The 115343-nt window shown below is 59.9% G+C and carries 104 protein-coding genes and 1 pseudogene (2 of these 105 only partly in view); 71 read left to right on the top strand and 34 right to left on the bottom strand.

The annotated features are described in order from the left end of the window. The 10 genes and pseudogenes from BSL82_RS04805 to BSL82_RS04755 form a co-directional block, all read right to left on the bottom strand. Positions 1-556, bottom strand: partial view of a nuclear transport factor 2 family protein gene (locus BSL82_RS04805; protein WP_072598600.1) — the 5' portion only. The gene continues 92 nt to the left of window position 1, outside the view; 556 of the gene's 648 nt are visible here — the first part of the coding sequence; it begins with the start codon at positions 554-556; the stop codon falls past the left edge of the window. 46 nt (positions 557-602) lie between these two features. Next, positions 603-1850, bottom strand: coding sequence for a cytochrome P450 (locus BSL82_RS04800; RefSeq protein ID WP_158010693.1), 1248 nt, complete (start codon positions 1848-1850; stop codon positions 603-605). Between the two features lie 282 nt (positions 1851-2132). After that, entirely contained in the window at positions 2133-3638 is a 1506-nt protein-coding gene (locus BSL82_RS04795) for a 4-hydroxyphenylacetate 3-hydroxylase family protein (RefSeq protein WP_072596268.1), read from the bottom strand. A gap of 337 nt (positions 3639-3975) precedes the next feature. After that, on the bottom strand, positions 3976-4623 hold the full coding sequence (locus tag BSL82_RS04790) for an SDR family NAD(P)-dependent oxidoreductase (RefSeq protein ID WP_237267742.1): 648 nt from the start codon (positions 4621-4623) through the stop codon (positions 3976-3978). Positions 4624-4837: 214 nt separating this feature from the next. Then, entirely contained in the window at positions 4838-5473 is a 636-nt protein-coding gene (locus BSL82_RS04785) for a fumarylacetoacetate hydrolase family protein (protein ID WP_072596267.1), read from the bottom strand. A 45-nt stretch (positions 5474-5518) separates the two neighbouring features. Beyond that, positions 5519-6465 (bottom strand): IS630 family transposase gene (locus BSL82_RS19895; RefSeq protein WP_158010658.1). Its coding sequence is split into 2 segments (ribosomal slippage): positions 5519-6117 and positions 6117-6465, totalling 948 coding nucleotides; the frame shifts between segments, so codons are not numbered across the junction. A gap of 73 nt (positions 6466-6538) precedes the next feature. Continuing rightward, on the bottom strand, positions 6539-6934 hold the full coding sequence (locus BSL82_RS04770; protein WP_072596266.1) for a hypothetical protein: 396 nt from the start codon (positions 6932-6934) through the stop codon (positions 6539-6541). A gap of 26 nt (positions 6935-6960) precedes the next feature. Beyond that, a complete protein-coding gene (locus BSL82_RS04765) occupies positions 6961-7434 on the bottom strand; it encodes a VOC family protein (RefSeq protein WP_072596265.1) in 474 nt (157 codons plus the stop codon). A gap of 4 nt (positions 7435-7438) precedes the next feature. Beyond that, on the bottom strand, positions 7439-7963 hold the full coding sequence (locus BSL82_RS04760; protein ID WP_072596264.1) for a VOC family protein: 525 nt from the start codon (positions 7961-7963) through the stop codon (positions 7439-7441). Positions 7964-7999: 36 nt separating this feature from the next. Further along, positions 8000-8818, bottom strand: a pseudogene (locus BSL82_RS04755) (TauD/TfdA dioxygenase family protein). 144 nt (positions 8819-8962) lie between these two features. Here BSL82_RS04755 and BSL82_RS04745 point away from each other — a divergent pair. The 5 genes from BSL82_RS04745 (at position 8963) to BSL82_RS04725 (ending at position 13208) form a co-directional block, all read left to right on the top strand. Beyond that, positions 8963-9895 (top strand): LysR family transcriptional regulator, encoded by a 933-nt coding sequence (locus tag BSL82_RS04745; RefSeq protein ID WP_162274378.1) that lies wholly within the window; start codon positions 8963-8965, stop codon positions 9893-9895. Positions 9896-10075: 180 nt separating this feature from the next. Continuing rightward, positions 10076-10465, top strand: a complete 390-nt coding sequence (locus BSL82_RS04740) for a nuclear transport factor 2 family protein (RefSeq protein WP_072596261.1) — start codon at positions 10076-10078, stop codon at positions 10463-10465. A 6-nt stretch (positions 10466-10471) separates the two neighbouring features. After that, a complete protein-coding gene (locus tag BSL82_RS04735; protein ID WP_083579047.1) occupies positions 10472-11749 on the top strand; it encodes a CaiB/BaiF CoA transferase family protein in 1278 nt (425 codons plus the stop codon). Between the two features lie 89 nt (positions 11750-11838). Continuing rightward, positions 11839-12261 (top strand): MaoC family dehydratase, encoded by a 423-nt coding sequence (locus tag BSL82_RS04730; protein WP_226998624.1) that lies wholly within the window; start codon positions 11839-11841, stop codon positions 12259-12261. Continuing rightward, complete coding sequence (locus BSL82_RS04725; protein ID WP_072596259.1) at positions 12258-13208, top strand: fumarylacetoacetate hydrolase family protein; 951 nt, start codon at positions 12258-12260, stop codon at positions 13206-13208. The genes BSL82_RS04730 and BSL82_RS04725 overlap by 4 nt, the downstream gene beginning before the upstream one ends. Before the next feature lie 241 nt (positions 13209-13449). Here BSL82_RS04725 and BSL82_RS04720 read toward each other — a convergent pair whose 3' ends face one another. From BSL82_RS04720 to BSL82_RS04705, 4 genes are all read right to left on the bottom strand, one after another. Continuing rightward, a complete protein-coding gene (locus BSL82_RS04720) occupies positions 13450-14244 on the bottom strand; it encodes a tyrosine-protein phosphatase (protein WP_072596258.1) in 795 nt (264 codons plus the stop codon). 34 nt (positions 14245-14278) lie between these two features. Beyond that, positions 14279-15076: a glucose 1-dehydrogenase gene (locus BSL82_RS04715; protein ID WP_072596257.1), complete on the bottom strand. Its 798-nt coding sequence runs from the start codon at positions 15074-15076 to the stop codon at positions 14279-14281. Positions 15077-15215: 139 nt separating this feature from the next. Beyond that, entirely contained in the window at positions 15216-16223 is a 1008-nt protein-coding gene (locus BSL82_RS04710; RefSeq protein WP_226998623.1) for an NAD(P)-dependent alcohol dehydrogenase, read from the bottom strand. A 254-nt stretch (positions 16224-16477) separates the two neighbouring features. After that, entirely contained in the window at positions 16478-17734 is a 1257-nt protein-coding gene (locus BSL82_RS04705) for a cytochrome P450 (protein ID WP_072596255.1), read from the bottom strand. 411 nt (positions 17735-18145) lie between these two features. Between BSL82_RS04705 and BSL82_RS04700 the strand changes: the two genes are divergently transcribed. From BSL82_RS04700 to BSL82_RS04665, 8 genes are all read left to right on the top strand, one after another. Then, positions 18146-18415 (top strand): DUF4286 family protein, encoded by a 270-nt coding sequence (locus BSL82_RS04700; protein ID WP_158010689.1) that lies wholly within the window; start codon positions 18146-18148, stop codon positions 18413-18415. Between the two features lie 111 nt (positions 18416-18526). Then, the gene (locus BSL82_RS04695; RefSeq protein ID WP_072596254.1) at positions 18527-19771 is read left to right on the top strand and encodes a CaiB/BaiF CoA transferase family protein; all 1245 of its coding nucleotides are present in this window, start codon (positions 18527-18529) and stop codon (positions 19769-19771) included. After that, positions 19768-20682, top strand: coding sequence for a hydroxymethylglutaryl-CoA lyase (locus BSL82_RS04690; protein WP_072596253.1), 915 nt, complete (start codon positions 19768-19770; stop codon positions 20680-20682). Before BSL82_RS04695 ends, BSL82_RS04690 begins: the two co-directional genes overlap by 4 nt. Before the next feature lie 4 nt (positions 20683-20686). After that, on the top strand, positions 20687-22090 hold the full coding sequence (gene leuC, locus BSL82_RS04685) for a 3-isopropylmalate dehydratase large subunit (RefSeq protein WP_072596252.1): 1404 nt from the start codon (positions 20687-20689) through the stop codon (positions 22088-22090). Next, complete coding sequence (leuD, locus tag BSL82_RS04680) at positions 22090-22761, top strand: 3-isopropylmalate dehydratase small subunit (protein ID WP_072596251.1); 672 nt, start codon at positions 22090-22092, stop codon at positions 22759-22761. The genes leuC and leuD overlap by 1 nt, the downstream gene beginning before the upstream one ends. Before the next feature lie 46 nt (positions 22762-22807). Continuing rightward, entirely contained in the window at positions 22808-23449 is a 642-nt protein-coding gene (locus BSL82_RS04675; RefSeq protein WP_226998622.1) for a VOC family protein, read from the top strand. Positions 23450-23711: 262 nt separating this feature from the next. Then, positions 23712-24563 carry an enoyl-CoA hydratase/isomerase family protein gene (locus BSL82_RS04670; protein WP_072596250.1) on the top strand — a complete coding sequence of 284 codons (852 nt, stop codon included), beginning with the start codon at positions 23712-23714 and terminating at the stop codon, positions 24561-24563. A 243-nt stretch (positions 24564-24806) separates the two neighbouring features. Further along, positions 24807-25850 (top strand): NAD(P)-dependent alcohol dehydrogenase, encoded by a 1044-nt coding sequence (locus BSL82_RS04665; RefSeq protein ID WP_072596249.1) that lies wholly within the window; start codon positions 24807-24809, stop codon positions 25848-25850. 284 nt (positions 25851-26134) lie between these two features. Here the strand turns inward: BSL82_RS04665 and BSL82_RS04660 are convergent, their stop codons facing one another. Further along, positions 26135-26644, bottom strand: coding sequence for a VOC family protein (locus BSL82_RS04660; protein WP_072596248.1), 510 nt, complete (start codon positions 26642-26644; stop codon positions 26135-26137). Positions 26645-26830: 186 nt separating this feature from the next. On the opposite strand from BSL82_RS04660, the gene BSL82_RS04655 reads away from it, so the two are divergent. Next, on the top strand, positions 26831-27301 hold the full coding sequence (locus BSL82_RS04655) for a VOC family protein (RefSeq protein WP_072596247.1): 471 nt from the start codon (positions 26831-26833) through the stop codon (positions 27299-27301). Positions 27302-27492: 191 nt separating this feature from the next. Here the strand turns inward: BSL82_RS04655 and BSL82_RS04650 are convergent, their stop codons facing one another. After that, positions 27493-28338, bottom strand: coding sequence for a helix-turn-helix domain-containing protein (locus tag BSL82_RS04650; protein WP_158010688.1), 846 nt, complete (start codon positions 28336-28338; stop codon positions 27493-27495). A 113-nt stretch (positions 28339-28451) separates the two neighbouring features. On the opposite strand from BSL82_RS04650, the gene BSL82_RS04645 reads away from it, so the two are divergent. From BSL82_RS04645 to BSL82_RS04630, 4 genes are all read left to right on the top strand, one after another. After that, on the top strand, positions 28452-29618 hold the full coding sequence (locus BSL82_RS04645; RefSeq protein ID WP_072596245.1) for an alpha/beta hydrolase family protein: 1167 nt from the start codon (positions 28452-28454) through the stop codon (positions 29616-29618). A 42-nt stretch (positions 29619-29660) separates the two neighbouring features. After that, positions 29661-30500 carry an enoyl-CoA hydratase/isomerase family protein gene (locus BSL82_RS04640; RefSeq protein WP_072596226.1) on the top strand — a complete coding sequence of 280 codons (840 nt, stop codon included), beginning with the start codon at positions 29661-29663 and terminating at the stop codon, positions 30498-30500. Positions 30501-30574: 74 nt separating this feature from the next. After that, the gene (locus BSL82_RS04635) at positions 30575-31759 is read left to right on the top strand and encodes an acetyl-CoA C-acyltransferase (protein ID WP_072596244.1); all 1185 of its coding nucleotides are present in this window, start codon (positions 30575-30577) and stop codon (positions 31757-31759) included. 100 nt (positions 31760-31859) lie between these two features. After that, positions 31860-32621, top strand: coding sequence for an SDR family NAD(P)-dependent oxidoreductase (locus BSL82_RS04630; RefSeq protein WP_072596243.1), 762 nt, complete (start codon positions 31860-31862; stop codon positions 32619-32621). An 8-nt stretch (positions 32622-32629) separates the two neighbouring features. On the opposite strand, the gene BSL82_RS04625 is transcribed toward BSL82_RS04630, so the two are convergent. Next, positions 32630-34990 carry a membrane-bound PQQ-dependent dehydrogenase, glucose/quinate/shikimate family gene (locus BSL82_RS04625; RefSeq protein WP_072596242.1) on the bottom strand — a complete coding sequence of 787 codons (2361 nt, stop codon included), beginning with the start codon at positions 34988-34990 and terminating at the stop codon, positions 32630-32632. 326 nt (positions 34991-35316) lie between these two features. On the opposite strand from BSL82_RS04625, the gene BSL82_RS04620 reads away from it, so the two are divergent. The 19 genes from BSL82_RS04620 (at position 35317) to BSL82_RS04530 (ending at position 57407) form a co-directional block, all read left to right on the top strand. Then, positions 35317-37677, top strand: coding sequence for a TonB-dependent receptor (locus BSL82_RS04620; RefSeq protein WP_072596241.1), 2361 nt, complete (start codon positions 35317-35319; stop codon positions 37675-37677). Between the two features lie 104 nt (positions 37678-37781). After that, complete coding sequence (locus BSL82_RS04615) at positions 37782-38825, top strand: NAD(P)-dependent alcohol dehydrogenase (protein WP_072596240.1); 1044 nt, start codon at positions 37782-37784, stop codon at positions 38823-38825. Positions 38826-38982: 157 nt separating this feature from the next. Next, positions 38983-39858, top strand: coding sequence for a TauD/TfdA dioxygenase family protein (locus tag BSL82_RS04610; RefSeq protein ID WP_158010687.1), 876 nt, complete (start codon positions 38983-38985; stop codon positions 39856-39858). 85 nt (positions 39859-39943) lie between these two features. Then, the gene (locus tag BSL82_RS04605) at positions 39944-40735 is read left to right on the top strand and encodes a glucose 1-dehydrogenase (protein ID WP_226998621.1); all 792 of its coding nucleotides are present in this window, start codon (positions 39944-39946) and stop codon (positions 40733-40735) included. A 119-nt stretch (positions 40736-40854) separates the two neighbouring features. Further along, on the top strand, positions 40855-42486 hold the full coding sequence (locus BSL82_RS04600) for an AMP-binding protein (protein WP_072596237.1): 1632 nt from the start codon (positions 40855-40857) through the stop codon (positions 42484-42486). A 153-nt stretch (positions 42487-42639) separates the two neighbouring features. Continuing rightward, positions 42640-43854, top strand: coding sequence for an amidohydrolase family protein (locus BSL82_RS04595; protein WP_072596236.1), 1215 nt, complete (start codon positions 42640-42642; stop codon positions 43852-43854). A gap of 38 nt (positions 43855-43892) precedes the next feature. Continuing rightward, entirely contained in the window at positions 43893-44792 is a 900-nt protein-coding gene (locus BSL82_RS04590; protein WP_072596235.1) for an enoyl-CoA hydratase, read from the top strand. Between the two features lie 100 nt (positions 44793-44892). Further along, positions 44893-45393, top strand: a complete 501-nt coding sequence (locus tag BSL82_RS04585) for an SRPBCC family protein (RefSeq protein WP_072596234.1) — start codon at positions 44893-44895, stop codon at positions 45391-45393. Between the two features lie 75 nt (positions 45394-45468). Further along, a complete protein-coding gene (locus BSL82_RS04580; protein WP_072596233.1) occupies positions 45469-46476 on the top strand; it encodes an LLM class flavin-dependent oxidoreductase in 1008 nt (335 codons plus the stop codon). Beyond that, on the top strand, positions 46454-47821 hold the full coding sequence (locus BSL82_RS04575; protein ID WP_083579040.1) for a spinster family MFS transporter: 1368 nt from the start codon (positions 46454-46456) through the stop codon (positions 47819-47821). Before BSL82_RS04580 ends, BSL82_RS04575 begins: the two co-directional genes overlap by 23 nt. Before the next feature lie 17 nt (positions 47822-47838). Further along, positions 47839-48417 carry a nuclear transport factor 2 family protein gene (locus BSL82_RS04570; RefSeq protein ID WP_072596231.1) on the top strand — a complete coding sequence of 193 codons (579 nt, stop codon included), beginning with the start codon at positions 47839-47841 and terminating at the stop codon, positions 48415-48417. Positions 48418-48528: 111 nt separating this feature from the next. Further along, a complete protein-coding gene (locus BSL82_RS04565; RefSeq protein ID WP_072596230.1) occupies positions 48529-49308 on the top strand; it encodes an SDR family NAD(P)-dependent oxidoreductase in 780 nt (259 codons plus the stop codon). Next, entirely contained in the window at positions 49239-50216 is a 978-nt protein-coding gene (locus tag BSL82_RS04560) for an SDR family NAD(P)-dependent oxidoreductase (protein ID WP_083579038.1), read from the top strand. The genes BSL82_RS04565 and BSL82_RS04560 overlap by 70 nt, the downstream gene beginning before the upstream one ends. Positions 50217-50415: 199 nt before the next feature. Then, a complete protein-coding gene (locus tag BSL82_RS04555; RefSeq protein WP_072596228.1) occupies positions 50416-51672 on the top strand; it encodes a cytochrome P450 in 1257 nt (418 codons plus the stop codon). Continuing rightward, positions 51669-52004 (top strand): Rieske (2Fe-2S) protein, encoded by a 336-nt coding sequence (locus BSL82_RS04550; RefSeq protein WP_072596227.1) that lies wholly within the window; start codon positions 51669-51671, stop codon positions 52002-52004. Before BSL82_RS04555 ends, BSL82_RS04550 begins: the two co-directional genes overlap by 4 nt. A gap of 94 nt (positions 52005-52098) precedes the next feature. Then, positions 52099-53904 (top strand): diflavin oxidoreductase, encoded by a 1806-nt coding sequence (locus tag BSL82_RS04545; protein ID WP_083579036.1) that lies wholly within the window; start codon positions 52099-52101, stop codon positions 53902-53904. 49 nt (positions 53905-53953) lie between these two features. Next, the gene (locus BSL82_RS04540; protein WP_072596226.1) at positions 53954-54793 is read left to right on the top strand and encodes an enoyl-CoA hydratase/isomerase family protein; all 840 of its coding nucleotides are present in this window, start codon (positions 53954-53956) and stop codon (positions 54791-54793) included. A gap of 120 nt (positions 54794-54913) precedes the next feature. Next, the gene (locus BSL82_RS04535) at positions 54914-56539 is read left to right on the top strand and encodes a GMC family oxidoreductase (RefSeq protein ID WP_072596225.1); all 1626 of its coding nucleotides are present in this window, start codon (positions 54914-54916) and stop codon (positions 56537-56539) included. A gap of 121 nt (positions 56540-56660) precedes the next feature. Beyond that, positions 56661-57407, top strand: a complete 747-nt coding sequence (locus BSL82_RS04530) for a glucose 1-dehydrogenase (RefSeq protein ID WP_072596224.1) — start codon at positions 56661-56663, stop codon at positions 57405-57407. Positions 57408-57567: 160 nt separating this feature from the next. Here BSL82_RS04530 and BSL82_RS04525 read toward each other — a convergent pair whose 3' ends face one another. Then, positions 57568-58857 (bottom strand): cytochrome P450, encoded by a 1290-nt coding sequence (locus BSL82_RS04525; protein WP_158010683.1) that lies wholly within the window; start codon positions 58855-58857, stop codon positions 57568-57570. 250 nt (positions 58858-59107) lie between these two features. Here BSL82_RS04525 and BSL82_RS04520 point away from each other — a divergent pair, with 250 nt between their 5' ends. The 9 genes from BSL82_RS04520 (at position 59108) to BSL82_RS04480 (ending at position 70130) form a co-directional block, all read left to right on the top strand. Further along, a complete protein-coding gene (locus BSL82_RS04520) occupies positions 59108-60034 on the top strand; it encodes a TIGR03619 family F420-dependent LLM class oxidoreductase (protein ID WP_158010682.1) in 927 nt (308 codons plus the stop codon). Between the two features lie 107 nt (positions 60035-60141). Continuing rightward, positions 60142-60669, top strand: a complete 528-nt coding sequence (locus tag BSL82_RS04515) for a flavin reductase family protein (protein WP_226998620.1) — start codon at positions 60142-60144, stop codon at positions 60667-60669. A 203-nt stretch (positions 60670-60872) separates the two neighbouring features. Next, a complete protein-coding gene (locus BSL82_RS04510; protein ID WP_226998619.1) occupies positions 60873-61793 on the top strand; it encodes an NADPH:quinone oxidoreductase family protein in 921 nt (306 codons plus the stop codon). Between the two features lie 401 nt (positions 61794-62194). After that, positions 62195-62962, top strand: a complete 768-nt coding sequence (locus BSL82_RS04505; protein ID WP_072596221.1) for an SDR family NAD(P)-dependent oxidoreductase — start codon at positions 62195-62197, stop codon at positions 62960-62962. Between the two features lie 182 nt (positions 62963-63144). Further along, positions 63145-64365, top strand: a complete 1221-nt coding sequence (locus BSL82_RS04500) for an MFS transporter (protein ID WP_072596220.1) — start codon at positions 63145-63147, stop codon at positions 64363-64365. 157 nt (positions 64366-64522) lie between these two features. Next, positions 64523-65557 (top strand): AraC family transcriptional regulator, encoded by a 1035-nt coding sequence (locus BSL82_RS04495; RefSeq protein WP_072596219.1) that lies wholly within the window; start codon positions 64523-64525, stop codon positions 65555-65557. A gap of 154 nt (positions 65558-65711) precedes the next feature. Further along, a complete protein-coding gene (locus BSL82_RS04490) occupies positions 65712-66623 on the top strand; it encodes an SDR family NAD(P)-dependent oxidoreductase (protein WP_072596218.1) in 912 nt (303 codons plus the stop codon). 311 nt (positions 66624-66934) lie between these two features. After that, positions 66935-69295 carry a TonB-dependent receptor gene (locus BSL82_RS04485; RefSeq protein WP_072596217.1) on the top strand — a complete coding sequence of 787 codons (2361 nt, stop codon included), beginning with the start codon at positions 66935-66937 and terminating at the stop codon, positions 69293-69295. Between the two features lie 88 nt (positions 69296-69383). Beyond that, the gene (locus BSL82_RS04480; RefSeq protein WP_072596216.1) at positions 69384-70130 is read left to right on the top strand and encodes an SDR family NAD(P)-dependent oxidoreductase; all 747 of its coding nucleotides are present in this window, start codon (positions 69384-69386) and stop codon (positions 70128-70130) included. Positions 70131-70193: 63 nt separating this feature from the next. Here the strand turns inward: BSL82_RS04480 and BSL82_RS04475 are convergent, their stop codons facing one another. The 4 genes from BSL82_RS04475 to BSL82_RS04460 all read right to left on the bottom strand — a co-directional run bounded on the left by BSL82_RS04475 (position 70194) and on the right by BSL82_RS04460 (position 73685). Further along, positions 70194-70439 carry a hypothetical protein gene (locus BSL82_RS04475; protein WP_158010681.1) on the bottom strand — a complete coding sequence of 82 codons (246 nt, stop codon included), beginning with the start codon at positions 70437-70439 and terminating at the stop codon, positions 70194-70196. A gap of 160 nt (positions 70440-70599) precedes the next feature. After that, positions 70600-71622: an IS1595 family transposase gene (locus BSL82_RS04470; RefSeq protein ID WP_048575010.1), complete on the bottom strand. Its 1023-nt coding sequence runs from the start codon at positions 71620-71622 to the stop codon at positions 70600-70602. Between the two features lie 268 nt (positions 71623-71890). After that, positions 71891-72673 (bottom strand): kinase, encoded by a 783-nt coding sequence (locus BSL82_RS04465; RefSeq protein ID WP_072598592.1) that lies wholly within the window; start codon positions 72671-72673, stop codon positions 71891-71893. 46 nt (positions 72674-72719) lie between these two features. After that, positions 72720-73685: a 2-hydroxyacid dehydrogenase gene (locus BSL82_RS04460; protein ID WP_193408594.1), complete on the bottom strand. Its 966-nt coding sequence runs from the start codon at positions 73683-73685 to the stop codon at positions 72720-72722. 164 nt (positions 73686-73849) lie between these two features. On the opposite strand from BSL82_RS04460, the gene BSL82_RS04455 reads away from it, so the two are divergent. The 3 genes from BSL82_RS04455 (at position 73850) to BSL82_RS04445 (ending at position 76915) form a co-directional block, all read left to right on the top strand. After that, on the top strand, positions 73850-75091 hold the full coding sequence (locus tag BSL82_RS04455) for an aromatic ring-hydroxylating oxygenase subunit alpha (protein WP_083579033.1): 1242 nt from the start codon (positions 73850-73852) through the stop codon (positions 75089-75091). Between the two features lie 80 nt (positions 75092-75171). Beyond that, positions 75172-75915 (top strand): helix-turn-helix transcriptional regulator, encoded by a 744-nt coding sequence (locus BSL82_RS04450; protein WP_158010680.1) that lies wholly within the window; start codon positions 75172-75174, stop codon positions 75913-75915. Between the two features lie 589 nt (positions 75916-76504). After that, positions 76505-76915 (top strand): hypothetical protein, encoded by a 411-nt coding sequence (locus tag BSL82_RS04445; protein ID WP_072596212.1) that lies wholly within the window; start codon positions 76505-76507, stop codon positions 76913-76915. A 2-nt stretch (positions 76916-76917) separates the two neighbouring features. On the opposite strand, the gene BSL82_RS20910 is transcribed toward BSL82_RS04445, so the two are convergent. Beyond that, positions 76918-77208 (bottom strand): hypothetical protein, encoded by a 291-nt coding sequence (locus BSL82_RS20910; protein ID WP_226998618.1) that lies wholly within the window; start codon positions 77206-77208, stop codon positions 76918-76920. Between the two features lie 296 nt (positions 77209-77504). Here BSL82_RS20910 and istA point away from each other — a divergent pair, with 296 nt between their 5' ends. The 6 genes from istA to BSL82_RS04415 all read left to right on the top strand — a co-directional run bounded on the left by istA (position 77505) and on the right by BSL82_RS04415 (position 82598). Continuing rightward, entirely contained in the window at positions 77505-79025 is a 1521-nt protein-coding gene (gene istA / locus BSL82_RS04440) for an IS21 family transposase (RefSeq protein ID WP_072598586.1), read from the top strand. Next, positions 79015-79794, top strand: coding sequence for an IS21-like element helper ATPase IstB (gene istB / locus BSL82_RS04435; protein WP_072596180.1), 780 nt, complete (start codon positions 79015-79017; stop codon positions 79792-79794). Before istA ends, istB begins: the two co-directional genes overlap by 11 nt. Positions 79795-79843: 49 nt before the next feature. After that, positions 79844-80425: an NAD(P)/FAD-dependent oxidoreductase gene (locus tag BSL82_RS04430; protein WP_072596211.1), complete on the top strand. Its 582-nt coding sequence runs from the start codon at positions 79844-79846 to the stop codon at positions 80423-80425. Between the two features lie 121 nt (positions 80426-80546). After that, positions 80547-81791 carry an MFS transporter gene (locus tag BSL82_RS04425; protein ID WP_226998617.1) on the top strand — a complete coding sequence of 415 codons (1245 nt, stop codon included), beginning with the start codon at positions 80547-80549 and terminating at the stop codon, positions 81789-81791. 4 nt (positions 81792-81795) lie between these two features. Further along, the gene (locus BSL82_RS21725; protein ID WP_072596210.1) at positions 81796-82128 is read left to right on the top strand and encodes a YciI family protein; all 333 of its coding nucleotides are present in this window, start codon (positions 81796-81798) and stop codon (positions 82126-82128) included. After that, positions 82104-82598: a nuclear transport factor 2 family protein gene (locus tag BSL82_RS04415; RefSeq protein WP_072596209.1), complete on the top strand. Its 495-nt coding sequence runs from the start codon at positions 82104-82106 to the stop codon at positions 82596-82598. The genes BSL82_RS21725 and BSL82_RS04415 overlap by 25 nt, the downstream gene beginning before the upstream one ends. 198 nt (positions 82599-82796) lie before the next feature. Here the strand turns inward: BSL82_RS04415 and BSL82_RS04410 are convergent, their stop codons facing one another. Genes BSL82_RS04410 through BSL82_RS04400 form a run of 3 tightly spaced genes read right to left on the bottom strand, consistent with a single transcriptional unit; the run spans position 82797 to position 86413 of the window. Further along, the gene (locus tag BSL82_RS04410; RefSeq protein ID WP_072596208.1) at positions 82797-83561 is read right to left on the bottom strand and encodes a crotonase/enoyl-CoA hydratase family protein; all 765 of its coding nucleotides are present in this window, start codon (positions 83559-83561) and stop codon (positions 82797-82799) included. A gap of 38 nt (positions 83562-83599) precedes the next feature. Next, positions 83600-85168: a class I adenylate-forming enzyme family protein gene (locus BSL82_RS04405; protein WP_072596207.1), complete on the bottom strand. Its 1569-nt coding sequence runs from the start codon at positions 85166-85168 to the stop codon at positions 83600-83602. 42 nt (positions 85169-85210) lie between these two features. After that, on the bottom strand, positions 85211-86413 hold the full coding sequence (locus BSL82_RS04400; RefSeq protein WP_072596206.1) for an FAD-dependent oxidoreductase: 1203 nt from the start codon (positions 86411-86413) through the stop codon (positions 85211-85213). Between the two features lie 538 nt (positions 86414-86951). Between BSL82_RS04400 and BSL82_RS04395 the strand changes: the two genes are divergently transcribed. The 6 genes from BSL82_RS04395 (at position 86952) to BSL82_RS04370 (ending at position 96682) form a co-directional block, all read left to right on the top strand. Continuing rightward, complete coding sequence (locus BSL82_RS04395) at positions 86952-88538, top strand: AMP-binding protein (RefSeq protein ID WP_072596205.1); 1587 nt, start codon at positions 86952-86954, stop codon at positions 88536-88538. A 437-nt stretch (positions 88539-88975) separates the two neighbouring features. Next, positions 88976-89902 carry a helix-turn-helix domain-containing protein gene (locus tag BSL82_RS04390; RefSeq protein ID WP_226998616.1) on the top strand — a complete coding sequence of 309 codons (927 nt, stop codon included), beginning with the start codon at positions 88976-88978 and terminating at the stop codon, positions 89900-89902. A gap of 55 nt (positions 89903-89957) precedes the next feature. Then, on the top strand, positions 89958-90470 hold the full coding sequence (locus tag BSL82_RS04385) for a nuclear transport factor 2 family protein (RefSeq protein ID WP_158010678.1): 513 nt from the start codon (positions 89958-89960) through the stop codon (positions 90468-90470). A 120-nt stretch (positions 90471-90590) separates the two neighbouring features. Further along, positions 90591-91574, top strand: a complete 984-nt coding sequence (locus tag BSL82_RS04380; protein ID WP_072596203.1) for an amidohydrolase family protein — start codon at positions 90591-90593, stop codon at positions 91572-91574. Between the two features lie 400 nt (positions 91575-91974). Next, entirely contained in the window at positions 91975-94089 is a 2115-nt protein-coding gene (locus BSL82_RS04375) for a TonB-dependent receptor (RefSeq protein WP_226998615.1), read from the top strand. Between the two features lie 172 nt (positions 94090-94261). Next, positions 94262-96682: a TonB-dependent receptor gene (locus tag BSL82_RS04370; RefSeq protein ID WP_083579031.1), complete on the top strand. Its 2421-nt coding sequence runs from the start codon at positions 94262-94264 to the stop codon at positions 96680-96682. A 45-nt stretch (positions 96683-96727) separates the two neighbouring features. Here BSL82_RS04370 and pcaF read toward each other — a convergent pair whose 3' ends face one another. The 6 genes from pcaF to BSL82_RS04340 form a co-directional block, all read right to left on the bottom strand. After that, positions 96728-97936, bottom strand: coding sequence for a 3-oxoadipyl-CoA thiolase (gene pcaF / locus BSL82_RS04365; protein ID WP_072596201.1), 1209 nt, complete (start codon positions 97934-97936; stop codon positions 96728-96730). Positions 97937-97992: 56 nt separating this feature from the next. Further along, positions 97993-98631 carry a 3-oxoacid CoA-transferase subunit B gene (locus BSL82_RS04360; protein ID WP_072596200.1) on the bottom strand — a complete coding sequence of 213 codons (639 nt, stop codon included), beginning with the start codon at positions 98629-98631 and terminating at the stop codon, positions 97993-97995. Beyond that, positions 98628-99329: a 3-oxoacid CoA-transferase subunit A gene (locus BSL82_RS04355; RefSeq protein ID WP_072596199.1), complete on the bottom strand. Its 702-nt coding sequence runs from the start codon at positions 99327-99329 to the stop codon at positions 98628-98630. The genes BSL82_RS04360 and BSL82_RS04355 overlap by 4 nt, the downstream gene beginning before the upstream one ends. Positions 99330-99384: 55 nt before the next feature. After that, on the bottom strand, positions 99385-100458 hold the full coding sequence (locus BSL82_RS04350; protein ID WP_072596198.1) for an NADP-dependent oxidoreductase: 1074 nt from the start codon (positions 100456-100458) through the stop codon (positions 99385-99387). Positions 100459-100555: 97 nt separating this feature from the next. Continuing rightward, positions 100556-101452: an SMP-30/gluconolactonase/LRE family protein gene (locus tag BSL82_RS04345; RefSeq protein ID WP_072596197.1), complete on the bottom strand. Its 897-nt coding sequence runs from the start codon at positions 101450-101452 to the stop codon at positions 100556-100558. A 73-nt stretch (positions 101453-101525) separates the two neighbouring features. Beyond that, entirely contained in the window at positions 101526-103355 is a 1830-nt protein-coding gene (locus tag BSL82_RS04340) for a flavin-containing monooxygenase (RefSeq protein ID WP_072596196.1), read from the bottom strand. 348 nt (positions 103356-103703) lie between these two features. Between BSL82_RS04340 and BSL82_RS04335 the strand changes: the two genes are divergently transcribed. The 8 genes from BSL82_RS04335 to BSL82_RS04300 all read left to right on the top strand — a co-directional run bounded on the left by BSL82_RS04335 (position 103704) and on the right by BSL82_RS04300 (position 110852). Continuing rightward, on the top strand, positions 103704-104201 hold the full coding sequence (locus BSL82_RS04335) for a MarR family winged helix-turn-helix transcriptional regulator (RefSeq protein WP_072596195.1): 498 nt from the start codon (positions 103704-103706) through the stop codon (positions 104199-104201). A gap of 243 nt (positions 104202-104444) precedes the next feature. Next, entirely contained in the window at positions 104445-105224 is a 780-nt protein-coding gene (locus tag BSL82_RS04330; RefSeq protein ID WP_072596194.1) for an SDR family NAD(P)-dependent oxidoreductase, read from the top strand. Positions 105225-105392: 168 nt separating this feature from the next. Continuing rightward, entirely contained in the window at positions 105393-105905 is a 513-nt protein-coding gene (locus BSL82_RS04325) for a cupin domain-containing protein (RefSeq protein WP_072596193.1), read from the top strand. A gap of 22 nt (positions 105906-105927) precedes the next feature. Further along, positions 105928-106956 (top strand): hydroxyquinol 1,2-dioxygenase, encoded by a 1029-nt coding sequence (locus BSL82_RS04320; protein WP_072596192.1) that lies wholly within the window; start codon positions 105928-105930, stop codon positions 106954-106956. A gap of 98 nt (positions 106957-107054) precedes the next feature. After that, complete coding sequence (locus BSL82_RS04315; protein ID WP_226998614.1) at positions 107055-108545, top strand: aldehyde dehydrogenase family protein; 1491 nt, start codon at positions 107055-107057, stop codon at positions 108543-108545. Between the two features lie 2 nt (positions 108546-108547). Beyond that, on the top strand, positions 108548-109612 hold the full coding sequence (locus tag BSL82_RS04310) for a maleylacetate reductase (protein ID WP_072596191.1): 1065 nt from the start codon (positions 108548-108550) through the stop codon (positions 109610-109612). Position 109613: 1 nt separating this feature from the next. Then, positions 109614-110462: a dioxygenase family protein gene (locus tag BSL82_RS04305; RefSeq protein WP_226998613.1), complete on the top strand. Its 849-nt coding sequence runs from the start codon at positions 109614-109616 to the stop codon at positions 110460-110462. A gap of 6 nt (positions 110463-110468) precedes the next feature. Then, positions 110469-110852, top strand: a complete 384-nt coding sequence (locus tag BSL82_RS04300; protein WP_072596189.1) for a Rieske (2Fe-2S) protein — start codon at positions 110469-110471, stop codon at positions 110850-110852. 54 nt (positions 110853-110906) lie between these two features. On the opposite strand, the gene BSL82_RS04295 is transcribed toward BSL82_RS04300, so the two are convergent. After that, complete coding sequence (locus tag BSL82_RS04295; protein ID WP_072596188.1) at positions 110907-112625, bottom strand: FAD-dependent oxidoreductase; 1719 nt, start codon at positions 112623-112625, stop codon at positions 110907-110909. Between the two features lie 527 nt (positions 112626-113152). Between BSL82_RS04295 and BSL82_RS04290 the strand changes: the two genes are divergently transcribed. Next, positions 113153-113908, top strand: coding sequence for an SDR family NAD(P)-dependent oxidoreductase (locus BSL82_RS04290; RefSeq protein ID WP_072596187.1), 756 nt, complete (start codon positions 113153-113155; stop codon positions 113906-113908). Next, positions 113833-114783 carry an EthD domain-containing protein gene (locus BSL82_RS04285; protein WP_083579030.1) on the top strand — a complete coding sequence of 317 codons (951 nt, stop codon included), beginning with the start codon at positions 113833-113835 and terminating at the stop codon, positions 114781-114783. Before BSL82_RS04290 ends, BSL82_RS04285 begins: the two co-directional genes overlap by 76 nt. A 177-nt stretch (positions 114784-114960) precedes the next feature. On the opposite strand, the gene BSL82_RS04280 is transcribed toward BSL82_RS04285, so the two are convergent. After that, positions 114961-115343, bottom strand: the 3' portion of a protein-coding gene (locus BSL82_RS04280; RefSeq protein ID WP_072596185.1) for an aldehyde dehydrogenase family protein. It continues 1105 nt past the right edge of the window; the window shows 383 of its 1488 coding nt (coding positions 1106-1488); its start codon lies off the right edge, out of view; the stop codon is at positions 114961-114963.

Genomic DNA, 115343 nt, shown 5'->3' with positions numbered 1-115343 from the left:
GAGCATAAACGGGATCGTTCCGGTCTCTGCTTCCCTTGGGTGCCGTATCCATAATGGCTAGTTCTCGAGGGTCGATATTGCCATAATTCGTTTGGCCCTCGGGCGTCTGGGAGCCCTCGACCGTGTTGATAGACGGCGCGATCCAATCGTTGAGCATGAAGCGCTCGACGATCCCCCACTTGCCGTCCCGCTTTTCTAGCCGGTCGATGTAGCGCCCGCCGATGTAGGTGAAGGGCGCACCTTCCCGGTTCATGCCACCGAAGGAGTAGTAGGTTTCGGCGTGTGCGACGTTACCGTCGATCTCGGCGAGGTGATTACCGATCAGATGCTGGGTCGACGACTGGGAACCGGCGTGCATCGGCTCGACCCAGCGCCAGAATTCCTCTCTGTTTCCGACGAACATCGCATGATCGTCCAGGGCGTCTTCGTGATAGCAGGAGAGGACGAGATCCTTGTCCAGACGGTCTACGCCGCGGCAGTAGCGCGCCATAAGATCATAGATTTCCTGGCGATCGAGAAGATAGGTCAGTGTTTTCTCCATGTCCTCCGGCGTCATACGGCTCTCCTTGTCCTGCCCAGCATCCTGCATCCCGGATAGATCGCTATTGAACGATCGGCTTTCCCGGCGTGAATTTCACTTGAAGATGATCGAGCGTGTGTATCTGGAAATGAGGAATGAATTGCGGTTCGGGAAACTCGTCGGAGAACCGCAGATCCTTCAGCCTTTCCAGCATGGTGCGAACGGCGATCCGCATCTCGCCTCGCGCAAGAAGGCTGCCTACGCAAAAATGGATTCCGCGGCCGAACGCCAGATGATTGCGAGCGCCTTTGCGATCGATGTCGAACTCGTCAGGATTGTCCCACTGCTCGGCGTCGTAGTTGCCGGACATATAGCTGACTTGGACGATCGAATTTGCGGGAATGGTGACCCCGCCCACTTCAGCGTCTCTCGTGGTCATGCGATATTGATGGGGTACCGGGCAGTGCGAGCGCAGCATCTCTTCGATAACGTTGGGGATGAGGTCGGGATTCTCGCGAACACGGGCCAAGAGTTCAGGCTTTTGGAGCAGCATGAACATCGTGTTGCCGATGCCCGTCGTGGTGGTCTCATTGCCCGCGACGAGGATCAACTGCACGATCATGAGCAGCTGCCCCATCTCCAGCCGCTTCCCGTCGACCTCGACATGCACCAGCTTGCTTAGCAAGTTATCCTGCGGCTCCTTGCGATAGCGTTCCGCGCGTTCCGCGAGGTAGTTCTGCATATCGATCATGTGATCGGTGAGCTCGAGCTCGCGATCCGGAGGGCAGTGGGGATCATTGCGCTCGACCCATGCCGAGGACCAGATTTTGAAACTCGGGAAATCCTCACGATCAACGCCCAGCTGGTCGGCGATGATATACATAGGAAGCGGAACGGCGAGATCCACGCTGATATCGGCGTGACCTGCTTCGATGAAAGAATCGATCAGTCGATCGGTGATGTCCTGGATGTAGGGTTCCAGCTGACGCACATATCCGGGCGTGAATATCTTGTCGACCAGTGCTCGGTGCCAGCTATGCTCCGGCGGATCGGTAAACGCCAGAACATGTTCTTCCGGCCAGCCGCGTTCCTTATATCGGCGACGGACCTCGTCAGACACCGACGACTGCTTGTTGATGATCATCGGTGTGCGGTTGGAGAAGATCTCGGTGTTCTGGTTGACGTAGGCAATGTCTTGGAACTTCGTGATGATATAGAGGCCCGTGGCCGGATCGCGATAGACCGGAGCCTCTTCGCGCAGCTTTTTGAGAAACGGGAACGGGCAGCTCTGCACCTCGGGCGAGGAGTAGGTGCCTAGATCCACAGCCACTTCACTCATTTTCCTACCTCTACCTATAACATTGTGAGGTGCGCTGTTTCAGGGGCAGTGCACCCGGTTGGTCATAACTTGGTCTTCGCGACGCCGGCTGTGCCAGGGATTGCCGGATCCAGCTATCGCGAGATGATTACGGGCTCAGCCTGCGTGATCCCCGCCAAGATGTCTGTCACCCCTTGGCGGGACATCCGCGCCGGCGGCTTTTCGCGCTCTCGCGAGCACCTAGAGGGAGCGGCTGCGAGAAAGTCGCGGAGACCGGAAATTCTCCCGAAGGGCTCACTGCAGTTCGTCAGCTATGCCCGCCAGATCTTCCGCGTATCCCTTCTTCTTCTCGACATCCATGGCCCGAAGAATCTGAATGCGCTGGGCTTGCGGGCTGCCCGCGCCGTGCAACGACTCCGTGAGATATCCTACGGCATTCCTGCCGAGGGTCATATTTTCGATGAGCCGCAGCATGCGCCGACGATGTTCGACCGGGATATTCCCGCGTCCCTTGAAATATTTTTCGAGCAGGGGGCCTGCCACGTCATTGTTGAAATCCGCCTCGGACGGAAGGGTGACGAGCAATCCGCCGGCGAGATCCTGCGCAAGCCGCGAAATCTCATAGGGAAAGCGCGTGACATTGTGCTTGCACACGTTGGCGAGCATGCTGTCGTTCATATAGATGCCCGACGCAAGCGGCTTGGCCTCGTGGCTGGACGCAATCGCAGACGAGTAGATCGTCTCGTTGAGGTGCGTCATTTCCACCAACTTGTCCTTGATATGGCTCGCCTCGGCGGCGCCGTTGTAATCCGCGATGGCGGCTGCTGCCCCGACCATGACGTCGCCAAGGCCGGTTTTGCAGACGTAGCTCGCGCGGTGATATGAGGTGAAACGGGCCACCATGTCCTGAGCGAACTCGTACTCGCCGTCCATGAACACGTGCTCATTGGGAATGAACACGTCGTCAAAGACAACCAGCGTTTCCTGGCCGCCGAAGCGAGCATTGCCCTTGTCGATGTCGCCTGCTTCCATCGCGCGCGTGTCGCACGACTGGCGGCCATAGATATATGTCAGCCCGGGAGCGTCGCCCGGAACCATGCCCACGACGGCATAATCACGGTCGTCCTGGCCCATATTCATGGTGGGCATGACGCAGATCCAGTGTGAATTGAGGCCGCCTGTCATGTGCGCCTTGGCTCCCCGGACGTAAATTCCTTCAGGCACACGGCGGGTCACGTGCAGGAAAAGATCGGGATCGTGCTGCTCGCTCGGTCGCTTCGACCGATCTCCTTTCGGATCCGTCATGCCGGCGCCGATGATGACGTTGTTGCGCTGTGCATGTCGCATGAACGCCAAGTAGCGCTCATGATATTTCGTCCCATGCTTCTGATCGATATCGAAAGTGATCGAATGGAGCACGCTGATCGTATCTAGACCGGCACAGCGCTGGAAGCACGTCCCGGTCAGCTGTCCCAGTCTGCGCTGCATCCGGTTTTTCATGACGAGGTCGTCTGGCGAGCCGACGATGTGAAGGAACCGGTTGACCGGCGCATCGATAAGCGCCGACCACGCTGTCGCGAGCTCAGGTTCGTCGAGCGCCAGATCATAGGTCATCTTCAGGGCATTAATCGAAGGCCTGATGATGGGGTGATCAACCGGTTCCGCGATTTGCTCACCGAACAGGTACACAACGACGTCGCGATTTCGAAGGCTGTCGAGATAGTCATCTCCGGTTACGATCGGTGCGAATCGTGCCCATTGCTCCGCCGCAGTCGTTACTTTTGTATCGTTGATTGCCATTGTTCTTCACCCTCAGCCAGCCTGCATACTCGCTTAATAATACGCCCGGCGGTGCGTTCAGGACAGGGCACGCCGGAGCGTCAAAACTCACCAAATCGATCACTGAGCGCCAGGCTGAAAGCGACGTGATCGCTGCGTATCATCGCCCGGTGAGCGAAGAAGCCCAGAAACCCAGCAGGTTGACGCAGTCGCTGGCCGCTAAGCGGGCTTCGGCCTGGGCCGGAAGGCCGCAGGTCAAGTCCGGTGCCGTGTTGGGACTGCGTCAGCTCAATATCGCTAGGCGGGACTTCGGAGCGCGCCGCAGAGGCGATGGCGCTGCCGCAGCTCCAGCACCGTCTCAGCTAAGAACGAGCCCGCCGTCGATCGATACGATCGCTCCCGTAGCATAAGAAGCTTCGTCTGAGCACAGCCAGACTACGGCTTGGGCAAGCTCGTCGGGGCCAGCCATGCGCCTCAGGGGCACGCTCTTCATGAACTCGTCCAGCGAAAAGCCGGCGTCGCTGGATTCGGATTTCGTTCGAATGCCGGGTGTGTCCGTAGGGCCGGGGCACACGACATTCACACGGATGTGCGGTGCGAATTCAAGCGCGGCGACCTTCGTAAGGCCGACGACTCCATGCTTGCTAGCGACATACGCCGATATCTCCGGCAATCCCTTGAGAGAAGATCCGGAACCCATGTTGCAGATGGCTCCCCCATGACCCGATGCCATCATCGCGGGTGCTTGGTGCTTCATGCACATCCACATGCCCGTCAGGTTGACCGCGAGGATTTTGTCCCAAACCGCACGTTCGCAATCGACGATCAGTCCGGTGTCCGGAGAGATGCCCGCGTTGTTGTGCGCAATGTCGAGCCGCCCAAACCGTTCGACGATCCCGTGAACCGTCTCCTGGATGGATTGCTCCTCTGCGACATCGCACTGAAAGAACTCGGATTTCACCGCCATTCTGCAGGATTTGGTTGACGGTTTCGGTACCAGCGGCACGATCAAGATCGGCCACGCCGATCCGCACGCCCTCGCTGGCGAAGCGCATCGCAGAAGCTCGTCCAATTCCGCTCCCCGCCCCCGTGATCATAGCGACCCGCTTTTCGCCACTATCAAGCGGTCCAAGCCTCGTTGTCATCGTCCCCTCCTGTGCAATATCATTAGTCGTCAAAGCCGGCGTAACGCCCGTCTAGGAAGGACGAAGCCCCGCGGTTCATGGAGACGAAGGCGGGCGCTCATCAACGACGACATTCTCGATAAATCCGATACCTTCGATTTCGACACGAACCACGTCTCCGGCCCTCAACCATGTCTTCGGGGACATCAGCGCGCCCACTCCTCCGGGCGTCCCAGTGAATACGATATCACCCGGTTCCATTGTCATAGCTGAGGACAGATCAGCAAGCTGCGCGGCACACGAAAAGACCATGTGGCGCGTGTTGCTGGACTGGCGGACTTCACCGTTTACTAGGCACCGGATCGAGAGGTTTCCTGAATCGATCTCATCCGACGTGACGATAAATGGTCCGAAAGGTGCGCTTGTGTCGAACGATTTTCCAAGCGTCACCTGGCTCGTTCGGCGTTGCCATTCGCGCACGCTTACGTCATTTCCAGCGCAATATCCAAAGATAGCGTCGTGTGCCCGATCAGGAGCAACATGCTTGCAGCGCCTGCCGACTATGAAGACTAGTTCCGCCTCGTAATCCAGCGTCTCGGAGATCCGAGGCACCTCGATAGGGCCGTTAGGACTGTTAATAGATGTTGGTGCCTTCGTGAACCACATCGGAAATGTCGGCACCTCGAGCTTGGCTTCTTCGATGTGATCGCGATAATTGAGCCCAAGTCCCATGATCTTGCCAGGACGTCCAATCGGGGCTTCTAGAGCGGTTTCCGATCATGCTGCATCGTATCCGCAGGCGGTGAAATAGTTGGCGCATTCTTGCGGGGTGTAGAGGTCGAGGATGCGGCCGATAGCGGTCCAGAGGCCGTGGATAGTGCGTTCGGCGGCTTTGCGCAGGTGCGCTTTGAGCTTCGAGAATGCTTTTTCGATCGGATTGAAGTCGGGGCTGTAGGGCGGGAGGAACAGGAGCGTTGCGCCCGCCGCCTCGATGGCCTCGCGCACCTCGGCGCCCTTATGGCTCGACAGATTGTCCATGACGACGATGTCGCCGGGGACGATCTCGGGGACGAGCACCTGGGTGATATAAGCGGTGAAGGCGTCGCGGTTAATTGGCCCGTCGAGCACCATCGGCGCGACCATGCCCGTGTTCCTGAGGCCTGCCACGAACGTCGTCGTCTTCCAGTGTCCGTGCGGAACGCCCGCGCGCAGCCGCTCGCCCTTGCGGCAGCGACCGTGGCGGCGCGCCATGTTCGTGCTGGCCCAGGTCTCGTCGATGAAGATCAGTCGGTCGGGGTCGAGATCGACCTGGCTCTCGAACCAGTCCCAGCGGCGGGCGAGGATGTCGGGCCGGTCCTGTTCGGTGGCGTGCGCGGTCTTTTTTTACGCGTGATCCCGTGCCGGTCGAAGAACCGCCACAAGGTACCGATCCCCACCGACACACCGTGCCCGCGCAGCATCGCCATCAACTCTTCGAGCGTCATGTCGGGCGTCTCGGCAATGGCGGCCCGGATGAGATCGCCGTGCGCCTCGATCCGCGCCGAACGGCGGTCGCCGCCCTGCGGGCGCGGTGCTACCGAGCCCTTGGCAAGCAGCCTTTGCCGCCACCGGATTGCGCTCGACACGCTGATCCCGAACCGCGCCGCCGCAGCACGGCACGACAAGCCGTCTTCGACCGCCGCCAAAACACGCTCGCGCAAATCCACAGACAAGGCTCGACCCATCCCATGCCGACCTCCTCACCGGCAAATCGGATGAATCAGAAAATATGCCGCTTGGGAATCCCTCGCGATTCAATCAGCTCGGAAACCGCTCTAGAATGACTTCTTCCAGCCGATAGTCAACAACGGGCGGCAGTGATCCAATCTGGTCAAAAAGCTCCACCCATCTCTCGATAACGGCAATCATGTCGGCACCGACCCCAGGAACGCGGTCAGTAAGCGAAAGAATTGCAGTGTCCCGGACAACCCCGATTTTGATCTGGCCGTCCGACTTGAACCTAGCAAGCTTCATCTGCTCCTCGTTTCTGGCCGCTGCTTGGCAAAAGAACCGCGCTCTTCCTCCAAGGTTGTTCGCGCGCCGCTCCCAAATGTTGTCCGCCGATCGCTTTTGAGCCGAATTCTGCGGTTGAGGCAGCGAAAGCGAGTTCCTATCTCGGGATCGGCGTCCTTCCCAAGCCTCGGAACGGATCATTGGCGTTTCCAAATGCGCGTGATGGCTCAGCCTTCCAGCCTGCCGGTGGAAAAAAAGCGCTCAAACATAGGCTGAAAACGCCGGTTCATATACTCGATCCGCAGGCCGAGCGGCCCAAAAGGTTCTGTGAAGATGGACAAGGCTTGATGGTCGGCGCTCCAGGAAATCGCAGAAATCCCGATTCCCATGTCGGTGAGATGCGCTCGCATAGCCTGCTCGTCATCCATCCACATTCCAAGATGGTGAAAGCCAAAACCCTGCTCGGGTTTATAAATGTGCGAACCGACTGCCTCGATAAGCTCATAATAAGGCGGTCCCTCAATCGAGTAGGAATAGCGGACCAGACCCTCGTCGTCATCAATGCCAATCTGATCCAGATCGGCGATCGGAAATGAAAGAGGTGCATGGAAACGGGTGCCGAACGTCGATCCAAACTCCTCAATCGCGAGCTCGAGATTGGGAACGAGGAAGCTCGCGTGCAGATATGTTTCCGGGATCATACCATTAGATTCCCTCTGCTCGATGCTGAAAATCTCGGGCAAATTCCTCGGGATCGAACGCAACGCCAATGGGGTTCGCTGCAAACTCGGGCGTCTGGAAATATTCGCGGGTCCTGCCGGGCTCCGACCAATTGTCGACCTGCAATTCGATCTGATTGCCATCCGGATCGCGATAGTACATCGATGTGGTCGGCCCGTGGTTGATGCCCCAGTAAGGCAGTATCTCAAGAGCTTTCAATCGTTCATAGTTAATGACCAAGTCGTGGATCGAGGCCATACTGTAAGCGACGTGATCGATGCCCGCGTGCTGCGGCGTCGTCGGGATAAGATCGGGCCGATTGACGATCGCGACACGATGGTGCTCATCGTCGTAAGTAAGAAACGTGGCTCGATCATTGCTGAACACTCTCTGCGCTTGAAGAAAATCCTCATACCACTTCACCATGGCTTCGTAATTCGAAGTTCGAATTACAAAATGAGCGAAATATGAGGGCTTCGCTTCTTGGAAGATGTTATCGACAATGCTCATCTTAATTCCTATCGTCCCACCGTCGCCCAGCTGATGTTATGCCATAGCGCCTATCCTGCCTTTTACTATTCTCGCGGGAAGGGCATCTTCATAAACTTGAGGTTGACCGTTTGAGATGCAGACACGTTGCAGCGTTCGTTCGTGTTGCGGGTCCAATGCACCCCTGGCGTGTTGGTATCGGAAGTTGGACCAGATGACGAAATCACCCTTGCGCCATTTGTGCTCGTAGATGTTCTCTGGTTCGTAAAGATATCCGAACAACTCACAAAGCAAGGCTTCGCTTTCTGATGGCGAGACGCTTGCGACGGCTGCGGTGTGCATTTGCAGCGCATAGAGCGATTGGACACCGCTGACGGGATCGGTGATGATCAATGGATGGACATAGCGTGGGCAATCGTCGGGATACCCTTCGAGGCGCTGTCGATCCGCCTGCGCCTCGTCAGACGCCGCGAAGAGATTGATTCCGTGGAGCCGTGAGATCCGCTCCCGCAGGATCGACGGCAACTTCTCGAGCGCGCGCGTGCCGCTTGCGAAACGCGTGCTCGTCGTCTCGTACGGCGCTTCTATCCCAAACAGCGATACGGCCAACAGCGGATCCTACGTATAGGAATTGTCTGAATGGAAGGAGACTTCGGCGTTTCCAAGGATGCCGCCGGCTCGCTTGTTCGAGACATATCCTACTGTTGACCAATGCTCGCATACCGGGCCCAGATATCCCACTATGCGTTTCTGTTCGTCCATCGATAGCTGCTGTTGGCGGAACACGAGCAAGCCATGTTCAACGAACGAAGCGCGCACTGCATCGGCGTTGGCGGGATCCGCCAGATCAAGGTCGAGCTCCACGCCGAACGGCATCAGCGGTGTCTGTTGAAGGATGGCCGACATTTTTGGAGGTCTCCGGTCACACGGTCTGCCGCCTAAACTACGTTTGCCACGAGGGATGACAAATACTAAGCCCCGCCCGAGCTATATCGCTTGCATATAGCACGAGGAAGGGAGGTGGGCGGCGTGGACCTTAAGCAGTTGAGGCAATTTGTCGCGGTGGCCCAATCGGGAAGCTTTTTGAACGCTTCAACGATGATCGGCTTGGCACAGCCGCCACTGTCCGTTTCGATCCGCAAGCTCGAGCAGGAACTTGGTGTCACGTTGTTTGATCGACATCCCCGCGGGGTCGTTCTCACGCAAGCTGGCCAGGAGATGCTGGCTTATGCCCAGGACATCGTCACGCGCGCAGCTAACCTGCGGAAGTTGATGGCGGAAATTAGCAGCGGTGCCCGTGCACCGCTCAGCATGGGCTTCGTTGGCTCCGCGACTTTTTCATTGTTGCCAAGGCTGATGCAGGCTTTTCAGCGTCTCCACCCGCTCGTGGAGGTAAGCCTGTCGGAAATGACCACGCAAAAGGCGATCGCTGCGATATCCGACGGGCAGCTTGACGTTGGCATCGTTCGCGTACCTCTTCTGGAACCCGCACCAATCGACATCTTGCCGGTCGAAAATGACCACTTGGTCCTGATGGTTCCACCGGGCCACCCGCTCCCGGCAAACTGCGTGGCGCGATTGGAGGACCTGAGCGGTGAGCCATTCGTCATGTATGATCGTTCAATGGTCCCGAACCTCCGGGCAGTCGCCGTGTTGGCCTGTCAGACAGCGGGCTTCGTGCCGCATGTTACGCAGGAAGCGGTGCAGGTTTGCAGCGTTATGTCGCTTGTCGAGAGCGGCTTCGGACTTGCGTTGATACCTCATAAGGTGGCCCGCAGGATGAGGACACGCGCCCGATTTCAAGAGGTCACATCTGGTGGAACTTTGATCGGCATCGGCCTCGCGCTTGCTACATTGGCCGATGGCGCCACGCTGGCGACCCGGCGCTTTCGAGATGTTGCTATGACCCTGGACGAGGAGGAATACGAGGAGGCTCCGACTATCGGCTCCTAACAGCCTATACCCGCGCGATATAGCAAGCGGCCGTTATAATATTTCACGCGTCAGTCCAGCGTGCCTAGTTTGCCCGGGAGCAATGGGCGATAGCGCCGTTTCGATGGCGCTGACGATCCCTGCCTCAGTCTCGAACGACCATGTCTGTGGTTAATTCGGACCGATCGGAGATGGGCTATCATGACGGATGAGCAGGTTGTGCAAGCTATCTGTGAGCATGAGCGGCAGAGATGTGCTGCGCTCGTCGCCAAGGACATTCTCACGCTTCAAAACCTTATCGGAACAGATCTCGTGCACATCCATGCAACGGGACGGATCGACGATTATCAAAGCTACATGGAAGGGGTCACGACCCGGCTCGATTTCCTTTCTGCCGATCGGCGAAGTCTCGCTGTACGGCCCTATGGGCATTTTGCCGTTGCGACAGGGGAATTGAGCCAGATGGTTCGGATTATGAGCAGCGGTGAAGTCCGCGATTTGCAGATTGCGACAAGCCAAGTGTGGGTTTGGCGCGAAGGAGGGTGGCGGCAAATCAGCTTCCAAGCGACATTGCTGCCCACCGCGGAATAGAAATCGATGACAGATATCAGGAGCCTTCGTGAATGCGACCCGCAGGCCGCGGTCGGCGGTGACGTTGTTTCGAACGCCGTTGGATCGACGCCGAGCGCAGCTCACGCGCCCGATGCTCGCAGTCCGTTGGCGGGAGTTCGCGTTCTCGAACTGGGCAGCGTCGCCATGGCTCCCTACGCCGGCCAATGGCTCGGCGACCTGGGCGCCGACGTGATCAAGGTCGAAGCGCCCGGCGGAGACACGACCCGCAAGGTAGGTCCATCGACCGAAGCTGGGATGGGAGCACTGTTTCTTGGCCTTAACCGCAACAAGCGGAGCATAGAGCTTGACCTCAAGACGGGATCTGGAAGAGCCGCGCTCATGCGTATCGCGGACGGGGTGGACGTCTTTCTGCACAACAATCGCCAGCATAAAATGGATGCCCTGGGTCTGGGCCCCACGCCGCTGCTCGAGCGCAACCCCCGCCTCATTTATGCTGCGTTGCAGGGTTTCGGAGCGGGAGGCGCGTATAGTGGGCGTCCAGCGTATGACGACGTCATTCAGAGCATGTGCGGCCTAGCCGCGATTATGGCCGGGGCCGACGGGCAGCCACGCTACGTGCCGACCGTGCTCGCAGACAAAACGACAGGATTGATCGGCGCTATCGCCATCCTTGCTGCACTGCAAAAGCGGACATCGACCGGCCATGGCGGTCTGGTGGAGATCCCGATGTTCGAGTCAATGGTTTCCTTCACCGCCGTTGAGCATCTCTACGGCAAACAGTTCGTTCCACCGGTCGGGCATTCTGTTTATCCGCGCACGACGGCGCCTGGCCGCCGGCCATACAGGACGAAGAATGGCTACCTTGCAGTCTTGCCGTACAGCGACCGTCAGTGGCGCGATTTTCTGACCGCTGCGGGTCGAGAGGATCTTACCGTTGATGCGCGTCTCGCGAACATGAGTTCTCGTACAACCCACATCGCAGAGCTCTACGACCTTTTGGCGGAAATCATCCTGACAGCTACGACTGAGCATTGGATTGAGATATGCACCGAAGCCCAAGTGCCTCACGCTTCTGTTCTCAGTCTGGATGATTTATTAGATGATCCGCACCTTGAGCAGACCGGTTATTTCGAAGGCTTGGAGGACCCGGGCCTCGGGAGGCTCCGCTTGCCCGGCATTCCGGTGCGCTTTTCGGGGCTGAGACCCGTGTTGAAGTGCCCGCCCCGCCTGGGTCAGCATACCAAAGAGATTTTGGACGAAGCCGGGTTTACAGCCGAAGAGATCGCAAAGGTCATGTTGTGACCGGATCGGTAGCAGCGTTGCCGGTACTGGGGCAGGGGCTGTTTTGGCAGCAGTTGTCGCAAGGCGCTCGCTTTAGGACGTTTCGTCGCTTGATCACGGAAGCAGACCTGGTTGCGTTCATCTCGTGCACCGGCATGCTGGAGTCGATTTTCATCGACCCCGAGTTTGAGGGCCGGGCGATTGCAGGGCGGCCCATTCCCGCCGCTCTGACCTATACGCTGATTGAAGGCTTTCAGCTCCAGTCGATTTGCCAGGGTACCGGTCTCGCACTGCTTGAGGTGTCGATGAAAGCGCACCGCCCGGTGCAGGTCTGCGACACCATCTCAGCGATTGTCACAATCGAGTCGATAAGACCCACGAGCCGCGGTGGCCGAGCCGTCGTTACTTCCTTCGTGGAGGTTTATAATCAGGACGAGACGCTCGTTTTGAGCTATTGGGTCTCCCGCCTGATTGCTGGCCAGCCATTACTTCCATCCCCTTCGATCTGGGCTGCAGATGAGGCATCACCATGAAACTTGTGACATTCCGTGTCGCTGATGGGGCGGAGCGGCTTGGTCTTCTCCTCGAAAAAGTCGTTGTTCTCGACCTGCAACGCGCGCATCTGGTTGCGGCAGGGTGCGGTCACCCTGCTTTGGGAGGGATGCAGGCTCTTATCGAAGCAGGAAAGGAAGGGTTGAGTCTCGTCTCGGGACTCCGCGACGTGGCGACGCCAGATTGCCGATACGAAGTCGGCGTGGATGCGCGGCTTCTCGCGCCATTACCACGACCCCAGCAGATCAGGGACTGCTTATCGTTCGATCAACATCTGATCGGTTGCGCGGAGGCCATTCGCGTCCGAATGGACCTAGCTGAAATTCTACCACGCCATGTCTCTATGATTGAAACGATGAAGAGCCGGCCGATCTACTATAAAGCCAATCGGTTCGCCGTGACAGGACCTGACACTGAAGTCGTGTGGCCAGCCTATTCGCAGCTGCGGGACTACGAACTCGAGATGGCAGCGGTGATCGGCCAGAGAGTCAAGAATGTCACGCCGAGGGAGGCGTCGGGGTCGATATTCGGCTATACGGTCTTCAATGATTTCAGCGCGCGTGATACTCAGGCTCTAGAAGCGGGAGGCGGGCTCGGTCCGGCCAAGGCAAAGGATTTCGACAACGCCAACGCCATGGGCCCGTGCATTGTAACGTCTGACGAATTCGACCCGTATAATGCAAGGATGACCGCCTCGATCAATGGCGAAGTACAGTCCATCGGTCACAGCAGTTCGATGAATCGCTCGTTTGAAGAGTTGATTAGCCACATCAGTCAGAGCGAGACGATCTACCCGGGGGAGATCATTGGCTCGGGTACGGTAGGGGGAGGCTGTGGCCTTGAGCAAGGCCGCCTTCTCGAGGATGGCGACGTGGTTGAACTTGAAGTGGAAGGTATTGGGATCCTGCGCAACCGCATACGCGTCTAGAGCCTGCTTCGCCCCTTTCCGATGGCGCTCAATCGATCTCATCGAAAAAAGATATCAACGTAACTCTGGATCGACGCCGACGACATTCGTCGTGAAGTCGGGTGATCTATCATGCCGAGACGGTCCGCCGCAGCTCTACCGGATCCTGGGCGCTACCCTTCTGAGTTCATATCAGACCGACTGTTTTCATTGTATGCCAAGCGGAGCCATCGCCCCACGTCGCAACGACCGTCGCTCGGTGCTAGTGAGATCGTTGGATATCGGCCGTGTATCGATCCTGCAGCCGAGCACGCATGTCCTTATCCACTAAAAGCGCTTTCTCAAGATAGCTATCGACCGAGCCGAAATGCCGCTCGAGACTCTCAAATGCCGCCCCGATGAAACTTGGATCGGATCCCCAGAGGATCCTTCGTGCCGCAGGCGGCAGACTTTCGAGAACGCCGTGCTCATTTGCGCCGCCGATGTGCTCAGCAGGAGTGCGGGCCAACTCGGCCATCTCCAACAGCGTCTCGGTCAACGCATAATCTTCGACCAACGCGCTTTTGTGCACTCCCAGTGCGCTAAGCACCAGCGCGCAAGCGACACCTGTCCGATCCTTGCCTGCTGTGCAGTGTATCAAGGTAGCTCCGTCCTGCCTGTCAAGAAGGGAGAAGAGGGCTGCAAACTCATCTCGATAGCGAAAGGGCAGATCGGCATAGAATGCTCGCATGCGATCGACCGCCTCGCCTTCCGAACCAATGCCGCGGACGAAAAGATCGATCACTTCGTCATTATTAGTTTTGGCTGAAGTGTAGATCGTATCGGGCGGCTTACGCCAGCGCGATGGATGGGCGGTCTGTTCGGCAATCGTGCGCAGATCCACAACCGAGCGTATGTTGCATTCGCTGATAATCTGCAGATCATCATCGTGCAGAGTGGATAGCTTGGCCGAGCGAAAAATGCTTCTCCAACTCGTTTCCCGACCCGAGCTTGTTGGATAGCCCCCCAGATCGCGGAAATTCGATGCCCCTTTCAGATGCAGTACGCGGGATGACATGGTGATCTCTCTGCTGGATAGGTGCGACATGTCTTCAGTTCATGTAGAGGCCGCCATCCACATTGACGGTCTGCCCTACCACAAAGGCACTTTCCTCGGAGGCAAGGAAGAGAACGGTGCCGACACAATCTTCAGCGTTGGCGAGCCGGCCGGCCGGGGTGGAGGAGCTTTGCACAGTTTCCATGTCGATCGGCTCGCCATCGACGGTGGAGCTAGAATAGGCGATCTTCACCGCGTCCCACATGGAGGTCTGCACCGCACCGGGTGCGATCGCATTGACCCTTATGCCACTTGCGGACAACTCCTGAGCCGCGGCCTGGGTTACGCTCATGACGCCAGCCTTGCTTGCGGAATAGATCGCTGATCCCGCCGCTCCGCGGCGAGCTGCAGCAGAAGCAAAATTGACTATCGCTCCTCCACCATTGCTAGCCATTTGACGCGCGACGGCGGCCGTGGTGAACACTAGGCCTTTGAGGTTGATGCCGATGATCCGATCGAACTCATCCGGGGTCACGTCGAGAATATTCTCCATACCCCAGACACCCGCAGCGTTGATCAATATGTCGATTCGCCCTTGCCAATCGAGAACATTTTTGACCATCTCATCGATCGAAGACAGCTCGAGCACGTTCAACTGAAGGGGCAGGGCATTGTCGCCAAGCGTCTTGCAAGCTTCATTGCAGCGCTCGATGGACACATCGGCAATGACAACAAACGAGCCTTCTTCAACGAAGCGCTTGGCTATCGCAAATCCAATGCCGCCAGCTCCGCCGGTGACGATGGAAACTTTGTCGCGCAATCTACCAGCCACAATCCCCACCTTTATCTTCATGAGAGCAAAATATAGAGCCCCGACCTCTAGCCGTGGCATTCGCGCTTGCCGCTCTTGGCGAGGAGATGCCCGCTCAAGAATGCCTTACGCATGCGCATTTTCCCCGCGTGATCGAGCATGTGATCCGACTGAGCCCGCATTATGCGATACCACCCTTGAGCGCTGCCATTTCGACCACGAATCTGAAACGCACGTCATTCCGCCTCAGTCGATCGAAGACAGTGTTGAGCTGGGCAATCGGAAGCACTTCGACATCGGCGGCGATGTCATGCCTGGCGGCAAATTCGAGCATCTCTTGAGTCTCTGCAATACCGCCTGTCATCGAACTCGTCACAACTCTTCGGCCCCACGCCAATTGCATCGGTGAGATCGCAGCGGCTTGGGCAGGCATTCCGGTTAGGAACAGGACCCCATCGAGTTTCAGAAAGTCGAGATAGCCCGAGACGTCATGCGGGGCGCTCACCGTGTCCATGATGAAGTTGAAACGCTTTGTCTGATGCGCCATCTGCTCAGGATCGCTCGAGATTATGACTTCGCAGGCGCCCAATGCCAACGCATCCGCGGCTTTATCCGGCGAGGTCGTGAAGACTACGACATCAGCCCCAAAGGCACGCGCCCACTTGATGGCCAAGTGACCCAGACCACCTAGGCCGACAATCCCAACGCGGTCACCGCTCTTCAGCTGCGCCTTGTTGAAGGGCGAAAAGGTGGTGATGCCAGCGCACAGCAAGGGGGCAGCTCTAGCAGGATCCAGTTCCGAGGGAATTCGGACGGCGTAACTTTCGCTCACGACATACTTGTTCGAGAACCCCCCGAACGTCATCTGCCCCGAGCGGTCCGCACCTCCGAAGCTCGGAGTGGCACCTTCATCGCAATATATCTCCAATCCTGCTTCACAGGGCGAGCAAGTCCGGCACGAGTCGATGATACTGCCAATACCCACCCAGTCGCCGATCTGAAATCGCGTCACATGCGATCCTGTGTCGGTCACCATGCCGACGATCTCGTGTCCCGGCACCAGCGGATAGCTGTGGAACCCCCAGTCGTTGTCGACGGCATGGAGATCGCTGTGGCACACGCCGCAAAATTTGATGTCAACCAGGATGTCGGAGACGCCCATCGAGCCCCGCTCGAAATCGAAGGCCACGAGATCTCCGCCTCGCTCAAGGGCAGCATAGCCGTGAGACCTAATCATGAGCGATTCCTTCGTTACGCGGCCATCCGGTGCTGCCAGGGCGGTCTACTGACGAGACTTCGGGTAAGGCCTGCGTCAGCTCCGAACCACACCTCGGATGCCGGATCGCTTGGACGGTCACGGCCGATCAGCGCGCAGAGCAGGCGGGTTGATGACCTCCGAGCGAGGATCACCGAACGGCGACACCAGTTCGCATTTGATGGCCTTCATGCGAGGACCCGCGCTGCGGGCGTGAATGCCACATGCAGATGGTCGAGACTGTGTATCTGGAAGTGGGGAATGAAGCTGGGTTCGGCATGATCGCCTGAGAAGCGAAGCTCAGAGAGGCGTTGGAGGATTGTCCGCACAGCAATACGCATCTCACCGCGCGCCAGGAGGTTGCCCACGCAGAAATGTATGCCGCGTCCGAATGCCAGGTGGTTGCGAACACCTTTGCGATCGATATCGAAAGTTTCAGGGTTATCCCATTGTTCGGCATCATAGTTGCCGGACATGTAGCTGACCTGGACGATGGACTTCGCTGGAATCTCAATTCCGCTCAGGATCGTGTCTTGCGTCGTGAACCGGTATTGATGCGGAACCGGACAATGGGCGCGCAGCATCTCCTCGATAACGTTCGGCACGAGATCGAGATCTCCCCGAACTCGCCTCATGAGCTCGGGCTGCTTCAGCAACAGGTACACCGTGTTGCAGATACCTGTCGTTGTCGTCTCATTGCCTGCAACGAGAAAAAGCTGCACCATCATGAGCAGTTGGCCCATCGATAAGCGCTTGCCATCCTCTTCAACATGGACGAGCTTGCTTAGCAGATTGTCCGCCGGATCTTTGCGATAACGTTCTGCCCGATCGGCCAGGTAATTCTGCATTTCGATCATATGATCGGTCAGCTCGAGTTCCCTCTCGGGAGGGCAAAGCGGATCGTTACGTTCCACCCACGCTGAAGACCAGATCTTGAATCGTGGAAAATCCGCACGATCCACACCGAGTTGATCGGCAATGATATACATGGGCAAGGGAACCGCCAGGTCGGCGTTGATATCTGCTTCGCCGGACTCGATGAACGAGTCGATCAGGCGATCAGTGATATCCTGGATATATGGCTCCAGTTCACGCACATAGCGCGGCGTAAAAACTTTGTCGACGAGAGCGCGATGCCATCGATGCTCAGGCGGATCCGCAAATGCCAGCACATATTCCTCGGGCCAGCCGCGCTCCCTGTAACGCCTTTGCACCTCTGCGGAAACGGACGACTCTTTATTAAGTTGGATCGGCGTTCGGCTGGAGAAAATCTCGGTATGTTGATTCACATATGCGATGTCTTGGAACCGGCTTACGATATAGAGCCCCGTGGACGGATCGCGGTACACTGGAGCCTCTTCCCGAAGCGACTTCAGGAACGGAAACGGGCAGGCCTGCACCTCTGGAGAGGAATAGCTGCCCAAAGCCGTGTTCTCTTGCACCATCTAATATCCTCCGCGGGCTCTCGGGGGCTGCGTCGGGAAAAGCGCTACCGACACAGGTCGCCGTGAACCGATTACCCGGCCGGGATTGGCACCTGGTGGAGCGAATTGTATGTCACCGTGAAGCGGGACCGTTTGCGGATGGACCGCTCGGGTAAGGGCATTCAAGGCTGGTGGACGGCGGCCGCACGCCGCGCGAACGGCATCCAATTGAGGGTGCTTGCAAACCAATTCTGATGCGGTGTCCGTAGGCGGCACGTCGTATGCGCGCCGGCCTATTTAGAGGCCTGTCCCGCTGTCAGGGGACATCGCTTTGGGCCCGTCTATCGTTACCAGCATTGGCTGCCGCGCCCGATAGCTTTCAAATGGAACAAGATGATGGGGACTTTCAAGCTCATTGCTCTCTCGAACCCTGTGGAGGGGAAGGACGAGGAGTTCAACGCTTGGTATGCCGATGAGCATGTCGCCGATATTCTGGCGATACCAGGTATCCGTCACGCGGAAAGATTCCGGCTGGCGACGGAAAAAGGGAAATACAAATACCTCGCAGTCTATGAGATCGAGGCGGACGACGTGAACGTCCCGTTGACCGAGCTGCGCAGGAGATTGCGTTCGGGCGAAATCGTTTTGAGCGAGAGCATGCAGCAGGACGACGTATTGCTTGGAGCCTACGCCACGATCTGAGACGTCCGGACGTGTTGGTTGTGCGACGCTGCCAATACGATCGGGAATGGCCATGACGGCGCCGGCGCTCCGATATCCGCCCCGTAATCACTGTATAGCTGAGTATCTGTAATGGGCTTCACCGAGAAAAACGACATCGGTGCAACACAGCAAGTGCTCGACGGCATAAGGGTGCTCGAGCTGGGTCACTTCGTTGCCGCCCCATTTTGCACGAGGCTTTTGGCCGACCTCGGGGCAGATGTAATCAAAATTGAGCCGCTCCAAGGGGATCCCGTGCGCCAATGGGGCGCGCAGATCGAAGGGCGCTCTCTTTGGTGGTCGGTACATGGGCGCAACAAGCGCAGTATTGCGCTCGATCTCAAAACCGAAGCTGGCCGGGATGTGGTCCTGAAGCTTCTTCCTTTTTGTGATGTGGTGGTTGAGAATTTTCGGCCGGGTCAGCTTGAGCGGATGGGCCTGGGTCCTGATGTGCTGCGCGCGGTGAAGCCAGACATAATCATCGCTCATATCTCCGGCTATGGCCAATCAGGACCGGGACGAGATCGAGCAGCCTTTGGCGTGATCGGCGAGGCGGTTGGCGGAATTCGCCACCTCACCAACCATCCGCCCGGTCAATATGATCTGCCGCCTGTTCGTGTCGGGGTCAGCATCGGCGACTCGATTGCCGGTCTTTACGCGGCCTTCGGTATCGTGAGCGCTCTCTGGCGAAAGGAAAGGACCGGCACCCCAGGCTCAGCCAAGACGATCGATGTCGCGCTCACCGAAAGCGTCCTGAGCATGATGGAAGCGATGCTGCCCGAATATGGCGCACTCGGCATCGTCAAGCAGCCGACAGGTGGCGGAATAGCTACCGCGGCGCCATCGAATGCGTATCCCACTGCAGACGGCGAATGGATCTTAATCGCTGCCAACTCGGACCCGCTATTCGCCAAGCTCGTCCAAGTGATGAACCAGGACATCTTGCAGACCGACCCGCGCTTTCAGGGCAATGCGGCGCGAGTTGCCAACGCGGCGACCTTGGACGAGATCATCGGCAATTGGACCAAAACCAAGGATGCAAAGCAGTTAGCGGGCATCCTTGCTGACGCCGATATTCCCTCTTCAAAAGTCTACACGGCGGCAGACGTAGCGGAGGATCCTCAATACCGTGCTCGCCAAATGGTGAGAGACGTTGATGATCCGGCGTTGGGTAAGGTTCTCCACCCTGGAGTTGTGCCATGCTTTCCGGAATCGCCTGCTGAGGTTCGCTGGACGGGGCCTGACATCGGCGCCCATTCCGCCGAAATACTTAAAGAATTTCTGGACTTGCCTGAGAGCCGTATTGCCGACCTGAAGGCGCAAGGAGTGGTGAGATGACCTCAGCGACACTTCAGATCGTCGAGGTCGGTCCACGCGACGGCTTCCAGTCCATAGACGATGTGATCCCGACCGAGAGCAAAATCGCGCTCATCGACGGGTTATATGCAAGCGGCGTGCGGCGCATGGAGGCGACGGCCTTCGTGTCGACGCGGGCCGTGCCACAACTCGCCGACGCCAGCGATGTCCTGGCTCATGCAAATGATCTTCCCGGCCTCGATTGCCAGGTTCTAGTCCCAAGTGTGCGTCAAGCTGAACGAGCTTTGGATGCTGGCACCCGTCATATCGCTTTCGTGCTTTCGGTGTCCGAGAAGCACAACTTGGGAAATGTGAAGCGTACCCCGGAGCAATCTGTCGCAGATTATGCGGCGATCTGCGACATATTGCCGGCCGGAACGAAAATGCGGCTGAACCTGGCCACGGCATTCGACTGTCCATACGACGGATCGATGCCGGCAGAGTCGACCTTGTGCTTGCTGGACGCGCTGGTGCCGATCTTTCCCTCGGCAGAAATCTGCCTTTGCGACACGACCGGAAGGGTTACGCCGGACCGGGTCGCAGGCTTGTTTCAAATGGCCGCAGATCGTTTTCCGGGGTCTGAGAACTGGGCCTTTCACGGCCATGACACCTTCGGGCTCGGAGTCGCCAATGCCGTGGCTGCGTGGAACGCGGGTATCTCCGTCCTGGATTCCTCGTTCGCGGGACTAGGCGGCTGTCCATTTGCCCCAGGAGCGACAGGTAATGTCGCCACCGAGGATCTGGTCTGGACGTTCGAAGCGATGGGCGTCGGCACCTCCATCGATCTGACGGCGTTGTTGTCTGTGGCCGATCAGGGCACCAGGCTGCCGGGGGCGCAGTTCGGCGGCCGTGTGCGCGATGCCGTTCGCGCCCGTGCGTGCATCGGGAACTGAGCAGATGGGAAGCCCGCCAAGAACGCTTTTCCGGAAGATTTGGGACGCCCACGCCATCATGCCGTTGCAGGACGGCGATTGGCTTCTGTCGATCGACCGTCACCTCGTGAATGAGGTCACAAGTCCGCAAGCCTTCGAGGGGCTGCGAAATGCCGGGCGCAGGGTACGTAGGCCCGACGCGACGATTGCCGTTGCGGATCACAACGTTCCGACCGACCGTCGCGACGGGCCGATCGAAGATCCGGCCAGCAGGCTCCAGGTGGAGACGTTGGAGCAGAATGTCACAGAATTTCAGGTGCCCTACGTGCCGCTGACCGATCCGGCTCAGGGTATCGTGCACGTCATCGGACCGGAACTAGGCCTGACGCTTCCGGGCATGACGATCGTTTGCGGTGACAGCCATACCTCCACGCACGGCGCCTTTGGCGCTCTGGCATTCGGGATTGGCACCAGCGAAGTAGAACATGTCTTGGCCACACAGGCACTGAGGCAAAAGCCAGCCAAGTCGTTTCTGGTCCAAGTCGACAACGTCCTCGCGCCCGGCGTTACAGCCAAGGATCTGGTTTTGGCGATTATCGGCACGCTCGGCACGGCGGGTGCCACCGGGCATGTGATCGAATATGCCGGGCCGGGAATCGAAGCGCTGGACATGGCTGGTCGGATGACGGTCTGCAACATGTCGATCGAGGCCGGAGCCCGCGCAGGACTGATCGCTCCCGATGAGGTCGCCTTTGCGTGGCTTGAGGGCAGGCCGATGACGCCAAAGGGCGAAGATTTCGAGCGGGCAAAAGACCAATGGCGGGCACTCCGTTCGGATTCCGGCGCGCAGTACGATCGCGCGGTGCGTATCGATGCCTCCACTGTGGTCCCGATGGTGACCTGGGGAACATCGCCGGAAGCGGTGATCACGATCGGGTCCCCGGTCCCCGACCCGGCCGACCTCAATCCCTCGGCAAGGGCGCAAGCAGCGGCCATGCTGGACTATATGGGCCTGAAGCCAGGCCAGTCGCTTGATGATCTCCCGATCGACATGGTGTTTATCGGCAGCTGTACGAACGGGCGAATAGAAGATCTGCGAATGGCCGCGAAAGTGGTCAAGGGGCGCCGCGTAGCGCAGAACGTTCGCGCGTTGGTCGTTCCCGGTTCCGGAGCCGTGAAGGCTCAGGCAGAAGAGGAGGGGCTTGCCCAGATCTTCCTGCAGGCCGGTTTCGAATGGCGCGAGGCGGGCTGTTCCATGTGTCTTGGGATGAATCCCGATCGACTTGCGCCGGGGCAGCGCTGTGCTGCTACCTCGAACCGCAATTTCGAGGGCCGTCAAGGCCCCGGGGGGCGGACCCATCTGATGTCGCCGCCCATGGCAGCCGCGGCCGCCATTCATGGGCGGATCGTGGATGTGAGGAAAGCCTAGTGGAACCGTTTTGCCGCCTCGATGGTATCGCTGCGTCGCTACCCGCAGCCAATATCGACACGGACAAGATACTGGCCGCCGCCTACCTCAAGACCACCTTGCGCTCGGGATTGGGGAAGGCCCTTTTCAGTGCCAATCGCTATACCGAGGACGGGCAAGAGAATGCCGATTTCGTGCTCAACCAAATGCCGTGGCGACAGACGAAAGTTCTCGTAACGGGGCCGAATTTCGGCTGTGGCTCCAGCCGTGAGCATGCGCCTTGGGCGCTTCTTGATTTCGGAATCCGATGCATCGTTGCACCCAGTTTCGCCGATATCTTCTTCAACAACTGCTTCAAAAACGGGATCCTCGCGGTGACGCTGGCAGACGATATCGTAGCGATCCTGGCTGCCGACGCCCGATCCCCCAGCACCGCCCACATGGTGGTCGATCTCGAGAGCCAAACTCTTCGACGATCCAACGGTGAGGTGATCCTGTTCGAGGTCGATCCCGCACGCAAGCGCAGCCTGTTGCTCGGCTGGGACGATATCGAGGAAGCGATCGCGCATCTGGATGTGATCGAGGCCTGGGAGAGTGCCCAGGACAACCGCTGGCCGAGCGTCCCGGTAGGCGCGGGGTTCAATGCATTGCTGGATAGTCCCAAACGCGAGGGACAGCGCGGCGTTTCATAAACCGATAGTTCGATACCTGAATCCCATAACCATTTTGAGAGATCCGATGAACCACGCGAGCAACTCTGAGGTCGAGCGATCGGGGACGCTGACGCCGTTGATGCTGAATCATGCTGCATGGGTCACGCACGACGTCGAGGCGACCGCCGATTTCTATATGCGGATCATGGGGATGGATCTGGCGAGCACTGTCCTCGACGACAGTGTTCCGTCCACGGGTGACGATTTCCCCTATTTTCACATCTTCTTTCGGATGAAGGACGGGTCGACGATCGCGTTTTTTGAGGTCCCCGGACTGCCTGAGCGAACGGCTCTTTCTCACCCGGCGTACGAGATCTTCGATCATGTCGCATTGCAGGCATCCGATCATGCCGAAGTGGATCGTTGGCACAGTTGGCTGGTCCAGAACAATGTCGACGTCGTGGGCCCGGTCGATCACGACGGGCTGATCTACAGCATCTACTTCCACGATCCCAATGGCCTGCGTCTGGAGATCACGGTCCCCACCGATCCTGACTGGAACAAGCACCCGGAACAAGGTGCTATTGATCTCGCCATGTGGTGCGAGGCGAAGCGCAAAGCGCTGGCGGAGCAAAAGGACTTTCGCCTCAGCATGATCGAAGCGATCAAGAGCCACAAGGCGAACAGAGCCGAGGCCGCCGCCGGAGATGATACAATCGAGCCGTAGAGAGTTTCCGGGGGCGGTGCAGCAAGGAATCAAGACGGCGAGCGGTGCCCGATCGCGAGCAATAGCTGTGCTGCGCTCAGGCTCAGAGCGACCGGCTTTTATGCTCTTCGGCGCTCGTCGCTGGCCGGTCCGCTCCGTCAAGGAGGTTCGGTGTGTCCCGGCGCTTGGGGACTGTGGTGTAGTCTCGATCAGATAAAAAAGGTGGCAGAGGGCTTCCGGTTGAGCACTCTTCACATCGAGACTTTGCTTGGAGGAGCCTTCGATGAGCAAGCGACCTGCTTATTTCGACAAATACCAGACGCTTAATTTCGAACGTCATGATGACGGGGTGCTGGTCGTCACTTATCATAGCGATGGCGGCCCCGTGCTCTATTGCGATACCCATCATGCCGAATGGGCGCCTGCCTTCACCGATATCGGCATGGACCGCGACAACCGCGTCGTCATCTTCACAGGGACTGGGGACACCTTCATCGACAAGCACGGCCATTGGGAACGCCCGATGAAACAGCCGAGGCACTATGAGATAGCAATCTACGATCAGACAATGATGTTCCGCCGACTGCTCGAGATCGAGGTCCCGGTCATTTGCGCAGTGAACGGCCCAGCGCTCATTCACTCCGAGCTGGTCGTTGTGGGGGATATCACGCTCTGCTCGGAAAAGGCCGTTTTTGCCGACGATGGCCACTTTCCGTCGGGAGAAGCGCCAGGCGATGGTATCGTTCCTGTCTGGCAAGAGCTTCTGGGCGTCAACCGCGGCACTTACTTTGTACTTACCGGCCAGCGCATCGACGCCCATACAGCGCTCGAACTCGGCATCGCGAACGAGGTGCTTCCCCATGAAGAGCTGATGCCGCGCGCCCTGGACCTCGCCCACAGCATGGCGACTTATACCGACCTGACCTTGCGGGCGACCCGTCTATGCACCGTGGACCGGTGGAAGCGTGTGGTCTCCGAAAAGATCGGCTTTGGCTACGGCATGAACCTCGAGTGCATGGCGCACATGGATCGAGGGTGGATGGTTTGGGACGGCACCAACCAAGGGAATGAGGATGCCAATCAATTACGAACCCTCAAGCCCAGGGACGAATATCTTCGCCTAAAGCGCAATTGACCTTTCGATAAAAAATCTCTCGTCAACGCGTTCGATCATTCCGAGCGCGTAAGTGTCAGCGCCGATGCCAGCCGGTGTGTGGCCCTGGATCTGCCAGGTTTGGGTTGCGTGTTGTCCGCGGAGATGTCGGAGCCTGGCCGTCGAACCGCATTCGGCCCAGGCGGCACTGTTTGCTGTTCGCGCGTGGTTGGCTCGGAAAGCTACCCTTCGGCTTTTGAGCCGCGACGGGCAGGGAGGCTTAGGATGACACAAGCCCACGGATATGCAGCTCTGGAGCAAGGCGGCACGCTGAAGCCTTTCGCCTTTGCGAGACGTGAACCGGGGCTTCAGGACATTGTCGTCGACATTCGTTACTGCGGCGTTTGTCACACCGACCTGAATGCAGTCCGCAACATCCTCGGCTACTACGCCTTTCCGCTGGTGCCTCGTCACGAGATCGTCGGCAAGGTCGTACATATCGGCGATGGAGTAACCCGATTCCAGCCGGGAGACTGGGCGGGTATCGGAACCGTCATCGACTCTTGCGGCAGCTGCGACCATTGTCGTGATGGACTTGAGCCCTACTGCCGCAAAGGCGCGACGAGTACATATGGGCGCCCGGACCGGCATGGCCAGATGGCCTATGGCGGCTACGCTGACAACTACGTCATCGACGAGCGCTATGCCTTTCGGATACCAAGCGGTCTCGACCCCGCAAGCGCAGCGCCCCTCCTCTGCGCCGGCATCACGACATACTCGCCGTTGCGCCGAGCAGGCATTGGTGCGAGACACAAGGTCGGTATCGTCGGTTTGGGCGGTCTTGGGCATATCGCCGTAAAATGGGCGAAGATGTTTGGTGCTCATGTTACAGTCCTGACAACCAGCGCGGACAAGGCCGCGGATGCGAAGCGATTAGGCGCCAATGACGCTACGGTCTCCACCGATTTAGAGGCGATGACCGCGCTGAACGGAACCCTGGATTTCATATTAGACACTGTGGCTGCCAGTCATGATTTGAACGATTATTTAAAGCTACTGAAGCTTGGCGGCGAATTGTGTCTCGTGGGTATTCCTGCGGAGCAGCCCGAGATCTCACCGCTTTTGCTGGCGGCCGGTCGGCGATCCGTCTCAGGCTCGATGACTGGCGGCCTCGCGGAAACAGAGGAGATGCTGGAACTCGCCGCGCGGCACCGCATCGCGTGTGATGTCGAGATCATCGCAATGTCGCAAATCAACGCGGCTTTCGAGCGGCTGGGGAGGGGCGACGTCCACTACCGGTTCGTGATCGACATGGCATGCGACATCTAGTCGTTGCATTTTGGCCGACGTCCAAGCCTTCGAAAGGGCAGTGATCTTTCGCTCGTCTGGTAAGGTCGGTGCGTCAGAAAACGTCGCCGCCCGAGCCGGACTGTCAGACCACTCCTTGCCCGAATCCGGGTTAGGATCGATGCGTCCTCGCCTCGTCTAACGTTGCTCAGCGATACGTGAGAGTGGTGCCGCACGTTGAAAATTCGCCAAGCAGAGCGTTCCGTCATATCGCTGCGCTTCGAGGGGAAGCGGCACCCCGGCGCTGGTACCCCCCGATAGCGAGCCTAGAAGCGCGGCACGTCCTTGAACAAATCCTGAGCACCCGGGCCAAACCAGACATATTCGTGATAGTGCCCGAGCCAAGGCCTTTCATCTGTGTATAGGAACTGCACCGGATAATCGCTCGGCCCGACGACTGGAATGGACTTGTCGGACGGTAGGCAATCGCGGAAGCGGTTCCAATCGTCCCGATCCCCAGTGATTTCAAATGCAAGATGATGAAAGGCCAGCCCGAACCCATCGTCAGGCAAATGCTCTTTATAGAAATCGACAGGCCCTGATATTGGTCGCACGATCTCGTACATCAGATCTTTGATCCAAGCGAAGGCGACGTCCATCCGCGACGTGCCGGGACCATGAGGCGTCGTAACGTCGATTGAGACATCTCGCCAAACCAACATATCCCGAAGGCCATAGGTTTTGCGAAACATCTCGATCGCTTGGTCGATGTCAGTGGTTACATATGCGACCTGAAAAGGGTTGCCGATCAACAAAGGCTGCTTTTCCAAGCTCATGAAGGCTCTCCCTACGAGTTGATCTCGCCTCCATTTCGCGGCGAACAATCTGCTATAGTGCGGCGAACAGGCTGAACGCCTTGATGCCCAGGTGCTGTCCCATCAGGAGGTGACACGACGTGCGATGACGGCGCCGTCGCAGCGCGTTAAGACCCGAGAAGAGCAGGATCACCGAGAGACAGCGCCATGACCGACAGCTATCTGCACATTAGCTTCCTGGTGAAGAACCTCGAAGAGGGGATGGCCGAGTACGGCCGGCTGTTCGGAATCGCGTTCAGGCCGCCGCAGTGCTCGCCACTGGCAGACCTCGAGCAATTCGGGATCGAAGAAACGGGTACCGAGCTGCGGGCGGCGTACTCGGTCGCAGGGCCGCCCTATTACGAACTGATCGAAGCCACCGGATGCGGAATGTTCGATCCTGCCCAGGGATTTGGTTTCCACCATGTCGGGCTTTGGATGGAAGATCCCGACGAACTGCGCGCTCAACTCGCGCTGCAAAATATTCCTGTCGAGGGCATATATTGGTCGCCCGAAGGAGACATATTCACGATCCATACCGCACCCGCAGGAGAGAATAAGATCCGTTTCGAGTATCTGAACCGCAAGTTCGAAAAGACTTTTGCCGAGATCCTTGAAACCGGCGTCGTTCCCCAATGAAGACGACCCACCCTCCCATCGGCACAAAATCGCGTTTAGCGCGCGGCGATGCGACCCTTGAATCGCGACTGAAGGCAGAAGAGCGGCTAATCCTCCAGTTCGCTTGATGAGCGGACTATGAAACTCATTCTGGCTGCCAGGCGCGATGGCACCGTCATGCAGCAGGAATCAGCCGCAACCGGTCGCTTCAACTAATGGACAAGCTTTGACGGCTCCAATCTCCCGGGCCACCGGCTCCAGATCGCCAAATACCAGATGAAGAGTTCCCGCTGCGTAGCGATCGCCAGGCGCTGGTAGGCGCGCTTACGATATGTCATCACCGTTTCAGGCGATATGCCTAACTCCAGAGCAATCCCCAGCGATGAAACACCATAGATAATCCGGCTGCAAACCTCTGCTTCACGTCGCGGCATGTCGCGATATGTTTCCGAGATGCAGGTTTCGATTTCTTCGAGTGAGGTGAGAGCAACCGAAAGGTCGGGGCCTCGCCAAAGAATATTGATATGCTTGGCGAGTAGGGCGAGCAGCGAGGCCGCTATGGACTCCATCCGCTTCAGCTCGCACGCCGAGAAGGTGCCCACCTGACTCGAGCGAAGCACGCTCAGTCCGACAACGCTATCATCCTTTTTTGCGCAGATCAGCACGCGGTCGCTGATGGCCGTCTGCCCATAAACGACATCGCGCAATTGATTATCGGCCAACCGAGCAACGTCTGTGCGCAAGATCGCGGAAGGGCTCTTGTCGAGGCGAATCGCTGCCTCTTGGAAGGTCGGATCGCGGCGCCAGACGCCGCTCTCGACATAGATGCCAGCCTGCCTGTGGGCGGTGTCGGTACCATCGATGCTTGATGCCGTGACCTCACGCAGAGTACCCGAGTCGAGATGGAAGACGGCGCTATGCTCTGCGCCGCACGTTTTATGTAGAAAAGCCAACAGGTTAAAGCCGAAATCCGGACTGCCGACCGCGTCGATCACATTGGGCAGACCGGCGAATATGTCCGCCCCGATCTCTGAGGTTTTTTGCATAACTGGCGACACAACCCGCTCCTCGCGCCTATCGTACGAAATGTCCCTCGGTCGAGGGACATCGCCGCCGTGGCCTGATGCTATCAGCATAGTCCTTCCTTGGGTCATTTACCAGAGAGACGTTGATGCAGGACGCGTTTGAAGTGGACTCGGAATGGGTTAGCATCTCCTATCAAGAGTCGATCGCTTTCACGGAGGTCTACGGATTTGCCGGCAACCAGGGTGCGGTCAATCTCGAGGGCATTCTGTTCCGCCCCCGCGGTGTGGCTTCCAAGACGCTCCAGATCTACATGCATCCCGCCTCCACGCTGCAGCTCCTGCCCGTCCCTCGAGAGGCAGTTCGTAGAGGCGCGCATGTCCTATGCGCCGGCAGTCGCTACGCCCGCAACGATACGGCCGCGATACTCGAGAAGGTGCTGCTCGATCTCGGCGCCTACATTCGGCACGCGAAATCCGTCTGGGGCTATGAGCACATCGTCCTGGTCGGCTGGAGCGGAGGAGGATCGCTGTCGCTCTTCTATCAAGCACAGGCAGAGCGACCGACCATAACACACACACCCGCGGGCGACCCGGTCGACATCGTCGGAGCTGATCTCATTCCCGCCGACGCCGTCATATTTCAGGCGGCACATATCTCTCGCGCCCGCTTGCTGCTGGACATAATCGACCCTTCGGTACGGGACGAACTGAACCCGGACGACCGCGATCCCGACCTTGACATCTACAACATCAAGCCGCCGTTCGATCCCGCCTTCATCAAGCGATATCGCGAGGCTCAGCTGGCGCGCGTCAGGCGCATCACCGGTTGGGTCAAGGATACGCTCGAAGAGCTGAGGCGCCGGGGCGGCGCGGAAGTGGAACGCGGGTTCGTAACTCACCGGACGCTCGCCGACCCGCGGTTCCTCGATCCCGCGCTCGACCCCAATGATAGGCCGCCGGGCTGGTGCTACCTGGGTAACCCGGAGACCGTCAACAGTGGGCCTGTGGGGCTCGCGCGCTTCTCCACATTGCGTGCCTGGCTCTCCCAATGGTCGATCGACGATACCCAAGGGGACGGAGTGGCGTGCGCTTCGGTGATCAGGGCGCCGCTCCTGTTCATCGAAAACTCGGCCGATGATGCCGTTCCGCAGCCGCATTGCCGGGAAGTCTTCGACGCAGCGGTCTCGCCGGATAAGCGCTACGAGCTGATGGAGGGGGCGACCCACTATTATAAGGGGCAGCCGGAGCTGCTAGCAAAAGCCACCGACCTCACCCGAGCCTGGCTCAGCGAGCGCGGTCTTGCCGGCCGCTGACCGGCGCCTTTCGAATGTATGTTTAAAGAATGGAGAGTTTAGATGAGTGGACGGCCTGATTATTTCGACAAGTATGAGACGCTTGCGTTCGAGCGATCGGACGACGGTGTTCTGGTCGTTCGCTATCACAGCAACGGCGGCCCGGTGCTTTATAGCGGCACGCATCATGCGGAGTGGGCGCCTGCGTTCACGGACATCGGCATGGACCGCGGCAACCGGGTGGTGGTGTTCACCGGGACGGGGGACGTGTTCATCGACCGGCACGGGGAGTGGGGCAAGCCGATTGCGACGCCGAGCAACTTCGACGTGCCGTCATGGGGCGAAAAGATGATGTTCCGGCGGCAGTTCGAAATCGAGGCGCCTGTCATCAACGCGTGCAACGGTCCTGCGCTGATCCATGGCGAGCTCATGGTGCTGGGCGACATCAACCTGGCGTCGACGACGGCGAGCTATGCCGACGAAGGGCATTTCACCGCGGGCGAAGTGCCTGGAGACGGCGTCCACATCCTGTGGCAGGAGCTGCTGGGGACCAACCGGGGCAAGTACTTCCTCCTGACGGGCCAGAAGATCGACGCGTGGGAAGCACTGCGTCTGGGGGTGGTGAACGAGGTGCTCGAGCCGCAGGACCTGATGCCGCGCGCGCTCGAGCTGGCGCACCAGATGGCGACCTATTCGGATCTGACGCTGCGCTACACGCGCCAGTGCTTCGTGGACCGCTGGAAGCAGCTGTTCAACGACCAGGTCGGCGTCGGCTACGGCATGGCGTTGCAGGCCCTCTCGCACATGGACCGCGGCTGGATGGTCTGGGACAAGTCCAACGAGGGCAAGGAAGACTATCGCCAGCTGCAGCCCCTCCAGGCACGCGAATCCGTCAGGAAGTAGGCATCCGGGCCGGCACCTCCGCCGGCCCCGACATTGCCAACGGTCACAGCCAGAAAAACAGGGAGTTTGGACGAATGGTGGACGATCCCATCGTGGTGGTCGCCTATGCTAGAACCGCTATGGGTGGCTTCCAAGGAAGTCTGTCCAGCATGAAGTCGACCGATCTTGGCGCCGCCGCTGTGAAGGGCGCTTTGGGTCGAGCGGGCATTTCGCCCGACGCCGTGGATCAGATCGTCATGGGGTGCGTGCTCCCCGCCGGACTGGGCCAAGCTCCCGCCCGCCAAGCTGCGCTGAGTGCAGGCTTGCCTCACTCGGTGGAAGCCACGACGATCAACAAAATGTGTGGGTCGGGGATGCAAGCTGCGATGCTTGCCGCCGACGTGCTTCGCGCGGAGGCGGCCGATGTAATCGTGGCAGGAGGCATGGAGAGCATGTCCGGCGCTCCCTACCTGCTCTCGAAACATCGTTCGGGTGCACGCATCGGCCATGATGCCGTGAAGGATTCAATGTTTCTTGACGGCCTTGAGGACGCCTACGAGCCTGGAAAGCTCATGGGATCCTTTGCCGAGGATATCGCTCAAGAGTATCAGATCGGCCGCGCCGCACAGGACGCTTTCGCAGTAGAGAGCCTCCTGCGGGCCCAAAGGGCTATCGAGTCCGGAGCGTTCGCCCGCGAAATTGTTGACGTTGTGGTAAGCGGCCGTGCTGGCGACGTTGTCGTCAATCAGGATGAGCAGCCGGGAAAGGCTGATCTGGCGAAGATTCCCACGCTCAAGCCTGCGTTCGCCCGTGACGGCACAATCACAGCGGCCAATGCGTCTTCGATATCGGACGGTGCGGCGGCCCTCGTCCTCACTCGGGCAAGCGTCGCAGATAGGCTGGGTGTCTCGCCAGTCGCTCGGCTCGTTGCCAAGGCGGCGCATGCCCACGCGCCGGCCCGCTTTGCTACCGCACCGGTTCCGGCAATACAAAAGCTGCTCGCCAAGGCGGGTTGGGAATTGTCCGACGTCGATCTGTTCGAAGTGAACGAGGCGTTCGCTGTCGTGACCATGGTAGCCATGCACGAGCTTGGCATCGCCCATGAAAAAATGAACGTGAATGGCGGCGCGTGCGCGCTCGGCCATCCGATCGGTGCGTCAGGTGCCAGGATTATCGCGACACTGATCGCTGCGCTACAAGAGCGGGGCCTGAGCAAAGGCGTCGCCTCATTGTGCATCGGCGGGGGAGAAGCAACGGCTGTTGCTCTTGAGTTGATGTGATGTCGCGGAATGGGAGGCGGCGGCCCTCCTCGTGGGCGCCTCAGGTCGCCTCAACCAAGCCCCGAACCCTACACAAGAACCGCGATCAACGGAGCACGAGATGAAGATTGACGGCCTTGCCGCTGTTGTTACCGGCGGCGCATCCGGCTTGGGCGGGGCCACCGCGCGAGTGCTCGCAGAACGGGGCGCCAAGATCGCGGTGTTCGATCTGAACGAGGAAGCCGGCGTGGCTCACGCGGCCGAGATTGGCGGCGCTTTTTTCGGGGTCGATGTGACGGACGAGAAAAGCGTCGCGGCCGGCCTCCTTGCCGCAGAATCGGCCCACGGCGTTGCCCGGCTCCTGATCAACTGTGCAGGTGTCGCCCCGGCTATCAAGACGGTCGGACGCGACGGTCAGCCGCATCCGCTCGAGGCGTTTCGGCGGACCATCGATATAAATCTGGTTGGCTCCTTCAACGTGATCGCCCAATTTGCGGCTCGCCTCCGTGCGGCCGACCTCATCGGTGAGGAGAGGGGCGTAGTCGTCAATACCGCATCAGTGGCAGCTTTCGATGGGCAGATCGGGCAGGTTGCCTACGCCGCATCGAAGGCAGGCATCGTCGGCCTGACACTGCCGCTCGCACGCGATTTGGCACAGCATCGCATCAGGGTCGTAACGATCGCGCCTGGGCTCTTCCTGACACCGATGCTGATGGGATTGCCGACCGCCGCCCAGGACAGCCTCGGTAAGCAGGTGCCGCACCCAAGCCGCCTCGGTCATCCCGAGGAGTATGCGCAACTGGTCGAGAGTATCGTCGCCAACCCCATGTTGAACGGGGAGACGATCCGGCTCGATGGTGCGATCCGAATGTCCCCCAAATAAGCCCTTTTTCACTGTTTGCCTTTTGGCAGCGCAAAGGCCACCAGAAAGTCTCCCGGTTTGGTTTGGAGGCCGAGATTGCCCGAGGCGGCGATCACCACGAACTGGCGACCGCTTTGCTCCGACCAATAGGTAGCCGGTGTTGCCTGGCCTCCCGCGGGCAGTCGCCTCTTCCACAGCTCCCGGCCGGTGCGCGCGTCCAGCGCTCTGATGGCACGTTCCTGCGTTGCTGCGACAAACAACAACCCTCCGCGCGTCGCGATTGCTCCGCCTTGCGCAGGCGGGCCCATGTCCAGGGGCAGCATCGACGGGATGCCAAAGGGACCGCTGTCGCGGGCTGTCCCTAGCGGGCGGTGCCACAGCAGGCGGCCGCTTCTCAGATCAATCGCGGCGTAGGTATTGTAGGGGGGACGGTTACACGGCACCCCGAGCGGCGACAAAAACGGACGCTGCTCGACAGCGTAGGGCGTGTTCCCCTGCGGCAGGTAGCGGCCCAATTCACCCTTCGCCACTTCGATCTTATGGGTCTTCGCCTCCTCACGCGTCAGGAGCCTTGTCCGCAACCCGATATGATTGGCGCTTACGAACAGAACCATGTGATCGAGGTCAACGCTGGCTCCGCCCCAGCTCGTCCCCCCGGCATAGCCCGGATACTCCAGACTTTCGGTCAAACCCGGGGGCGTGAAGATGCCGTCATATCGTACCCGGCGGAAAGCAATCCGGCACCAAAGCTGGTCGATCGGGGACAGGCCCCACATATCGGTTTCACGAAAGTCGCTCCCTTGAAGCGATGGGAGGCGTGGCGAAAAGGGCTGGGTTCGCGCGTGCCAGTCGCCAGGCGCGGGTCGTCCCGAGGGTGCCCGGCGCTCGACGATTTCGAAGATCGGCTTGCCGGTAAGCCGGTCGAGGACAAATATCTCGCCTCGCTTCGTTGGTTGCACCAGAGCGTGCCGCAGCCCGCTTGCGAACGGGATATCGACCAGGGTGGGGGGTGACGCTAAATCATAGTCCCAAAGATCATGGTGGACCGTCTGGAATTTCCATCGCAGCGCCCCGGTTCGGATGTCGAGAGCGACGACCGAGCTGCCAAATGCATCGTCGAAGGGGCGTCGCATGCCACCGTACATGTCGGCCCCAGCCGGATTTGCCAGCGCGGCATAGACCAAACCGAGCTTCTCATCGGCGCTCAGCGGCACCCAACTATTCGGAGTGGACGGCGTGTAGGTATCCTGGCCCGAAGGCTCAGAGCGGCGGTCCAAGCGCCCGACGTCGAAAGCCCAGGCGAACTTGCCGGTTATGGCGTCAAAGGCGCGGATCACGCCGGATGGGGCGCCCCAATATACGTTGTCGATGACCTTGCCCCCCGTGACGATCTTGTCACCGACGATCAACGGAGGGGAGGTCACCACGAACTCTCCAAGTGCCTTGGGCCCTAGTCCTCGGAGCAGGGAGACAACCCCGTGATCGCCGAAGGTCTCGCAGGGTTTTCCCGAAATGGCGTCCAGCGCAACGAGCCTGGCATCCACTGTTGCCGTGATTATACGGGCCGGGCATTCACCCGAAGGCGTGGTTTTACGGAAATAGGAAACACCTCGACACTGCTGCAGAGGGATCGAGCGGGGGGTACGGGCGTTGTACCGCCAGCGTTGACGACCCGTTTCAGCATCCAATGCGACGACGTCGTTGTAACCGGTACAGAAATAAAGCAGATTTCCGATCTTCAACGGTGTGGCTTCGATGCTCCCCAAGACGCCTGCAGGGGGTAGACCGGCTCGATACGTCCAGGCGACCTCCAGCTTATCGACGCTATCCGCGTTCAGCTGCGCGAGCGGACTGAAGCGGCTGTTCTGGATATCCCGCCCATAGGAGGACCAGCTGCCGGCGACGTCTCCCATTGTCCGGGTCGAAACCCTTGCGGGAAATGTCGGCTGGACACCGGCCTGAAAGATCGGATCCGTCGTTTGAGGCTGCAAACGGTGGACAAACGAACCCAGCGGCAGCGCGATCAGATTGAGCGCAACAAGCGCTCCCACCGACACGCGTCCGCGCCCGGGCGCTGATGCAAGCGACCGAGTTATCATCGGTGTGCATAGCCACATTCCGATTAAGGCCGGTAACATGAGCCGGGGCAAGAGCGACCACGGCTCGCCGCCCGTCTCAGCAAAGGCCCAGGCGACACTAGCGGCGAAATACACCGCATATATCGCGAGACCCACCGTCCGATGGCGCCACAGGCAGAAGGCGCAACCGACGAGGGCGATGCCAGCCACGACATAATAGGCAGTCCCGCCAAGGTCCAGCAACCAGATGCCGCCGGCGAGCTGGATCAAACCGAATGCGGCTAGGGCGACCGCGCTGGCACGCAATATCATCGATCGTCTGTCGCCGCTGCTCAATGGAAAAGCCCCCGACTTGGCTCGGAGGTGGAAACCGGCTGTCACCGCCCTCCGAGCATGATGGCGTTTCCGCCGTCTGATGCAGGAGCTATGGGCCCCCCTCCGCCGCCGGCCGGCTGGACCTGACGAGATAAGCGGAAGGCTGATATTTTTCGCAATTGCGGAGCGATTCCTAGTCCCAAGGGAGTGGGACATCTCCGCTACGGTCCCGGCTCTATCATATTTGATATCTCGGAGGGCTGGCGTTCAGAGAACGTTAGGGCGACGGAAATGAGAACATGATTGGACCAAAGGGGAGGAAGATGCTCAATCTAAACAATAAGGCTTCAAAGGCCTCGGTAGCTATATTGCTTTGCGGGTCCAGCCTGATCGCGGCACCCGCTTTTGCCCAATCTGCCCCCGCTGACGAATCTGCCCAAGCAGCAGAAAGCGGCCCTGCAGAAGGCGAGATCATCGTCACAGCCCAGAAGCGCTCTCAGCGCCTGACCGACGTGGGCATCACGATCGCAGCGGCTACCGGCGATCAACTGAAGACGGCCGGCGTTGTGGATGTGGGGCAGCTCGCCAACATCGTCCCCGGTTTCTCGGCGACGACCACCTCAAACGGCTTTCCGGTCTACTCGCTACGAGGTGTGAACTTCAATGCAAGCCAGGCATCGGCCGCCCCGGCGGTGAGCGTCTACGTCGACCAGGGCGCTCTGCCCTTCTCGGTCATGACAGGAGGCATTTTTCTCGACGTCGAGCGAGTAGAGGTTTTGAAGGGCCCGCAGGGCACCCTGTTCGGGCAAAACGCGACTGGCGGCTCCATCAATATCATCGCCGCGAAGCCGACCAGCACCCTGAAGGCCGGCTTCAGCACCGAAGTGAACCACTTTGGTCAAGTGATGCTCGAGGGTTACGTCAGCGGGCCGCTGTCGGACACGCTCCGCGCTCGTGTCGCGGCGAGCACGACACAGTTCGGTGCGTGGCAGAGGGGCTACTACCTCAACAGACAGAAAAACGGCGACCAGAACAAGGGGGCCGCGCGGCTGCTGCTCGATTGGACGCCAACCGACCGGCTCACGGTAGCCGTCAATCTCAATGCCAACTACGATCATGGCGAAGTGCAGCAAGGCCAGATCGCATACCTCACGATCGCGGTTCCAGGTGGCGAGCCACCGCTTCTCAATACGTATCAGAGCCGCATCCCGGCAAAAAACAATCGCTATTCGGATTTCGACCTGGGCTTCGACACCCATGCCCGCAATCGGACGCTCCAAGGCGTTTTGCGAGCAGATTATGAGCTCACGGACGATCTGACTTTCACGTCGCTTACCGACTATGTCGATACCAATTTCGCTTCTCCCAGAGACTTGGACGGTTCGGCGGTTTCGCAGATCACCGGCACTGCAAGCGCGAAGCTCAGCGTCTTCAATCAGGAAGTCCGGTTAAGCGGTAAATTCCCTTCGGCGGGCATCAACTTCATTTTCGGCGCCAATTATCAGCACGACGATATCACCGATCGTCAGGACAACATCTATCAAGGCTATTCCGGCCTGGCGCCTGGCACGACGAATGTGATCGACTACAAGTTCAAGAACAAGACATTCGGTGTGTTTGGCAACCTTGATTTTGAGATTTTGCCGCGGCTGACGCTCACGGGCGGTTTGCGCTATACCAGGACGAAGCAGTCGGTCTCCGGATGTACCTATGACGGCGGGAACGGCTTCCTTGCCGGCACCGGCGAGTTCATCGCCAATCTGTTTCGTAGCTCGGCCGGTCTGCCGCCTGCGCCGGCCGGTGCATATGCTCCTGGCGGTTGCATAGTGGCGAACGACGTCGGTCCCAACCCGGACTATCTGCCGGTGGTCGTCGGCCTCCGCCAAACCGAAGACAATTATTCCTGGCGCGCTGGCGTCAACTACAAACCTACCCCCGACACCCTGGTCTACGCCCTGGTAAGCCGCGGTTACAAGGCTGGTGGATTTCCCGCACAGTTTACGCTTCTTGCCTCGCAAACCGACAGCTTCAAACAGGAGGAGCTGACGTCGTACGAGATCGGCGCCAAGCTTTCGGCATTCGACCGGAAGCTACAGGCCAACATCTCGGCCTTCCATTACGATTACAAAAACAAGCAGTTCTTCACCTATGTCCCTGTTGGCGGCTTTATAACAGTCGCTACGATCAAGAATATTCCCAGCTCCAAGGTCAAGGGAATCGACTTCGACTTTACAGCTAGGCCGATCGTTGGGTTTACGCTGCGCGGCGCGCTCACGTATGTGAAAACGGAGATCGGCGATTATGCCGGCTTCGACTACACGGGCACGCCGGTAAATTTCAAAGGATCGCCGTTTACCTTCGCACCGCCGGTGTCGGCCACGCTTGATGCGGAATATCGCACGCCCGTCAATTCGGACCTCGAAGGATTTGTCGGAGGCGGCCTCCTGTACAATTCGAAGACATATGCGGACTTCGGCAAACCGCTGAAATATACGATTGATCCTTACACGACATTCAACGCGCGTATCGGCATTGAATCGAGTAAAGGATGGCGGGTGAGCCTCTGGGCCCGAAATCTCACCAACAAATATTATTGGAATAGCGTCACGTCGGGCGGTGACGAGGCCATCCGTATCACCGGACAGCCGCGCACGTTCGGCGCCTCGGCCGGCTTCACCTTCTGACGGATGAAGGGGCCGACCGGTGCCCGCGTCGGCCCCTTCAATCTGACCAGGCGAGGTATGCGGCCGTGGGCCGTCCCATGATAGTACGATAGGAGCAAGTGAACATGAGTGTTTTGGGCTATGCCGCCTATGAGACCGGAGGAACCCTGTCGTCTATCGAGATCGAGCGACGGCCGCTGCGACCCGACGATGTCCGCATCCGCATCCGATTCTGCGGCGTTTGCTATTCTGACGTTCACCATATCGACAATCATTTCAACAACACCGTTTTTCCCTTGGTTCCAGGCCACGAGATCGTCGGCGAGGTCGAAGCGGTCGGCGAGGGGGTGGACACTTTCAAGCCGGGCCAGTTTGTCGCGGTTGGGTGCATGGTGGACTCGTGCGGTACATGCCAGCCGTGCACCTCCGACGAAGAGAACTTCTGCGAACGCGGGCCGACCATGACATACAATGGCAAGGATCGGATCGACGGAAGCAATACCCTCGGCGGCTATTCGCAAACCATTGTCGTGTCAGAGCGTTTCGTCGTCCGCGTTCCGGCCGAGCTTGATCCGGCATCGGTTGCGCCGCTGCTGTGCGCGGGCATCACCACCTATTCGCCGCTTCGTCGCACAAACGTCGGACCCGGCACCAAGCTTGGAATAGTCGGCGTCGGCGGCCTGGGCTCTATGGCGATCAAATTTGGCGTCGCTCTGGGAGCGGAGGTCACCGTTTTCACCACGTCGCCCGGAAAGGCTGACGCGGCGCGGGCGCTGGGTGCCTCGGAGGTGATCGTCTCCACAGATCGAGCGCAGATGAAGACGGTTCGCGGACGGCTGGACCTGATCCTAGATACCGCGTCTCAGGCGCATGACCTCAACCCGTATCTAAACACCTTGACCCGGGGCGGCCAGTTGGTGGTGGTCGGGGCTCTCGACCCCATCGTTCCGCCGGTGCACGCCTTCATCCTGGCAAGCGGACGGCGTTCGGTGAGCGGAACCTTTATCGGCGGTGTCGCCGAGACCCAGGAGATGCTCGATTTTTGCGCTGAGAAGGCGATCGCCTCGGATATCGAACTGATCCCGGTGAGCGAGCTGAACGATGCGCTCGATCAGCTGAGGGCGAACACGACCCACAAACGCTTTGTGATCGATATGTCCACGTTGTGAGAGCTCGGTCGGGCGGATCGTCGAACTGGATCCGCCATCGAACCGGTCCCGCGCAGCGGGGACATCTCGCCGGTGGGCCGCGGCGTATATAGGGTAGGAACATGCCGCCGCATCGATCCCTGTCGGCGCAAATGCACTGTTTATGGAGCTTGGGAATATGGCTGCTTCGTTGAAAGTCGAGACGTCCGTTCGCGTAACGGATCTTAAGCCCTTCGGTGTGGAGGTCGACGCCGATCTCCGTACCCCGGAGCATGACGACGAAGTGAAGAAACTCTTCGATCATTACGGCTTCCTCTTGTTTCGAAATCAGGATCTCACGCAGGAGCAGCAGCGCCGCGTGCTCGCGCGGCTCGGTCCGGTGCTCGACGACTTCCGCACGATCGGTTATGTGTCGAACACGCGCAAGGACGGGATCCTCGGCGATTCCGAGGTCTCGTTCCACCTTGACTGGCTCTACACCCCCGAGCCGGGACTGGGTATCTCGCTTCACGCCATCGAGGTCCCTTATGAAGAGACCTGGACGCGCTTCGCCGACGCAGCCGCGGCCTTGAAGCGTCTTTCTCCTGCTACCCGCGAGCGGATCTCCAAGCTTCGCGGCCTCAATCTCTTCTCGGCCAGCGAAGAAGGGCTGACCGGCCGGCAGCGGCTCGCCGATTATCCGGACTATGCGCCTCGACAAGCGCATCCCCTCATTTTCAACGATCCGATCACGGGTCGGGAGGTGCTCTTCGCGACCGAGCAGAATACGGCTCTTGTCCTCGACGAGAACGACGCGGGCATCGGCGACGACGAGAGTGAAGCGCTGCTCGCCGAATTCCGGGCGGTCCTCTACGATCCCAACAACATCTACGAGCACCGTTGGCGGAACGGCGATTTCCTCGTCTGGTCCAACCATGCCTATCATCATGCCCGCGGTGGACTGGTCCCCGGCAAGACAAGGACGCTCCAACGCGTCTGCATCACGAATGCGACGTCCGAGATGTACGACGCGCCCATTCCGAACGATCGCTTGCCCGAACATATGCGTAAGTAGCTGGAGGCTCCATTCACCACGAGGTGCGGTGCAATCGCGGTTCGGCTATTCGCTTCAATGACTTTTAGTGTTTCGGGGATGACGAGTGAGTTCCAAGATGGGTGGAGACGGGCAGCGAGGCGTGGAGTGGACCGGCAAGGTGGCTCTCGTTACTGGCGCCGGCAGCGGAATCGGGCAGGCGTCGGCTGAGGCTTTCGCCAGGGCGGGCGCCAAAGTTGCGGTGGTGGATCTCGATGTCGCTGGGGGGGAGCGCGTCGTCGAGAACATTAAGGCAGCAGGCGGCGAAGCTTTCTTCATAGCCAGCAACGTGTCGGACGAAAATGCGGTCAAGGAGATGGTGGCCGAAACCCTCTCCCGGTACGGGCGCCTTGACGCCGCGCACAACAATGCCGGCATCTCACCGGATACGGGGTTGACGGCCGATTGTCCTTTCGACGTCTGGAACCAGGTGATGGCGGTCAACCTGACCGGAACCTGGCTCTGCATGAAGCACCAAATTCCTGCCCTGCTCGCCGGCGGGGGAGGAGCCATCGTCAACACCGGTTCCGTCAACTCGATCAAGGGGGCTCCAAAGCTTTCGGCTTATGCCGCCTCGAAGCACGGATTGGTCGGGCTGACCCGAACCGCGGCAATCGAATATGCGGCCCAGAACATCCGCGTAAACATGATTTGCCCAGGCATCACCCTGACGCCCATGCTCGAGAAAAAAGCGGCGGAAGTGGACTGGGACTTGAAAACCGCGCATCAGATGGTCCCAATCGACCGCCTCGCGGCACCAAACGAAATGGCTGAGGCCGCGGTCTGGCTCTGTTCAACGTCGGCAAGCTATATAACCGGCGTCGTTCTGAGCGTCGACGGTGGAATGACGTTGAACTGATATGGCTTTTAACCGATCAGCAGGCAGGAGCTGCATCACCCGGGCTTCGACCAGCTGCCCTCCGAGGTGCTTGGTGAAGCGCCATGCCAGGGCAGATCGGGAAGGGGAGGGGCGCGCCCATGACCGCCACTGATTTGTCGCGCTACGTCGAATATCGTCGTACGCAGAAGCTCGAAATTCCCGAGTTCTACAACATCGCAGAGAGTGTTTGCGATCGGCATGCCGAGGCCTCGCCCGACAGGCTTGCCTACTTTGTAGAGCATGACGAGGGCATCGAAAAAGTCACGTTCGCTCAGCTTCGCGACCGGGCCAACGCCCTGGCCAACGCTTTTGTCCAACTCGGCCTGAAAAAGGGCGATCGTGTAGCGATCGTGCTTCCGATCGATGCTGTCGTTCCCGTGGTGCATATCGCGTGCTGGAAGATGGGCCTGATATCATGTCCGATGTCTGCCCTCTTTGGATCGGACGCCCTGGATTTCCGGTTTCGCAGTGCCGACGTGTCGCTGATCGTTACCGACAAATCCAGGCTCGCCACCATTCGCAGCACCGGCTCGCAGGTGCCGATCATGCTGGTCGATGGCGAGGAACCAGGAGCTCTGGATATCCGGCGTGCCATCGCGGAAAATTCCACGCAGTTCGAGACATTGCGCACCCGAAGCGACGAGCCGGCATTTCTAAACTATACATCCGGCACCAGTGGAGATCCGAAGGGAGTCCTCGCTGCGCACCGCGCGATGCTCGGCCATATCCCGTCGACGGACTTCTCCATGGGATATCCGGGAGAAGGGGGCGTGCAATATTCGCCGGCTGACTGGGCATGGCTGGCCGGGTTGACTATATTCATGACGGGGCTGCACGCCCGGCGCATCGTCGCTGCGCGCACCCGAGCGGGGTTCGACGCAATCGACACCTTCCGCTTCCTCTCGGAGCACAAGATCGAAATCGTCACGCTGGTGCCGACCATGCTTCGTATGATGCGCGCCATACCTAAAGCCGAGCGAGATAGATATCCTCTCGCGCTGCATACCGTGTTGTCGGGGGCCGAACCCGTCGGGGCAGAACTGTATCAATGGGTCGAGCAGGAACTCGGAGCCAGGCTGAGCGAAGCGTTCGGTCAGACCGAATGCAACCTCTGCATCATGAACAATAGCGAGATCATTCCATTCCGGCCGGGCGCCCTTGGAATGGCCGCACCGACTTACGATGTGGCGATCGTGGATGAGTCGGGTGCCGTCCTGCCTTCCGGCGCGGTCGGGCAGATTGGCGTGCGGAGCGGGCATCCCGTCATGATGCTTGAGTATTGGCGCAACCCCGAAGCCACGCAGCGCAAATATGCAGGCGAGTGGCTGCTGACGGGTGATTTGGCCTCTCAGGACGAAGATGGTTATTTCTGGCTGGTCGGACGCTCGGATGATGTGATCACCTCTTCTGGCTATCGCATCGGACCGGGGGAGATCGAGGAGTCGCTGCGCAAGCATCCGGCTGTCGCACTGGCCGCGGTGATCGGCGTTCCCGACCCTGTCCGGACTGAGGCCATCAAGGCCTTTATCCTTCTCAAGCCTGGCGTCGAAGGGACGGAAATGCTTGCCGAGGAGATCAAGACCTTCGTGCGGGATCGACTTGCTAGGCACGAAGTGCCGCGCCAGATCGCATTCGTGGAGGAAATGCCGACCACCTCGACCGGCAAGATTATGCGCCGGGTGCTGAAGGAAGCGGAGCTGGCGCGGGCCGCCGAGGCGGTTTCATCATGAGCCGGACCGTCCAATCACCGCAGCTGGAGAGAGCTGCAGTATTTCTCGATCGGCTACTGGTCGGCGCCCGATCGCGAAACATACCGGATAGTATGGAGAGCCATCCTGTCAGATAATGCGCCGAGAGGATGAGCGACCGAAGGAGAAGATGAAATGAACGTAGCAGTGGCACTTCCCGAACCTCTGAAGAAATATGAGGGTCGGATCATGGATCTCGACAGTCACGAGATGATCCCGCTCCAGGAATGGGAGGCCGTGTACGGTCCCATCGTCAAGCCGATGTTCGACGCATGGAGCGAAAAGGCCGAAACGGACGAGAACGACAAGAATTCTCCCAACGTTCCGGATTATCCGGGCGACATCGCTCCGATCGGTGAGGATATCACGACCCGCAAGGGGTGCCGGGCACCTGGCGCGCGTGACGCTGGCCGCCGCATTGAAGTGATGAACGCGATGGGTGTTGGCAAACAGCTGATTTTCTCCAGCTATGTCGGCATTTTCTCGCTCATGATGATGATGAATCCCAAAGACACTGAATTTCTGAGTTCGATCAAGGACGACCGCCAGGGTCTGGCCACTCGCCTCCTTGACAAATATCACGACTGGGTCGTCGGCGTAGGCCAGATCTCCGATCGCCTGCGTCCCGTAGCGCCGTTGTACGCCGACACGCCGGCTGGTCTCGTAGAGCGGGCGCGCAAGCTGATCGACGGCGGCATTCGCGCCATTCAGATCCCGGCAGGCAATCTGCCCGGCAACGTCTCGCCGGCACATCCGGATCTCGATCCCTTCTGGAAACTGCTTACCGACGCCAAATGTGCGTTGGTGCTGCATATCGGTTGCGAAGGGCAGTTCTTCGAGACCCGCGATTGGGGCAAGGCGCCCGCGTTCGAGAATTTCCGCAACCTTGGCGAGTTCAACGTCGATCCGTGGTCGCTCTCGATCCTCCACCTGCCGTTCCAGAACTTCGTCAGCACGATGATCAGCGGCGGCGTGTTTGAACGGCATCCGGATCTGAAAATCGGCGTAATCGAAGTCGGCGCACACTGGGTGGGACCGATGATGGAAGCCCTTGACCTGTGGTACGTCAATTCGCAGGCTTTCAAGACGCCCAACAATTATCGCCTGCCCGAGCTTCCGTCCCACTATGTGAAGAACAATCTGCGCGTCACTCCTTATGTGTTCGAGCCGGTTGACACTTATATCGAGCGGTACGGCTTGGAAGACGTGCTCTGCTTCTCCAGCGACTATCCGCACGTGGAAGGGGGGCGTAATATGCTTCATACCTTCTATGACAAGGTCGAGCGCCTCGGACCGGAAATCGTCGAGAAGTTTTTCGTGACGAACGGCAGCGTGCTGTTGCCTGACTGAGTAGCCGAAGAAGCGTCGTTGAATTTGGGAGAGTGGTGATGGTCAAGCGCGTAGATCGTGACGGTGAATTTCAGACGATCCGATATGAAACCGTCCAACCGCACATCGCGCGCATCACCCTCAACCGCCCGGAAAGCAGAAATGCGCAGACGCCCGAAATGCTCTACGAGCTGAATGATGCCTTCGATCTCGCGGCACGGGACGACGAGACGAAGGTTATCATCCTGGCTGCGGAAGGGCCCCATTTTTCATCGGGTCACGATTTGCGGATCACTGACTTCGTCGGCGAAATGGACCCGTTCGAACCTATCGGCACCTGGTGCGGATTTACCTGCAAGGGCGCCGAGGGCCGCATGGCGATCGAGCAGGAGATGTTCATCGGCCTCTGCGAGCGCTGGCGCAATCTTCCCAAGATCACGATCGCCCAGGTACAGGGCAAGGCGATCGCGGGTGGACTTATGCTCGTCTGGCCCTGTGACCTCATCATCGCCGCCGATGATGCAAGCTTTGCCGACAACACAGTGGCGATGGGCGTTTGCGGTGCTGAATTTTTCAACCATCCTTGGGAGTTCGGTATCAGGAAGGCCAAGGAGATGCTGTTGACGTCCGATTTCGTCACTGCCCAAGAGGCGCAGCTTCTCGGCATGGTGAATCATGTCGTGCCTCGATCCGAACTTGAGCAGTTCACGCTGGCTCTGGCGGGCAAGATCGCGAAGAAGCCGAGCATGGCCTTGAAGCTCGTCAAAGAGGCCGTGAACGCTGCCCAGGATATGCAGGGTCGGAAGAATGCGATGCAAACAAGCTTTGCGCTCCACCAGCTCAGTCATGCGCATAATCAGGACCTCTACGGTCTGCCTATCGACCCCACAGGGATCATGTCCGAGGGCGTCCGCAAGCAGGCCGCGTGGAGTGAGCCGGTGAAGTCCGCGGATGCCTAGCGGCGGCTGATCGCAGCCTGCTGCGACATCGACAGTGATCCACTGAATTGGGTAATTACAGCAAGCCGGCTCGTGCAAGGCTCATCAAGGAAAGAGGTACATGGTTTCGATCAGAGCTAGCGCCGTGTTCGAGTGGCCCGTGCAGCTTGTCTGGGAGCATGTTCGCGATTTCGCAAGTCACCTCGATTGGATCGAAGGCGGCGCGGCTGTGGAAATGCTTAAAGGCGATGGGACCACAGTAGGCGGCGTGCGACGCGTCACGTTGGAAAACGGCATTGAAGTTGACGAAGCCATCACCAGTATCGACGATACAACCCATACGCTCAGTTATCGTTTGCTGAGCGAATATCCGGAAGTGTTCAACGTTACAGGCTTCATTCGGCTTACAGCGATCACGGCTACAAACAGTACGTTTGTCGAACGTGATCTTTCGGTCGACTGCGCCCTTCCCAGGAAGGAGTTTGACGCGATCATCGATCATCGCTTCAACCTTCTCACCACGAGTCTGCAGGCTCTGTCCGAAGTGATCCGCCAACGTATCGCCGGCGGAAACGCGGTGCTCGAGCGATCTGCGGAAAGCGAGATTGCCGGCCAAGCCTGACCGGTCTCACAGGAACGCAACACTACCGGCCGCGTCAGTTGAGGTGCGCCTCGGAACAGCCATAGGAGAGGCGTGATGCCAGAGATTTGGCTGCGTTACGACATGCGTAGCCCCGCCTTCGGAACCAAGCCGGAGCATCTGTGCCGCATCGCGCTGGAGCAGGCGCAGTGGGCGGATAGCCTCGGTTTTGACGTCGTCCATCTCCCGGAACACCATGGTATCGACGACGGCTACAACCCCTCCACTTTGGTGTTTGCGTCGGCCTTTGCTGCCCGCACCAAGCGCATGCGCCTCTATCAGCTTCTGCTGCTGCCGCTCCACGATCCGATCCGGATCGCCGAGGATCTCGCCGTCCTGGATATTATCAGCGGCGGCCGCACGGCGCTGATATTAGGGCTGGGTTATGTCCCTTCAGAGTTTGCGATGTTCGGGGTCTCGCTTCGCCAACGCGCGGCGCTCATGGACAGCAAAATTGAGGCGCTCCGGCACGCGCTGGAAGGTGAGGCGTTCACCTACGAGGGCCGGGCGATCCACGTCACGCCGCGGCCCATTCAAAGGCCTACTCCACCGTTGTATGTAGGTGGAGCAGTCGCAGCGTCAGCGCGTCGCGCGGCACGGCTCGGAGACGGCTTTGTGCCGTCTGTGATGACCGAAGAGTTGCGCACGATATACCTGGAGGCTTGTTCGCAACTCGGCAAGGCACCGGGCACGATCATTGACAGCGTGTCAGGGCCGCAATTCATCTTCGTGAGTGAGGATCCCGAGAGGGCGTGGTGCCAGATAGCTCCGCACGCACTATACGAAGCCAATTTTTATGCGAACCTTGCCGCGGAAAACGACATCGCGGTTCCGTTCACGGCTATGGAAGATGTGGCAGCGCTGAAGGCGAGCGGGGTCTATCGTGTCGTTACTCCTGCGGAGTGCGTCGACCTCGCTGCCGCCCTCGATGAGAGAGGTGCGGCCATGATCTTCAACCCGTTGCTCTGCGGCATGCCGGAAGAGCTCTCATGGTCCAGCCTAGAATTGTTCGCCTCGCAGGTGCTGCCGGCAATCCGTGGAAATGTCGTGCCTGCCGATGCCTGACCTACCGCCGCACCCGTCGGTCAGCGCGTCAACCCGCGCCACCTACTCAAATTCCTATCTTGCCTACGTCGTTTCCGTCTTGTTCCTGATGAACGTCATCAATTACATGGATCGGTCGATCATCGGCGTTCTCGTCGAGTCTATCAAGGCAGACCTTAAGCTCAGCGACACCCAGATCGGCCTCCTATCCGGTGTCGCGTTCGCTTTGATCTATGCGACCGCCGGCCTTTTCATCGCTCGGGTGTCCGATCTTCATGACCGCAGGATCATCATGTCCGGCGCTGTGGTAATCTGGTCGGCGATGACCGCGGCGACCGGCCTGGTGTCTAGCTTCTGGCAATTCTTTCTTGCCCGCATGAGCGTTGGGATCGGGGAATCGGGCGCCATTCCAACGGCCAACGCCATGCTCGCCGACTATTTTGCGCCCCATCGACGTCCGCTCGCGATCGGTATTGTGACGGCAGGCGCGTTCTTCGGCATTTTGGCCGGATCCCTGCTAGGAGGATATGTCGGTGAGATCCATGGCTGGCGGGCAGCCTTCATCATTGCGGCCTTGCCTGGATTTCCTTTGGCTGCGTTGATTTTCTTCACCGTAAGGGATCCGCCTCGCGGCAACTCCGACGGGTTCGCGCGATATGAATATACGTCGATGGCGGCGTCGATCCTGACGCTACTCGGCAATCGAACCTATGTGCTGTTCGTGGCGAGCGGCGCGATGCTCACGTTTCTCATGTTCGGTTTGGCCGGATGGTTTCCAGCATTTCTGATGAGAGTACACGGTCTCAGCCAGTCGGCCTCGGGGCTCTATTTCGGACTTGCCCTTGGCCTTGGGACTGCCGGCGGCATGATCGGCGGAGGATATATTTCGAGCATCCTTGCGGGCCGCTCGCTGCGATGGCTGACGCTGATGCCTGTGCTTTTATCCCTCTCCTTGCTGCCATTGTTCGAACTCGCCATATTTGCGCCCCAGGCGTCCATGGCCTTGATCTTTCTCTCGGTCGCCTCCGCGCTGTGCGGCGCCAGCTATGGCCCCGTCCTCGCTGCCATGCAGACAGTCATTTCGCCCTCGATGCGCGCGACCGGTGCCGGGCTTTCTGGCTTGGTCGTGAGCTCGGTCGGCTTGGGCATCGCTCCGCTGATTGTCGGGATGTTGAGCGACGCGTTTCAGGGCTCGCTCGGGAGCGGTCCCGGCCTTCAGCGCGCGCTTGCTTTTTCCGCGCTCGCCTCGCTGGCAGCCAGTATCTGCCTCTACTGGGCCGATCGCTCGTTCAAACGGGGCTTCATGATGGCCGGCAAACCGGGAAAGTGCAGCAAGGCTGAACCCTTAGGATTGGAAGAAGCCTAAGCGAGAGGGTATGCGACATGGACTTTGCTTCGCAGATCAGACCGTCTGATCCGATTGCGGCCGGATTGTTGATTTGGGACAGGCTGGCGGTGACGGACATCCTCCACCGCTATTGCCATGCACTGGATCGTCGCGATTTCACGCTGATGGCGAGCTGCTTTCATCACGATGCGACGATGCAATACATGACCGAAGAGATCACCTGCGCCGCATTCATAGACTTCGCCAAACACATGGCGAGCATGCTGCGATGGACGATCCACCAACTGTCGAACTGCACTATCTCGATCGAAAGCGAAACCGCCGCAACCGAAAGCTATGTATTTGCCTATCATCGAATTCCGGCCGATGCGCAGGGTGACTACTTCTTCCGTCTGAACGGCTCTGAACAGATCGCGCTCGTGGCGTGTCGCTATGTCGACCGGTTCGAGAGGCGGGAAGGGCTGTGGAAAATTGCCCACCGTACCATCCCCGTGTTCGACAATGTCGAATATTGGTCTCCGGATAACGGCGGCTTCTTCGAGAGTGCTGACTATCGATCGAAAGCGCTAGGCCAGGCGGATCCGGGCTATATACTCACGGACGGTTGGCGCTAGTCGCGCTTTTCTCCGGTCTTGTGAGGCTTGGATGGCCCCTCGTGAAGGGGACATACCGATCCAGCGATAAGGGTGATGCCGAGCGAAAGATCAAACGGAGAAGCAGCGATCATGACCGTGCCACGTTTTGCCGACAAGGTTGCTCTCGTAACGGGGGCGGGCAGCGGAATCGGACGCGCGACGGCGATCGCTTTCGCAAAGGAAGGGGCATCAGTCGTATTGATCGATCTCGCCCGCGATGGTCTGGACGAGACACGATCGCTCGTCGAACAGGCGAACGGCTCGGCCCTCGCCTTGTCCGCCGATGTGACCGACGAGGACGCGGTGCAGGCCGCATTTGCCCAGGCAGTCGCGTGGAAGGGCGCGATCCACTGTGCCTTCAACAACGCCGGCATCACGCACGCGACCGTCGACACGGCAGACATCCCAAAGTCCGAGTTCGAGCGCGTCCTGAAGGTCAATGTCCTGGGCGTATGGCTGTGTATGCGCGAGGAGCTTCGTCACATGATACCGCGCGCCAGCGGGGTGATCGTGAACACCGGATCGGTGATGAGCACGCATAGCTGCGTTACGCAGGGCGGCTATGTCGCCAGCAAGGCAGCGGTGTTCGGCATGACCAAAAACGCTGCCGTCGAATATGGCGCGACAGGGGTTCGCATCAATGCAGTGGCACCGGGCGGTATTCGAACCGCTATGATGAGCGGGATCTTCGAAAATCTGACTGAGGAACAACGCGATCAGTCCGTCCAGCAGATTGCTGATATCCATCCAATGAAACGAACGGGCCGCCCCGAGGAGATCGCCGACGGCGTACTCTTCCTGTGCTCCGACCAGGCCACTTTTATCACGGGCGCGATGTTGGCGGTCGATGGTGGGTGGTCGGCCCTCTAAGGGACCGACGGGCGCACCGACCCGGGCAAGGCGACGAGGGGGGAAATGACGTGACATCAAAAACGGCCGTAGTCGTGGGGGCGAATGGCGGCGCTGGAATTGCTGTCACACGTGCCTTGCTCGCCAAGAACTACGCGGTCTGGGCAACCGTCTCCCGCCCGGAAAAAATCGCCGACTTCCGAAGCCATCTCCCTGGCTGCCGCGATTATATCGCTCTGGACCTCGCGAAAGCAGATGAACTCAAAGCCGACTTCTCCCGGTGGTTGGCTGAAATCGGTCGAGTGGACGCCGTGATCGTATGTGGTGCGGTAGCGCCCTTTGCGCCGGCGGAATTTACCAGCTTCGACGCCTTCAGGCAGACGATGGAGATCAATTGCGTCTCCAACCTAGCGATCTACCAGAGCAGCTTGCCATTCCTGAGGGAGACGCGCGGCAGGCTGGTCCTCACCGGCTCATATTCGGGCAAGGTTGCGACACCCATGATGGCCTCGTACGTGGCCTCGAAATTCGCGCTAGAAGGGCTGGTCGACGTGATGCGCCAAGAGGCCGGCGCATGGGGCGTCGAGGTGGTACTGCTGCAGCCTGGATCGATCGAAACCCCGATGGTCTACCGCAGCCAGGCCACGCTCGCGCAGGCCATCGAGAACTTGCCGTCGCAAGAGGCATCGCTTTACGGGAAGCTTTATCGCCAGATGAAGTACCGTGCGGACTCGGCCATTGAGGCTCGTACGTTCACACCCGCTCAAGCGGTCGCGGACGCCGCTCTGCAAGCCGTCGAAGCCGCCGTCCCCGAAACACGGTATCCAGTCGGAAGCGACGCTGAAAATCTCGTCGCATTGAGCCGAAGCAGGAGCGACCGCGAAATAGACGAACTCGTCCTGGAGATCTACCGATCCGCGCCGGTATAGTGCCCGCGGACGGGCTCGTCGGGCGGTCCCCGGAACGGGTGACATACTGCGGCGACAAGGCGTTTTAAGCTTATAGGGCATCAAGGAGCCTTGGCTCTACCGCTTTGCGGTTGACCGTTGGCCGATTGAACGGTCGTATCGATGTCGGCGTCTCGGGACGTGAGTAGGGAAAGAGGACGAGGAAATGAGTGGTTGTCCGATGTCTACCGTGCGGGTGGATCGCATCAAGGACTTGCAGGCGGTCCTTCGCTCCAAAAGCGCGCTCGAGAGCGCCGAGGTTTCGACCGAATATTATATCGAGCCCTCGGCTGCTGCGGAAACCAATATCCAGGAGTTTTTCCAGGGCATCGTCACGATGATCAACGGCGACGAGCACCGGCAGCGGCGCCGGCTGCTCAATTCGCTGGTTCGTCCAGAGGAACTCATCCGCTTTCGGGAGCATGTCATCCTCCCGTCAGTGGATCGCTGGCTGGGGCGTGCGGTCAAAAAAAATGCCGAGGGTCTCTACACCTGCGATCTCGCGGATGTCGTGGAACGGATATTCCTTGAGTTTGCTGCCAAGATCATCGGTCTGCAGGGCGTGGAGAGCGAAGAGGGCATGGCGCGTCTGCGTTCGTGTGTTCTGCCGATCTTCGGAGGCATGAGTTCCAGCCACTTCGAGAACAGAGATGCCGTTGTCGAGGCAGGCGTCGCTGCGAAGAAGGTCTTCGTCGAGGAATATTACAAGCCGTCCCTTGCCTATGTCCAAGAGCAGATGAAGCGGGTGGCCGCCGGCGAGCTCGCGGACGAAGATGTCCCCCTCAATCTTCTCAAGATGATCGTCACCGGAGCCGACCCGGGCTATGCCGATGAGGGCATCGCAATTCGCGAGGCGATCCTTTTCTTCGTTGCGACCACCGGCACGAGCACCCAGGCGGTTCTCTCGACCATCGAGGATCTGTCCCATTGGTTCGTGAAGCACCCGGAAGATGCAGCGCTCGTCGAGGACACCGAATTCATCAGCAACGCGCTTCAGGAATCCCTGCGGCTGAAGGCCCCTTACGTTTCCTTCGTAACGCGCGTGGCCGCCGACGATGTCGACGTACCCGGCTGTCCGATCAAGTCCGGTGATGCCATACAGGGTTGGATCGCTCAGGCTGGCCGCGATCCCGAGGTCTTCGGCAGCGATGCGAACGAGTTCAATCCAAAGCGCGAAGTGCCCGACGGGTACAATCGATACGGGCTCGCTTTTGCCACCGGCGCACACCAATGCCTCGGATTGCGGGCCGTGCTTGGCAATGACGGCCGTAGCGGAAGCCATCTGCGCATGATCCAGCACTTCTTCAAGCTCGGCGTCCGTCGTGATTTGACGCAGGTGCCCCGGATTCTCGAAATGCGAGCGTCCGAGCAGGAACTCGAAATTCCAACCTACATCACATTTCCGGTTGTGTTCACGAATTGGGAGAAGAATGCATGACGCGCCACCGCATTGCCGGCATCGACGATCTGCCTGAAGGCGAAATGGCCAAATATGACGTCGGTGGCCGGACGATCTGTCTCGCGAATGTGAAAGGCGTCGGCTTCCGCGCCATCGACGATCGGTGCACGCATGAGGACGAGTCCCTGAGCGAAGGCTTTCTTTGCGGCGAAGACGTCGAATGCCCCGCGCATGGGTCTCGCTTCAGCTTTTTGACGGGTGAAGTCAGCGGCCTTCCAGCAACGATGCCTGTTCGGGTCTATGAGGTGAGCGTCGACGACGGCAGCGTCTATGTCGACCTCGCCGTCGATGCGCCGTCGAGTGCTGCTTAGCAGCACGAACGGTCCAGACACTCCGGAAATTGGATAGTTTACGAGTGCGTGCGGGCATTTCAGCCGGACGCATCGTTGAGCAGTTTGCAGGACGATGGCGGGGATTATCGAGAAGCAGCAGATCGCAGGCGACACCGCTAGTCCCGGGCCTGGCCCATTGTCCGACGAGCATTGGAGGATGGTGGAAGCCCTGCAACGCGTGGTCGGCGTAGCTGAGGCAAAATTTATCAGCGAGCACTTTGCTGCCCTTGCCGGATCCGGACACCAAGGTGCGCAGCCGGAAATTCGCCTGATGCCCCTGACCGTCCTATTTGCAACGGAGACTGGCAACAGCGAGTTTGTTGCGAAAGCGGTTGCAAAGGAAGCCGAGACGAGAAGTCTGCTGCCGACCATCTATGATCTCGCAGATTATGATGTAGCCAAGCTTGCCGACGAAGCGCTGATACTTGCGATCGTCAGTACGACCGGTGAAGGTGACGCGCCCTACGCGGCCAGCAGCTTTTTCGAGGATCTGGTTCAAGCTGACGAGCTCGATCTCTCGGAGGTCCGCTTCTCCGTCCTCGCGCTTGGAGATTCTACTTACGCTGATTTTTGTGAAACGGGAAAGGTCCTCGACCGAGAGCTTGAGCGCTTGGGTGCGACGCGCCTTTCGCCGCGCGTGGATTGCGACCTCGATTTTGAAGACAGCGCGCGGGCGTGGAGCACGGCGGTGCTGAATACGATCGCCGAGCAGGCTGCTTCCAACGCAGCTGCGGCGCCGTCCACCTCTTCCGTCGAAGCGGTGGGTCTCGGCAGGCATCAGGTCTTTCAAAGCGAGATCCTTGACAGCTTTCTGCTCACAAAAGCGTCCTCGACCAAGGAAACCCGGCACCTGTCGCTCCGATTGCCGGCCGACGCTCCGACCTATGCGCCCGGCGATGCGGTCGGCGTCGTCGTGCGCAACGATCCGGTTGTCGTGGAAAATCTCCTGTCGGCGCTCGGGCTGAGCGCGACAAGCCAGGTGTCTATCAAAGGAAACGTGATAGATCTCCAAACAGCGATTGAGCGGCATTTTGAGGTAACCGCTGCAACACCGCGCTTCCTTGATCATTGGGCGGGCCTATCAGGAAGCGAGCAGCTCAGAGAGCTGTCGGAGGACGACAGGAAGAGCGACCGCTTCGAATTCCTTCATAATCATCATATCGCCGACATCGTTCGCCAATATCCGGCGTCTGCGGTTGATCCACAGGAATTCGTCGCAAGCCTGCGCCCCCTTCAGCCACGGCTCTATTCGATAGCTTCCAGTCTCAAGCGCCACCCAGGTGAAATCCATATCACTCTGGGGCAAGTGCGCTACACGCTTCACGGCACGGAGCGTATGGGGGTTGCATCGGCCCTTCTGAGCAAGCTCGAGGCCGGCGCCACGCTGGACGCGTTCATTCAGGCCAACGAGCATTTCAGGCTGCCCAAGACGGATGTGCCCATCATCATGATCGGCGCGGGAACGGGCGTTGCACCGTATCGCGGCTTCCTGCAGGAGCTTGAAGCCGAAGGAAGGCGAATCCCGAGCTGGCTGTTCTTCGGAGAGCGTCACAGCGCTACGGACTTCCTCTACGAGCATGACTGGCAGCGCTTCTCGGAAAGCGGCCTCCTTACCCGGCTGGATGCGGCATTCTCCCGCGACGGGGCATCCAAATATTATGTTCACCACCGAATGCTCGAGCGCGCGGAAGAATTTTTCCGCTGGCTTCAGGATGGCGCGCATATTTTCGTGTGTGGTGACGCGGCGACGCTCGGGCCCAGTGTGCATGCCGCCATCTTGGAAATAGTTCGCCAGGCTGGAGATATGTCGATGGACCAGGCTGAGGAATATCTTCGCGGATTGCTGGACGATCACCGCTACCACCGTGATGTCTATTGAAGATCAGGCGCTTGTCGGATCGCAAATGTTTAAAGAATGGAGAGTTTAGATGAGTGGACGGCCTGATTATTTCGACAAGTATGAGACGCTTGCGTTCGAGCGATCGGACGACGGTGTTCTGGTCGTTCGCTATCACAGCAACGGCGGCCCGGTGCTTTATAGCGGCACGCATCATGCGGAGTGGGCGCCTGCGTTCACGGACATCGGCATGGACCGCGGCAACCGGGTGGTGGTGTTCACCGGGACGGGGGACGTGTTCATCGACCGGCACGGGGAGTGGGGCAAGCCGATTGCGACGCCGAGCAACTTCGACGTGCCGTCATGGGGCGAAAAGATGATGTTCCGGCGGCAGTTCGAAATCGAGGCGCCTGTCATCAACGCGTGCAACGGTCCTGCGCTGATCCATGGCGAGCTCATGGTGCTGGGCGACATCAACCTGGCGTCGACGACGGCGAGCTATGCCGACGAAGGGCATTTCACCGCGGGCGAAGTGCCTGGAGACGGCGTCCACATCCTGTGGCAGGAGCTGCTGGGGACCAACCGGGGCAAGTACTTCCTCCTGACGGGCCAGAAGATCGACGCGTGGGAAGCACTGCGTCTGGGGGTGGTGAACGAGGTGCTCGAGCCGCAGGACCTGATGCCGCGCGCGCTCGAGCTGGCGCACCAGATGGCGACCTATTCGGATCTGACGCTGCGCTACACGCGCCAGTGCTTCGTGGACCGCTGGAAGCAGCTGTTCAACGACCAGGTCGGCGTCGGCTACGGCATGGCGTTGCAGGCCCTCTCGCACATGGACCGCGGCTGGATGGTCTGGGACAAGTCCAACGAGGGCAAGGAAGACTATCGCCAGCTGCAGCCCCTCCAGGCACGCGAATCCGTCAGGAAGTAGGCATCCGGGCCGGCACCTCCGCCGGCCCCGACCCATTTGGGCTCGGTCCGAACAACATAGCGCTGAGCCGAAACGATCGCGGTCGCTACGAAGCTGACAACGGGTGAAGGATAACAGATCATGGCCGCAGACCGCATAGATACCAGCCATTCCGCGGATTACATCGTTATCGGAGGTGGCAGCTCCGGCGCTGTGGTTGCGAGCCGTCTTTCCGAAAATCCGAACGTCAAGGTTCTACTCATCGAGGCGGGAGGAGAGGCGCGCTCGCCCTTCATTCAGATGCCCGCAGGTGTCGTTCGCCTGATCGGCAACAAGAAGGTGGACTGGTGCTACGAACAGGATCCGGATCCGTCGATTGACGGCCGGCAGTTCGCCTGGTCGGGTGGGAAACTGCTCGGCGGAAGCAGTTCGATCAACGGAACGGTCTTCATCCGCGGGACGAGACGCGACTACGACCGATGGGCGGCGCTAGGCGCGACGGGCTGGGATTATGCCGGCGTGCTCCCCTATTTCATGCGATCCGAAACATGGACGGGAGAACCGGCTCAAACGCGCGGGTCTCACGGTCCTTTGACCATCTCTCCGATGCGGCGAGGCTATCACCCGCTCGTCGAGAGGTTTGTGGCCGCATGTCGCGAACATGGGCTTGAGTTCCTTCCGGATTATAATGCGGACGTGAAGGAGGGCGTATTCTACACGCAAGCCTCGCAAAGAGACGGGCTGCGCTGCAATACTGAAAGAGCATATCTGCGACCCGCCCGCTCCCGGTCGAATCTTCAGATCGTCACCCAAGCCGAAGTCCGGACCATATTGTTCGCCGAAAAGGTCGCGGTGGGCGTCGAATATATCCGGGGTGGCCGCACAGAAAAAGCCCTCGCCACGCGGGAAGTGATCGTCAGCGCGGGCGCCATGGGTAGTCCTGCCCTGCTTCTGCGCTCCGGCATCGGTTCAGGCTCATATTTGGCGAGCCGCAATAAAAAGGTGGTTCTAGACCTGCCCGGCGTGGGTCTCAATCTTCAGGAACATCCTGGTGTCGCACAGAGCAAGTTGATCAATGTACCGTCCTTCAATAGCCAAACCGGGCGGCTCGACGTCCTTCGCTACTTGCTTCAATATTTGTGGAACCGGAGCGGCCCCATGGCCTCTCCGGCGGTTCCGGCGATGGCGCTGTTCCGCAGCCAGCCCGAGCTTGACGAACCGGATTCGCAAATCCACTTTTTCCCGCTGAGCTATGACGTCGATCCCGATACGACATCGTTCAACACCGTTGGCATGTCTACCGATCCGATGCTTACCCTCCATGTGTCTCTCTGCCATCCGCAAAGTCGCGGGCGCGTGGAGCTCGACGAGCATGACCGCCCGCACGTTCATCATCAGATGCTCGGCGACGAGGGCGATGTTCAATCGATGGTGAGCGCTCTCAAATATATAAACCGGATTTTCGACACCCCCGCGATGCAGAAAATTGTAGTCGCAAATCGCACGCCGAATCCTATCCCTACCGGGGATGACGAATGGGCCGCTTTTGCGCGCTCCAAGGCAGCGCCAGGGTACCATCCCGTTGGAACATGCCGGATAGGCTCGACTGACATGGCTGTCGTGGATCCCCATCTGCGCGTCCGCGGCGTGAAAAATCTGCGGGTTATTGACGCATCCGTGATGCCGACGATCCCGAGCGTCAACACCAACGCCACGGCGATTATGATCGGGGAGAAAGGTGCGGAGCTCGTTTCGACGAGCGCTTGATATGCCGGTTGGCTCCATCCTCGCTTTGGCAGATGTGATGAGCATCACGGCAGGGTCCGCTACGGTCATGAGAATGTCTAAGGCTCTCTAGGTCCTGGAAAAATGCTGGGAGGAATTCACAATGACAATGGCCGGTAAGGTGGCGATCGTCACAGGCGGCGCGCAGGGTCTGGGAGCGGCGGTCGTACGTTTGCTAAGCGAGGCCGGCGCGCAGGTCCTCATAACCGATATCGCGGATGCCGCAGGTGGCTCGTTGGCCGCGGAACTGGGGGAGGGAGCTCGGTTCCTTCACCATGACGTCTCGAGCGCGGCGGACTGGAGTGCGGCTATAAAAGCCGCAGAGGATGCGTTTGGGCCCGTCGACATACTCGTGAACAACGCCGCAACGACGCAGCGGCCAGCGTCTGTGGAAGACTTTGGCGAGGAAGAGTATCGGAGGATTTTCGAGGTAAATCAGCTCTCGGTTTTCCTCGGTATGCGGGCCGTTGTTCCTTCGATGCGCAAGGCAGGGGCCGGGGCCATCGTAAACATCTCGTCGGTCGCCGGTCTGGTGGGTCAGCGAGCCGCGATAGGATATGTGGCGACGAAATTTGCCGTCAGGGGCATGACCAAGGCTGCGGCGCTCGATCTGGCTCCCTATAATATCCGGGTAAACTGCGTCCATCCCGGCGCGATCGACACGCCCATGCTGAGGCAAGTGACCGAGGCGATGGAAGGCGATCCCGTCGGCGACTTTTGCCGAACGCTGCCCATTCCGCGGCAGGCTGCCCCCAAGGAGGTGGCGAGCGCCGTCCTGTTTCTCGTGTCGGACGGGGCAAGCTTCTGTACGGGTGTGACGATGCCCGTCGACGGCGGGTGGACGGTGTGAGCATTCGCGCTCAGATTCTTGAACTCGCTCTATTCCGTCACTTGCGGGCCTAATCGGCTTTCGATGAGCCGAGCCGGAGCGACACTTAGTGGCAACCGCCCGCGCCCCCGCGGCAAGCGGAAACGCGGGGCAGGCGCTTGCCGGTTCATCTCACGTCGGTTCACACCGCTTGAAGACGATCCCACTTGGTGAACACCACGGGGTACGAGATGTAGGTCGGGATATTGTCCGCGACTTCCATCTCTCCCATCGCCAACACCTCCGGCTTCTCGTCCGAAGCACGTTGGACGCCTCCCTTGAAGAAATGCTGGAGCAAACGGATGTGGCTACCGCCCTTGCCGTCGTTGCCGAGGACCACGCGCAAGCCCAGGCACTGATGGGGGCCCCCTCCGAAGGCAAGTCCGTAGCGGTTCACTCCTTTCGGTACCTCCCGACGAGGGTTGAAAATGTGCGCGTCCGGACCGAACACGGCAGCGTCGCGACCAGCTCGAGGGATCAAACCATGGATTTCGTCGCCGGCTTTGATCGGACAACCTTCGACCTCCAGGTCTTCTGTTGCCAACCGCGTGATATAGGACACGAAGGGCGCTCGAAGCCGCAAAGACTCCTGCAGCGCCAAGCTCAGGAATTCGAGATCCTCGACATTTTCCCAGTCTTCGGGATGATCCTCAAGCCAATTGAGAAGATCGTCAATCGTGGAGAGAACGGCCTGTACGCTCGTGCCCGTTGTCGCGACGAACATGAGGATCGACTCGATTACCGCGTTCCGCTCGTCGAGATACCGTTCATCCACGGCCGTCGCGATCATGTGGAGAAGATTGGTCTCGGCGCTGTCCACGTCGCTGCCATCAGACGCGTTCTGACCGAGCCGCTGTTTCATAGCCTCGAAGGACGGACGGTAATATTCTTCGACGAATATCCGCTTTGCTTCGAGACCAGCACGCGTAACCGCTTCTCGGTCGGCGAAGTGGCTGGCGCTCAGTCCGGCAAACATGGGGACGCAACAGGAGCGAAGCCTGGCCATCCTTTCTTCGGTTTCAATGTCCTGCAGCCCGATCAGCTTGGCGGTGAACTCGAGGAAAGTACGTTCCACTACGGCAGAAAGATCGCAGCGCATCATGCCGCGCTCATCGGGCTTGACGGCACGTGCCAACCAACGCTCCACGGAAGGAACGATGACGTCCTCGCGAAAATAGATGAGCTGTTCGGGACGAACCAGCGCGTTCAGATGCTTGCGCCGGTGCCGATGCGCGTCGCCATTCAGCATGCTGAGGTTGCCGTCCTGAAACTCGCGTACATTGATGTCGCCAAGCTCGGTCTTCTGCCTGTAATTGTCAGCCGAGACGTCCGGAACGTTCTCCACGCCCTTGGAGCGTAGCACCCGCTGGAGCACATCCACCTTATCGATCGACACGACGGCAGCGCTGGCCGGACAGATACCTTCACGCATATTTCTCTCCCGACTAGATTTGCGGCAATCCCCATTTCTGCCGGCGCTGATGGCCGCAAGTCCGGCCTGCCTGTGACGTCCAGCCTCGGCCTTGTGCCGAGCCGACCCTAACGCAAGGAAATGGACGACGAGTGTAACCCTCGGCTGGGACATGCGCCCCAGAGCACTCACTGTTAGCGGTCAGATTACCGTAAGTCTCACGATCCGCCACGCCCTAGGCGCTCCCAAATGTCTCGGCGAGAGCGCTTCGTTGAGCTTGGCTGGCAAGAGAGGATGCGGCATGAAAGTAGCGATGACCACCGTTGGCCTAAGAGCCTGGATGGCTTCCGACATACCGGCCATGATCGACGAAGTTAAACTCGCAGAGTCGGTCGGCCTTTATCAGTATGACATGCCCGATCATCTCGTAACGGTGCAGCAACCGGTGGACTACCCTTACGGGAAGGTCGCTATCGAGCTTAGCCATCAACCTTTCTACGAACCGTTGACCATGCTCTCCGCGCTTGCCGCCTCGACCTCACGCATTCGTCTGTCGACCGGTATTTTGCTGGCGCCGTTCCGGCCGGCTGTGTTGCTCTCGAAACAAATCTCGACGCTGGACCACATTTCCCGGGGCAGGATCGATCTCGGGTTCGGCGTCGGCTGGATGAAGGAAGAGTTCGATGCTTGCGGCGTTCAGTATGAAGGCCGCTTCGGTTATATGATAGATCAGGTGCGCGCGTGCCGCAGCTTGTGGACGGAGGCACCGGCGTCGATCGACAACAAGGCCGCCAAGTTCGACGAGATTTTCTGCTTTCCCCACCCTTACCAAAAGGGCGGGCCGCGCGTCATCCTCGGAATAGCGCCGAACGCTCGCAATTTCGCGCGGATGGCGGAGGTAGCTGATGGCTGGGATTGTGCACCCACGGAGTCTGATCCCGCAACGCTGCGAACGCACATCGCGGAACTGAAGCAGGCTTTCGTCGAGCGCGGTCGCGACCCCGAAAGCATCCTCATTCGCGCTTATCCGCCCATCGTCTACGACGCCAACGATCAAGCAGACATCAGGGCCACTCTCGCTCAAGCTCCTGCATTCGAGGACGCGGGCGTGGACGTGATGAGGATCAATGCTGTGTCATTCGTCAGGGACGAAAATTATCCCGCCTTTATCGAGGAACTTGCAGAGGCGATGAACTAGCGGACTTTAAGCGCTTCGCCCGGGTAGCCTCGGGTGTCACCTCCAACATAGCGGTCGGGCACAGAACATATCGGAACGGGAAAGGCGTGGCCGGTCGCCGCGCTCTCGTGAAATCACTCGAAGACGACGTGGACGCACTGAAAGAAGATTTTCGCCATGCCATGCGCAGGCTCGCGACCACGATCGCGCTCGTCACGACAGGCCGAGGCGAGAATCGCGCCGGCATCGCCGCTACGGCAGTATCATCGGTCGCGGCCGACCCGCCGACGCTTCTCGTCGTGGTCAACCGGAGCGCCAGCATTTTCCCCGTTCTGCACGACGAGGCGAAATTCTGCGTCAATCTTCTTGCAGAGCGGCACTCGAGCCTTGTCCACGTGTTCGGGGGCGCCAAAAAGGGAGCGGCGCGGTTCGAAGATGGCGCCTGGGCCGAGTCGGCAGAGGGCCTTCCAGTCCTGATGGATGCTGCAGCAAGCATCATATGCCGAACTACGGCTACCCTCGACGTCGCAACTCACCGCCTGTTTATCGGAGAAGTGACCCGGATCGAAGTGCACGCCTCGATTGATCCCCTGATCTGGTTGGACGGGCAGCTAGCCCGCGCAGAATGCCTGACCCAGTGCTCGGCTCAATCTTGAACGGCTGGATTCGGAATGCGGAGTTATTTGATCCAGGATCATGGGCGACGGCGGATCTGGAACCGTGCTCGAGTTGCTGCAACGGCACGTCCGCGCGACAAACAGCGAACAGGCCTGATTTCAAAACGTGATTCACGGCCAACCGGAGGGTAGTGATGCGATGTTTCGTTGGCGATGAGTTTGGGTCGGTCGACTTGTACCAGTTGACAGATCTGCCCACACCCCGGCCTGGAAGCGACGAAGTCCGCATACGCATTGCCGCGACCGCTCTGGGATTCGTCGACGGGCTGCTCGTCGAAGGCAGATATCAGTTGAGGCCGGCGCTTCCCTACGTGCCGGGTGGCGAGATCGCAGGTGTGGTCGATGCCGTCGGGAGCGATGTGGCAGGCGTGTCAGTGGGTGACCGCGTCGCCGTTTGGCGGTTGGGCGGGGGCTTGGCGGAGTACATCGTCGTTAAGGCGAATGAGGTGTCTATCGTGCCGGACGAGCTCGATCTTGAGATTGCAGCGGTGATGCTGCTCGATTTCCAGACCGCCCATTACGCATTGGTCGCCAGAGCAAATCTGAAGAAGGGGGAGACCGTTCTCGTGCTCGGCGCGGCAAGCGGCGTCGGCGCCGCTGCGGTGCAACTTGCGGCCGGATCGGGCGCTAACGTAATTGCTGCGGCTTCGACCGAGGCAAAGCGGTCTCTGGCCCGCCGGCTGGGCGCCACCACAACGGTCGACTCACGAGGAGACCTTCGATCGCAGATGAGGGACCTGGTGCCCTCGGGTGTGGACGTCGTTGTCGATCCGGTGGGCGGGACAAGTTCCGAAGCCGCGTTCCGGTCACTCGCGAAATATGGTCGGCACCTCGTGATCGGCTTCGCGTCTGGACGGATACCCTCGATTCCAGCGAATTTGCCCTTGCTCAAAAGCGGGTCACTTGTCGGTGTCGACGTCCGTCATTTCTATACATCTGATCTTGATCAAGCGCGCTTCGCCCTCGAGGCGCTTTTCGGAATGATGGTGACAGGGATCCTCAATCCGCCCAGCATTCAGCGATTTGCGCTGCATCAATCGCAACTGGCCATCGCGAGGACCTCAGATCGAGACAAGGCCGGCAAGGTCGTGGTGGTTCCATAGATCCCTTTGCCTCGTGTTTCGTCCCGCTCTATCGCGCACGAATGTTGCGTCAGGCTAATTTAGTATTTGAAGTGGCCCGAGTGAAGGAGGCTCATGGTGCCGCCTTCGCGGTAGCGAGATCGTTGGCGCTGGGTGATCGTGACCTTGGCCATCAATGCGAAATGCCGATTTGAGTCCCATGGCGAGGTGACATCCAGGTTCACCCTCTCGGTTATGATTCCTATTCCATCTCTAGCGTCTCTTCACCCGCCTGCCTGAACCATGATGGCATAATGCTCTCAAACTCACCATTTTTTTGCAAAACCGGGCAACCGTTGAGCGGCAGGAGAGAAGGTCGGTTTTTGCAGTCCGGATGAAGCGACCTTCCCCTTAGATACCGTCAACTGGAAGCACTCACGACGATGCAATTGTCCCTTCAAGGAAATGTCGCGGTTGTAACGGGCGGCGCCCAAGGAATGGGCCAAGCCGTGGCAAGGCTTTTTGCAAGCTGCGGCGCTCAAGTCATGATAGGCGATATCGACGAAGTGCGCGGTCGCGCCACCGTCGCCGACCTCGCGAAGTCAGGTGGCTCGGTTGAATTCCGCTATCTCGACGTGAGCAAGGCCGAGAGCGTCTCAGCGTTCATAGCTGAAACTGTCCAACGTTACGGATGCGTCAACATCGCAGTCAACAATGCTGCCGTGGGGCCTCGCACACAGGCGATCGTGGATTGCAATTCCGAAGAATATGATCGTATCTTTTCGGTCGATCTCAAAGGTGTGGCGCTGTCGATGCAATTCGAGATCGCGCAGATGATCACGCAAGGCCGTGGCGGGGCGGTCGTCAACATCGGTTCGTCAGCCTCGTTCCGCCCGACACCGTTGGCCGGCGCATATACCGCCGCCAAGCATGGCGTGATCGGGCTGACAAAGGTGGCGGCCGTTGAAAATGGTGTTCACGGTATTCGCGTAAATGCGGTCGCTCCGGGCGCCACAGATACCCCGATGCTGCGAGAATATATGGAGCACAACCAGGTTTCGCCCGAAGAGGTCGCAGACCAGATGAGCCTGCTTGGCCGGCTTGCCACTCCGGAGGATATTGCAAACGCTTGCCTGTTTTTGTGCTCCGATATGTCATCCTATATCACCGGCGCGACCATTTGCGTCGACGGAGGCTATGTTGCGCGTTGAAAGGCCGGTACGGGGGCGGGCGGACAAGCCTGTGCTTCAACCGTGACTCGTGCTCCTCCTGGCTTAGAACCTTCGGAAATGGGAATACCGTTTGGCCGAGCGCAGCGCTTGGCGCACGTCCGCTTCCCGATCGCTGCCAGCCGCCGAACGGGCATGAGAACCCGAGCGAAGTGGAGCCTTGAATGTTAGTCGCAGACTATCAGGCAGAAGAGGGGCATTCTCCGCTTGCGGCGCCGAGCCGGCCGATCGTGATTTCGCTGTTTGCCGGCATAGTCTCGACGGCGGTTATCTATGACGCACTACCGCCCGTTCTCCCGGCGATTTCCGCGAATTTCGGAGGGGGAACGCGAGGTGATCTGATTGCCCAGCTCGCGATGACCTTGCCCCTTCTGGGCATGGCGCTGTCGGGACTTTTTTCCGGCCGATCTATCGATAGGTTCGGGATCAAACCCGTCCTGATTGCCGCGTTGTTTGCATTCGCGATCTTTGGTTCCGTGGGAATGTTCATCCACACTGCTCTCCCACTTCTCGCCGCCCGGATAGCGACAGGGATAGCAGCGGGAACCATGTTGACATGTGGAACGACGCTGATCGCTGCGCACTACACGGGCCTCGGCCGTTTGCGAATGGCCGGGCGCCTTTTCGCCGTCGGCGCCATCTGTTCCGTGACGTTCATTCAGATTTCGGGAATCGCGGCAACCATCTCCTGGCGAGCGCCATTTCTGCTGCATCTCGTTTTCGCTCTGATCTTCGCTACACCAATCCTCTTGATGAAGCTCGCGCCTAGCGCTTTCGGCGAGCGCCATACGAGGGAATCCGGATTTGACGTCGCAAGACAGATAATGCCCGCGGCGCCTGCCTACTGCTACATTTTCCTGCTTAATTTCGTCAGTTATCTTTTCAGCGTGCAGCTCGTATTTCTGCTTGCATCCATCGGCGTTCACTCGTCGACGAGCATCGCGAATGTCGTGATGGTTTACGCATTTGGCGCGCTAGCGGGCAATTTGGCCGTGACGCGAATAGAAGCAAGGCTCGGAACCGTTGCCACGATTGCGGTTGGATGTGCACTGCTGAGCTTGGCAGCCTATGTTTGCGCCGTTTCCTGGTCGCTTGAGATCTTGATATTCGGCCCCTTCATCGGCGGGATCGGCACGGGTTTAGCGATTCCGTCCAATATGACCCTCATCATGCGGAGCGTTCCTCTGGCGCTCTCGGCGCGTGCCCTTAGCATTGGAACGTCAATGATGTATCTAGGCGGAGGCAGCGCGCCATTGGTGATAGCGCCGCTCGGCGAGGCCGTCGGGGTGCGAGGCGTCTATTATACCGCAGTCTTCGTGATCGGGCTCGCAGCCATGCCGCTCGTTGCCTTGTCATGGAGACGTGCGCAGCCGGAGACGACCTGATCCAGCGCGGGTGCACCTCGACGAGAACGGCGGGCTGACTGTGCTGACCCTGATGGGCTACGATACTAGCCTCAAGCCTAATCATGCAGGCAACATCAGGTTGAGAATCAATTGGTCAACAAGATCGGCGAGGAGCGTCAGCAGCTAAGAGTTCGTCATGGCGACTATTTCGGGCCATTATTTCAGAGTGTGCACACGCGGCGCTGAGCACGCGGGCGTTGACCGCGCGGCCTTGCTACTGCGCGCCGCCCTGCATCCTGGGGAAATCAACGCGCCGGGTTGGCGCGGTAGCGTTCAGAGCATGACACTGCTCGTTCAGGCGATATGGGCCGAGTTGAACGACGAGTTCATGGGCTTCACGAGCCAACCGGTGAAGCCCGGGACGCTCGCGATGATGACGGAACTGGCCCTAACCGGCCGGACTGTGCTTGAGGCGCTGCGCAAGGGCATCGCCTTTTACGGCATCGTCACGAACGCGGTCGTGACTGAACTGGAAGTAGAAGGCGACGATGTCCTTATTTCGGTGAAGCTCGAACACCCTGAACTGGATCCGGACCACTACCTGTTGGAGTTCTGGCTGATCATATGGCACCGGTTCGCATGCTGGCTTGCTGGAGAAATCGTGCCGATCACGCTGGTCGAACTCCCCTATCCCAGACCGACCGGCTACCTTGACGAGTTGTACCATCTGTTTCCCGCCGAACAACGCTTCGACGAACCGAGGTGTCGGCTCCGCCTGCCTCTCGATGCCCTTGCCGTCTCGATCATGCCGGACGAGGCGGCACGACAGCAAATGGTGAGGCGCGCGCCTTTTGATTTCATGACCATACCCGGCCATGACCACAGCCTGGCGCATCAGGTGCGAACTCTTCTGATGCCACGCGGAAATGCTGTCTTCTTTCCTCTCAGTGTAACACAGATCGGTGCGGCTCTCGGAATTCAACCCGTTACCCTGTCGCGCCGCCTGCGGGCTGAGGGCGCGACCGTAAGCGGGATTATCCAGGCAATTCGCCGCGAGTTGGCGACATCCCGATTGCTGGGAAACGGAACCACGGTCGAAGATATTGCTGTGCAGTTGGGCTATGACGAGCCGCGGTCGTTCACTCGAGCCTTTCGGCAGTGGATGGGCGTCAGCCCACGACAGTTTCGCAAGCTTGCTTTGAACGACGTTGCGCGTTCCTCCGACCGATAGGCTGCAAAAGCCATCTCGTCCCTGTCGGCGGTGACTGTGGCAGGCCAAGCCTGGTCCTAAGCATCTCCGCAAGGACGACGATCGCATTTTGTTAAGCGAGGTTCAGGTTTGAACAACAAACCTAGCGTCAACGGATGAGGATCTTGGGTTGGCTATGACAAGCTCCGCCGAGAAGCGATTGCGGTTCGACGATCAGGTTGCCATCGTCACCGGCGCGGGACGCGGCATCGGCCGGGAATATTCACTCTATCTGGCTGATCGAGGCGCTGCGGTGTTGGTAAACGATCTCGCGCGCGACGAGCATGGTGAAGAGCAGGCGGGGCCGGCCGACGAAGTAGTTCAAGAAATTCTCAAGAGGGGAGGGCGGGCCGTTGCGCATGTCGCGTCGGTCGCCACAGCAGAGGGTGCCGCCTCGATCGTGAGCGCGGCCCTTTCAGCATTCGGCAGAATAGATATCCTCATCAACAATGCCGGCTTCAATCGGCATGCGAGCTTCGCCGACGTATCGATCGAGGATTATCAAAGCGCGCTCGACGTACATCTTTTGGGAACGGTCCGTGTCACGTCCGCCGCCTGGGCGGAGCTCAGCAAACGAAATGGTCGGGTCGTCAACACAGTCTCCGAAGGTATGCTCGGTTCAACAGCGCTTATCGCTTATGGCGCTGCGAAAGGCGCGGTGTTCGGCTTTAGCCAGAACCTTGCCCTCGAGGGTGCTAAGCTCGGTATCAAGGTGAACTGCATATCTCCCCGCGCGTTCACGCGCATGTCCGAGGATTCGTTCGGACCCAGTGCCCTCGGGCTTCCCAAGGCGACAATCGAAGAATTCAGGTCGACGATGCCCGCAAGCATGATCGCGCCAGTAATGGCGTTTCTTGCACACAGTTCTTGTCCGCTAAATGGTGAAGTGTTGTGTACAGGCGGCGGGCAAGTGTCGCGCCTCGCGATGGTGGAATCGAGGGGATACTCCCAGGCCAACCTGACCATTGAGGATGTTTCTGATCATCTTGATGAGATACTTCAAGTGTCGGATTGCGTAATCAGAGGGGCGTCATGGACTCCCTCCTAAAGGAACAATGTTCCTGTCAATTTGTGGCAATGGAACCGTTACAAGCCAGGTCGCTGGCATGTTGACATCAGCGATCTGCACCTCGTCCATCCTCGTATGCTCACGTCTATGGGGATCGATCACTATAGTTGTACCTATTTCGACTGAACGAAATACGCTTTCCAGCGGTGCGAAATCCAAGTCCCCGCATAGGGTGACTGCTGGAGCTTTCGCATCCGTATATTCCAAACGGCAAGAGGCGATGGCGCAGTGCCATATGAAGCAATAACCGGTGTTTGCCTCGACGCACGGTTGCAGGGAGAGAGGGTGGAATGAAAAAGCTCGCTTTGAGGCATTCAGTTGCCGTCGTAGCGCTCGTGGGGGGCGCGTTTCCTTTTTCATCGGCCATGGCGCAAACCGTCGCTGGGCCGGATCAGGTGCGCGCCGAGTCAACGGCAGACCAGGGTATCGGTGAGATTGTCGTTACGGCGCAGAAGCGCGCTCAGAATCTGAGCGATGTCGGCATCACGATCGCAGTTGCGTCGGGTGAACAGCTCCAGACGGCGGGCGTGGTGGATGTCGGCCAGCTGGCAGCCGTCGTGCCAAGCTTCACGGCTTCTACATCATCTCTGGGATCGCCGGTATTCTCGCTACGCGGTATCAACTTCAACTCGTTTCAGCGCTCCGCGCCGCCGGCGGTGGCGACATATATCGACGAAGCGCCGCTGCCCTATCCGCAGATGACCCAAGCGATGTTGCTGGATATCGAGCGGCTGGAGGTGCTCAAAGGTCCGCAGGGCACTCTCTTCGGCCAAAACGCGACGGCTGGTTCCATCAACGCTATCGCAGCCAAGCCGACGTCGGTGCTTTCGGCCGGCTTCCAGGTGGACGTCGACAATTGGGGGCAGACGACGCTGCAGGGTTTTGTCAGCGGTCCGATCTCCGATACGCTCCGCGCCCGAGTCGCGGCCGGAACCACGCAGTTTGGTGGGTGGCAGAAGGGATATTTCCTCAATAACCAGAAGAACGGCGATCAAAACAAGGGTTCGGCCCGCCTGCTGCTTGATTGGGAGCCGACGGACCGGCTAAAAATCTCGACCAACTTCAACGCGAGTTTCGACCGCAGCGAGCAGCTCCAGCCGCAGATCGTCGATATAACGCTGGCAAATCCGGCTGCGCCTAGTCCCAATCTTCTGCTCTACCGCGATCATCCGGCGCGCCGGGCTCGCGATGCCGATTTCGATCTCGGTCTCGATACCCGTGCGAAAAATCACATGTATCAGGCCGTCCTGCGGGTTGACTACGATATCACGGACGACCTGACGTTTACGTCGCTGACGAACTACATCGACTGGAGCAGCCGGACGCCGTTCGACAATGACGGCTCCGCGTCGCTACAGCAGGTCAGCACGCAGATTTCCGAGATCAAGACGTTTACCCAGGAGGTGCGTCTCACCGGAAAGATTCCATCCGCGAATATCAACTATGTCCTAGGCGCGAGCTATGCGAACGATGATATCGTGGAAGGGGCCGATCAGGTCTACTATGCATATTCCGGCTTCCCGCCCAACTCACCGGCCCGCTGGATCTACGACCTTGGCCAGCGTGCGTCTGCTGTGTTCGCTAATCTCGACTACGAGATCGCACCGGGGCTAACGCTTACCGGCGGCGCGCGCTATACCGAGACAAGGCAGAAGATCAACGGCTGTACCTTCGATAGGGGGGGCGGAGGCATTGCCGGCACGGCCGGCTTCCTCGCGCAGATCGGTGCCGACGTCTTCTACGGACCCGGCGTGCGGAATGTCGCAAGTGCCTATCTGCCCGGCGGCTGTGCCACCATCGATGACACCGGGGCATCGCCGACGTTCTTGCCATCGTTCACAGACCAATCCCAGAAGGAGCACAACGTTTCCTGGCGGGCAGGCGTGAACTACAAGGTCGCTCCCGACAATCTGCTCTACGCCTTGGTCAGCAGAGGTTACAAGGCCGGTACCTACCCGGTCATCATCAATTTCTTCCAATCGGGCGTGAAAGGCGTCAAACAGGAGGAGCTTACCTCCTATGAAGTCGGTGCAAAGCTGTCTTTCCTCGATCGTCGAGTGCAGTTCAATCTGTCCGGTTTCTATTATGACTACAAGAACAAGCAGTTCTTCTCCTATCAGCCGGTGTTCGCGGGGCTGACGACTGCGACGTTGCTCAACATTCCCAAATCGAAGGTCAAAGGCATCGACGCCGAGCTTATCACCCGGCTCACACCGGAACTGACGGTCCGAGGCGCGATCACCTATATTGATACGAAGGTCGGGAGGTTTAACGGCTTCGACTTCACCGGGGCGAGGTTCGACTTCACGGGAAGTGAGTTCAACTTCGCTCCCCCAGTCGCAGCAACCGCGGATGCGGAGTATCGCACCGGTATCGGCGGCGATCTTGAGGGATTTGTCGGCGGTAGCTTGACCTACAATGCTCGGACCTTCGCCGACCTTGGGGAACCTGATCGGTTCAAAGTGCCGGCCTACACTCTGCTGGACGCCCGGATCGGCATCGAGTCCAGTCATGGCTGGCGGGTAAGCGTGTGGGGACGGAACCTGACCAATGAATATTACTGGAACTCGGTGAACTCGGGCGGCGACGAGTCGAACCGGGTTGCCGGAGCGCCCCGTACCTTCGGCGCCAGCTTCGGTTACCGTTTCTAGGTCACAAGACTGAACGAACGGATGGCACTGCAGCGGGACCACCGCAGCGGTGTCATCCGCTTTTATCGCAAATGAGAGCGAGGTCTGGATGGCATCGTTTCAAGGACGCGTAGCAATCGTCACTGGCGCTGCGCAGGGTATCGGAAAAGCGGTGGCGAGCCGCTTCGTCGCTGACGGTGCCAAGGTCATGTGCGTCGACCTGAAAGAGTCCGTGCTCGGCGTCGCTGAGCAATTGGGTGAGAATGCACGCGCTATCGTTGCCGATGTTGCCGACGATATCCAAGTGAACGGCTTCGTAACCGCGGCATTCGACCATTGGCAGCGATTAGATGTCCTGTGCAACAATGCTGGGACGGATGGTCACACCGCTCCTGTGCCGGATTGTTCGGCGCCGGATTTCGACTATCTGATGGGGGTAAACCTGCGAAGCGTCTTCCTTGGGATGAAGTATGCTATACCCCTGATGATCGAGGGCGGTGGCGGTTCGATTGTCAATATATCTTCGATTGCGGGCCTCATCGGATTGCCGGGCCAGAGCCTTTACGGTGCTTCAAAGCACGGCATAATCGGGCTCACACGGGCTGCGGCGCTCGAGCAAGGGCCTTTCGGCATCAGGGTGAACGCGGTTTGTCCCGGCGCGGTCCTGACTCCGCTGAGCGCCGACTTCATGGCCAAGGGTGGGAGCGACGTTGCCAAATGGGCGGCGATGCATGCCCTCCGCCGGTTCGCAGAGCCCGAAGAGATCGCTGCGGCTGTAGCTTTTCTGGCGAGTGATGAAGCGTCCTTCATTACCGGAACGGCAATTCCGGTGGACGGGGGCTTCACTGCTCAGTAGCAGCGACGACATTTTTTCCGTCGAGTACCGCCGTCGTCTAATCTTTGCGAAGGCGCTTCGACGTCACCGAGGATCGTTGTCCGAGGCCGCGTTGCCCTCCGCTCGGAGCCATTCTTCCGCCTCTTCGATTGCAAGAAAGACCTTGGCACGCGGATCATCGATCACGCGACTCACCTGCAGTTTGTGCAGTGTCGTTGCGACGACTATGGCGTAGCGATCTTGGCGGCCGACTAGATATTTGCTTGGTGGATCAAGAATTTGAGAAATCTCCATCTGTTGGACAGGTGCGTTTCTCGCATCACCCAACATCCTCAACGATCCGAACTGCATGCGAGCCTTGGCAATAATTGGCGCGCATATGGGCGTTGAACTTTTCTGCGTCCGATACCGACAATAAGCCTTCCATGCTGAACGCAAGCATTTTCTTGGAATCGAGTATGCGAAACTCGAACATTGCGTGCCTATCCGCTTAAGGCATACACCCACTAGATATGGTATGGTGGGTCCATTGGCCTGAGTAGAGTTCGGCAAAGGTCGGCGCCTCGATATCACTGGCGATCCCGAGGAGGGATCGGAAGGCGTTGAACGGGTAGAAGCGGCGATTGAAGCGGAAAGTGAACTCGTTGAGGTAGGCTTGCAGATGCTTGGTGCTGACGCCGTGGTGGATGCCGTTGAGCCACGCTTTGAGGTTTGAGAACACCAGATGGACGATGGGCAGGAACTCTTCGGACACCTCCGGGTCGCCACACTGGGCGATGGCGTGATGGTCGTAACCGCCGCCCTGCAACCCGCTATAGCCGCTCCAATCATCGGTGATGACCAGCGTTCCCGGCTCGACCGCGCTCTGTACAAAGCCACCAAGGGCACCGGCACTGCGGTCTGCACCGATGGCCAATCGAACCCTTCCGGCATAGCGTCCGTTCCGGCGGCGGTCCTGGCCAGTGCCAGGCTCCCGGTGACGAACTTCGACGGCGGCGACCACCAGCGTTTTGTGGTGGGTTCCCCGGCCTTCGCCGCGCGTTCGCCCGCCGATCCAGGTCTCATCGACCTCGACATGCTGACCGCTCTGCCCGCCGATCCGATCCTGATCGGGGCGCACCATCGCGGCGCGCAGTTTATGGAGCAGGCCAAAGGCCGTCTCGTACCGGGTCAGGCCAAGCTGGCGCTGCAACTGGACGGCAGATATGCCGGTCGTCTGACTCGCAACCAGGTAAGCGGCCCAGAACCACACGCTGAGCGGGATGTGGCTTCGTTCCATGGCCGTGCCGACCATCAGGCCGGTCTGACGGCGACACGAGCGGCACATCAGGATGACAGGCCGAGTGGTGAAACGAAACGGATCGCCGACGACGCCACAGCGTGGGCACGCAAATCCATCAGGCCAGCGAGCTTTTTCAAGCCAGGACGCGCAAGCGCCATCATCCGGGAAAAGCCGCTGGAACTCGGGGAGGGATTTCGGGAACGGCAGCTTGTCGCGGTCAAGAACGTCCACAATCCCCACCCTTTACAACCGCTTTGGGTGGCACCAAGCCGCAGGAAAAGTCAGGCGCGCGCCACAAGGCAGCCACTAGATGTAGTGGGTGTATGCGTCAAGCGGATAGGCACGGAACATTGCACGCCTCTCCATCGTCCGGCGGCCTTGCCTATACCGGATGAGCCGATGCCAGACACCCGAATTTTTGCACCGGGCGAAGGCAAACGTATCCGGCGTTCGACTACGATTCCTCTGTATCCGGGATCCGGTGTGACAGGAAAGCTTGTCAGGGCGAAGCATAACGATGGTAGTGAACGGATAGTGGCGCGCGGTCGGCGGCCAACCGGATCAGGAGGTCGGCTCGACTGGGCATTTCGGCCAATATGTGCCGGGTCAACCGCTCGTAGAAGCGGATGAAGTTCTCGACCTGGGCGTCGCTCATCACCGCGCTGGCGTCGCTGCCGGCGGTTCGGGCCAGCGCGTGCTCCTGCTCGATGCGCCAGTCGCGCACAACGTCGAAACCAGGGGCCGCGAGAAAGACGAGCATGTCGGTACGGCCGAACAGTCGTTGATAATCGCTGCCCAAGGCGGTGTTGACGGCGCGGCGCCAGCGGCCATCGCTATCTTCCAGGCGTTCGAGATCGTTGATCGGAGCGATCAGCGCTTCTTCCGCCTCAGGCTGTGCGCCGAGGCACCAACCCTCGAGAATGAGCAGCGCGGTATCGGCGGGCGCTTCCTCCCATACCGCTTCGGACGCGCGATCGTCTGCGGCCTTATCGAAACGCGGCAGCCGGACCGCACAGCCGTTGTCGATTGCCTCGATAATCTTCAAGCCAAGGCCGACGTCATGCGTACCTGGCACACCTCGAACGGCAAAGAGCGGATGCACTTGACGGGCCAGTGCGATGCGATCGGCTTTGGTATGGTAGATGTCATCGATAGAGAGGACCGCAGTGGTGATCCCTATGCCACGCATGCTCTCCGCGAGCGCTGCCGAAAGTGTCGACTTGCCGCTGCCCTGTGCTCCGGAAATGCCGAGAACGAAGGGTCGTGGAGTGCCTTTGGTCATCGCGTTGCGCAGCGCCGCTTCCACGGCGACAATGGCGGTGCCGAGGTTAGGCGACACGGTTCGGCGGCTCTCGCCCCTCAAGCAATGCTTCCAGATTGAGCACGACCTGCCGCCCCATCGCTTCGCGTGCCTCAAGGGTCGCGCTGCCGAGATGCGGTAGAAGCACGACATTCGGCGCTTCGAGCAACGATGGGTGAACCGCTGGCTCGTGCTCATAGACGTCGAGGCCGGCGCCGCCGATCTTTCCCGCGACTAGCGCTGCAGCCAAGGCAACCTCGTCGACCACGGATCCGCGAGCAGTGTTGATGAGCACTGCGCCAGGCTTCATTCGCTCGATCATCGCGGCATCGATCAGATGGCGGGTTTCGGTGCCGCCGGGACAATGTAGCGAGACAATGTCGGCTTCGGCGACAAGGTCAGTCACCGAACCGATGTAGCGAGAGCCAATGTCGTCATTCGTCGCCGCGCGGCGACTATGATAAATGGTTTCAACGCCCAAGGCCGCCCGCGCGAGCCGCGCAGTCACGCGCGCGATCCGGCCATAACCGATCAAGCCCAAGGTCTTGCCTCGCAGTGATCGTCCAATCAGATGGGTGGGTCGCCAACCGCTCCAGTCGCCCGAGCGCAATTCGCGTTCGCCCTCGCTCGCGCGCCGCGACACCATCATCATCAGCAGCAGCGCCAGTTCGGCCGTCGCCTCGGTCAGCACGTCAGGCGTGTTGGAGACGACGATCCTGGCCGCTTTCGCAGCCGAAAGGTCGATATGGTCGACGCCGGCGCCATAGTTGGCGATAATACGCACTCGTCCACCGCTGCCGATCACATCCGCGTCGATCCGATCGGACACGGTCGGGCATACAATGTCGAACGTCGCCATCGCGGCGGCCAGGTCGGCCTGCGACATCGGCGTGTCGGTCTCGTTCAAATGCACTTCGTGCTGGACTGCGAGCGAAGCCTCAATCGATTTCGGCCAACGTCGCGTCAATAAAATCCGGGCCACATGTCGCTCCATCAGCCACGCCCCCAAAAATCGTGTCGCGTGCCTTTTTTGAAGTTCTCGCGATGAGAACCGATGTCGTATCGATCGATCCCTGTCGCCGAAGTCCCCCGGGGAGGGGATAGAGTCCTCCTCGCTCTTAATGTTACCATCATCGACCGCTGTACGAGGTAGGCATCATGACCCTGGAAAGTCCGGAGCGCATTCAGTCCATGTGGGAAGCGGCGAGCGCGCAGATGCGCGAGCGTCGGCGCCCTGACGATTTTCCCGCATTGCCCGATATTCCCGCAGCCCGGTATACGAGCGAGTTCTTCTACGAGTTGGAGAAGAAGCATCTCTGGTCTAAGACCTGGTTGTTCGTCGGGTTGGCTCACGAGTTCGACGAAACGGGGAGTTATCGGACCTACACTCTCAACGATACACCCGTCGTCATTGTGCGAGGGCGAGACAAGAACCTACGGGCGTTCCACAACGTGTGCCAGCATCGCGGTTCGTTGCTCATGAAGGACGAGGGTGGTGTCGCAAAGAACATGCGGTGCCTTTATCATTGCTGGACATACGATCTCGAGGGGCAGCTGGCGTTCGTTCCTGATGAACATTATTTCTCCGACTTGGACAAAGCATCGAGGGGACTCAACCAGATACGCCTTGAGCAGTTCGGCAGCCTCGTCTTCATAAATTTCGACGAAGACGCACCGCCTCTCATTCAGTATCTGGCCGACATTCCATCGCTTTGGTCAGATATTCCACTCGATGATCTGCGCTTGTTCGAACGATTTGACTTCGAGGTCGATTGTAACTGGAAGTGCCTCCAGGACAACTTCGCAGAGAATTATCATGCAAAGTATGTGCATGAGCATACGATTGATAAAGTGATCGACTCGAAAACATCTGCGCTTCAGATGCTTCAGGGTGGCCACAACGCTATTGTGATCAAATCGCGCGGAACGCTTACGAGCGGAATGGGCGCGGCTTTCTTCAAATCCGAGGATGATACGCCGGAGGAGCAAGCGAGCAAGCTGGCCGAAATCTCGCGAAGCGGGCAGCGCAACTACAATGTGTTCCCCAATGCAACTTTTCCGATCGCGGAGTATCTTTTTCCCATCGTGTTGGTCTGGCCGATCAATGCCGGCCGGAGCCGGGTTGAAGTTTCGTTCGTAAAAACCGGAAGCGGCCCAGACAACGAGAAGCTGGATCGGGATACGCTTACGTTCTTCAAGAGCTTTATCGGTGAAGATCTGGATGCGCTATCAGGTATGCATAAAGCGCTTGCACATGGCGGCATAACATCCATTCCGTTGTGCTGGTCGGAGCAGTTCATCTATAATCATGAGCAGCATATTGATGAAGTCATCGGCTCCGAAAATATTCCGCAAGGGATGGCGGTGGTGAAAGTTGATCTTCCGTACGCGCAGAACTGAGTCGATAACTCAAGACCGGACGGCGACCTCAGGGGGAAAATTAGCAGGACCACAGCTCGCGAGACTGCCAAATGCTAAGCTTGAAGCACGTCAACGCTCTTCTTCAAACCTTTCGTGAGGCGCGCACCGAGGAAGAGCTCTTCGCCGCGCTTATCAAAGCGACAGAGGTACTGGGGTTCTCGCAGGTGGCAATGGGGCATCATGTCGATCTTGGATCACCGCCTCACGGTGCAATACGGCTTACGAACTACAATCAAGACTGGATCGCGCACGGAATGGATCGCGATTACTTCGCCGATGATCCGATCCATCTCGCAAGCACGAAGACAGTCAACGGCTTCCTGTGGCAGGAAGTTGACCAGATCATCAACCTAACAGCACGTCACAAGCAAGTGCTCGCCGAGGCGGTGGGATTCGGGCTTGGCGCGGGCTTTACTGTCCCTGTCCACTTGCCGGGAGAGTATCATGGCACGTGCAGCTTTGCCGCACCCAGCCTTGATCAACTGCACGAGAACGCGCTGCCGATTGCGCAACTATGTGGCACGTTCGCCTTTGAAGCAGCAAGGCGGATAATGCGCCGGCGCATGAACCTCGAGGACAAGCCAATGCCCGAACTCAGGCCGCGCGAACTGCAAGCTCTCATTCTTGTGGGCCGGGGAAAGACGGATGGCGAGATCGGTGCGATATTGGGCGTCTCGCAAGCCACCGCTCACGGACATGTCGAAGGTGCCAGGCGGGCCTATGGGAACGCTCAGCGCGCTTACATGATAGTGCGCGCCCTATTTGACGGGCAAATCTCGTTTGCTGATTTGCTGCGACGTTGATTGCGAGGAGGGCTTTCGCACGGTGCTCGCTGCGCGCGGTCGAAACGGCTGCGGCCAAACCAATTGCACTACCGCCTCGTAGTTGTCCGGATGAACGCCATCACGTGAGGGAAGGCTCGCCACACTCACCGTTCGATCGCCTTGCTTGAGAGCTACTCTGTAGATCTCCCATGCTTTGGGTACGGAGCGCGGATAAACCCATGTCACCAGACCGGCGCTCAAAGCTCGCCGCAGCCGCACGAGATCGCGGGTTATACTAACAGTATCTCGACTGTTCGACCCCGCAGAGATGATCACCGAATGGTAGTGATCGGCAGGGACCATTTTGATGATGGCAGCGACAGAAGCTCCGATACGAGCCCGTATTTCGCATCCATCTGGCTGTAACGCGGCCAGCGCGGCGGCGATGCCAAGAGCGATGCTGTCGCCAATGATCAGACACGACCCCATAGGATCAAGCGGGGGAGGGGGAGTCGACGGTGAGCGGCTGGGAAGGGGTAGCGACCACGTATCCTCCCAGATTGGAAGTCGGACAGGATTTCACGCTGAATGCTATTATGCTATTCGCGATGTTCGGAAGGAACCGCTCATGCACCCGGAACTCGAGGCCTCGCCGGAAGAGAGTGTGGACCTCACGCGCAAGCGCCCTCGTGTCTCGGCTTCGATGTGGCAGCCTTGGTACGCTAAACTGTGGTGGGGTGCTTCGGCAAGCTACTGGACGGGAAAGCTTATTTCGTTTTGCAATCCCTCCCTTGATGAACTCTACACGAGCGCGGTCGCTGGCTATCTCAATCTCGTCTTCTATCCGGTAACCGCGTTCATGGTGCTTGGTGTAGGTTTCCTTCGCGCCTGGATGGACTTCAATGGTTGGGAATGGGGACCACCCACTGGCGATCAGCTGTTTCCCAAGCGATCGGTGGGAGGATTTCGTGATCCGATGGCAGACCCTCTTGATCCGCGATCGCCATCCCACTGGCGCTACCTCGACGACATCAAATAGTGTCATTTGTCGCGACGTTCTTTGAAACTCGACTCCCCATCGAAGGGGCTTCCGCGAACGTCTGTCGAGAATGATCCGCTCCTAAGCACCGACGACTGTTCGATTGATGTGAGAGGTCCTGTTATATCTGCAGTTCCTCGGCCGGCATCGGCATCTTGCAGATAACGATTTCGCAGTCCGTCGCGCCCAAGAATTTCGTCCGACAGGCTGTTGCTAAAAGCATGCTCGGGCTGGCTTGAGCGCGCCGCAGCGCGCTCTGCGGTCGCGATTGCTTCTCGAACGTCATAGTTCATGATATCAAGTGTGGCGCCTGCGTTTTCGGATGTCGTGCCTCGGTCGGTGCTCGTGAAGCCGAGAGAGCCACCGGCTCCACCGCTTACCGCGCTTCCCTCTCCCTTTCCGCCCGACTTACCGGATACTCGCTGAGCATTGGCAGAGACTGACGCGTTTATGTCTGTCCCCATCGAGGTGGAGTCTGTTGATTTCCGTTGAGAGTTGACCCGGGAGGGGCATAAATTTCCACTGAGAAGTGACCCATGTTCTGACCTTCCCCCTGGCTGATGCGTCGGGGGACATTGGAGTGATCGACATGGCGTTACTGAGCGTAATCCGGCGCTGGCATTTTCGTGAGGGGATGCCGATCCGGGAGATTGAGCGACGGACCGGACTGTCGCGCAACACGATCCGCAAGTACCTTCGGGCGGGCACGGTTGAGCCCAGGTTCAAGGTTCCCGAACGGCCAAGCAAGCTGGACCCGTTCGCAGGGAAGCTGGCGGGTTGGCTGCGGATCGAGGCTGGTCGCTCGCGCAAGCAGCGGCGCACGGTCAAGCAGCTGCACGCCGATCTCGTCGCCCTGGGCTTCGATGGCTCCTACGGACGTGTTGCGGCCTTTGCGCGCAGTTGGAAGGCCGACCGCCAGCGTGATGCCCAGACCAGCGGGCGCGGGACCTTCGTGCCGCTGGTGTTTCAGCCTGGCGAAGCGTTCCAGTTCGACTGGAGCGAGGATTGGGCGATCATTGCCGGCAAGCAGACCAAGCTACAGGTGGCGCACACCAAGCTGTCGCACAGCCGGGCGTTCATCGTCAGGGCCTATCTGCTCCAGACCCACGAGATGCTGTTCGATGCGCTGACGCAGGCGTTCCGGGTGCTGGGCGGTGTGCCGCAGCGCGGGATCTTTGATAACATGAAGACCGCGGTTGATCGGATCGGCAGTGGCAAGGCACGGCAGGTCAACGCCCGGTTCGCGGCGCTGGCCAGCCATTACCTGTTCGAGCCCGAGTTCTGTAACCCGGCCTCGGGGTGGGAGAAGGGGCAGGTCGAGAAGAACGTCCAGGATGCCCGTCGCCGGCTGTGGCAGCCGATACCCAGCTTTGCGGATATCGATGCGCTCAATGCCTGGCTCGAGGAGCAATGCATCGCCCAGTGGAGCCATATCCCCCACGGCGCGCTACCCGGCAGCATCGCCGATATGCATGCCGCGGAGGTCGCCAGCCTGATGCCGCTGGGGCGGCCCTTCGACGGCTTCGTCGAGCATACCAAGCGGGTATCGCCGACCTGCCTCGTAAACTTCGAGCGCAACCGGTACTCAGTGCCGGCCTCCTTCGCCAACCGCCCGGTGAGTCTGCGAGTTTATCCGGACCGTATCGTCATCGCCGCCGAGGGGCGGATCCTGTGCGAGCATGGGCGGATCATCGCCCGCTCACATCATCTGCCGGGACGGATCGTCTATGACTGGCGGCACTATCTGGCGGTGATCCAGCGTAAGCCCGGTGCTTTGCGCAACGGCGCGCCGTTTACCGAGATGCCCGATGCGTTCCGCCAGTTGCAGGGGCATCTTCTCAAGCGCCCGGGCGGCGATAGGGAGATGGTCGAGATACTCTCGCTTGTGCTGCACCACGACGAACAGGCGGTGTTGGGCGCCGTCGAGCTGGCGCTGGAGGGCGGTGTTCCGACCAAGATCCACGTGCTCAACATCCTGCATCGGCTGACCGATGGCAAGGCGCCGCCAGCATCACCGATCGATGCGCCGCAAGCCCTGCGCCTTGCCCAGGAACCGCTCGCCGACGTCGGCCGCTATGATAACCTGCGGGAGCTGCGCCGTGCGTCATGATCCCGCCAGCGCTGCCGTCGAGGTCATGCTGCGCGGTCTCAAGATGTACGGCATGGCCCAGGCAGTGAGCGATCTCATCGCCCAGGGCGCCCCGGCCTTCGATGACGCCGTGCCGATCCTCTCCCAGCTGCTCAAGGCCGAGATGGCGGAACGCGAAGTGCGATCCATCGCCTATCAGATCAAGGCGGCCCGGTTCCCGGCCTACAAGGACCTCGCCGGGTTCGACTTTGCTTCCAGCGAGGTCAATGAAGCCCTGGTCCGCCAGCTCCATCGCGGCGAGTTCATCGACGGCGCCGATAATGTCGTGCTGATCGGCGGCCCCGGCACGGGCAAGACCCACATGGCCACCGCGCTCGGTATCCAGGCCGTGGAACACCACCGCAGGAAGGCCCGGTTCTTCTCCACCGTCGACCTGGTCAACATGCTCGAACAGGAAAAGGCCATGAACAAGGCTGGCCAGCTTGCCGAGCGCCTGCTGCGCCTCGACCTCGTCATCCTCGATGAGCTTGGATACCTGCCGTTCAGCCCGTCAGGCGGCGCCCTGCTGTTCCACTTGCTCTCCAAGCTCTACGAGCAGACCAGCGTGATCATCACCACCAACCTCAGCTTCAGCGAATGGGCTGGCGTGTTCGGCGATGCCAAGATGACCACCGCGCTGCTCGACCGGCTCACCCACCACTGCCACATCCTGGAAACCGGCAACGACAGCTTCCGGTTCAGGGCGAGTTCTGCCGCACCCAAAACCAGAAAGGAAAAATCACCAGCTTGACCCACATCCCGCAACGCGGGAGACACACATCCACCAGGGTCACTTCTCGATGAAAATCCCGGGTCAACTCTCAACGGAAATCAACACCGCAAGCGGCCTGAAGGAGATCGACATCCTCATCCTGGCGTCGGGCTTCGATGCCCTGACCGGGGCAATCCTGAAGGTTGATATCCGCGGGGTCGGCGGGGTTGCCTTGAGGGATCGCTGGGCGGACGGGCCACGGGATTATCTCGGATTCGTCTGTGCCGATTTCCCCAATTTCTTCATGGTCAACGGCCCGCACTGCGCCGCCGGGAATTTCGTGCTCATCGCCGAACACATGGTCGACTGGATTTTCCGGTTGATCGACTTCGCCGTGGAACGGCGCATCGTCGCAATCGACACGACGCCCGAAGCAGAAGACCGCTGGCTGAACCAGGTCAGCGAGATCGCTTCTCAGGCCATCGCGTCCTCAGGCTGCGACAGCTGGTTCAACGGCGGCAATATTCCCGGAAAGCGGAAGCAGTTGCTGACCTATTTCGGCGGACAGGGAGAGTTTGCCAAGCTGGCGGACGGCATCGCGGAAGCGGGCTATCCCGGCTTCGAGTTCACCCAGGAGGCCAGCGCCGCCATGGCGGCGCATTTGGCGTAGATGGCGGTCGTGCGGTGCAATTTCGCGCAGAAGATGACCGGAACGTGCAGGCAATCGCTAGGATCGGATTTAGCATGAGCCGATATCGGCACGGAACTGATAAGCCAGGATTAGGGGGACGATGAACGCTGATAAGCCCAATGCCGGCATTGAATCACGGGAGTTCGATTCCCGCTATGAGTGGCGCGCGGTTCTCCTGCTCAGCGCAGCCTTCGGCCTGGTCGGCTTGGATCGATGGATCATAGCGCCGCTCGCCCCGGCGATCATCGCAGATCTTGGCCTGGCTCCCCAGCATATAAACTTCCTGGTCGCGATCCTGGGGGTCACCTGGGGCATCGCTGCCGTGCTGATGGGCGGCCTGTCCGACCGCATCGGCCGGCGGGCGGTCCTCCTTCCGGCGATCGTCATCTTCTCCCTCGCATCGGGCTTCAGCGCGCTCGCGTCCGGCCTGATGACCTTCGCGATCATTCGGGGGACGATGGGCGTCGCCGAGGGCGCGTTCGCACCGGCTAGCTTCGCCGCGACTGCCGAAGCCTCACATCACAATCGCCGTGGCTTCAATCAGGGTCTCCAGCAAGCGAGTTTCGCTCTGTTCGGTCTTGGTTTCGGGCCGATCCTCGCCACGCAGCTTCTGACGGTCATGTCCTGGCGCGCCATATTCCTGATCGTCGCCATCCCCGGTCTGATCCTGTCCGCGCTGCTGGCGGCAATCATCCGCGAACCTCATCAAAACAACGTCGCCCGTGCACCGCAGGCCAGCCCGGTACCTTTCGCTGTCGTCCTTCGGCACCGCAATGTCCCGCTGGGCATGGCCGGATTGCTCTGTGCGATGTGCGGTATATTCGTGCTCAGCGCGAACATACCGCTCTATCTGACGACCGAACTTGGACTGTCGTCCACCGACATGGGGCTGGTGACCTCCGCGATCGGGTTCGGAGGGTTTGTCGGGCAGTGGGGGCTCGCTTGGCTTTCAGATCATTTCGGACGGCGGACGATGGCCGCTTCGGGGTTCGCCGGCGGAGCGGTGTTTCTGATCGCCTTCATGCAGGCGGGGCCCAATGTCGGCTTGCTCTTTGGCTTGCTGTTCTTCTGCACCGCCTTCAGTTTCGGGCTGTTGTCGCTGTTGACCGGTCCGGTCGCCACGGAGGCCGCGCCGCCGGGCATGATATCGACAGCGGCAGGGCTGATCATCGGATCGGGGGAGATTTTCGGCGGCGGGCTGGCCCTGGTTGTAGCCGGTGCGATCATCGCCGAGTGCGGGATCGGAGCAATGCTCTACCTGGCGTTGTGCGGTATGATCGCCGGTGCCGTGCTAATGCTGTTCCTCGTCGAGACCGCACCGCGCAAACTGGCCCGGGAATCTTGATCCAATGGCTTATTTCGCCTTCATGGGGATCGATCGGATCGGCAGCGGGCCAGTACGAGAGCGCTCCCGCGATGCGCATCGAGCCCATCTCCGCACACGTCATGCCGATTGCACCTTCGTGTCGGGAGGGCCGTTGCTCGATACTGTCGCAGGCGAGATGGTGGGATCGCTGCTGATCTTCGAAGCGGCATCGCGCGCGGATGTCGAACGGGTCATCGCAGGCGATCCGTATATACTTGCCGACCTTTTCGTGCGGACAGAGCTACATGTCCTCCATTGGACAGTCGGGGCACCGCCGGCCCACGCAGGATCATGCTTGAACAAACGGAGGGGATAGCCATTACCTTGAGCGACATAGCCAGCATGGAAGCGATACATCTGATCAAGGCGCGCTATTGCCGTTACTGCGACACCGGACAACCGGGGGAACTGGCGGATCTGTTCAGCGAGAACGCCATTTTCGATGTCCGCGCGGCTGCATCGATAGAGCCGCCGACGGACGGGGTATTCGCCGAAATAGGCTATCAGGTGGGGCGCAAGAACATCCGCGACACGATTGCGCTGATGCTGAGCAACCTTTCATCGTCGGTGCACCATTGTCACATGCCGGAGATCGAGCTGACCTCGCCCACCACCGCAAAGGCGATCTGGGCGATGGAGGACCGGATCCAGCTTCGCACCGGTCCGATCAAATCCATGCATGGCTTTGGGCACTATCACGAGACATATATTATCGAGGATGCCACATGGCGCATAGAGACATTGCGGCTGACGCGCCTTCGCGTGGATATCGTTCCGGCCGAATGATCGGCCGCCGACTCATGCCGGGAAATGATTTCACCATCCGCTCGGGACCGGATCGCGCGCGACGTGAACTTGAGGCTCGCGGGCTCGATCCCAGCATGCTGCTTCGTCAGCGCTTCGCGATTATCAATCTGTGGCGCCCAATTCCGGGCCGACAGGTGAACGCCAGTATTCGCTGCGCGTTCGCCTGCGGCGCCGCGATTAACGGCCAGACCAGACCGGTTTGCGCTTGTCGATGAAGGCCTGGAAGCCCTCCTTGGCATCATCGGAATTGGTGATCTGGTCGGTTATCTCCGCCTGCCGCTTCCACCGCTCATCGGTCGACCAGGTGGCGGAGTTCCGGATGACCTCCTTGGCGCCGGCGAGGGCGACGGGGGCATTGGCCGCGATCCGGCGGGCCAGATCGAGGGCGACGGTCAGCGCCTCTCCCGGTTCGGCGATGCGATTGACGATACCGACCGCATGGAGGCGCTCTGCCGGGAGCGGGTCGCCGATGAGGTTGAGCTCCATCGCCAGTTGAACGGGGGCCCGTGAAAGGTTCAGCAAGCCCCCACCCGCTGCGGCGAGCCCCACCTTGGTTTCGGGAAGACCGATCTTCGCCCCCGCGGCGGCGACGATCAGATCGCACGCCAGCGCCATTTCGAAGCCGCCGCCGATCGCCAGCCCCTCGATCGCCGCGATAAGAGGTTTGCGCGAGGGCTTTTCGACAATCCCCGCGAACCCACGACCGCCGGCCCGCGGCACGCCGTCGACGAGGAAGCCTTTGACATCCGCTCCCGCCGAAAAACGGCCACCCGCGCCGGTGAGGATGCCAACCGCGAGAGTGTCGTCATTGTCCAATTCATCCATCGCCGCGGCGATGCCCTCGGCCATGGCCTTGGTGATCGAATTGAGCCTGTCTGGCCGGTTCAAGGTCACGATCAGGATCGCGCCGTCTCGAGCTGTCACGACGGGTTGTTCGGTCATCCGTATCTCTCCATCCTTCGAAATATCGTTCTGCGGGATTATTGAGGGGTGCCCGCCTCAGCCAGCCTGACGAGCTCCTCGCGCAGCGTCTTTCGGTCGATCTTGCCATTCGCCAAGAGGGGGAGGGACGATCGAAAATAGACCTGTTTCGGAATCTTGACGCTGGAAATCCGCTGCTTGAGGAAGCTGGACAGCCCTTCGCCTGATGTTTTGGCGACATCGCGCACCTGCACGATCGCGTGGACTGCTTCGCCGTACAGCGCGTCGGGAACCCCGCCGACGAACGCCATCACGACGTCGGCATGTTCCTCGAGCGCGATCTCCACCTCGGACGGGAGGATATTATACCCGCCCGAGCGGATCATCTCCTTGCTGCGGCCGACGATGGCGATGTTGTCGCCCTTGAAAATGCCCAGGTCACCGGTTCGAAACCAGCCATCCTCGGTAAAGGCGGCCCGTGTCGCGTCCGGCTTGTTCCAATAGCCGAGCATGATCTGCGGCCCTTTGAGTTGGATTTCCCCCGGCGCATCCTCGCCGTCTGCGCGGACGATGCGGACCTCGACCCGGGGATGTGGCCGGCCGACCGTCGAGCAGATTTCGAGGTCGCCGTCTTTCTCCGTCGAGAAGGTTATCGTCCCGCTGGCTTCGGTCATGCCGTAGGAGACGGCCAGCACCTTGCAGTAACGCCGCATCACGGCGACGGACGAGGTGGGCAGGGGGCCGGCCCACCAGAGAAATTCCAGGCTGCTGAGGTCATAGCGATCGAGCAGGCCGCTCTCGACCAGTCGCTGGATCATCGTCGGTATGCACAGGACCAGGGTAACGCGATGCCGCTCGATTGCGGACAGCAGCAATTCGGAATCGAAGCGGGGCACCTGCACAAGCGCTCCGCCCACCATAAGGATCGCCGCCATCTCGCACAGAACATATCCGACATGGTCGATGGGAAGTTGCGAAATCGCTCGCGGGCGGCGCAGGGCCGACTGTTCGATATAGGCTTTAGCCGAGATAATCAGATTTGCATGGGATAACAGGGCGCCCTTCGGTGCGCCCGTAGATCCCGACGTGTAGATGATCGCCACGGGGTCATTCTCCGTGACGTCATTGGGCAACTTTGCTGGGGGTGCATCACCGGCCACGAGGCGCGTGAACTCGGGTGAAAGTGCCTGGCCGGAAGCAGAAAAGATGAAGGGGACCGGTCCCGCGGCATCCTTGCTCACCGCGGACACCAACTGCCCGTAATCTTTGCCGTCGAGAATGTCCGCGGAGAAAATGAAGCCGGGCTTTGCATCGTCCATGATATAGGCGAGTTCGGGCTGAGCCAGGCGCGTGCTCAGCCCGAGATAGATGGCGCCGATCTTTGCGCAGGCGAGGAAGGTGATGACGACTTCGGCCCGAGCGTTCGAAAGGATGGCGACACGATCGCCCTTCCCGATGCCTTTGCCGACGAGAAACGCGGCCATGCAGTCGACCATGGCCGCAAGCGAACCATAGTCGATGCTTTGGGCATCGTTGACGATGGCATCGAAGCCGGCGGCATGCTGAGCGTTATGGTCAAAAATATCGCCGATCGTTTCGCCCGGCGCAATTGCTGCAGCTTTCCTCATCGGTCCTGAACCTCTGCTTTATCGAGCTTTGCCGCTCGTTCCTCAATAAATCCCACTTTGGCCTGGTCGTCCGCCTGCTCGGCCATTGGGCCCCATGCTCAGCGCCCGCGCAGCCCCTATCGACCAACGCGATCTGAGCGCGAGCCACTCGCGCTTCAGACGACCCAGGATCGTTGCCGGCGCCATCAGATCGACGCCGATCGCTGCGGATTCCATGTTGAAGTCGGCCGCCGCCCGGCGATCCCTGGAGAAAGCGTCGACCAGTATTTTCCGTTGTTCCAGGCCGGGCGACGCGATCGACTGGGCGATTGCGTGCGCAGCGCTGGCCGCATCGATGATTCCGGAATTCAGGCCACGGCCGCCAAAGGGCGGAAACAGGTGCGCGGCCTCGCCGACCAGCAGCACCCGCCGGTGTGTGTCGGTGAAGTGCTCTGCGACGAGTTGATAGAAGCGATAGGTCGATACCCACGCTATCTTGTCGCAATAGCGTGCGTCCATCACGGACGGCAGCCAGGCGCGAATTTCCTCTGGCGTGCTCAAGCGGCGCAACTCTTCGTCGTTGCGTGCCTCGATATCCAGGCGCCATCCGCCCTTGAACGGGATCATCAGTACATTGCGCTGGCCCACCCCAGGATGCGCATAGTGGAAGGTAAGTTCCTTACGCGCGGGCTCCTCATCGAGCTCGTCGAGATCTATGATCACCCAGCGTGAATCCGATGTGTTGCCGATCAGCTTGATGCCGGCCGTCTTCCGAACGACCGACTTCGACCCATCGGCGCCGACGACGAAATCCGCCATGACGGAATCACGACCCTCGAACGCGATCTCGACACCGTGATCGTCCACGTGAACGCCCGCTACCGGAGCGCTCCAATAGGTTTCAATGCCCGCCGCGCGGCAAGCGTCGCGCAACGCCGCTTCGGTTACCGCCTGTGGTACGCTCGTGCCAAAAATCTGCCGTTTACGCTCGTCATATTCTTTGACGAAGAACTGGCGGCCACGGTAGAAATATCGCCTCGCATCCCAGACAAGGCCCTGGTCGATGAGGGTCTGCCGCATCCCCGGCGCCATCTGATCGAGTTCCTGGAGGGGCTGATTGTGAATGAAGAGCGCGCGGCTGCCTGGCCGCAGCTTGTCTTCCGCATCCGCCTCGAAAATTACCGGTGTAATCCCTTGCGCCTTGAGGGCGAGAGCGGCTGTCAGCCCGACCGGGCCAGCACCTACCACTGCAACTTGCACCTTCATTCAATATTCTCTTTCTATTCAATCGGATGCGGGCAGATGAGGCGCGACGCCTGGCGCTTGCACCGTCCGTCCGCAATTTTTGTCGAGAAATTCACGAAATGACCGGCCTCCAGTCGGCCTAGCCGCCGTGAGCCGATCTTCGACGATCCTTCTCCCGACCAGCGAATTGAACTCGCCTGGCAATTACGCGCTAAGCTTCTTCCCGCCTCTTCTGTCTCGAAAACAACTGCCGCCCCACGAAGCGAGCCTGGCGTCGCACCCCGATTTATGCCGTGGACCGATATTATCCAGCAAGCGTCATATTGTAAACTAATGTTTGTACTGCTTCGGCCCTTCAATCGCAGCGGAAGCGGCAATATGCCCTTGATAAAGGGATAACGGCGACTCGGGGCGAGCGACGAACATGTGTCACTAGTAATGGAGATTGACAATAGATTCGACCAACTTTAGGCAAGAAATTGAACGGGGCGGCCGCTGCTGGCTCGCGCAAGCGCTTGCGTTGCGCCATAACTCACAAGGCATTTAGGGCAGGTTAGACATGGTGCAGCCGTTCGACATTCCGACCCGCTACAACTTTGCGCGCGACGATTTTGAACGGATTGCGCATGAGCGGCCGGACGATCGCGCACTGCTTTGGATCGGCGGCGATGGGCAGGTGGAGGATCGCAGCTTTTCCGAAATGAGCCTGGCGGGTGCGCGTGCCGCCTCGCTGCTTGCCGCGTGGGGCGTGCGCCGTGGCGACACTGTCCTGATACTTTTGTCGCGCGAGCTGGCGTGGTGGGAGCTGATGCTCGGCTGCCTGCGGCTTGGCGCGATCGCATCACCAGGCACAATCCAGCTCAAGGCGAAGGATATCGCCTACCGCCGCGATGCTTCGGGCGCGCGCTGCATCATAGCATCTGCCGATGTGGCGGATGCCGTCGATGCGGCGTGGGACGGCGATACGACGCGGATCATTGTCGGGTCGAGCCGCGCCGGCTGGACGAGCTATGATGAGGCTTTAGTGGCCGCGGATCCTTTCGACGGATTCGCCGATACCGGATCTGACGAAGACGCTTTCTGTTATTTTTCGAGCGGTACGACCGGTCAGCCGAAAATGGCGGTCCATGGCCATAGCTATGCGCTGGCGCATCGGATCACAGGGTCTTACTGGCTGGGTTTGGGATCCAACGACCTTCACTGGAACGTTTCCGACAACGGATGGGCTAAGGCGGCGTGGAGCAGCCTGTTCGGGCCGTGGCAGCAAGGTGCGGCGATATTCACGCACCAGTCCCGCTCGTTCGATCCGGCGGCGTCGCTGGACATGCTGGAGCGTTTTCCGATCACGACGCTCTGCGCGCCACCGACAGCCTACCGAATGTTTGTCCGAAGCAACCTGAAGGGCAGGACATTCGCCGCGCTTCGCCACTGCGTCAGTGCCGGCGAGCCCTTAAACCCCGAAGTCATCGAATTGTGGAGCGAGACGACCGGACTGGTAATCCACGATGGCTATGGGCAGACCGAAACCGTGCTGCTATGCGGCAATCGGCCGGGCGCTTCGCGGTCCGGTTCCATGGGCAAGCCCGCGCCCCAGTTCGACATGGCGGTCGTGGACGAAGAGGGGGCGCCGATGCCTGCCGGCAAGGAAGGCGACATCGCGCTGCGGGCCGGGGAACCGAGGCCGCCGGGTCTGTTCAAAGGTTATCGCGGCGAGGCGGCCTTGAACGAGAGCGTGTTCCGGAACGGGTGGTATCTTACCGGTGACCGCGCGGTCGTGGACGAAGATGGCTATTTTTGGTTCGTCGGCCGTGCGGACGACGTCATTCTGACCGCTGGCTACAGGATCGGTCCTTTCGAGGTAGAAAGCGCCCTGTTCGAACATCCGGCAGTCGCGGAAAGTGCGGTCGTGGCGAGCCCTGACAAGGAGCGGGGCGAGGTGATCAAGGCGTTCGTCGTTCTGGCGGCCGGCTATCAGGCTTCGCCGGATCTCGTGAAAATCCTGCAGGATCACGTCAAGGCGACCACCGCGCCCTATAAATATCCGCGACGCATCGAATTCGTCGATAGCCTGCCGAAGACGATCAGCGGCAAGATCCGGCGCAAGGAGCTGCGGGACGCTGAATGGGGCCGGCTGGCGAGCGCGTAACGGCCGAAAGGGCCCATGGCCCGCGCCTTGTCCGCGGCAGCATTGTTATGCGGGATTTCGACTCGGTCGTCATGATCCATGACGGTGCCCGACGTGGGCACCATTGATGCGAGGCGAGGTCGGTTAGTGGATGAACCGGCTAAATATCATCAACACTCATTATGATATTAGGGCCGGTCAGGCGATATTCTGGGGTTCGGCCCGGCCAGGAGGGATGGTGTCGAGCCCCTCCGGCGCGGGGGTGCTCCCTCGATGGCTGCACGAAAATACTTATTGCAGTGCGGCATGACGTGGGTTCTGCCTCGTCGAGTTCGGTTATTGAGCGAGCAAATCGGAACTCACCCTCAATCGCCATGCCTGTATTTCCCTTGCCAGTCACAGAAGGTCATATTATAGTACCATTTGCAAGGCGGTCTACGAAGCCGCGGGAGAGTGAATTGGGCGAGGCGCTGGACATGCACGCAGTCGCATCTAACGAATTTCCGCCGTTCACTGCGGCGTATACGCACGGCATCTTGCTTCGGCCGGAGCATACGATCCATGAGTCCAGCGATAGCTTGGGCTGGACGACCCTTTACGCCTCGCGGCAGCACGAGCGGCCCTACAGTGCCGACTTCGCCAGTTGCCATGATCATCTGATCGTCATCCACCTCAGCGGGCCAGTGAACGTGGAACGCCAGCTCAGCGGCGAACGACACCGGACGCGCATTCAGACCGGCGGGATGTTCGTTCTTCCCGGTGGCCGGGATTTTGGCGTCAAGCTCTGCGCGCCGCTCGAGACCATCCATCTCTACATTAAGGGCGATCTACTGACGGCTGCGGCCAGCGAACTGTGTCAGGGCGATCCCGAGGGCATCGAATTGCTGCCGCGCATGGGCGAGCGCGACCCGCTGATAGAACATCTGGGTCGCATGGCCTGCGCGATGATGGCCGATCGCCAGACCGATTTTTTCGCGGACGGCTTGGCACGTGTGATGGCGGCGCAACTGGTCCGGTATCATTCGACTGGCGTCCATGCGCCTCTTTCCTCCGGCAAAGGCCTCAGCTTCCAGCAGCTGGCGGCTGTGCGCGAACTAATAGAGGAGCAGATGGAACAACCTCTTCGGATCGACGATCTGGCCAATGCTGCGGGATTGAGCGCCATACAATTCGCGCGTCAGTTCAAGCTCTCGACCGGGAAGACGCCGCATCAATATCTGATTGAAGCGAGAGTCGCGCGAGCCCGCACCCTGCTCCAAGGGAGAGCCTCGATTGCCCAGATCGCTTTCGAATGCGGGTTCAGCCACCAGGAGCATCTGACTAGAACCTTTGGCCGGCAGTTGGGAGTCACGCCAGCCGCATATCGGCGAAACGCCCTGAGTTGAGGTACGCTCTTGCTAGGCCCGTATCGCTACGGCATGCGCTGAATCACATATGGAAATGCGTGAAAAGATCCAAAATCCGTTGATCTATCCGTCGCTATCGGCCGACATGGGGGCTAAAGCCTTCATCCGGACGATGAGCAATATCGAGAATATCAAACTCCTGAAGGCACGCTACTGCCGGTTTCTCGATCAGCAGATGTGGGATGACTTCGTCGAGTTGTTCACGCCCGGTTGTATGTTCGCGGTGGAGGTCAAGGACCCGGCGCAATGGTCGATTTTCCGGAAAGAGGGCTCAAACCCTGAACCGATTTCGCGCGACCTCTGGATCGCGATGGTGAGCCGGACCATGGCGGACGGGGGTATGAGCGCCCATCATGTCCATTCGCCCGAGATTAGCTTCGTGGATGATAGCAATGCGATCGGGTTCTGGGCGCTGGAGGACCACCTGCTCACCCCCGCGATGAAGTTCCATGGCTGGGGCCGTTACGAGCATCGCCTGATCAGGATCGGGAGCGCATGGAAAATCGCGGCGTGGCGGCTCAGATGGATGCATATAGAGGCTATCTGATGACATCTCGAAATCCTGGCTGGTTTGAAGCTCGGTTCCCAGCGCCGCAAAGCTGGTCGAGCGTTGCCCCTTGTAGGGCTACCGATCCGGGCAGCGTTGATAAGCGATGAGGAGACGGTCATGATCCCATCCGAAGAACTGCCCCTGGATCCGGATCTGCCGATCATCGATGCCCATCACCACCTGTGGGAGCGGGCGCCGCTAGAGGGCTATATGCCTTACACGATAGATCAGTTCGCCGACGAAATCCTAAGATCGGGGCACAATGTCATAGCAAGTGTCTATAACGACTCTTTGGTCGGATACCGAACGTCGGGACCCGAGCATCTGCGCGTCGTCGGCGAGGTGGAATCTGTCGAAAAGACCGTCGCCGGCTATGCCCGCCGCAATGGCAGACTTCCGGGCCTGTGCGCAGGCATCGTCGGCACCGCAAATTTGACCATGGGTCGCGCCGTCGAGGAGGTGTTGGACGAGTTCGCTGCTGTTTCACCCCGTTTCCGAGGCATTCGGCATATGACCGCTTTCGCCGATGAGCTGCCCAATTGGGGGTGCGACCAGGGGCAGGTGATGCTGCGGCCGTCGTTCAAGGAAGGTCTGGCCGCACTCGCCCGCAAAGGAATGACCTTCGATGCCTGGCTGTTCCAGGATCAACTGCTGGAGGTCGTCGATATTGCCAATGCGGTTCCCGATGTCGTCATCATCGTCAATCATCTGGGCGGGCCCAGAGGTACCGGGCGCTATCAGGGCCGCCTCAAGGAGGCCTTCGCCGATTGGAAGACAAATCTGGAAGCGGTTGCTACCTGCCCCAACGTCATAATAAAGCTCGGTGGCATGAACATCGTTACGACGGGGATGGCTGTCCAGAGTGCGGCAGAGGCGAACGAGTTGCACCGCCGGCATATATTGACGGCGATTGATCTGTTTGGCCCGGATCGATGCATGTTTGAAAGCAACGCGCCCGTCGACTCGCAAATTATCTCCTACGGGAATTTGTGGAACAGCTTCAAGCGCATAACCGCCGATTTTTCCGTCTCCGATCGTACCAAGCTGTTCTCGCAAACCGCCGCTTCGATTTATCGGATAGAGTTGAATTCTGAGAGCTGAGGAGAATCGCCTGACCTCAAGCGTTACGGAGCCTCCGACATGTCGGGCTATGCGACCGGCCGCTGGTCGAGTTCGGCATCACGCGGGAACTACCGGGGATTCGCCGCTCGCCAGCCAAGGCCAATGGCTTTCACTGTGCGATTATGCCGAAGAAAGTTGGATTTGTGCAGGACGGTCGGCGGGTTCGCCCGCATGGTGCAATAGGCGTAGTGAGTTGGTTATTTGATTCCTGGTTTTCTTAGCACAGCAATCACATCGATGATCCAAAGAACAAAAGTGGGGGAGGAGTGAAATGAACTTCTATAGCGGCTTCATGCTGGCGAGAATCGGGCGTCCTTATGCCTTGGGAGCTTCTGCGCTGGCACTTTTCGCGGCATCTTCAGGAACCGCTTTCGCTGCCATGCAAAGTGATGCCGCGGCATCGCCGGCCGCCGCTGCGGCGGCCGGCGACAATGCGGATGTCGGCGAGATCGTCGTGACCGCCCAGCGTCGCGCGGAATCGCTCGAGGCTGTTCCGATCGCGATCACGTCGATCGGCGGCGGCGGGCTCGCCAAATCGTCGGTCACCAGCACGGGTCAGCTGGCCCAGGTCGTGCCCGGCCTGCGCTTCGATTATTCGGCCAGCTTCGCCCAGCCGACCATCCGCGGCGTCGGCACCGCTGCGGTCGGCCCCGGCCTGAACTCGAACATCGCGACCTATGTCGACGGCTTCTATATTTCGAGTCCGTTCAGCACCGACTTCAAACTGCTAGATGTCGACAATGTCAGCGTGCTGAAAGGCCCCCAGGGTACGCTGTTCGGCCGCAATGCGACCGGCGGGGCCATCCTGGTGACGACCAAGAAGCCAACCTTTCAGACGACCGGCAACATCATGGCGAGCTACGAACGCTTCAACCATCCGAGCGTCGGTGGCTTCCTGTCGACCGGTCTGACCGAGAAGGTGGCCGTGAGCATCACGGCAGCTTATGAGCGCGGCGACAACTTCTACAAGAATATCTTCACCGGCGACGACAATCCGGGCAAATTCCACAGCCTGAGCTTCAAGTCCAAGATATTGTGGGAGGTCTCCGACGCGACCGATGTCATGCTGAGCTACCAGCATACGGATGTCAGCGATCCGACGTCCGCGATGTATAATGCCTATCAGGGTCTAACCATCGACGCCTTCATTCCGGGATCGGTGATCGCATCGAAGCGCGGCGATATTTCGTCGGACTACGATCCTAGATTCAAGCTCAATGTCGACGGTGCCTACCTCACGGCCGACACGGATTTAGGCTTTGGGAAGCTGACCTCCTACTCGATGTATCGCGATCAGAGGACGCTGTCAGCCAACGACAACGATGCGGCAAGCGCCAGCGTGTTCAACGTTTTATACCGCAATCAACAGAAGTCAGCGTCCCAGGAATTCGTCCTGACGTCGCCCCAAGATACATCGCGTCGATTGAGCTGGGTGCTGGGCGCCAACTATTTCTATGATAAGGATGCTCAGCAATTCTATGCCGGTGCGCCCCTTGCGCTCGGGCTCGTTCACCAGCAGACAAGCAAATCCTTCGCCTTTTTTGGAGATGCGACCTACGAACTGGCCGACAAGTTGTTTCTGACCGGTGGTCTTCGGTACAGCAGCGAGAAGCGCTTGGCGGACTATCTGGTCCAGAGCACGGCGTTCGGCACGCCCGGCGCCAATGACAGCGCGTCGAAGACCTTCAACAGTCTGACGCCGCGCGCGGTCATCCGCTACGAGCTCGCGCCTCGCACTAGCGTCTACGCGTCCTTCTCGAAGGGCTTCAAATCGGGCGCGTTCAACACCTTCTCGATCGACCTCACCACGCCGGTCAAGCCTGAGAAACTGACGGCCTATGAGGTCGGATTTAAGACGGCGTCACGCAACGTGCGCTTCAGCACGGCCGGCTATTATTACGATTATACCAACCTTCAGCTCGCCTCCTACACGTCGACGACCGTGACGTTGAAGAATGCCGCGCGGGCGGAAGTGTACGGCGTCGAAGGCGACGTGTCGGTCAATCCGGTCGAGGGGCTCGAGATCAGGGTCGCGGGCGCCTACACCCATGCGCGGTTCAAGAAGTTCTTGGGTGCCCCGGCCCAGGTTCAATGTCTCGACCTCGTGTCCTGCGGAGCGTTTTTCGGCCTGTTCATCACGACGCCGATCGATGCGAGCGGTTTCACGATGCCGCGTTCGCCGAAATTCAGCGGCAACGTGACCGTCAACTATACGCGGCCCCTGGCCGGCGGTGAGATCGCGTTCTCGGCCAATTACTACCGCACCTCGAAGATCTTTTTCGATCCGGCGGAGCAGTTCGGGCAGGGCGCTTATGGCCTGTTGAATCTGCGCGTTGGATATACTCTGCCGGACGGGCATACTTCCTTTGCCGTGTACGGGACGAACGTGACCGACAAGAAATATGTGAACCAGCTGACGCCGGTCAATTTCTCGATCGCGCAGAATTACGGGCAGCCGGCGGTCTACGGCATCTCGGCTTCCTATAAATTCTGACAGCGAGCCAGTCAGTCCGATATGCGACGCCGCGTCGCCCTCGGACTGACTGGCTCGCCTGTCGGTGTTCGGCCGGACAAGGGAGCAGACGCTAACTCTTCGGTTGTCACGACGGCGTCGTCACGACCCCAAGAGCTCTGGGCTGTCGAATGAAATAAAATTGGAGATTCCAATGTTAAAAAGGCAGCTTGCGGTCACGACCGCTCTTGGCACTGCTTTGCTCGCTCCCGATATCGCCTTAGCCCAGACGGCTGCGCATATAGTCCCTTCCGAGGCCGCGCGGGGAACGGCTCCGGGGGCGGAAACAGAAGTGGGCGACATCGTCGTGACGGCCCGCCGTCGTGACGAGAGCCTGTCGAAGACTCCCGTCTCCGTCGCTGTGATCTCGGCGGACACCCTCGCCAAGGCGCAGGTCGGGTCCGAGCAGGATCTTCGCTTTGTCGCTCCCGGCCTAACAGTGCGCGCCGGCCTGTCTGCCACATCGCTCAACTATTCCATCCGCGGCCAGTCGCAGGATGCGTACAGCAACTCCCGCCCCGGCGTGCTGCCCTATATCAATGAGGTGCAGATCGGCGGGCAGGGGTCCGCGACCGCCTTCTACGACCTTCAGTCCGTCCAAGTGCTCAAGGGCCCTCAGGGCACGTTGTTCGGGCGCAGCGCGACAGGTGGCGCGGTTCTGTTCACGACGGCTAAGCCGACCGAAACGCTGTCGGGCTATGCCAGCGCCCTTGCGGGCGACCATGGCGCGCGGAAGATCGAAGGCGCTATCAGCGGGCCAATTGCAGGCGACGCGCTGACCGCTCGTCTGGCCGGCATATTCCAGCGCCGTCATGGTTTTCAGAAGAATCTCTATTATGGCGGCCGTCGCATCGGCGACTTCGAACGCTATGGCGGGCGCGGCAGCGTCACGGTCAATCTCGGCTCGATCAAAAACGAACTCGTCGTCGATTATTTTCACGACAAGGGCGAGAATATGCTCGGCACCGTCAGCGGCCTGTTACCGCTGACCGGAGGCCCGACTCCGCTCGTTCCACTGGAGTTGCTCTATGCCGGCGTCGGGACGCCCACTGCCAGAGCCACGGGCATCGGCACGATTTCGGCCTTTACGGGTGCTCCGGCATCGGTGGTCGCGCCCTTCTACGATACCTATTTCGCCGATCCCCGGCATGCGAACAGTGCCCGCGACGAACTTGCCGCGCAGCTGGCCCGCGGCCCCTATGTGGTGAACGACGATGGGGCTAATTTCCATCTCACTAAGAATCTGATCGTGACCAACGCGACGACCGTGGAGCTCGGTGGCACCGCGCGGCTGAAGAATATCCTCGGTTATACCCGCATTCGCGAGAATTACGGCAACGACGCGGATGGCTTCCCCTTTCTGGTATCCGGCCAAAGGGTCGGCGAGTGCATTTGTAACTTCACGCGCCAGATTTCCGACGAACTGCAATTGCAGGGTACGGCGCTGTCGGATCGTCTCGATTATACGATCGGCGGCTATTTCTCGGACGAGAAAACCACTCAGCGCCTCACCAATAATTCTCTCGACATTCTGTTTGGCGGCTTCCTGCAGCATCTGGATAACACCGTCAAAAACTTCACTTATGCCGGCTATGCCCAGGGTTCGTTCAAGCTGACCGATACGGGTCTCTCGGCGACCGCCGGGTTTCGCTACACCAGCGAGAAGGTGACGCGCGTCACGCTTCCGACCAACAGTTCGCGTATCGCCCTCGGCGATCCGGCGCCCGCCGGCTATGATTATAATAAGTCGGCGACCTACAACAAATTGAGCTGGACGCTCGGCCTCCAACATCAGGTCGATCCGACGCTGCTCGTCTATGCCGCTTCCCGGCGCGCCTATAAAAGCGGCGGATACAACCTGCTTCTGCCGCCTCTCGATGGACAGGGAGTTCAGGGCGGCGACAGCTATGGCGCCGAGAAAATCATAGATGCGGAGCTCGGTACCAAGTTCAACGGCGAGCTTGGCGACGTGCGAACGCGTCTTAACGCCGCCTTCTTCTACAATTGGATCAGCAACAACCAGAGGGCGGCCTATACGTTCGTCGGCGGCGGACCAGCGGTGCTCACCGTCAATGTGCCGAAGGCCGAGGTATATGGTCTGGAGCTAGACGGTTCGATCCAGCCGACGCCTTGGCTCTTCCTCGGCGGCAACGTCAATCTGACCAAATCAAAATTCGTCGATGGCAACGTGAATGCCAACGGACTGCCCGTGGTCTATGACCGGGTCGCCGACACCCCGAAATTCTCGGGCGTAGCCTATGCCGACGTGACGATCCCGCTATCGGCCGAACTCTCGTTTCTGGTGCACGGCGATGTCTATCGGCAGTCGTCGAACTTCACGAGCCCGCGCAGCCTGAACAGCGCTGGATCGATCATTCCGTCCTACACGACCGCGAACTTCCGGCTGGGCCTTCAAAATGATTCCGCGGGCTGGTCGCTCACGGCGAATCTTAAAAACGCCTTCGACAAAATCTATTATGTCGGTGGCGTGGCGACGGGCGAGAGCTACCAGCTCAACACCCTGGTCCCCGGTGAGCCGCGCACCTTCACGATCGAGGCCCGTTTCAAATTCTAGTATCCGACCGACCATCGCTGGGCGACGGTCGGCCAACATGCCCCATCAAACGCGCTCGACCGCGAGGGCTAGGCCCATGCCGACGCCGACGCAGAGCGTGGCGAGGCCGAGCCTTCCTCCGGTCTTCTCGAGCTGGTGGACCAGCGTCAGGGCCAGGCGGGCACCGGACATGCCAAGCGGATGACCGAGCGCGATCGCGCCGCCATTGGCGTTCACATGCGGTGCGTCGTCGTGAAGGCCCAGGGCGCGCAAGACCGCGAGGGCCTGGCTGGCGAACGCCTCATTGAGTTCGATCGCATCGAAATCGTCGATTTTTAGATTGAGGCGGGCCATGAGTTTCTGCGTGGCGGGCACCGGGCCGATACCCATGATGCGTGGCTCGACCCCGATCGCCGCCATGCCGAGGATTCGCGCCCGCGGCGTCAGCCCATGATCCCTGGCAGCTGCTTCGCTCGCGACGATCAGCGCGGCCGCGCCGTCGTTGATGCTCGAGGCGTTGCCGGCGGTCACGGTCGCATCCGCGCCAAAAAGCGGCTTCAGCTTTTGTAGCGCTTCCAGGGTCGTGTCCGCGCGCGGGCCCTCGTCCATGCCGAAAAGGGTTGCCTCGCCCCGCTTGCCCGAAGGCACGCTCAGGGGGAGGATTTCTTCGGCATGAAAGCCGCTTCGCTGGGCGACCAGCGCGCGCTCGTGGCTGCGCAGCGCGAAGGCGTCCTGATCGGCGCGGCTGATGCCATAGGCGGCGGCGACATTTTCGCCCGTCCGGGGCATCGTTTCCGTGCCGACGGCCGCATCGAGGGCGGGATTGATAAAGCGCCAGCCCATCGTAGTGTCTTCGATCTTCTGATCGCGACCGAAGCGCTGCGCGGTTTTGCCCATGACGAAGGGAGCTCTCGTCATATTTTCGACGCCACCGGCGAAGGCGAGCGCCATCTCGTCGGATCCGATGGCGCGCGCGGCCGCGCCGATCGCTTCCAGGCCCGAAGCACATAGGCGATTGAGCGTAACGCCGGGGACGCTGTGCGGCAGCCCGGCGAGCAATAGGCTCATGCGCGCAACGTTGCGATTGTCTTCGCCGGCCTGGTTGGCGCAGCCGAAAAACACCTCTTCGACCGCCGCCGGATCAAGCCCCGGATTGCGCTGCAGCATCGCTTTCAGCGGCAGCGCGCCCAGATCGTCCGCGCGAAGGTTAGCCAGGCCACCGCCATATCGCCCGATCGACGTGCGGATGGCGTCGCAGATATAGGCATCGCTCATATTTTTTTGACCTTCCGATGGATATCGATGCGTTTCTCAGGCCTCTGGCGGAACGCTCACTGGCTCACAAGGGCTATGCCCGTCAGGTTACGCAGCATGTCGATCGTGACCCCGTCGACGGTTTCGACGACGCGAACACCCTCGGGCCCAAGATTGAACACGGCGACATCGGTATAGAGGCGGGAGACGCAGCCAAGGCCGGTCAGGGGAAGCGAGCATGACGGCACGAGCTTGCTCTGCCCCTGCTTGGTCAGCAGATCCATCATCACGAAGGTTTGCTTGGCGCCGATGGCCAGATCCATCGCCCCACCCACGGCCGGGATCGCGCCGGGCGCCCCGCTATGCCAGTTGGCGATATCGCCGAGAATGGAAACTTGGAACGCGCCCAGGACGCAAATGTCGATATGGCCGCCGCGCATCATCGCGAAACTGTCGCCATGATGAAAGAAGGAGCCGCCGGCCAGCAGCGTCACCGCCTGCTTTCCGGCATTGATAAGCTCCCAATCCTCGTCGCCCGGTGACGGGGCGGGCCCCATCCCGAGAAGACCATTTTCGCTCTGAAGTAGGATTTCACGATCGGCCGGCAGAAAGTTGGCGATCATCGTCGGAAGGCCGATGCCGAGATTGACATAAGCCCCTTCCGGGATGTCCTGCGCTACGCGCGCGGCCATCTGTTTACGGTCCAGCCGGTTCATGTCGCCTCTCCCAACCGCGCTTCGGCTGCAGCGACATGGGTGATCCGGACGACGCGCTGAACGAAGATGCCCGGCGTCACGACGACCTCGGGATCGAGCGCGCCAAGGGGGACCAGCTCTTCGACTTGGGCTATGGTCGTCCTGGCGGCCATGGCCATGATCGGGCCAAAATTGCGCGCGGTCTTGCGATAGACGAGGTTGCCCCACCTGTCGCCCTTGAGCGCCTTGATGAGTGCGAAATCCGCATGGATCGGATATTCCATGACGTAATCGCGGTCATTGATGCGGCGTGTTTCCTTGCCCTCGGCGAGCAGGGTGCCGAAGCCGGTAGGGGTGAAGATCGCGCCGAGGCCGGCGCCGGCGGCCTGAATGCGCGCCGCGAGATTCCCCTGCGGGACGAGTTCGAGTTCGATCTGGCCTGCGCGGTATGCGGCATCGAAATGGTGCGAGTCGGACTGCCGCGGGAAGGAACAGACGATCTTGCTCACGCGGCCCTCCTTGATCAGGGCGGCTACGCCGGTCTCGCCATTTCCGGCATTATTGCTGATGATGGTCAGGTTGCGGGCGCCGCCGGCGATGAGCCCTTCGATCAGCTCGTCCGGCATGCCCGCGGTGCCGAAGCCACCGATCATGATCGACGCGCCATCACGGATATCTCCCACCGCGATCTTGGGCGAGGAAGAGGCTTTGTCGATCATATGCGGGCTTTCCCCGCATTCTGCCGATGCGCGGCATGCATAGCGCCCAGACGTTTCATCGGCGCCCCAGCCGGACCAGCATCTTGCCGTTGTTGCGGCCCTTCAGCACGTCAATCAGTGCCTGCGGCGCCGATGCGAGACCTTCCGCGACATCCTCGACATACCGGATATCGCCACGCTCCACCCAGCCAGCCATCTCGCGATAGAAGTCCGCCTCCAGGGGCACATAGTCGAAGACGGACACGCCGCGGATCAGCAGGCGCTTATATTGGATCGCCTCAATCACCTCCATGCTACGGTCGATGCCGTCATCGACGCCGTCCGATGCATATCGCGACACGAGCCCGCAGAGCGGGATGCGCGCGCGTTCGTTGAGTAAGGGCAACACGGTCCACCAGATCATGCCGCCGACATTCTCGAAATAGACGTCGATGCCGTTTGGGCAGGCCTCGGCGAGCTGCGCGGCGAAATCCGGCACCAGACGGTCGAGTGCGACATCGAAGCCAAGGTCCGTCACGAGCCGGCGGCATTTGTCCGGGCCGCTCGCGATCCCCACGCTTCGCGCACCGGCCAGCCGCGCCATCTGCCCGGCGACCGAGCCCACCGGACCGAAGGCTGCCGACACGACGACCGTCTCGCCGGCCTTCGGCTGTGCGATTTCCCGCATGGCGCCATAAGCGGTGAATCCCGGGATCCCCAGCACGCCCAGCTGTGCCGTCACATGACCGGCCGAGGGATCGATCCTGAGCAGGGCGCTCCCGTCGTCGATGAGGATGTCCTGCCAGCCGCCATAGGCCACGACCATGTCGCCGGCACGGAAATCATCCCGCTTCGACACCAGGATGCGCGCGATCGTGGGGCCGCACATGACCTGTCCGATATCGACGCCGCTAACATAGAGGTCCGACAGCCGGTTGAGCCGGTTGGCGTGGACCCGCTGCGACATCGGGATCGAGCCCTTCATGCTCAGCATCATATAGGGCTCGATCGACAGCCACAGATTCTGGATCAGGACCTTCCCGTCGGGAACGTGCGAAATCGCGATATCTTCCACGCGAAAGTTGTCGGGGGCGGGTTTGCCCGTCGGCCTGGATGCCAGGACGATAGCCTTTCCTTCGTAAGTCTGCATGAACTTCCTTCGCGTGTGCCGATCACGCTTTCGCGCCAGATCGGTGCTTTGCTCGATGGGTTGGACTCCGGGCGCGCGCCAAGCCGCGACCGGTCGATCAATATACCTCCACCCCGGCAACATCGACCGCGCAGGTCCGGATGGAATAAAGCCGATCGGTCGAGCCGAAAATTTCAGCCATCTTGTGAAAGGGTGGGCCGGCCATCGCATAAAGCGTCCGTCCGTCCTGTCCGCCCAGTGCGACGGCAACAGCGGTATCGGAACCGAAGGAGCGCCGCTCCAGGATTTGGCCACCCTCTGCGACGCGCAAAGCGCCGCCGCCGCGCGCGTCCGCTACCCAGACGGCGCCTTCGGCGTCGAGAGCAATGCCGTCGGGGATCACGAAGTCTTTCTCCAGCAGAGCCTCCACCGAGCTGATCTCACCGCCGCCGAGGGACGCCCACGTCCGCCTGTTCGATAAGCTGCCGTCACCGGCGATGTCGAAAGCTGTCAGTCGGCTCGCAAAACTTTCGGCCACGATCAGCGTCTTGCCGTCGGGGGTGATCACCATGCCATTGGGGCCGTAGAGCCCTTCGGCAACAGGGCGGACCTTGCCGTCCGCCGTGATGTGAAAGATTGGGATGGGTGGCAGCAGCCCGTCCGCAAAGCCGGCGCCGAGCCCGCCGGCATAGGCATTGCCCGATTTGCCGACGACCATGTCGTTGACCATGACCAGGCCTTGGCCGGTCAGATCGGCATGTTCGTGCAAGCCATGCCCGTCATAGCGGAGGACCTTGCAGTCGTGCGAGGCAACGACCAGCAGGTTGCCGTCCGGCAACCAGCCAAGGCCGCCGGGATGTTCCAGTTCGACGACGGTATTAACCTGACCATCGCTGTCCATGCGGCAGACGCGTCGATCATACATATCGACGAGATAGAGCGCGCCATCATGCCATCTGGGGCATTCGTTGAAGCGAAAGCCACTAGCGACAATCTTGCATTCCTCGGCCATCATAGTCCTTTCACCCTGATCATGTCGACAGTCGAAGCCGCCGCCCTGCAGCCCCTGGCCGCTCCGAACTGCGGACTTAGGCAAGCTCAAGGCCTTTCAGGTCGCCTCGGGCGCGCCACGCTTCCAGATCCTGGTAAAATTGGATCGGTCCCACGGGCGGAATGTTCGCAAACATGCCGTGAGGATTGGCGGTATCGCCTTCCGTCGTGAAATAGCTCGGTGTGCAATCCTGCCAGAACTTCCGCTGGCTGATCGATAGCGGGCGCACGCTCAGGACATAGTCCTCGACGGCTTCCGCAGAGGGCTCGACTGTGCGCAGCCCGCGATCAAGACAGGTCTTCAGGACGAATGCGATATGCTTCGCCTGCTCGGACAGCATGAACGTGACCGAAAAAGTGCCGGCGCTCTGTCCCCAACCGCACATGAACAGGTTCGGGAAGCCGTGAATGAAAATGCCTTGATAGGTCCGCATCCCATTATGCCAATATTGGCCCAGCTCCACGCCGTCACGGCCGATGACGTCATAGCCGGCCCGGCGGGTATATTCGGTGCCGACCTCATAGCCGGTCGCGAAGATCAGGCAGTCGAGCTCATATTCCTTGCCGCCGGCGACGACGCCGTTCGCCGTCATCCGCTCGATGCCCTTGCCGGCGGTATCGACGATCGAGACGTTGGGCCGATTGAAGGTCTGCAGATATTCATCGCTGAACGAAGGCCGCTTGCACCAGCGACGATGCCATGGCTTGAGCGCCTCTGCCGTTGCCGGATCCTTTACCTCCGCGTCGATACGGGCGCGCAGATGGTTCATCTTTAGATCGTCCAGCGCGTTGGTGACGAATTCCGCCTCTGCGCTGTTGAGCGGGCGGCCAATCTTCTTCGCTGCCCAGCTGGCAGTCGAATCCTGCAGCTTGCCGATTTCGGTCCAACCGTCCTTCACCAGATCGGGGCCGTCGATGAGCCCCCCGGCGACGGCGTGGAAATTGACCACCCTGTCGTCCTGCCAGCCAGGAGCCAGGTTTCCGGCCCAGGCAACGTCCGTCGGCCTATTATAGCGGTAATCGACCGCGGCGGGCGTCCGCTGAAAGACGTAGAGTTCCTTCGCGACCGAGCCGACCTCGGGCACGACCTGAACCGCCGTGGCGCCCGTGCCGACAATTCCCACCCGTTTGTCGGCCAGGTTCACCAGCGCGCTGTTCTGGCTGCCGCCGGTATAGTCATAGTCCCAACGGCTGGTGTGGAAGGTGTGACCCTTGAAATCTTCGATGCCGGGAATGCCCGGCAGCTTGGGCTTCACGAGCAGGCCATTGGCCATGATGACGAACTTGGCGGTGACCTTGTCGCCGCGATCGGTCTCGACGCGCCACAGTGCCGCGTCCTTGTCCCATTTCAGGCCCATGACCTGGGTCTGCAGCAGTGCCTTGTCGTACAGGTTGAGCTTCCGCGCGATCTTGCGCAGATGGTCGAGAATCTCCGAACCCCTGCTGTACTTTTCGGTGGGGAAGCCCCCGAAGCGCTCCAGCAGCGGCATGTAGACATAGGATTCGACGTCGCACCGCAGGCCGGGATAGCGATTCCAGTACCAGGTCCCGCCGAAGTCGCCGCCCTTTTCGATGATCCGGACGTCGTCGACACCGGCGTCATGAAGATAGGAGGCTGTCACAAGTCCGCCGATCCCGCCGCCGACCACGATAACATCGGTGTGACCTTCGACCGCGGCCCGGACAAGGGGCTCTGCATAAGGGTCGTCGGCATAATGGGAGAATTCCTTCTCCGTCTCGATATACTGATTGTTACGGTCGGGGCGCAAACGAACGTCCCGTTCATAGGCATAACGGCGCGCCAGCTCTGCCTGATCGAAGTCGAGCTGACCGACCAGTTGCCGCACTTCCGCACTGACCTCTTCCATTCCATCTCTCCAAACCGCGGTTCCAGCCACCGAATACCATGTGCGCCGACGCCAGGAATCTTACTGCCCGTTTAGCTTTTTGCGCCGTTTGCCGGTTTGTGCTGCCTAAAGTTTGGCGAATCTATTGTCAATCTCTGTTACTACTATGGCGGCTGCGATGGTGGCTGCTGCCCTCCGATTTCCGAGACGGAATCGGAATGCCAAGCATGAAGTTATCGTTCAATCGACCACCGGAGTACAAACTTTAGTTTACAATTTGGCCTGGCTGAATAGGGTTGATCCGCTCTGCGTTTGAAGTTGCGCGAATCCGCCAATATAGTGGCGGGCGCTTGATATTGTTGAGGTTGAATGGGCAAGAAAAGGCATGGCGCGTATTCCTCCGGCGAGTTCAATTCGCTGGTCGGGAGCAGGATAGGACGGGCGTATCTGTGCGTACGCCGCGCCTTTCGTGCCGGAACCGCCGAAATTGGCCTCACGCCTGTCGAGTTCACAGTGCTTGCGCATATCAGTGGCGGCGATGCGCAGCAGTCGGGCATCAGCCTCGCTCTGGGCATATCGATGCAGAACCTGACAACGATATTGGACAAACTGGAGCAGCGCGAAATCATCAAACGGACGCAGAGTGTCAAGGACCGCCGCGTTCGGGCCATTCGCCTCACCAAAGCGGGTGAAGATTTGATGGAGCGTGCAGCTGTGCTCGTCGATGCGGTCGAGGATCGAATTACGGTAGCGATGACGCCGGGGGAGCGTGCCATCTTTGTCGAGCTTCTCGACAAGGTTTCCGGGCCGGAGGGAGCGGAAGCCAAAACACCCGATGTCGCGCTTCAATCCATCATATCCGATTGAGATGGCATTACCGAGCACGAGCGCTCGATAGCATCGTCGCCTAACCACCGGAGGCCTGAGGCCTTCTGCGAATTCGGGCTCCTATCATTGAAACGGAACCGGGGCTCGCGTACCATCCCGGAAGTCATCGTAGGTGCTGCGATTATGCCGCAGACAGTTGGCTTTATGCAGGATCGAAAATCCCTCCGCTGTCATCGTAGGCCCAAGAATCCGTCGTTAGAAATGTGACGGAGGTGGGGTGCCATGAAATTTGATCTCGAAACTCCCGAGTTCCCTCAAGGTTGTGCCGTCGTTTTCGGTGGTTCAGGTGGCATTGGTCAAGCCATTGCCGGCTTGCTCGCGGAGCGCGGCGTGCCTGTCATGATCACCTATTTTTCCCGGCCTGAGAATGTCGAAGGCGTGGTGGGCGAGATCAGGGCCGCAGGGGGCAGTGCGGAGATCGTTCAGTGCGACGTTCGAAGCAAGGAGTCGGTGGATAACGTTCTGCAAAAGGCGGCCGGTCTACACGGCCGCATTCACAGCGTCATCTCGGCGGGCGGGTTGGTTCTGGAGATCGGGCCTGTCGTGGAGTTCAGCCTCGAATCCTTCCGCGCGGTTATCGATACCGACGTGATCGGCTTCTTCAACATCGCGCAGGCCGCCGTCGCCTATCTGCGCGAGGGCGGCGGCGGCTCCCTTACCGCCCTCCTCACGGCGGCGATCGACCGGACTTTCGGCAACGACGGCCTTTCGGCTACGCCCAAAGCGGCCGTTGCGACCCTGCTGCGCCACATCGCGCTCGAGGAAGCAAGGACGGGCATTCGCGCCAACGGCGTCGGCCCGGGAATGATCGACGCCGGCATGACGGAAATCCTCAAGACGGGGCCGACTGCCTTCATCTATGAAAATGCGGCCAGCATGACGCCGATGGGACGCGCGGGGCAGGCGTCCGAGGTCGCTCAGGTTGTTGTCTTCCTGGCCTCGGCGAGGGCATCGTTCGTTACCGGCCAGGTCGTGCATTGCGATGGTGGCTTCGCGCTTTAGATTTTTGCGCGTTGATGCGCGTGGCCATCGCAAGGAACCATCCCACGCGATTATGCCAAAGAAAGTCCGCTTTATGCAGGACCGCAAGCCCTGCTCACTCTATCTTGGATCGGACGAATTTCCGTCGCTTGAGAAGCGACAGGACATATGTGCTTTCGGGAGATTGCGATGGAAGGCGTTGTTACCCAGTTCGGCAGTTTGAAGGACTATCGCAAGGGCGGGGTCGAGATCATCGAAGACGATCCGCGCAATTATGTCTTCTCAAACGTGTTCGAAGTCGCCGAGGGTGCGGAGCCTTATGAGCGGATCGCGGTGGGCAAGAATTTCGAATATGTCATCGAAGCCGCGCGGGCGGAAGGAACGTCCAGCTGGTTCACCTGCGCGCATGACGAGTTCGTCCTTTGCCTCGACGGCAGGACCGAGGTCCACCTGATCAAGCTGGATCGGCCGGAGGATTATGTCGATCCGGAAAGTGAGGGCGCGGTCCGCATCGGCGAGGACACCCTCCCAGGACGGAAGATGGGCCGTATCAGCCTTGGCCGCGGGCATATGGCCGCGCTACCGACGGGAGCGGCTTATCGCTTTCATGCGGACCAGCCCGGCGTGATCCTTTTTCAGACGATCGAGGGCGAAGTCACCGTCCAGAAATGGGCTTCGATCTGCCAGACCGAGTCCGTTTGAGCGAAATTACAGGAGAAGCATAATGGCCATGTCCGAAGCATCCGAGCGCGAGAATGCCAACCCGGCGTCCACGGCAAGCACCGATACGGAGGTGCTGCCGATCTGCAATGAAACCGGATATCGCGCGTTTCGCGCGGGCGGCTTCGTGCTGCGCCGCGACGAGTATTTCGCGCGGATATCCTGGCCCGGCGGAACGCATGTCATCCCTGTCGATGCCTTTCTGCGGGCGGCGATGCGCGATGTGTCATGGGGCTTCTTCTACGGGGTCGTGAACTTCGACGGCGTCTTCGGAACCATCAACCATTATGGCGAAGTCACGCTCTTCGCCGGCGCATTCAACGATGCCTATCGCAACGCCCGCCGCGATTATCAGCAGCGGTTCCGTTCGGATGCGCTGATGGGGCTTCTGAAGGATTTGCTCGGCGACTGGACCAACCAGGACTTCGATCCGTTCGCCGCGCCGATGGAAACCGGTCAACCCTGGGGCCGCAAGAACGGCAACAATGACGCGGCTATCGATCGTCGGCGCGTCGCGGCCCGGCGGATGGTCGGTCTGCCGGGCGACGCGCCGCTGCGCACCGACGAAGCGGGCTTCCCCGTAAACCGTCAGTTCGCCGATGTGGCGCAGGACGTTCCCGACGTCGAGGTCGAGCCGGGCTTCGAGAACGAGGTCAGCGCCTTCAATCTGTTCGCCTATCTCTCGCGTTCGGACGTCACCTGGAATCCGAGCGTCTGTTCGGTCGTAGGCGACAGTCTCTTCTGCCCGACATCGGAGGAGTTCGTGCTTCCGATCGAACATGGCAATGATCGCTGCGAATGGTTCCTGCAGCTTTCGGACGAGATCAGCTGGGACGTCAAGGACAAGGAGACGGGCAAGCCCCGCGCCCGCGTCCTCGCCCGGGCCGGCGACATCTGCTGTATGCCGGCCGATATCCGCCACCAGGGCTATTCGACCAAGCGGTCGATGCTGCTGGTGTGGGAAAATGGATCGCCCCGGATTCCGGAGATGATTGCTAACGGCACGGCGCCGGTCGTTCCCGTAACATTCTGAGTCATGCGGGCGGCTTCGGGGAGGTCACCCCTGATCGGCGCTGCCCCGCATCACCCGATCTGAACTGCTCCGCGCAGGTTGGAAGCAAGGAGCCGATAGTGGTTATAAAAGATACCGTTCCCCAATTTCAGACGAAGCTCTTGATTGGCGGTGAATGGCTGGACGGCACCGAAGGCCGGACTATCGCCGTCGCCAATCCCTTCAACGGCGAAAAATTGGCCGATATCGCCGAGGCGACGGCGGCCGACGTGGACAAGGCGGTGATCGCCGCCCAGGCGGCGTTTCCGGCCTGGCGCGCCCTGCCGGCCCACGAGCGCGGACGGCTCATGCTAAAGCTCGCCGACGCCATCGAGGCTGACACGCCGAATCTGGCGCGCATAGAGGCGATAGACACGGGGCATCCGATCCGGGATTGCCTCTCGCTCGACGTGCCGCGGACGGTGCTGTGCTTCCGCTATTTCGGCGGAATGGCGGACAAGCTCGAAGGCTCGGTCATCCCGGTCGATGCCGGTTTCCTCAACTATGTCGAGCGTGAGCCGATCGGAGTCGTCGGTGCCATCGTGCCGTGGAACTTCCCGCTGATGTTCACCAGCTGGAAGATGGGCCCGGCGCTGGCGGCCGGGAACGTGATGGTCATGAAGCCGTCCGAAATCACTCCGCTTTCCACCTTGCGGATCGGCGAGCTGATGCAGCAAGTCGGCTTTCCTGCCGGCGTCATCAACATCGTACCGGGCTATGGGGATACCGCCGGGCAGCGGCTCGCGGATCATCCGGATATCGGCAAGATCGCCTTCACAGGGTCGACGGCCACCGGTCGGCGCATTGTCCAGGCGTCGGCAGGCAATCTGAAGAAGATCCAGCTCGAACTAGGTGGAAAGGGGCCCAACATCGTTTTCCCCGACGCCAACATCTTGGCGGCGGTCAACGGTTCGGCGTTCGCAATCTTCCACAATCAGGGGCAGGCCTGCATCGCGGGTTCGCGCCTGATCCTGCACGAGGATATCGCCGACGAGTTTCTCGCCCGCTTCGTGGAATTGGCGCGATCGATCCGCATCGGCGATCCGCTCGATCCCGAAACCGAAATGGGGCCACTGACCTCGCCGCTGCATCAGCAACGCGTGCTGTCGTTCGTCGATGTTGCGCGGGAACAGGGGGGCGAAATCCTGCTCGGCGGGAAGAAGCCGGCGGGCGATGCCTTCGCCAATGGCTGCTTCATCGAACCGACGATCGTCCGCGCCAAGGCCGGGGATCGGGTGGCGCAGGAGGAGGTGTTCGGCCCGTTCGTCACGGTGCTGACCTTCAAGACCGACGAGGAGGCCCTCGCGATCGCCAACGGCACGGACTATGGTCTCGGCGCCGGGCTGTGGACGGAGAATATCAGGCGCGCGCACCGCTTCGCCAAGCAGATCCACGCCGGCATGGTCTGGATCAACTGCTACAAGCGGGTGCACCCCGCGTCGCCGTTCGGCGGGCAGGGGCAGTCCGGCTATGGACGCGAAATGGGCTTTGAGGCCATGCGCGAATATACGGTCGCCAAGTCGGTCTGGGTCAATGTCGACGCCCAGATTCCGCCCTTCTATCGGCGCTGACCGTGCTCAGCTTCACCTATGAAAGCCTGCCGGCTCGCATAAAATTCGGGCGGGGGACCATCGCTTCCCTGGCCGATGCGATCGAGGAGGTCGCCGGCACGCGCGCGCTCCTCCTGTCGACTCCGCAGCAGACCGAGCAGGCGCGCGAGGCCACTTTGCCGGCGGAAGGCCAGATCGTCGGCCATTTCGACGGCGCGACGATGCACACGCCACTTGGGGTGACTGAACAGGCGCTCGACGTGCTGAAGCAGACCGGCGCCGATTGCGTGATTTCTTTCGGCGGCGGCTCGACCATAGGGTTGGGCAAGGCGCTCGCGCTCCGCACCGGCGTGCCGCAGATCGCTATTCCCACGACCTATGCTGGGTCGGAGGTCACGCCGATCCTGGGCGAAACGGTGGATGGCCGCAAGACCACGCAGCGGAGCCCGAAAATCCTTCCGAACGTCGTCATCTATGACGTCGAATTCACGCTCAGCCTACCGCCGGCTCTGTCGGGGATCAGTGGGCTCAACGCGATCGCGCACGCAGTGGAGGGGCTTTATGCACGCGACACCAATCCACTTGTGCAGCTAATGGCAGAGGCGGCCGTCAGGACGCTGGCGACATCGCTTCCCCGCATCATGGCGGCGCCGCAGGATATCGAGGCGCGAAGCCAGGCGTTGTTCGGGGCCTGGCTGTGCGGAACAGTGCTTGGCTCAGTGGGCATGGCGCTGCACCATAAGCTTTGCCACACGCTCGGCGGTGCCTTCGATCTGCCGCATGCGGAGACACATTCGATCGTCCTGCCGCATGCACTGGCGTTCAATGCGCCGATGATCCCCGAAGCGATGGCGGCCCTGCGCCGGGCGCTGGGAACGGAGGATCCCGCCGGCGCCCTGTTCAATCTGGGCCGAACCGTCGGCGCGCCCGCGTCGCTCAAGGCCCTGGGGATGCCTGAGGCGGGAATCCAGACGGCGGCCGAGCAGGCCGTCAAGAATCCCTATTGGAACCCCAGACCAGTCGAATTCGAGGCGATCAGGACGATGGTCGCGCGGGCCTATGCCGGCGAACGGCCGGTCGAGGGGTGACGTGAGCGAAGTGAAATCGGCAACGACGCCGCTGTTCGAGCCGCTCACCGACGATGCGATCGCACGCATGGCAACCGCCGAACCGCGGCTGCGCGAGGTGATGACCATCTTGTTGCGTCACATCCACGACGCCGTCCGCGAGGCGTACGTGACCGAGCAGGAATGGGCACTGGCGATCGAATTCCTGACCCAGACGGGCAAGATGTGCGATGGCAATCGACAGGAATTCATCCTGCTGTCCGATGTTCTCGGCATATCGATGCTGATTGACGCGATCAATCACGGCGCCGATGGCGGCGCCAGCGAGTCCACCGTGCTCGGACCATTTTACGCCGGGCTCCAGCCGATATCGCCCATCGGCTCGTCGATCCTCAAGCGGCGCGAGCCCGGCGAGTTGATGGTGATGGAAGGGGGCATCGCCGATTGCGATGGATCGCCGCTGGCCGGCGCCTTGATCGAGGTCTGGCAGACGGCGCCCAACGGTCTTTACGATGTCCAGGATCCTGCCCAACCCCAAGGTCATTTGCGCGCGACCTTTCAGACCGATGAAAGCGGCGCATACCGCTTCGAGACCGTCACGCCCGTGTCATATGCCATCCCCGACGACGGACCGGTCGGTCGGCTGCTCGATCAGATGGGGCGCCATCCCAACCGGCCGTCGCATATCCACTTCATGATCACGGCGCCCGGCTATCGGCGGTTGGTGACGCACCTGTTCATCGCAGGCGATCCCTATCTGCACAGCGATGCCGTGTTCGGCGTGAAGGAGTCGTTGATCGTGACGCCGGTCGAAGACGACGAGGGGCGTCGTGTCGTTCGCTATGATTTCAAGCTCGCTAAGGACGGCTGAAACGCGATGTCGTCGGACGACCGCGATTATTGGAGCCTGCGGCCGAACGCGCCTGCCGTGGGGACGCCGCTTTGCGCGGCGGCGGCGATCCCCCACGGGGCGGCGCGCGAATTCAGATTCGGTCGCGGACGCAGTGCATTCAGAATGTTCGTAGTACGGTCGCGGGCGAGCTTTCGCGGATATCTGAACCTTTGCCCGCATTTCTCGCTTGCGCTCAACCATGAGCCGGACGCGTTCGTGTTCGACGGCTACATCCGATGCTCGCGGCATTTCGCCGAATTCCGGCTGGACGATGGTCTGTGCGTTTCGGGCGCATGCGTTGACAACCGCCTGATTGCCGTGCCGATCAGCGAGAATGATGGTGGAGAATTGCTGATCGGGCGATTGTGAACGCGGCGATATCCGAGCCGGGACGATTTCCCGGCTCGGACAGGATCGACCTCGTCAGTTCGTGCCCGCCATGCGGTTCGCCGCGATATAGCCCAGAGTCATCGCCGGCCCGATCGTTCCGCCCGCACCGGGATAGGTGTCCCCCATCACGGACGCCGACGTATTTCCGCACGCGAACAGGCCTTGGATCACGCTCCCGTCTGCCCGCAGGGCCTCGGCATATTCGTTGATCGACACGCCGCCCTTGGTACCCAGGTCGCCGGGCCAGATCGGCACCGCGTAGAAGGGCGCGTCCTTCAGCGGTCCAAGATTGGGGTTGTCGAAACTCGCATCGCCGAAATATCGGCCGAAGGCTGTCCGCCCGCGGCCGAAATCCTCATCCTTGCCTTTCAACGCCATCTCGTTGAAGCGCGTCACCGATGCTTCGAGATTGGCCGGCGGGATGTCGATCAATGCGGCGAGTTCGGCGATGCTGTCGGCTTTCCGGATCAGCCCTGGCTTCATCCAATGCTTTGGAAACGGCACCATCGGCGCCGAGAAAAACATTGCATATTTCTTTTTCACGCGGGCATCGAAGATCAGATAGGACGGTATCGTCGACGCCTCTTTGCTATCGCTGGCATACATGGCTTTCCATGTATCCTCATAGGGTTTGCATTCGTCGACGTAGCGCATGCCCTGGCCGTTGACGGTGATGGTTCCGGGCTTCATCCGCTCATAGAGCGCCATCATCGGCTGAAGCTTTCCGTTGCGATCAGGCAGCACAGCCGTGGGAAAGCCCCAGGCTTTTTCGGTGTTCCGCAATTCGGCTCCAACCCCTTCGGCGAGGGAAAGCCCATCGCCATCCTGGCCATCGCGAGGCGCCAGCGACCATTCCGCATCGGTCGGCATCGGGAGATATTTCTCGCGCATTCTCTGCGAACCCGCGAAGCCACCCATGGCCAGCACGACACCCCGGCTAGCGCGCAGGACGACCTTTTTTCCGTCGCGAACGGCCTCCACGCCGACGACCCGCTGATCGCTGCCCTTACCCTCGGTGACAAGGGCGGTCACCGGCGTGGATAGCCACAGTGGCGCGCCACGCTGCTTGAGCGCGAGGCGCAACTGCGCGAGCAGCGACCGGCCGCAGGCCAATGGCTTCGCGCCCGTGAGCTTGGCTTTGATCGCGCGGGCGATGATCGCGCGAAGCGCCTTCGGCCCACGCTTGTCGCCGAGCCCGAAGCTGAGGTTGATGCCTTCCATGCTGGTCATGGCGCCAAGCGGCACGTCAAAGGCAGGCGAGGGGCTACGCAGATCGGCAAGTTCCGCGCCCAGCTTGGCACCGTCGAACGGCGCCGGCTCGATCGTCCGGCCATAGGATATCCCGCCGACCAGCTCCGAATAATAATCGGGCAAGGGATGATGCAGCCATTTGAGGCCGATCTTACCCTCGAGTTCACGGATCATCTGCGGTCCGCTGTGGAGATACGCGTCGATCCGTTCGGGCTTCACGGTCGGTCCGACCAGCTGCATCAGATAGGTTTTTGCTTTTTCGACGCTATCGGCCAGACCGATCTTCGGCAGAGCCCAGCCCATATCGGCCTGCTCGATCATGTGGTTGGCGGGAATCCATATTTCGCCGCCCGAATAGGCTGTCGTGCCGCCGAATTTGTCTGTCTTCTCCAGGACAAGAACAGAGAGTCCGCGCAATGAGGCTGTCACGGCGGCGGTCAGCCCGGCCGCGCCGGTGCCGACGACGATGACATCATATTCCGGCGAATCTAACGACTGCATGCACCTTCTCCGAATTCGAGCATCACTCTTCTGCTTGGATCATCGGCGTCGGCCTTCCGGCCGAATCGCACCCGTCTCCTCGGCGAATTTCGCGGCAGAATACACGAGTGAATTAGTAACTCAAACGTATGTTATGCAATGCGATGAAAGTTCTCATCCGCCATGAATTATGTCGAATCCAAAGGATTATTTCATGCAATCCTCGCCATTGCCCGCATGGTGAATGCTGGAGAACGATACTGTATATTGACAATATAGACGGCAGCCAATAGCCGTTACACGACTACGGCAAAGCTGCCGAGCGGACAGGAGCGGATGGAAAGCGGGTTTTCTCTCGACGCCGGCAATAACCAGGTCGTCCCTTCGGGCGCGCTCACCCCGCGCCGCGCCCTCCCGGATCGCGGCCTGGTTCTATTGGCCGGATCGGCGTTGCGCTGTGGCCGACGGCACGAGTTTCAGGCCGATAAACAAATTTTCCGAACGGACGAACCGGATCGGCGCTGTCCAATTCAAGTGGGAACAATTCCATGCTCCAGAACAAGGTTATCATCGTCACCGGCGCAACGGGCGGGATTGGCGCGGCTACGGTAAAGGTCCTGGCGCAGGCGGGAGCTAAGCTCATTCTGGCGGATATCGGCTCGGCTGGGCATGATCTGGCAAGAGAGCTGGCAGGGCAGGGAGCAAATTGCAAATTCGTCGAGACCGACGTCTCGAGCGAAAGCGCCGTTGAGAACATGGTGTCGACCGCGGTGTCTGCCTATGGCCGCCTGGACGGCGCCTTCAACAATGCCGGCGTCGAACACCGCGGCATGCCACTGCACCAGCTGTCGGTTTCCGATTGGAACAAGGTCGTCGGTGTCGATCTTACCGCCGTATTCCTGTGCATGAAATATCAGATCTCCGCGATGCTGGAATGCGGCGGCGGCTCCATCGTCAACACCTCGTCGGCGCTCGGTGTAGTCGCCTGGCTCCACGCATCCGAATATGTGGCGGCAAAGCATGGCGTGATCGGCCTGACCAAGGCCGCGGCGCTGGACTATGGCGGCCAGAATATCCGTGTGAACGCGATTCTGCCGGGCACCATCAACACGCCGATGGTGGCGCGGGCCAACAGCGATCCGGCGCTGACGGCGAATATGAAGAAGCTCATCGACCACCATCCCATCGAGCGCTTTGGTGAACCCCGCGAAGTGGGCGAGGCGGTGAAATGGCTTTTGTCGGACGCGGCATCCTTCGTCACCGGCGTGTCGCTGCCGGTCGATGGCGGCTTCCTGGCCATCTGAGTTCGGCGCGCTCGGGCGGCGCGATCAAGAATGATTGCAGTCGGGGCGAGCGTCGCCACCGCGGAACACAGTCACAGGAGATGAGTATGATTAGGCTGATCGGGCTTTTAACTAAGAAGAGCGGCATGAACTATGCCGACTTCGTGGACTATTACGAGCATCGCCACGTGCCGCTGATAAACCGGATATTCCCCGGCTTCTCCGCCTATTCCCGCAACTATGTCCTGCCCAACGGGCAAGTTGAAGGCGGGCATATCGAAGACACCCCGGCGGCGCCGGACTTCAACGTCGTGACCTCTCTATGGTTTAGCGATCGGGCGGCGCTGCAAGCGGCGCTTCGGGCTCTCGATCAACCGGATATCCGGAGCGCGATCATTGAAGACGAGAACAACTTCATCGAGCGTGACCGCACCATCACCTTCTTCGTGGATGAGTACGCGACGCCCGACGCCAATCTCAGAGGCGCTCCCAAGGGGCAGACGGGAGAGAAGATGACCAAGATGGTCGTTATGCTCAACCGCAACCCCACCATCACCGTCGACCAGATGCGGGATTATTACGAGGGACACCATTCGGTCCTGGCGGCAAAATATCTCTCGATGCTGGCCAGCTACCACCGCAACTATGTCATTTCAGACGGTAGCCTCGACACGGGCGCGCTCGAGAGCGCACGGCGGCCGGAATTCGATGCCATCACGGAAATATGGTTCCGGAAGCAGGAAGACATCCAGGAGATGATCGACACGCTGTCCGAGCCGGTAGCGGCCAAGCTGTTCGCTGATGACGAGGAAAAGATCCTGGATCGTAGCAGGATCCAGCGCTTCATGGTGGACGAACGTGTGACGCCCGCCGCCGACATCGGCAGGGGCGGGTAATCGCTCGTTGATATGAATGCGGCGGTCCCGCGCCGCGGCTGCGCGCTCGGGATGGTATGGATCGTCGCTGTCTCTGGCTGCCGACACCCGGTGGACGCAGTAGCGCCAACTTGAAATGGACAGGTGAATGGCGCCCCATGTCGCCATATCGGCAGCACGGGGGCGCCATTGCCGCGGTCAGAGCTTGATCGTGACGGACTTCACTTCGGTATAATTCTCGATCGCATAATGGCCCATTTCGCGGCCCCAGCCCGACTGCTTGAACCCGCCGAAGGGCAGGTTGGAGTCGAACACATTGTGGCAATTTACCCACACGGTGCCGGCCTTGATCTTCTTCGTCATCATGAGCGCCTTGGAGATGTCGCGGCTCCATACCGAGGAAGCCAGGCCATATTCCGTGTCGTTCGCGATCGCGGCGATGCGGTCGAGATCGTCGTCTCCGAACGGCTCGGCAACGATGACCGGTCCGAAGATCTCCTCACGCACGAGCCGCATGTCGCGGTTCGTATCGGCATAGACTGTCGGCTTGACGAAATAGCCCTTGTCGCCATGGCGCCCGC

The organism is Tardibacter chloracetimidivorans (assembly GCF_001890385.1).
GTDB lineage: Bacteria > Pseudomonadota > Alphaproteobacteria > Sphingomonadales > Sphingomonadaceae > Tardibacter > Tardibacter chloracetimidivorans.
Note: the sequence above shows the minus strand (reverse complement) of the source record. Positions and strands in the feature narration are given on the sequence as shown.

What these genes read in the sequence shown, in the direction of transcription:
- BSL82_RS04795 (WP_072596268.1), bottom strand. Translation starts at nt 3,638, where the DNA reads ATGGCAATCAACGATACAAAAGTAACGACTGCGGCGGAGCAATGGGCA.
- BSL82_RS04785 (WP_072596267.1), bottom strand. Translation starts at nt 5,473, where the DNA reads ATGGGACTTGGGCTCAATTATCGCGATCACATCGAAGAAGCCAAGCTC.
- BSL82_RS04770 (WP_072596266.1), bottom strand. Translation starts at nt 6,934, where the DNA reads ATGATCCGTTCCGAGGCTTGGGAAGGACGCCGATCCCGAGATAGGAAC.
- BSL82_RS04765 (WP_072596265.1), bottom strand. Translation starts at nt 7,434, where the DNA reads ATGATCCCGGAAACATATCTGCACGCGAGCTTCCTCGTTCCCAATCTC.
- BSL82_RS04760 (WP_072596264.1), bottom strand. Translation starts at nt 7,963, where the DNA reads ATGAGCATTGTCGATAACATCTTCCAAGAAGCGAAGCCCTCATATTTC.
- BSL82_RS04740 (WP_072596261.1), top strand. Translation starts at nt 10,076, where the DNA reads ATGACGGATGAGCAGGTTGTGCAAGCTATCTGTGAGCATGAGCGGCAG.
- BSL82_RS04735 (WP_083579047.1), top strand. Translation starts at nt 10,472, where the DNA reads ATGACAGATATCAGGAGCCTTCGTGAATGCGACCCGCAGGCCGCGGTC.
- BSL82_RS04725 (WP_072596259.1), top strand. Translation starts at nt 12,258, where the DNA reads ATGAAACTTGTGACATTCCGTGTCGCTGATGGGGCGGAGCGGCTTGGT.
- BSL82_RS04720 (WP_072596258.1), bottom strand. Translation starts at nt 14,244, where the DNA reads ATGTCATCCCGCGTACTGCATCTGAAAGGGGCATCGAATTTCCGCGAT.
- BSL82_RS04715 (WP_072596257.1), bottom strand. Translation starts at nt 15,076, where the DNA reads ATGAAGATAAAGGTGGGGATTGTGGCTGGTAGATTGCGCGACAAAGTT.
- BSL82_RS04705 (WP_072596255.1), bottom strand. Translation starts at nt 17,734, where the DNA reads ATGGTGCAAGAGAACACGGCTTTGGGCAGCTATTCCTCTCCAGAGGTG.
- BSL82_RS04695 (WP_072596254.1), top strand. Translation starts at nt 18,527, where the DNA reads ATGGGCTTCACCGAGAAAAACGACATCGGTGCAACACAGCAAGTGCTC.
- BSL82_RS04690 (WP_072596253.1), top strand. Translation starts at nt 19,768, where the DNA reads ATGACCTCAGCGACACTTCAGATCGTCGAGGTCGGTCCACGCGACGGC.
- leuC (WP_072596252.1), top strand. Translation starts at nt 20,687, where the DNA reads ATGGGAAGCCCGCCAAGAACGCTTTTCCGGAAGATTTGGGACGCCCAC.
- BSL82_RS04675 (WP_226998622.1), top strand. Translation starts at nt 22,808, where the DNA reads ATGAACCACGCGAGCAACTCTGAGGTCGAGCGATCGGGGACGCTGACG.
- BSL82_RS04670 (WP_072596250.1), top strand. Translation starts at nt 23,712, where the DNA reads ATGAGCAAGCGACCTGCTTATTTCGACAAATACCAGACGCTTAATTTC.
- BSL82_RS04665 (WP_072596249.1), top strand. Translation starts at nt 24,807, where the DNA reads ATGACACAAGCCCACGGATATGCAGCTCTGGAGCAAGGCGGCACGCTG.
- BSL82_RS04660 (WP_072596248.1), bottom strand. Translation starts at nt 26,644, where the DNA reads ATGAGCTTGGAAAAGCAGCCTTTGTTGATCGGCAACCCTTTTCAGGTC.
- BSL82_RS04655 (WP_072596247.1), top strand. Translation starts at nt 26,831, where the DNA reads ATGACCGACAGCTATCTGCACATTAGCTTCCTGGTGAAGAACCTCGAA.
- BSL82_RS04645 (WP_072596245.1), top strand. Translation starts at nt 28,452, where the DNA reads ATGCAGGACGCGTTTGAAGTGGACTCGGAATGGGTTAGCATCTCCTAT.
- BSL82_RS04640 (WP_072596226.1), top strand. Translation starts at nt 29,661, where the DNA reads ATGAGTGGACGGCCTGATTATTTCGACAAGTATGAGACGCTTGCGTTC.
- BSL82_RS04635 (WP_072596244.1), top strand. Translation starts at nt 30,575, where the DNA reads ATGGTGGACGATCCCATCGTGGTGGTCGCCTATGCTAGAACCGCTATG.
- BSL82_RS04630 (WP_072596243.1), top strand. Translation starts at nt 31,860, where the DNA reads ATGAAGATTGACGGCCTTGCCGCTGTTGTTACCGGCGGCGCATCCGGC.
- BSL82_RS04625 (WP_072596242.1), bottom strand. Translation starts at nt 34,990, where the DNA reads ATGATATTGCGTGCCAGCGCGGTCGCCCTAGCCGCATTCGGTTTGATC.
- BSL82_RS04620 (WP_072596241.1), top strand. Translation starts at nt 35,317, where the DNA reads ATGCTCAATCTAAACAATAAGGCTTCAAAGGCCTCGGTAGCTATATTG.
- BSL82_RS04615 (WP_072596240.1), top strand. Translation starts at nt 37,782, where the DNA reads ATGAGTGTTTTGGGCTATGCCGCCTATGAGACCGGAGGAACCCTGTCG.
- BSL82_RS04610 (WP_158010687.1), top strand. Translation starts at nt 38,983, where the DNA reads ATGGCTGCTTCGTTGAAAGTCGAGACGTCCGTTCGCGTAACGGATCTT.
- BSL82_RS04600 (WP_072596237.1), top strand. Translation starts at nt 40,855, where the DNA reads ATGACCGCCACTGATTTGTCGCGCTACGTCGAATATCGTCGTACGCAG.
- BSL82_RS04595 (WP_072596236.1), top strand. Translation starts at nt 42,640, where the DNA reads ATGAACGTAGCAGTGGCACTTCCCGAACCTCTGAAGAAATATGAGGGT.
- BSL82_RS04590 (WP_072596235.1), top strand. Translation starts at nt 43,893, where the DNA reads ATGGTCAAGCGCGTAGATCGTGACGGTGAATTTCAGACGATCCGATAT.
- BSL82_RS04585 (WP_072596234.1), top strand. Translation starts at nt 44,893, where the DNA reads ATGGTTTCGATCAGAGCTAGCGCCGTGTTCGAGTGGCCCGTGCAGCTT.
- BSL82_RS04580 (WP_072596233.1), top strand. Translation starts at nt 45,469, where the DNA reads ATGCCAGAGATTTGGCTGCGTTACGACATGCGTAGCCCCGCCTTCGGA.
- BSL82_RS04575 (WP_083579040.1), top strand. Translation starts at nt 46,454, where the DNA reads ATGTCGTGCCTGCCGATGCCTGACCTACCGCCGCACCCGTCGGTCAGC.
- BSL82_RS04570 (WP_072596231.1), top strand. Translation starts at nt 47,839, where the DNA reads ATGGACTTTGCTTCGCAGATCAGACCGTCTGATCCGATTGCGGCCGGA.
- BSL82_RS04565 (WP_072596230.1), top strand. Translation starts at nt 48,529, where the DNA reads ATGACCGTGCCACGTTTTGCCGACAAGGTTGCTCTCGTAACGGGGGCG.
- BSL82_RS04555 (WP_072596228.1), top strand. Translation starts at nt 50,416, where the DNA reads ATGTCTACCGTGCGGGTGGATCGCATCAAGGACTTGCAGGCGGTCCTT.
- BSL82_RS04550 (WP_072596227.1), top strand. Translation starts at nt 51,669, where the DNA reads ATGACGCGCCACCGCATTGCCGGCATCGACGATCTGCCTGAAGGCGAA.
- BSL82_RS04545 (WP_083579036.1), top strand. Translation starts at nt 52,099, where the DNA reads ATGGCGGGGATTATCGAGAAGCAGCAGATCGCAGGCGACACCGCTAGT.
- BSL82_RS04540 (WP_072596226.1), top strand. Translation starts at nt 53,954, where the DNA reads ATGAGTGGACGGCCTGATTATTTCGACAAGTATGAGACGCTTGCGTTC.
- BSL82_RS04535 (WP_072596225.1), top strand. Translation starts at nt 54,914, where the DNA reads ATGGCCGCAGACCGCATAGATACCAGCCATTCCGCGGATTACATCGTT.
- BSL82_RS04530 (WP_072596224.1), top strand. Translation starts at nt 56,661, where the DNA reads ATGACAATGGCCGGTAAGGTGGCGATCGTCACAGGCGGCGCGCAGGGT.
- BSL82_RS04525 (WP_158010683.1), bottom strand. Translation starts at nt 58,857, where the DNA reads ATGCGTGAAGGTATCTGTCCGGCCAGCGCTGCCGTCGTGTCGATCGAT.
- BSL82_RS04505 (WP_072596221.1), top strand. Translation starts at nt 62,195, where the DNA reads ATGCAATTGTCCCTTCAAGGAAATGTCGCGGTTGTAACGGGCGGCGCC.
- BSL82_RS04500 (WP_072596220.1), top strand. Translation starts at nt 63,145, where the DNA reads ATGTTAGTCGCAGACTATCAGGCAGAAGAGGGGCATTCTCCGCTTGCG.
- BSL82_RS04495 (WP_072596219.1), top strand. Translation starts at nt 64,523, where the DNA reads ATGGCGACTATTTCGGGCCATTATTTCAGAGTGTGCACACGCGGCGCT.
- BSL82_RS04490 (WP_072596218.1), top strand. Translation starts at nt 65,712, where the DNA reads ATGACAAGCTCCGCCGAGAAGCGATTGCGGTTCGACGATCAGGTTGCC.
- BSL82_RS04485 (WP_072596217.1), top strand. Translation starts at nt 66,935, where the DNA reads ATGAAAAAGCTCGCTTTGAGGCATTCAGTTGCCGTCGTAGCGCTCGTG.
- BSL82_RS04480 (WP_072596216.1), top strand. Translation starts at nt 69,384, where the DNA reads ATGGCATCGTTTCAAGGACGCGTAGCAATCGTCACTGGCGCTGCGCAG.
- BSL82_RS04475 (WP_158010681.1), bottom strand. Translation starts at nt 70,439, where the DNA reads ATGTTGGGTGATGCGAGAAACGCACCTGTCCAACAGATGGAGATTTCT.
- BSL82_RS04465 (WP_072598592.1), bottom strand. Translation starts at nt 72,673, where the DNA reads ATGACCAAAGGCACTCCACGACCCTTCGTTCTCGGCATTTCCGGAGCA.
- BSL82_RS04460 (WP_193408594.1), bottom strand. Translation starts at nt 73,685, where the DNA reads ATGGAGCGACATGTGGCCCGGATTTTATTGACGCGACGTTGGCCGAAA.
- BSL82_RS04455 (WP_083579033.1), top strand. Translation starts at nt 73,850, where the DNA reads ATGACCCTGGAAAGTCCGGAGCGCATTCAGTCCATGTGGGAAGCGGCG.
- BSL82_RS04445 (WP_072596212.1), top strand. Translation starts at nt 76,505, where the DNA reads ATGCACCCGGAACTCGAGGCCTCGCCGGAAGAGAGTGTGGACCTCACG.
- BSL82_RS20910 (WP_226998618.1), bottom strand. Translation starts at nt 77,208, where the DNA reads ATGAACTATGACGTTCGAGAAGCAATCGCGACCGCAGAGCGCGCTGCG.
- istA (WP_072598586.1), top strand. Translation starts at nt 77,505, where the DNA reads ATGGCGTTACTGAGCGTAATCCGGCGCTGGCATTTTCGTGAGGGGATG.
- BSL82_RS04430 (WP_072596211.1), top strand. Translation starts at nt 79,844, where the DNA reads ATGAAAATCCCGGGTCAACTCTCAACGGAAATCAACACCGCAAGCGGC.
- BSL82_RS04425 (WP_226998617.1), top strand. Translation starts at nt 80,547, where the DNA reads ATGAACGCTGATAAGCCCAATGCCGGCATTGAATCACGGGAGTTCGAT.
- BSL82_RS21725 (WP_072596210.1), top strand. Translation starts at nt 81,796, where the DNA reads ATGGCTTATTTCGCCTTCATGGGGATCGATCGGATCGGCAGCGGGCCA.
- BSL82_RS04415 (WP_072596209.1), top strand. Translation starts at nt 82,104, where the DNA reads ATGCTTGAACAAACGGAGGGGATAGCCATTACCTTGAGCGACATAGCC.
- BSL82_RS04410 (WP_072596208.1), bottom strand. Translation starts at nt 83,561, where the DNA reads ATGACCGAACAACCCGTCGTGACAGCTCGAGACGGCGCGATCCTGATC.
- BSL82_RS04405 (WP_072596207.1), bottom strand. Translation starts at nt 85,168, where the DNA reads ATGAGGAAAGCTGCAGCAATTGCGCCGGGCGAAACGATCGGCGATATT.
- BSL82_RS04400 (WP_072596206.1), bottom strand. Translation starts at nt 86,413, where the DNA reads ATGAAGGTGCAAGTTGCAGTGGTAGGTGCTGGCCCGGTCGGGCTGACA.
- BSL82_RS04395 (WP_072596205.1), top strand. Translation starts at nt 86,952, where the DNA reads ATGGTGCAGCCGTTCGACATTCCGACCCGCTACAACTTTGCGCGCGAC.
- BSL82_RS04385 (WP_158010678.1), top strand. Translation starts at nt 89,958, where the DNA reads ATGCGTGAAAAGATCCAAAATCCGTTGATCTATCCGTCGCTATCGGCC.
- BSL82_RS04380 (WP_072596203.1), top strand. Translation starts at nt 90,591, where the DNA reads ATGATCCCATCCGAAGAACTGCCCCTGGATCCGGATCTGCCGATCATC.
- BSL82_RS04375 (WP_226998615.1), top strand. Translation starts at nt 91,975, where the DNA reads ATGCAAAGTGATGCCGCGGCATCGCCGGCCGCCGCTGCGGCGGCCGGC.
- BSL82_RS04370 (WP_083579031.1), top strand. Translation starts at nt 94,262, where the DNA reads ATGTTAAAAAGGCAGCTTGCGGTCACGACCGCTCTTGGCACTGCTTTG.
- pcaF (WP_072596201.1), bottom strand. Translation starts at nt 97,936, where the DNA reads ATGAGCGATGCCTATATCTGCGACGCCATCCGCACGTCGATCGGGCGA.
- BSL82_RS04360 (WP_072596200.1), bottom strand. Translation starts at nt 98,631, where the DNA reads ATGAACCGGCTGGACCGTAAACAGATGGCCGCGCGCGTAGCGCAGGAC.
- BSL82_RS04355 (WP_072596199.1), bottom strand. Translation starts at nt 99,329, where the DNA reads ATGATCGACAAAGCCTCTTCCTCGCCCAAGATCGCGGTGGGAGATATC.
- BSL82_RS04350 (WP_072596198.1), bottom strand. Translation starts at nt 100,458, where the DNA reads ATGCAGACTTACGAAGGAAAGGCTATCGTCCTGGCATCCAGGCCGACG.
- BSL82_RS04345 (WP_072596197.1), bottom strand. Translation starts at nt 101,452, where the DNA reads ATGATGGCCGAGGAATGCAAGATTGTCGCTAGTGGCTTTCGCTTCAAC.
- BSL82_RS04340 (WP_072596196.1), bottom strand. Translation starts at nt 103,355, where the DNA reads ATGGAAGAGGTCAGTGCGGAAGTGCGGCAACTGGTCGGTCAGCTCGAC.
- BSL82_RS04335 (WP_072596195.1), top strand. Translation starts at nt 103,704, where the DNA reads ATGGGCAAGAAAAGGCATGGCGCGTATTCCTCCGGCGAGTTCAATTCG.
- BSL82_RS04330 (WP_072596194.1), top strand. Translation starts at nt 104,445, where the DNA reads ATGAAATTTGATCTCGAAACTCCCGAGTTCCCTCAAGGTTGTGCCGTC.
- BSL82_RS04325 (WP_072596193.1), top strand. Translation starts at nt 105,393, where the DNA reads ATGGAAGGCGTTGTTACCCAGTTCGGCAGTTTGAAGGACTATCGCAAG.
- BSL82_RS04320 (WP_072596192.1), top strand. Translation starts at nt 105,928, where the DNA reads ATGGCCATGTCCGAAGCATCCGAGCGCGAGAATGCCAACCCGGCGTCC.
- BSL82_RS04300 (WP_072596189.1), top strand. Translation starts at nt 110,469, where the DNA reads ATGTCGTCGGACGACCGCGATTATTGGAGCCTGCGGCCGAACGCGCCT.
- BSL82_RS04295 (WP_072596188.1), bottom strand. Translation starts at nt 112,625, where the DNA reads ATGCAGTCGTTAGATTCGCCGGAATATGATGTCATCGTCGTCGGCACC.
- BSL82_RS04290 (WP_072596187.1), top strand. Translation starts at nt 113,153, where the DNA reads ATGCTCCAGAACAAGGTTATCATCGTCACCGGCGCAACGGGCGGGATT.
- BSL82_RS04285 (WP_083579030.1), top strand. Translation starts at nt 113,833, where the DNA reads ATGGCTTTTGTCGGACGCGGCATCCTTCGTCACCGGCGTGTCGCTGCC.